Source organism: Streptomyces sp. A18 (assembly GCF_059026065.1).
This window is the reverse complement of sequence record NZ_JBWLKL010000018.1, coordinates 1-110,556: the sequence shown is the minus strand read 5'-3', so window position 1 is coordinate 110,556 and position 110,556 is coordinate 1. Positions and strand designations below refer to the sequence as shown.

Annotated in this window: 110 protein-coding genes and 5 pseudogenes (1 of these 115 only partly in view); 63 read left to right on the top strand and 52 right to left on the bottom strand. The window is 69.0% G+C overall.

Going from position 1 to position 110,556, the window contains the following annotated elements; genetic code table 11:
- The 3 genes from AC5P1C_RS25955 to AC5P1C_RS25945 all read left to right on the top strand — a co-directional run.
- Positions 1–1,211, top strand: the 3' portion of a protein-coding gene (locus AC5P1C_RS25955) for a hypothetical protein (RefSeq protein ID WP_493868331.1). The gene continues 16 nt to the left of window position 1, outside the view; only the last 1,211 of its 1,227 coding nucleotides appear in the window; its start codon lies beyond the left edge, outside the window; its stop codon occupies positions 1,209–1,211.
- Positions 1,212–1,281: 70 nt separating this feature from the next.
- Positions 1,282–3,081, top strand: coding sequence for a DUF2207 domain-containing protein (locus AC5P1C_RS25950; RefSeq protein ID WP_493868330.1), 1,800 nt, complete (start codon positions 1,282–1,284; stop codon positions 3,079–3,081).
- 326 nt (positions 3,082–3,407) lie between these two features.
- Complete coding sequence (locus AC5P1C_RS25945) at positions 3,408–4,703, top strand: lipase family protein (RefSeq protein ID WP_493868329.1); 1,296 nt, start codon at positions 3,408–3,410, stop codon at positions 4,701–4,703.
- 256 nt (positions 4,704–4,959) lie between these two features.
- On the opposite strand, the gene gdhA is transcribed toward AC5P1C_RS25945, so the two are convergent.
- The 6 genes from gdhA to AC5P1C_RS25915 form a co-directional block, all read right to left on the bottom strand.
- Positions 4,960–6,318, bottom strand: coding sequence for an NADP-specific glutamate dehydrogenase (gene gdhA, locus AC5P1C_RS25940; protein WP_493868328.1), 1,359 nt, complete (start codon positions 6,316–6,318; stop codon positions 4,960–4,962).
- Between the two features lie 124 nt (positions 6,319–6,442).
- Positions 6,443–7,339, bottom strand: coding sequence for an NAD-dependent protein deacetylase (locus tag AC5P1C_RS25935; RefSeq protein ID WP_493868327.1), 897 nt, complete (start codon positions 7,337–7,339; stop codon positions 6,443–6,445).
- Positions 7,340–7,395: 56 nt separating this feature from the next.
- On the bottom strand, positions 7,396–9,045 hold the full coding sequence (locus tag AC5P1C_RS25930; RefSeq protein WP_493868326.1) for a bifunctional aspartate transaminase/aspartate 4-decarboxylase: 1,650 nt from the start codon (positions 9,043–9,045) through the stop codon (positions 7,396–7,398).
- 44 nt (positions 9,046–9,089) lie between these two features.
- The gene (aspT, locus tag AC5P1C_RS25925; RefSeq protein WP_493868325.1) at positions 9,090–10,793 is read right to left on the bottom strand and encodes an aspartate-alanine antiporter; all 1,704 of its coding nucleotides are present in this window, start codon (positions 10,791–10,793) and stop codon (positions 9,090–9,092) included.
- Positions 10,794–10,804: 11 nt separating this feature from the next.
- Positions 10,805–12,481, bottom strand: coding sequence for an aspartate-alanine antiporter (gene aspT / locus AC5P1C_RS25920; protein ID WP_493868324.1), 1,677 nt, complete (start codon positions 12,479–12,481; stop codon positions 10,805–10,807).
- Between the two features lie 89 nt (positions 12,482–12,570).
- Positions 12,571–12,969, bottom strand: a complete 399-nt coding sequence (locus tag AC5P1C_RS25915) for an SHOCT domain-containing protein (RefSeq protein WP_493868323.1) — start codon at positions 12,967–12,969, stop codon at positions 12,571–12,573.
- A 188-nt stretch (positions 12,970–13,157) separates the two neighbouring features.
- Here AC5P1C_RS25915 and AC5P1C_RS25910 point away from each other — a divergent pair, with 188 nt between their 5' ends.
- From AC5P1C_RS25910 to AC5P1C_RS25885, 6 genes are all read left to right on the top strand, one after another.
- Entirely contained in the window at positions 13,158–14,549 is a 1,392-nt protein-coding gene (locus AC5P1C_RS25910; RefSeq protein WP_493868322.1) for a hypothetical protein, read from the top strand.
- Between the two features lie 13 nt (positions 14,550–14,562).
- Positions 14,563–15,582: a DUF389 domain-containing protein gene (locus tag AC5P1C_RS25905; protein WP_493868321.1), complete on the top strand. Its 1,020-nt coding sequence runs from the start codon at positions 14,563–14,565 to the stop codon at positions 15,580–15,582.
- Between the two features lie 57 nt (positions 15,583–15,639).
- Complete coding sequence (locus AC5P1C_RS25900; protein ID WP_493868320.1) at positions 15,640–16,242, top strand: TetR/AcrR family transcriptional regulator; 603 nt, start codon at positions 15,640–15,642, stop codon at positions 16,240–16,242.
- Between the two features lie 200 nt (positions 16,243–16,442).
- Positions 16,443–17,378, top strand: coding sequence for a TauD/TfdA dioxygenase family protein (locus AC5P1C_RS25895; protein ID WP_493868319.1), 936 nt, complete (start codon positions 16,443–16,445; stop codon positions 17,376–17,378).
- A gap of 24 nt (positions 17,379–17,402) precedes the next feature.
- Positions 17,403–18,719 (top strand): MFS transporter, encoded by a 1,317-nt coding sequence (locus tag AC5P1C_RS25890; protein WP_493868318.1) that lies wholly within the window; start codon positions 17,403–17,405, stop codon positions 18,717–18,719.
- A gap of 37 nt (positions 18,720–18,756) precedes the next feature.
- Positions 18,757–20,469: an aldehyde dehydrogenase family protein gene (locus AC5P1C_RS25885; RefSeq protein ID WP_493868317.1), complete on the top strand. Its 1,713-nt coding sequence runs from the start codon at positions 18,757–18,759 to the stop codon at positions 20,467–20,469.
- A gap of 25 nt (positions 20,470–20,494) precedes the next feature.
- On the opposite strand, the gene AC5P1C_RS25880 is transcribed toward AC5P1C_RS25885, so the two are convergent.
- Together AC5P1C_RS25880 and AC5P1C_RS25875 are read right to left on the bottom strand one after the other, a co-directional pair.
- A complete protein-coding gene (locus AC5P1C_RS25880) occupies positions 20,495–20,800 on the bottom strand; it encodes an SHOCT domain-containing protein (protein ID WP_493868316.1) in 306 nt (101 codons plus the stop codon).
- A gap of 46 nt (positions 20,801–20,846) precedes the next feature.
- Positions 20,847–21,284, bottom strand: a complete 438-nt coding sequence (locus tag AC5P1C_RS25875) for a DUF6325 family protein (protein ID WP_493868315.1) — start codon at positions 21,282–21,284, stop codon at positions 20,847–20,849.
- A 67-nt stretch (positions 21,285–21,351) separates the two neighbouring features.
- On the opposite strand from AC5P1C_RS25875, the gene AC5P1C_RS25870 reads away from it, so the two are divergent.
- The 4 genes from AC5P1C_RS25870 (at position 21,352) to AC5P1C_RS25855 (ending at position 25,237) form a co-directional block, all read left to right on the top strand.
- The gene (locus tag AC5P1C_RS25870; RefSeq protein ID WP_493868314.1) at positions 21,352–21,609 is read left to right on the top strand and encodes a hypothetical protein; all 258 of its coding nucleotides are present in this window, start codon (positions 21,352–21,354) and stop codon (positions 21,607–21,609) included.
- A complete protein-coding gene (locus tag AC5P1C_RS25865) occupies positions 21,596–22,819 on the top strand; it encodes a glycosyltransferase (RefSeq protein WP_493868313.1) in 1,224 nt (407 codons plus the stop codon). Before AC5P1C_RS25870 ends, AC5P1C_RS25865 begins: the two co-directional genes overlap by 14 nt.
- 169 nt (positions 22,820–22,988) lie before the next feature.
- Complete coding sequence (locus AC5P1C_RS25860; RefSeq protein WP_493868312.1) at positions 22,989–23,951, top strand: S8 family peptidase; 963 nt, start codon at positions 22,989–22,991, stop codon at positions 23,949–23,951.
- 71 nt (positions 23,952–24,022) lie between these two features.
- A complete protein-coding gene (locus AC5P1C_RS25855) occupies positions 24,023–25,237 on the top strand; it encodes a cation:proton antiporter (protein WP_493868311.1) in 1,215 nt (404 codons plus the stop codon).
- A 7-nt stretch (positions 25,238–25,244) separates the two neighbouring features.
- Here the strand turns inward: AC5P1C_RS25855 and AC5P1C_RS25850 are convergent, their stop codons facing one another.
- The gene (locus tag AC5P1C_RS25850; protein WP_493868310.1) at positions 25,245–25,841 is read right to left on the bottom strand and encodes a hypothetical protein; all 597 of its coding nucleotides are present in this window, start codon (positions 25,839–25,841) and stop codon (positions 25,245–25,247) included.
- Between the two features lie 119 nt (positions 25,842–25,960).
- Positions 25,961–26,572 (bottom strand): VOC family protein, encoded by a 612-nt coding sequence (locus tag AC5P1C_RS25845; RefSeq protein WP_493868309.1) that lies wholly within the window; start codon positions 26,570–26,572, stop codon positions 25,961–25,963.
- A gap of 191 nt (positions 26,573–26,763) precedes the next feature.
- Between AC5P1C_RS25845 and AC5P1C_RS25840 the strand changes: the two genes are divergently transcribed.
- Positions 26,764–27,813 (top strand): LacI family DNA-binding transcriptional regulator, encoded by a 1,050-nt coding sequence (locus AC5P1C_RS25840; protein WP_493868367.1) that lies wholly within the window; start codon positions 26,764–26,766, stop codon positions 27,811–27,813.
- Between the two features lie 9 nt (positions 27,814–27,822).
- On the opposite strand, the gene AC5P1C_RS25835 is transcribed toward AC5P1C_RS25840, so the two are convergent.
- Together AC5P1C_RS25835 and AC5P1C_RS25830 are read right to left on the bottom strand one after the other, a co-directional pair.
- Positions 27,823–27,969 carry a hypothetical protein gene (locus tag AC5P1C_RS25835; protein WP_493868308.1) on the bottom strand — a complete coding sequence of 49 codons (147 nt, stop codon included), beginning with the start codon at positions 27,967–27,969 and terminating at the stop codon, positions 27,823–27,825.
- A gap of 154 nt (positions 27,970–28,123) precedes the next feature.
- Positions 28,124–28,708 (bottom strand): TetR family transcriptional regulator, encoded by a 585-nt coding sequence (locus AC5P1C_RS25830; protein ID WP_493868307.1) that lies wholly within the window; start codon positions 28,706–28,708, stop codon positions 28,124–28,126.
- Between the two features lie 138 nt (positions 28,709–28,846).
- Here AC5P1C_RS25830 and AC5P1C_RS25825 point away from each other — a divergent pair, with 138 nt between their 5' ends.
- Positions 28,847–29,713: a class I SAM-dependent methyltransferase gene (locus AC5P1C_RS25825; RefSeq protein WP_493868306.1), complete on the top strand. Its 867-nt coding sequence runs from the start codon at positions 28,847–28,849 to the stop codon at positions 29,711–29,713.
- Between the two features lie 22 nt (positions 29,714–29,735).
- Here the strand turns inward: AC5P1C_RS25825 and pepE are convergent, their stop codons facing one another.
- Together pepE and AC5P1C_RS25815 are read right to left on the bottom strand one after the other, a co-directional pair.
- Entirely contained in the window at positions 29,736–30,479 is a 744-nt protein-coding gene (pepE, locus tag AC5P1C_RS25820) for a dipeptidase PepE (protein ID WP_493868305.1), read from the bottom strand.
- A gap of 78 nt (positions 30,480–30,557) precedes the next feature.
- Complete coding sequence (locus AC5P1C_RS25815; RefSeq protein ID WP_493868304.1) at positions 30,558–31,382, bottom strand: IclR family transcriptional regulator; 825 nt, start codon at positions 31,380–31,382, stop codon at positions 30,558–30,560.
- Between the two features lie 191 nt (positions 31,383–31,573).
- Between AC5P1C_RS25815 and AC5P1C_RS25810 the strand changes: the two genes are divergently transcribed.
- The 4 genes and pseudogenes from AC5P1C_RS25810 to AC5P1C_RS25795 all read left to right on the top strand — a co-directional run bounded on the left by AC5P1C_RS25810 (position 31,574) and on the right by AC5P1C_RS25795 (position 36,488).
- On the top strand, positions 31,574–32,527 hold the full coding sequence (locus AC5P1C_RS25810; RefSeq protein ID WP_493868303.1) for a DUF1177 domain-containing protein: 954 nt from the start codon (positions 31,574–31,576) through the stop codon (positions 32,525–32,527).
- A complete protein-coding gene (locus tag AC5P1C_RS25805; protein WP_493868302.1) occupies positions 32,527–33,906 on the top strand; it encodes a cytosine permease in 1,380 nt (459 codons plus the stop codon). The genes AC5P1C_RS25810 and AC5P1C_RS25805 overlap by 1 nt, the downstream gene beginning before the upstream one ends.
- The gene (locus tag AC5P1C_RS25800; RefSeq protein ID WP_493868301.1) at positions 33,903–35,303 is read left to right on the top strand and encodes a M20/M25/M40 family metallo-hydrolase; all 1,401 of its coding nucleotides are present in this window, start codon (positions 33,903–33,905) and stop codon (positions 35,301–35,303) included. Before AC5P1C_RS25805 ends, AC5P1C_RS25800 begins: the two co-directional genes overlap by 4 nt.
- Before the next feature lie 303 nt (positions 35,304–35,606).
- Positions 35,607–36,488: pseudogene (locus AC5P1C_RS25795) on the top strand (IS5 family transposase).
- Between the two features lie 12 nt (positions 36,489–36,500).
- On the opposite strand, the gene AC5P1C_RS25790 reads toward AC5P1C_RS25795, so the two are convergent.
- Positions 36,501–37,007, bottom strand: a complete 507-nt coding sequence (locus AC5P1C_RS25790; protein ID WP_493868300.1) for a DinB family protein — start codon at positions 37,005–37,007, stop codon at positions 36,501–36,503.
- A 157-nt stretch (positions 37,008–37,164) separates the two neighbouring features.
- On the opposite strand from AC5P1C_RS25790, the gene AC5P1C_RS25785 reads away from it, so the two are divergent.
- Together AC5P1C_RS25785 and AC5P1C_RS25780 are read left to right on the top strand one after the other, a co-directional pair.
- A complete protein-coding gene (locus tag AC5P1C_RS25785) occupies positions 37,165–37,575 on the top strand; it encodes a hypothetical protein (protein ID WP_493868299.1) in 411 nt (136 codons plus the stop codon).
- A gap of 319 nt (positions 37,576–37,894) precedes the next feature.
- Positions 37,895–38,731, top strand: coding sequence for an NmrA/HSCARG family protein (locus AC5P1C_RS25780; RefSeq protein WP_493868298.1), 837 nt, complete (start codon positions 37,895–37,897; stop codon positions 38,729–38,731).
- A gap of 117 nt (positions 38,732–38,848) precedes the next feature.
- On the opposite strand, the gene AC5P1C_RS25775 is transcribed toward AC5P1C_RS25780, so the two are convergent.
- From AC5P1C_RS25775 to AC5P1C_RS25765, 3 genes are all read right to left on the bottom strand, one after another.
- Positions 38,849–39,034 (bottom strand): hypothetical protein, encoded by a 186-nt coding sequence (locus tag AC5P1C_RS25775; protein WP_493868297.1) that lies wholly within the window; start codon positions 39,032–39,034, stop codon positions 38,849–38,851.
- The gene (locus AC5P1C_RS25770) at positions 39,031–39,330 is read right to left on the bottom strand and encodes a hypothetical protein (RefSeq protein WP_493868296.1); all 300 of its coding nucleotides are present in this window, start codon (positions 39,328–39,330) and stop codon (positions 39,031–39,033) included. The genes AC5P1C_RS25775 and AC5P1C_RS25770 overlap by 4 nt, the downstream gene beginning before the upstream one ends.
- A gap of 71 nt (positions 39,331–39,401) precedes the next feature.
- Complete coding sequence (locus tag AC5P1C_RS25765) at positions 39,402–39,611, bottom strand: hypothetical protein (protein WP_493868295.1); 210 nt, start codon at positions 39,609–39,611, stop codon at positions 39,402–39,404.
- Between the two features lie 166 nt (positions 39,612–39,777).
- On the opposite strand from AC5P1C_RS25765, the gene AC5P1C_RS25760 reads away from it, so the two are divergent.
- The 3 genes from AC5P1C_RS25760 (at position 39,778) to AC5P1C_RS25750 (ending at position 42,176) form a co-directional block, all read left to right on the top strand.
- Entirely contained in the window at positions 39,778–40,569 is a 792-nt protein-coding gene (locus AC5P1C_RS25760) for a hypothetical protein (RefSeq protein ID WP_493868294.1), read from the top strand.
- Positions 40,562–41,605 carry an RNA polymerase sigma factor WhiG gene (whiG, locus tag AC5P1C_RS25755; protein WP_493868293.1) on the top strand — a complete coding sequence of 348 codons (1,044 nt, stop codon included), beginning with the start codon at positions 40,562–40,564 and terminating at the stop codon, positions 41,603–41,605. The genes AC5P1C_RS25760 and whiG overlap by 8 nt, the downstream gene beginning before the upstream one ends.
- An 88-nt stretch (positions 41,606–41,693) precedes the next feature.
- Positions 41,694–42,176, top strand: coding sequence for a hypothetical protein (locus tag AC5P1C_RS25750; RefSeq protein ID WP_493868292.1), 483 nt, complete (start codon positions 41,694–41,696; stop codon positions 42,174–42,176).
- A gap of 67 nt (positions 42,177–42,243) precedes the next feature.
- On the opposite strand, the gene AC5P1C_RS25745 is transcribed toward AC5P1C_RS25750, so the two are convergent.
- Positions 42,244–42,978: a FadR/GntR family transcriptional regulator gene (locus AC5P1C_RS25745; protein ID WP_493868291.1), complete on the bottom strand. Its 735-nt coding sequence runs from the start codon at positions 42,976–42,978 to the stop codon at positions 42,244–42,246.
- 154 nt (positions 42,979–43,132) lie between these two features.
- Here AC5P1C_RS25745 and AC5P1C_RS25740 point away from each other — a divergent pair, with 154 nt between their 5' ends.
- The 3 genes from AC5P1C_RS25740 to AC5P1C_RS25730 all read left to right on the top strand — a co-directional run bounded on the left by AC5P1C_RS25740 (position 43,133) and on the right by AC5P1C_RS25730 (position 47,001).
- Positions 43,133–44,017 carry a carbon-nitrogen hydrolase family protein gene (locus AC5P1C_RS25740; RefSeq protein ID WP_493868290.1) on the top strand — a complete coding sequence of 295 codons (885 nt, stop codon included), beginning with the start codon at positions 43,133–43,135 and terminating at the stop codon, positions 44,015–44,017.
- A gap of 44 nt (positions 44,018–44,061) precedes the next feature.
- Positions 44,062–45,408, top strand: coding sequence for an APC family permease (locus AC5P1C_RS25735; RefSeq protein WP_493868289.1), 1,347 nt, complete (start codon positions 44,062–44,064; stop codon positions 45,406–45,408).
- A 552-nt stretch (positions 45,409–45,960) separates the two neighbouring features.
- Positions 45,961–47,001, top strand: coding sequence for an NAD(P)/FAD-dependent oxidoreductase (locus tag AC5P1C_RS25730; RefSeq protein ID WP_493868288.1), 1,041 nt, complete (start codon positions 45,961–45,963; stop codon positions 46,999–47,001).
- 187 nt (positions 47,002–47,188) lie between these two features.
- Here AC5P1C_RS25730 and AC5P1C_RS25725 read toward each other — a convergent pair whose 3' ends face one another.
- Positions 47,189–47,320: a hypothetical protein gene (locus tag AC5P1C_RS25725; RefSeq protein WP_493868287.1), complete on the bottom strand. Its 132-nt coding sequence runs from the start codon at positions 47,318–47,320 to the stop codon at positions 47,189–47,191.
- Positions 47,321–47,328: 8 nt separating this feature from the next.
- Positions 47,329–47,763, bottom strand: coding sequence for an Rrf2 family transcriptional regulator (locus AC5P1C_RS25720; RefSeq protein ID WP_493868286.1), 435 nt, complete (start codon positions 47,761–47,763; stop codon positions 47,329–47,331).
- Between the two features lie 127 nt (positions 47,764–47,890).
- On the opposite strand from AC5P1C_RS25720, the gene AC5P1C_RS25715 reads away from it, so the two are divergent.
- Positions 47,891–48,646, top strand: coding sequence for an SDR family NAD(P)-dependent oxidoreductase (locus AC5P1C_RS25715; RefSeq protein ID WP_493868285.1), 756 nt, complete (start codon positions 47,891–47,893; stop codon positions 48,644–48,646).
- Positions 48,647–49,121: 475 nt separating this feature from the next.
- Positions 49,122–50,411, top strand: a complete 1,290-nt coding sequence (locus AC5P1C_RS25710; protein WP_493868284.1) for an ATP-binding protein — start codon at positions 49,122–49,124, stop codon at positions 50,409–50,411.
- Positions 50,412–50,678: 267 nt separating this feature from the next.
- Here AC5P1C_RS25710 and AC5P1C_RS25705 read toward each other — a convergent pair whose 3' ends face one another.
- From AC5P1C_RS25705 to AC5P1C_RS25685, 5 genes are all read right to left on the bottom strand, one after another.
- Complete coding sequence (locus tag AC5P1C_RS25705; protein ID WP_493868283.1) at positions 50,679–51,356, bottom strand: leucine-rich repeat domain-containing protein; 678 nt, start codon at positions 51,354–51,356, stop codon at positions 50,679–50,681.
- A 166-nt stretch (positions 51,357–51,522) separates the two neighbouring features.
- On the bottom strand, positions 51,523–51,942 hold the full coding sequence (locus AC5P1C_RS25700) for an MmcQ/YjbR family DNA-binding protein (RefSeq protein ID WP_493868282.1): 420 nt from the start codon (positions 51,940–51,942) through the stop codon (positions 51,523–51,525).
- Between the two features lie 230 nt (positions 51,943–52,172).
- A complete protein-coding gene (locus AC5P1C_RS25695; RefSeq protein ID WP_493868281.1) occupies positions 52,173–52,718 on the bottom strand; it encodes a RidA family protein in 546 nt (181 codons plus the stop codon).
- On the bottom strand, positions 52,715–53,836 hold the full coding sequence (locus AC5P1C_RS25690; RefSeq protein WP_493868280.1) for an alpha-hydroxy acid oxidase: 1,122 nt from the start codon (positions 53,834–53,836) through the stop codon (positions 52,715–52,717). Before AC5P1C_RS25690 ends, AC5P1C_RS25695 begins: the two co-directional genes overlap by 4 nt.
- Positions 53,833–55,149 carry an MFS transporter gene (locus AC5P1C_RS25685; protein WP_493868279.1) on the bottom strand — a complete coding sequence of 439 codons (1,317 nt, stop codon included), beginning with the start codon at positions 55,147–55,149 and terminating at the stop codon, positions 53,833–53,835. Before AC5P1C_RS25685 ends, AC5P1C_RS25690 begins: the two co-directional genes overlap by 4 nt.
- 170 nt (positions 55,150–55,319) lie before the next feature.
- Here AC5P1C_RS25685 and AC5P1C_RS25680 point away from each other — a divergent pair, with 170 nt between their 5' ends.
- Complete coding sequence (locus AC5P1C_RS25680; RefSeq protein ID WP_493868278.1) at positions 55,320–55,661, top strand: ArsR/SmtB family transcription factor; 342 nt, start codon at positions 55,320–55,322, stop codon at positions 55,659–55,661.
- Here AC5P1C_RS25680 and AC5P1C_RS25675 read toward each other — a convergent pair.
- Positions 55,648–56,376 (bottom strand): ArsR/SmtB family transcription factor, encoded by a 729-nt coding sequence (locus AC5P1C_RS25675; RefSeq protein ID WP_493868277.1) that lies wholly within the window; start codon positions 56,374–56,376, stop codon positions 55,648–55,650. The genes AC5P1C_RS25680 and AC5P1C_RS25675 overlap by 14 nt on opposite strands.
- Before the next feature lie 127 nt (positions 56,377–56,503).
- On the opposite strand from AC5P1C_RS25675, the gene AC5P1C_RS25670 reads away from it, so the two are divergent.
- The 3 genes from AC5P1C_RS25670 (at position 56,504) to AC5P1C_RS25660 (ending at position 59,791) form a co-directional block, all read left to right on the top strand.
- Positions 56,504–57,382 (top strand): ThiF family adenylyltransferase, encoded by an 879-nt coding sequence (locus tag AC5P1C_RS25670; protein ID WP_493868276.1) that lies wholly within the window; start codon positions 56,504–56,506, stop codon positions 57,380–57,382.
- Complete coding sequence (locus AC5P1C_RS25665; RefSeq protein ID WP_493868275.1) at positions 57,367–58,371, top strand: methionyl-tRNA formyltransferase; 1,005 nt, start codon at positions 57,367–57,369, stop codon at positions 58,369–58,371. The genes AC5P1C_RS25670 and AC5P1C_RS25665 overlap by 16 nt, the downstream gene beginning before the upstream one ends.
- A gap of 106 nt (positions 58,372–58,477) precedes the next feature.
- Positions 58,478–59,791, top strand: coding sequence for an MFS transporter (locus AC5P1C_RS25660; protein WP_493868274.1), 1,314 nt, complete (start codon positions 58,478–58,480; stop codon positions 59,789–59,791).
- 67 nt (positions 59,792–59,858) lie between these two features.
- Here the strand turns inward: AC5P1C_RS25660 and AC5P1C_RS25655 are convergent.
- Positions 59,859–60,200 (bottom strand): annotated as a pseudogene (locus AC5P1C_RS25655) (class I SAM-dependent methyltransferase); the annotation flags it as partial.
- Positions 60,201–60,397: 197 nt separating this feature from the next.
- On the opposite strand from AC5P1C_RS25655, the gene AC5P1C_RS25650 reads away from it, so the two are divergent.
- Positions 60,398–61,882: a hypothetical protein gene (locus AC5P1C_RS25650; protein ID WP_493868273.1), complete on the top strand. Its 1,485-nt coding sequence runs from the start codon at positions 60,398–60,400 to the stop codon at positions 61,880–61,882.
- On the opposite strand, the gene AC5P1C_RS25645 is transcribed toward AC5P1C_RS25650, so the two are convergent.
- From AC5P1C_RS25645 to AC5P1C_RS25630, 4 genes are all read right to left on the bottom strand, one after another.
- Entirely contained in the window at positions 61,839–62,423 is a 585-nt protein-coding gene (locus AC5P1C_RS25645) for a DUF6461 domain-containing protein (protein WP_493868272.1), read from the bottom strand. The two genes, AC5P1C_RS25650 and AC5P1C_RS25645, sit on opposite strands and share 44 nt — an antisense overlap.
- Positions 62,420–62,683, bottom strand: coding sequence for a hypothetical protein (locus AC5P1C_RS25640; protein ID WP_493868271.1), 264 nt, complete (start codon positions 62,681–62,683; stop codon positions 62,420–62,422). The genes AC5P1C_RS25645 and AC5P1C_RS25640 overlap by 4 nt, the downstream gene beginning before the upstream one ends.
- A gap of 205 nt (positions 62,684–62,888) precedes the next feature.
- Positions 62,889–64,073, bottom strand: a complete 1,185-nt coding sequence (locus AC5P1C_RS25635) for a serine hydrolase domain-containing protein (RefSeq protein WP_493868270.1) — start codon at positions 64,071–64,073, stop codon at positions 62,889–62,891.
- Positions 64,074–64,322: 249 nt separating this feature from the next.
- Positions 64,323–64,952 carry a TetR/AcrR family transcriptional regulator gene (locus AC5P1C_RS25630; protein WP_493868269.1) on the bottom strand — a complete coding sequence of 210 codons (630 nt, stop codon included), beginning with the start codon at positions 64,950–64,952 and terminating at the stop codon, positions 64,323–64,325.
- Between the two features lie 84 nt (positions 64,953–65,036).
- Between AC5P1C_RS25630 and AC5P1C_RS25625 the strand changes: the two genes are divergently transcribed.
- A complete protein-coding gene (locus tag AC5P1C_RS25625) occupies positions 65,037–65,768 on the top strand; it encodes an SDR family oxidoreductase (protein WP_493868268.1) in 732 nt (243 codons plus the stop codon).
- A 155-nt stretch (positions 65,769–65,923) separates the two neighbouring features.
- Positions 65,924–66,442 (top strand): hypothetical protein, encoded by a 519-nt coding sequence (locus AC5P1C_RS25620; protein ID WP_493868267.1) that lies wholly within the window; start codon positions 65,924–65,926, stop codon positions 66,440–66,442.
- Between the two features lie 192 nt (positions 66,443–66,634).
- Here AC5P1C_RS25620 and AC5P1C_RS25615 read toward each other — a convergent pair whose 3' ends face one another.
- Entirely contained in the window at positions 66,635–67,372 is a 738-nt protein-coding gene (locus AC5P1C_RS25615; RefSeq protein ID WP_493868266.1) for a D-Ala-D-Ala carboxypeptidase family metallohydrolase, read from the bottom strand.
- A gap of 162 nt (positions 67,373–67,534) precedes the next feature.
- A complete protein-coding gene (locus AC5P1C_RS25610; RefSeq protein ID WP_493868265.1) occupies positions 67,535–67,981 on the bottom strand; it encodes an FKBP-type peptidyl-prolyl cis-trans isomerase in 447 nt (148 codons plus the stop codon).
- Positions 67,982–68,309: 328 nt separating this feature from the next.
- Between AC5P1C_RS25610 and AC5P1C_RS25605 the strand changes: the two genes are divergently transcribed.
- The 6 genes from AC5P1C_RS25605 (at position 68,310) to AC5P1C_RS25580 (ending at position 73,261) form a co-directional block, all read left to right on the top strand.
- Positions 68,310–68,909 carry a GOLPH3/VPS74 family protein gene (locus tag AC5P1C_RS25605; RefSeq protein ID WP_493868264.1) on the top strand — a complete coding sequence of 200 codons (600 nt, stop codon included), beginning with the start codon at positions 68,310–68,312 and terminating at the stop codon, positions 68,907–68,909.
- Between the two features lie 656 nt (positions 68,910–69,565).
- Complete coding sequence (locus AC5P1C_RS25600) at positions 69,566–69,706, top strand: hypothetical protein (RefSeq protein ID WP_493868263.1); 141 nt, start codon at positions 69,566–69,568, stop codon at positions 69,704–69,706.
- Positions 69,707–69,972: 266 nt separating this feature from the next.
- On the top strand, positions 69,973–70,821 hold the full coding sequence (locus tag AC5P1C_RS25595; protein ID WP_493868262.1) for a DUF8832 domain-containing protein: 849 nt from the start codon (positions 69,973–69,975) through the stop codon (positions 70,819–70,821).
- Between the two features lie 50 nt (positions 70,822–70,871).
- A complete protein-coding gene (locus AC5P1C_RS25590; RefSeq protein WP_493868261.1) occupies positions 70,872–71,402 on the top strand; it encodes a carboxymuconolactone decarboxylase family protein in 531 nt (176 codons plus the stop codon).
- Positions 71,403–71,486: 84 nt separating this feature from the next.
- The gene (locus AC5P1C_RS25585; protein WP_493868260.1) at positions 71,487–72,761 is read left to right on the top strand and encodes an MFS transporter; all 1,275 of its coding nucleotides are present in this window, start codon (positions 71,487–71,489) and stop codon (positions 72,759–72,761) included.
- A 149-nt stretch (positions 72,762–72,910) separates the two neighbouring features.
- The gene (locus AC5P1C_RS25580; RefSeq protein ID WP_493868259.1) at positions 72,911–73,261 is read left to right on the top strand and encodes a PRC-barrel domain-containing protein; all 351 of its coding nucleotides are present in this window, start codon (positions 72,911–72,913) and stop codon (positions 73,259–73,261) included.
- 48 nt (positions 73,262–73,309) lie between these two features.
- Here the strand turns inward: AC5P1C_RS25580 and AC5P1C_RS25575 are convergent, their stop codons facing one another.
- On the bottom strand, positions 73,310–74,188 hold the full coding sequence (locus AC5P1C_RS25575) for a SigB/SigF/SigG family RNA polymerase sigma factor (protein WP_493868258.1): 879 nt from the start codon (positions 74,186–74,188) through the stop codon (positions 73,310–73,312).
- A 33-nt stretch (positions 74,189–74,221) separates the two neighbouring features.
- A complete protein-coding gene (locus tag AC5P1C_RS25570) occupies positions 74,222–75,019 on the bottom strand; it encodes a VOC family protein (RefSeq protein WP_493868366.1) in 798 nt (265 codons plus the stop codon).
- Between the two features lie 471 nt (positions 75,020–75,490).
- Here AC5P1C_RS25570 and AC5P1C_RS25565 point away from each other — a divergent pair, with 471 nt between their 5' ends.
- A complete protein-coding gene (locus AC5P1C_RS25565) occupies positions 75,491–75,718 on the top strand; it encodes a DUF5133 domain-containing protein (RefSeq protein WP_493868257.1) in 228 nt (75 codons plus the stop codon).
- A 138-nt stretch (positions 75,719–75,856) separates the two neighbouring features.
- Entirely contained in the window at positions 75,857–76,540 is a 684-nt protein-coding gene (locus AC5P1C_RS25560) for a DNA polymerase ligase N-terminal domain-containing protein (RefSeq protein ID WP_493868256.1), read from the top strand.
- A 232-nt stretch (positions 76,541–76,772) separates the two neighbouring features.
- Here the strand turns inward: AC5P1C_RS25560 and AC5P1C_RS25555 are convergent, their stop codons facing one another.
- The 3 genes from AC5P1C_RS25555 to AC5P1C_RS25545 form a co-directional block, all read right to left on the bottom strand.
- Positions 76,773–77,132: a DUF6479 family protein gene (locus AC5P1C_RS25555; protein WP_493868255.1), complete on the bottom strand. Its 360-nt coding sequence runs from the start codon at positions 77,130–77,132 to the stop codon at positions 76,773–76,775.
- A 276-nt stretch (positions 77,133–77,408) separates the two neighbouring features.
- Entirely contained in the window at positions 77,409–78,389 is a 981-nt protein-coding gene (locus AC5P1C_RS25550) for an SDR family NAD(P)-dependent oxidoreductase (RefSeq protein ID WP_493868254.1), read from the bottom strand.
- A gap of 79 nt (positions 78,390–78,468) precedes the next feature.
- Positions 78,469–79,653, bottom strand: a complete 1,185-nt coding sequence (locus tag AC5P1C_RS25545) for an alcohol dehydrogenase catalytic domain-containing protein (protein WP_493868253.1) — start codon at positions 79,651–79,653, stop codon at positions 78,469–78,471.
- 282 nt (positions 79,654–79,935) lie between these two features.
- Between AC5P1C_RS25545 and AC5P1C_RS25540 the strand changes: the two genes are divergently transcribed.
- A complete protein-coding gene (locus tag AC5P1C_RS25540; RefSeq protein ID WP_493868365.1) occupies positions 79,936–80,202 on the top strand; it encodes a WhiB family transcriptional regulator in 267 nt (88 codons plus the stop codon).
- 225 nt (positions 80,203–80,427) lie between these two features.
- Here the strand turns inward: AC5P1C_RS25540 and AC5P1C_RS25535 are convergent, their stop codons facing one another.
- A complete protein-coding gene (locus AC5P1C_RS25535) occupies positions 80,428–80,727 on the bottom strand; it encodes a hypothetical protein (protein ID WP_493868252.1) in 300 nt (99 codons plus the stop codon).
- Positions 80,728–80,819: 92 nt separating this feature from the next.
- Between AC5P1C_RS25535 and AC5P1C_RS25530 the strand changes: the two genes are divergently transcribed.
- The 5 genes from AC5P1C_RS25530 to AC5P1C_RS25510 all read left to right on the top strand — a co-directional run bounded on the left by AC5P1C_RS25530 (position 80,820) and on the right by AC5P1C_RS25510 (position 84,870).
- A complete protein-coding gene (locus AC5P1C_RS25530; RefSeq protein ID WP_493868251.1) occupies positions 80,820–81,965 on the top strand; it encodes a cupin domain-containing protein in 1,146 nt (381 codons plus the stop codon).
- 10 nt (positions 81,966–81,975) lie between these two features.
- Positions 81,976–82,872, top strand: a complete 897-nt coding sequence (locus tag AC5P1C_RS25525) for a ferredoxin family protein (RefSeq protein WP_493868364.1) — start codon at positions 81,976–81,978, stop codon at positions 82,870–82,872.
- A 155-nt stretch (positions 82,873–83,027) separates the two neighbouring features.
- A complete protein-coding gene (locus AC5P1C_RS25520) occupies positions 83,028–83,261 on the top strand; it encodes a hypothetical protein (RefSeq protein WP_493868250.1) in 234 nt (77 codons plus the stop codon).
- A gap of 134 nt (positions 83,262–83,395) precedes the next feature.
- On the top strand, positions 83,396–83,824 hold the full coding sequence (locus AC5P1C_RS25515) for a VOC family protein (protein WP_493868249.1): 429 nt from the start codon (positions 83,396–83,398) through the stop codon (positions 83,822–83,824).
- Between the two features lie 149 nt (positions 83,825–83,973).
- On the top strand, positions 83,974–84,870 hold the full coding sequence (locus tag AC5P1C_RS25510) for a universal stress protein (RefSeq protein ID WP_493868248.1): 897 nt from the start codon (positions 83,974–83,976) through the stop codon (positions 84,868–84,870).
- 63 nt (positions 84,871–84,933) lie between these two features.
- Here AC5P1C_RS25510 and AC5P1C_RS25505 read toward each other — a convergent pair whose 3' ends face one another.
- Complete coding sequence (locus AC5P1C_RS25505; RefSeq protein ID WP_493868247.1) at positions 84,934–85,518, bottom strand: TetR/AcrR family transcriptional regulator; 585 nt, start codon at positions 85,516–85,518, stop codon at positions 84,934–84,936.
- A 99-nt stretch (positions 85,519–85,617) separates the two neighbouring features.
- On the opposite strand from AC5P1C_RS25505, the gene AC5P1C_RS25500 reads away from it, so the two are divergent.
- The gene (locus AC5P1C_RS25500; RefSeq protein WP_493868246.1) at positions 85,618–86,004 is read left to right on the top strand and encodes a nuclear transport factor 2 family protein; all 387 of its coding nucleotides are present in this window, start codon (positions 85,618–85,620) and stop codon (positions 86,002–86,004) included.
- 108 nt (positions 86,005–86,112) lie between these two features.
- Here AC5P1C_RS25500 and AC5P1C_RS25495 read toward each other — a convergent pair whose 3' ends face one another.
- The 6 genes and pseudogenes from AC5P1C_RS25495 to AC5P1C_RS25470 form a co-directional block, all read right to left on the bottom strand.
- Entirely contained in the window at positions 86,113–89,238 is a 3,126-nt protein-coding gene (locus AC5P1C_RS25495) for a glycoside hydrolase family 38 N-terminal domain-containing protein (protein ID WP_493868245.1), read from the bottom strand.
- A 56-nt stretch (positions 89,239–89,294) separates the two neighbouring features.
- Positions 89,295–90,467: a glycoside hydrolase family 76 protein gene (locus tag AC5P1C_RS25490; RefSeq protein WP_493868244.1), complete on the bottom strand. Its 1,173-nt coding sequence runs from the start codon at positions 90,465–90,467 to the stop codon at positions 89,295–89,297.
- 49 nt (positions 90,468–90,516) lie between these two features.
- Positions 90,517–91,377, bottom strand: a complete 861-nt coding sequence (locus tag AC5P1C_RS25485) for a carbohydrate ABC transporter permease (RefSeq protein WP_493868243.1) — start codon at positions 91,375–91,377, stop codon at positions 90,517–90,519.
- 2 nt (positions 91,378–91,379) lie between these two features.
- The gene (locus AC5P1C_RS25480) at positions 91,380–92,342 is read right to left on the bottom strand and encodes a carbohydrate ABC transporter permease (protein ID WP_493868363.1); all 963 of its coding nucleotides are present in this window, start codon (positions 92,340–92,342) and stop codon (positions 91,380–91,382) included.
- Complete coding sequence (locus AC5P1C_RS25475) at positions 92,339–92,824, bottom strand: hypothetical protein (protein ID WP_493868368.1); 486 nt, start codon at positions 92,822–92,824, stop codon at positions 92,339–92,341. Before AC5P1C_RS25475 ends, AC5P1C_RS25480 begins: the two co-directional genes overlap by 4 nt.
- Before the next feature lie 73 nt (positions 92,825–92,897).
- Positions 92,898–93,653, bottom strand: a pseudogene (locus AC5P1C_RS25470) (ABC transporter substrate-binding protein); the annotation flags it as partial.
- Positions 93,654–93,939: 286 nt separating this feature from the next.
- Between AC5P1C_RS25470 and AC5P1C_RS25465 the strand changes: the two are divergent.
- The 5 genes from AC5P1C_RS25465 to AC5P1C_RS25445 all read left to right on the top strand — a co-directional run bounded on the left by AC5P1C_RS25465 (position 93,940) and on the right by AC5P1C_RS25445 (position 101,574).
- Entirely contained in the window at positions 93,940–95,652 is a 1,713-nt protein-coding gene (locus AC5P1C_RS25465) for a class I mannose-6-phosphate isomerase (protein WP_493868242.1), read from the top strand.
- A complete protein-coding gene (locus AC5P1C_RS25460; RefSeq protein WP_493868241.1) occupies positions 95,649–96,653 on the top strand; it encodes an ROK family protein in 1,005 nt (334 codons plus the stop codon). The genes AC5P1C_RS25465 and AC5P1C_RS25460 overlap by 4 nt, the downstream gene beginning before the upstream one ends.
- Before the next feature lie 184 nt (positions 96,654–96,837).
- The gene (locus tag AC5P1C_RS25455) at positions 96,838–97,821 is read left to right on the top strand and encodes a LacI family DNA-binding transcriptional regulator (protein WP_493868362.1); all 984 of its coding nucleotides are present in this window, start codon (positions 96,838–96,840) and stop codon (positions 97,819–97,821) included.
- Positions 97,822–97,918: 97 nt separating this feature from the next.
- The gene (locus AC5P1C_RS25450; RefSeq protein WP_493868240.1) at positions 97,919–100,981 is read left to right on the top strand and encodes an alpha-mannosidase; all 3,063 of its coding nucleotides are present in this window, start codon (positions 97,919–97,921) and stop codon (positions 100,979–100,981) included.
- A 116-nt stretch (positions 100,982–101,097) separates the two neighbouring features.
- Positions 101,098–101,574: an ATP-binding protein gene (locus AC5P1C_RS25445; RefSeq protein ID WP_493868239.1), complete on the top strand. Its 477-nt coding sequence runs from the start codon at positions 101,098–101,100 to the stop codon at positions 101,572–101,574.
- Between the two features lie 246 nt (positions 101,575–101,820).
- On the opposite strand, the gene AC5P1C_RS25440 is transcribed toward AC5P1C_RS25445, so the two are convergent.
- Positions 101,821–102,231 (bottom strand): arsenate reductase ArsC, encoded by a 411-nt coding sequence (locus AC5P1C_RS25440; protein ID WP_493868238.1) that lies wholly within the window; start codon positions 102,229–102,231, stop codon positions 101,821–101,823.
- Between the two features lie 95 nt (positions 102,232–102,326).
- On the opposite strand from AC5P1C_RS25440, the gene AC5P1C_RS25435 reads away from it, so the two are divergent.
- The 3 genes and pseudogenes from AC5P1C_RS25435 to AC5P1C_RS25425 form a co-directional block, all read left to right on the top strand.
- A complete protein-coding gene (locus AC5P1C_RS25435; RefSeq protein ID WP_010474051.1) occupies positions 102,327–102,635 on the top strand; it encodes an ArsR/SmtB family transcription factor in 309 nt (102 codons plus the stop codon).
- On the top strand, positions 102,632–103,750 hold the full coding sequence (arsB, locus tag AC5P1C_RS25430; protein ID WP_493868237.1) for an ACR3 family arsenite efflux transporter: 1,119 nt from the start codon (positions 102,632–102,634) through the stop codon (positions 103,748–103,750). Before AC5P1C_RS25435 ends, arsB begins: the two co-directional genes overlap by 4 nt.
- Positions 103,747–103,866, top strand: a pseudogene (locus tag AC5P1C_RS25425) (pyridine nucleotide-disulfide oxidoreductase); the annotation flags it as partial. The gene arsB and the pseudogene AC5P1C_RS25425, both read left to right, overlap by 4 nt.
- A gap of 168 nt (positions 103,867–104,034) precedes the next feature.
- Here the strand turns inward: AC5P1C_RS25425 and AC5P1C_RS25420 are convergent.
- Complete coding sequence (locus AC5P1C_RS25420) at positions 104,035–104,271, bottom strand: hypothetical protein (protein WP_493868236.1); 237 nt, start codon at positions 104,269–104,271, stop codon at positions 104,035–104,037.
- Between the two features lie 221 nt (positions 104,272–104,492).
- On the opposite strand from AC5P1C_RS25420, the gene AC5P1C_RS25415 reads away from it, so the two are divergent.
- Positions 104,493–105,233 (top strand): class I SAM-dependent methyltransferase, encoded by a 741-nt coding sequence (locus AC5P1C_RS25415; protein WP_493868235.1) that lies wholly within the window; start codon positions 104,493–104,495, stop codon positions 105,231–105,233.
- Positions 105,234–105,740: 507 nt separating this feature from the next.
- Here the strand turns inward: AC5P1C_RS25415 and AC5P1C_RS25410 are convergent.
- Positions 105,741–106,307 carry a hypothetical protein gene (locus tag AC5P1C_RS25410; protein WP_493868234.1) on the bottom strand — a complete coding sequence of 189 codons (567 nt, stop codon included), beginning with the start codon at positions 106,305–106,307 and terminating at the stop codon, positions 105,741–105,743.
- Between the two features lie 191 nt (positions 106,308–106,498).
- Here AC5P1C_RS25410 and AC5P1C_RS25405 point away from each other — a divergent pair.
- Positions 106,499–106,756, top strand: a pseudogene (locus AC5P1C_RS25405) (haloacid dehalogenase-like hydrolase); the annotation flags it as partial.
- Between the two features lie 194 nt (positions 106,757–106,950).
- On the opposite strand, the gene AC5P1C_RS25400 reads toward AC5P1C_RS25405, so the two are convergent.
- Positions 106,951–107,790, bottom strand: coding sequence for an SDR family oxidoreductase (locus AC5P1C_RS25400; protein WP_493868233.1), 840 nt, complete (start codon positions 107,788–107,790; stop codon positions 106,951–106,953).
- Between the two features lie 97 nt (positions 107,791–107,887).
- Here AC5P1C_RS25400 and AC5P1C_RS25395 point away from each other — a divergent pair, with 97 nt between their 5' ends.
- Positions 107,888–108,259: a winged helix-turn-helix transcriptional regulator gene (locus tag AC5P1C_RS25395; RefSeq protein WP_493868232.1), complete on the top strand. Its 372-nt coding sequence runs from the start codon at positions 107,888–107,890 to the stop codon at positions 108,257–108,259.
- A 32-nt stretch (positions 108,260–108,291) separates the two neighbouring features.
- Positions 108,292–108,603 (top strand): hypothetical protein, encoded by a 312-nt coding sequence (locus AC5P1C_RS25390; protein WP_493868231.1) that lies wholly within the window; start codon positions 108,292–108,294, stop codon positions 108,601–108,603.
- Between the two features lie 141 nt (positions 108,604–108,744).
- Here the strand turns inward: AC5P1C_RS25390 and AC5P1C_RS25385 are convergent, their stop codons facing one another.
- Positions 108,745–110,430, bottom strand: a complete 1,686-nt coding sequence (locus tag AC5P1C_RS25385; protein ID WP_493868230.1) for a ribonuclease J — start codon at positions 110,428–110,430, stop codon at positions 108,745–108,747.
- Positions 110,431–110,556: the final 126 nt, after the last annotated feature.

The window sequence follows — 110,556 nt, the reverse complement described above, 5'->3', positions numbered from 1 at the left end:
GGGTCCTGTTGAGTTCTGAGCACGACGTCAGGCCGACATCGGCGCAGGGTGAGGCGCCGAGTCCATCGTCCGGCGCACCGAGTACGGGTGGGTCTCGTACCCCCTCGCGGTGGAAGCGCGTCGCCAAGGTCGCGGCCTGGACGGTGGTTGCCGCGGTCGTGATCGGCTTCGCCGTCGACCGGGCCAAACCCCTGTGGCAGCACTGGTGGTTCGCGTCCAAGATGTGCGGCGGGACCCTCGCTTCGGCCGACCTCGCGGATGTGCTGCCGGACGAGCGGCTCTACGGTGGCACCGACGAGGTCCTCCTCGAAGAGGGTGGCATGGACTGCCGGATCGTTACGGATGACGACCACCGTGCTCTCTCCGTCGAGGTGTTGTCGGGTGACTTCGGGATCCGTCGCGAGCTCGGCATGTCGTTCACGATTCCGACGGAGCCGAACCATGTGTTCCCCGCGGGGAGCCCCGGCTTCGCGGACCAGTTCGGTCCCGTGATCCTGCAGGAGTGCCCCAAGCTCGGGCGTGATGACCTGGGCCGCAAGCACCGGCTGTTGACCAGGGTCATCGGCCCGAACACCAGCAGCGAGCCCAGCGGGGCCCTGCTGCGGATCGCCGTGTCCGCGGCCAACGCGGCCTCGGAGAAGTCCGGTTGTGGGGCGAAGCGTCTGCCGGTGCCCGAGCGGCCGGCCGATCTGGAGGGCCGCCCGTTGTCCGAGGCGGCCGGGACGAAGGAGTGCGGCTGGCTGGCCGATGTCCGACTGCCGAGGAATCCGTCGGGCGGGCCCTGGGAGTTCGCGGAACGCTCGTCCGGTGACGTGCCCATCACCAGCTGCGCCCTGGTCGACCCCGCGAAGGGCAAGGATGATGGTGCGAAGGACGGTGCGGTCGTGGAGTTCTCCGGCTGGTACGGCGACTGGACCGACCAGCCGTTCGAGACGCTGCTCGCCGCCAACGTCGACTACCCCTCCGACCGCGGCGCCCAGGGCCCGCTCATGGCCGAGGCCCTGGGGCGTGCCACCGCCCAGTGCGACGGCGAGGCCGCCAACTTCCAGGCGCACAGCGACCCGCGGAGCAACGACATCTCTGACCGGTACGTGACGGGTGCCCAACTACGGCCCCTGCTCCTGAAGTTCGCTGCCGAACAGAAGCGGGTGCACGGTTGTACCGACCTGAAGCTGCCCGGCAAGACGGTCTATCCGATGTCGGACAGATGAGACGCACGGGTGACCCGGGCGGGCCTGGGCTTTTCCCGTGGCTGCGGGGAGCGGTACGGAGGGGGACGGCATGAGGAAGCTATTGATGAGGGAGCGCAGGCGGCGGGATTCTCTGCTGCTGCTCGGTGTGGTCGCGGTGCTGGGTCTCGCGGCGCTGCTCACCGCGTGGTTGGGCGGTCCGGGGGAGCGGATCCACACGTTGCGGGCAGAGGCGGAGGTCCAGGACGACGACGGCCTGCGGGTGACCGAGACGATCGACTACGACTTCGCGGGCGAGGAGCGGCACGGGATCTGGCGCAAGGTGACCGGCACCGAGGCCGGTGGGCCGACGGATGTCCGGGCCACGATGGACGGCCGGCCGGTGGATTTCCGCGCCACCAACGTTCCTGACGGGACGAGGGTCGTCGTCGGGGACCCGGGGGACACGGTGACGGGGCGGCACCGGTACGAGATCACGTACACGCTGCCCGGTGTCGTCGAGGAGGACGGCTTCAGCTGGGACGCCGTCGGCAACGACTGGGATGTGCCGATCGGACGAGCCGAGGCACACCTCACCGCGCCGCACGGGCTGACGCAGCCGCGCTGCGTGTGGGGCGATCCAGGCGACGACAGTCCGTGTGAGCGCATCGACCAGCCCTCGGACGGTCGTGTCGACGCGGCAGCCGAGGGTCTGGAGGCCGGTCAGGGCATGACCGTCTACGCGGGGAAGGGCCAGGCTCTCGCGAGCGGACCTGTGAAGCTGCCGCAGCAGTCGAAGACCTTCATGGCCGCGCCGGACGGCGACTCGATCTGGTTCGGCTGGGCCATCGCCACCGGTGCCGCGCTCGCTGCGGGGCTGCTGACCACAGGACTGATCCGGGTCGTCGGCCGTGATCGGGTGAAGTCGGCCGACGGCCGACTGCGTCGCCGTGACCGTGGTCGGCTCGCCGCAGCCCTGGAGCCCTCGCCGACACCGCCCGAGGGGCTGACCCCGGCACAGGGCGGCATCCTCCTCGCGGGCCGGGTGCGTGCCGAGCACCGGACGGCCGTACTCATGAACGCCGTCGCCACCGGGCACCTGGAGCTGTCGGGGAAGAAGAGGAAGCCGCAGATCGGTCTGCCCGACCGGGCGCCGGAGCGTGACGCTGACGCTCTGACGGGCGAGGTCCTGCGGGCCATCTTCAAGAGCCGCAACAGGATCCGTCTCGGTCAGTACCGCAAAGGCTTCGCCGCGGGCTGGCGGCTGCTCGGCGAACGACTGCGGGCCTGGCACCGCAGCGGCGGCGACGGCCTGTGGGTGCCGTATGCGCACACGCTGTGGCTGACCGCCTTGGTGATCGGCGGGATCGCCGTGGCCGTCGGTGTGACGGTGCTGTGTGTCGGTGCGGTGGGTCTGAGTGACCCGAATGCGGCCTCGCGCACCCCTGTGCTGGTGGGTGCCGCGGTGGCCGCAGCCGGAGCGACTCTGCTGCTCCGCGGCTGGGAGCTGCGGCGACGCACCCTGCGCGGCGCCCAACTGTGGCTGCAGACCGAGGCGTTCCGCCGCTACCTCGCCGATCCGGACGGTCGGCTTCCCGCCCCACGGGACACGGATACGTATACGGCGTGGTCCGTCGCGCTGGGCGAAACCGCGGGCTGGACGGCGGCGGCCGAACGGTCCGCCCGGGGCTCGGCGGCCGCAGTCACCACAGCTGACGCCGGCCATCAGCATCGCCTGCACCTGTACGCCCCCACGATGACCGGTGTCGCTGACCGCACTGCGTCCAGCCCGTCATCGGGAGGGGGCGGCGGAGGTGCGTCGTCAGGCGGAGGCGGCTCCTCCGACAGCGGCAGTGGCGGGGGCGGCGGAACAGGCGGCGGTGACGGAGGGGGAGGCGGCGGTTCCTGGTAGGAGCAGCGGTTGCGGCGGGCCAGGATGACCGCGCGTGCGTTCGCAGATGCCCGTCGCCCGCGTCCCCTCGGCGAACTTGCGGGAGACGCCATATCGCCAATCATCCCGACTGCTTGCACAGCGCGACCCTGATCGGCACGAGCGCGCGCTCAGCACCGTCCCGTACGGCCAACCGGACGAACTGACGCGTGGCAAAGGCGACTTCGAGGCAGTCGCCGACGCGTGGTCGGCCTCGGCTCTGTCCCTGCACGTCTATGGCCCTATTACTGACGGGTCAGTACGGTGCTGCTCACCCCCCCTGCCCACAGGAGAGTTGGGAGAGCTGCATGATGTCAGCCTTACGCAGACGACCGGTTGCCGCGGGTACCGTCCTCGCGGTGGCGGTGCTCGGGCTCCCCGGGTCCGCCGCCGCGCAGAGCGCGAACGCGCCGGGAGGCGCCCCAGAGGAAACCCCCTCGGCCCACTCCGCGGCGCCGGCCGCCGGAAAGGGCAATCACCACCCGGGCCAGGCAAAGGAGAGCCCGGGGAAGAAGAAGCCGGGCAAGAAGACCGACCCTGGCAAAATCATCAGCTCGGAGCCGTCCTCGTTCCAGTACACCCCGGGCGTACCCACCCCCACCAAGGCCTGGAAGATCACCTACCGGTCGACCTCCGCCGACGGACGGCCCAACACGGTCTCCGGCACCGTGATCGTTCCCGATGACGGCAGAGCCACCCCCCGCCCCCTGATCACGTACGCCGTCGGCACGGTCGGCCTCGGCGACAAGTGCGCGCCGTCCGCCGGATTCCCGGGCGGCACGACGGCCGAGGCGCCGCTCGTCAACGCCGCGCTGGTGCGTGGCTACGCCGTCGTGGTCACCGACTACGAAGGCCTCGGCACCCCCGGTGATCACACCTACATGGTCGCCAAGGCGCAGGGCAGCGCCGTCCTCGACGCGGCACGTGCGGCCCAACGGCACCCGGAAGCGGCGAAGTACGGTGTCTCCGCCGACGCACCCGTCGGGATCATGGGCTACTCCCAGGGCGGCGGTGCCAGCGCGAAGGCCGCCGAGATGGCCGCGACCTACGCTCCCGCGCTGAAGGTCAAGGGCACGGCGAGCGGCGGCGTCCCCGCCGATCTCGCCAAGGTCGCCGAGTCGCTGGAGGGCGGGGACAGCGCCGGCTATCTGCTGATGTCCGCCGTCGGCCAGAACGCCGCCAACCCTGCCCTGGCGCTCAACAAGTACCTCAACAAGGAAGGCCGAAAGCTCGCCGAAGTGGTGCGGAAGGAGTGCGTCGGCACGGTCCTGGAGGCAGGGCGCGGCAAGACGATCGAGGACGTCACCACGTCCAACCCGCTGGACCGGCCGAACTGGCAGCGTGCCATCGCCAAGCAACTGATCGGGACCAAGCGGACGTCGGCACCGACGTTCCTGTACCACGGGGACGCGGACGAGACGATCCCCTACGCGGTAGGCCAGAAGCTGCGGGCCGACTGGTGCAAGAAGGGCAATGCGGTGGAGTGGCAGTCCTTCCCCGGCCAGTCCCACGTGGGGACGGCAATTCAGGGAAACGGCCCGGCACTTGAGTGGCTCGGCCGCCGCTTCGCGGGCGAGCCCACGACAGGAAACTGCGGTACCTGAGCCCAGGGCCGCACGCACACCCGGCTCCCGCCGCCGTCACGGGCGGCGGCGGGGGAGGGGCGCGATGCGAAGCCTCTGGTGAGGTCCGACCGGCACGCTGGAGCCCGCTTCCAGCTCTACACCGAGTACGACCCTCAACCTCCGTTCGACACCGGCTCCGTGGCCAAGGCGACCGCGGAAGTGCTCGAACGGGCCCGCACCTTGGGCTGGCCGAGCACGCCGAGCACGCCGAATACGACGGGCACGAGGCACATCGTCAGATGACGCCCTGGGCCAGCATCGCGTCCGCCACCCGCTCGAAGCCCGCGATGTTCGCGCCCGTCACGTAATTGCCGGGGGTGCCGTAGCGTTCGGCGGTTTCGTGGCAGGTGGTGTGGATGTCGTTCATGATGTGGGTCAGTTCTTCCTCGACCCGTGCTGCCGTCCACGAAGTGCGGGCGTGGTTCTGGGCCATCTCCAGGGCACTGACCGCGACGCCGCCCGCGTTCGCCGCCTTGCCGGGCCCGAACGCGACACCCGCCTGCTGGAACAGGCGCACCGCGTCGGGGGTCGCCGGCATGTTGGCACCCTCCGAGACCACCTTCACGCCGTTGCTGATCAGCGTGGCGGCGTCGGTGCCGTCCAGCTCGTTCTGTGTGGCCGAGGGCAGCGCGATGTCGGCCGGGACTTCCCAGACCCGGCCGCCCGGCACGAAGCGGGCCGAGGCGCCCCGGCGTTCGGCATACGCGTCGACGCGGCCGCGCTCGACCTCCTTGATCTGCTTGAGGAGGCCGAGGTCGATGCCCTTCTCGTCGACCACGTAACCGGAGGAGTCCGAGCAGGTCACGGCGTTGGCGCCGAGGGCGGCCAGCTTCTCGATGGTGTAGATCGCGACGTTGCCGGAGCCGGAGACCACCGCCGTGCGGCCTTCCAGGTCCTCCCCGCGCTGGCGCAGCATCGCCGCCGCGAAGAGGACATTGCCGTACCCCGTGGCCTCCGGACGGATCAGTGAGCCGCCCCAGCCCTGGCCCTTGCCGGTCAGTACGCCCGCCTCCCAGCGGTTGGTGATGCGCCGGTACTGGCCGAACAGGTAGCCGATCTCCCGGCCGCCGACCCCGATGTCACCCGCGGGCACGTCCGTGTGCTCGCCGATGTGCCGGTAGAGCTCCGTCATGAACGACTGGCAGAAGCGCATGACCTCCGCGTCGCTGCGGCCGTGTGGCTGGAAGTCGCTGCCGCCCTTGCCGCCGCCGATGCCGAGGCCGGTCAGCGCGTTCTTGAAGATCTGCTCGAAGCCCAGGAACTTGATGACGCCGAGATTGACCGACGGGTGGAAGCGCAGGCCGCCCTTGTACGGGCCCAGCGCGCTGTTGAACTCCACCCGGAAACCGCGGTTGACGTGGACGCGCCCGCGGTCGTCCTGCCACGGCACCCGGAACAGGACCTGCCGCTCGGGCTCGCACAGCCGCTCTATGAGTCCGGCCTCTGCGTACTCGGGGCGGGCGGCGATGACCGGCGCCAGCGTCTCCAGGACCTCGTGGACGGCCTGGAGGAATTCCGGCTGAGCCGGGTTGCGGTGCTCGATCTCGGTGAGCAACTGCGTGAGCGTGGTCTTCGTCTCGGATCGCGTGGTCAAGGGAGCCCTTTCTGGCACGGCAGACGCCGGTGTTACGCGCATGTAAACATACTGACCAGTGCCGGGGTCCAGGGTGCGACCACCATGCGAGACCGCAGGAAACGCGTGAGATGGAGCAGGGGAATCAGGCGCACACCTCGGCCACCACGTCGGACAGGGCCTGGCCGAGGGGCAGTTCGATGCGGTGGGTGGCCCAGCGGTCGCCTCGCGTCGGGCCCTGGTTGATGATCAGGACCGGGACGCCGGACTGTGACGCATGGCGCACGAAACGCAGCCCCGACATGACGGTCAGGGACGAGCCGAGCACGAGCAGGGTGGTCGCCTCCTCGACGAGGAGCCGGCAGGCCGCCACCCGCTCGGGAGGGACGTTCTCGCCGAAGAAGACGACATCGGGCTTGAGCACTCCCACTCCGCACGCCGTACACGCCACGGTGTTGAACGCCCGGACCGCCTCCTCGGGCAGTTCCACGTCACCGTCCGGATTGACCCGCGCGGCACGATGGCGCGCGGCGATGGCCTCGAACTGCGGGTTGGCCTCCCGCAACCGGTGATCAAGGTCTGTGCGGGTGCTGAGGTGACCACAGCTGAGGCAGACGACACGGCTCAGACGGCCATGGAGTTCCACGACGTCGCGTACCCCCGCGGACTGCTGCAGTCCGTCGACGTTCTGTGTGATCACGCCGGTGACCAGGCCCGCGTCGGTCAGCGCCGCCACGGCCCGGTGGCCGGCGTTCGGGCGGGCCCGGGTCATCGCCCGCCACCCCAGGTGGCTGCGGGCCCAGTAGCGCTGCCGCGCCTGCTCACCGCCCGTGAAGTCCTGAAACGTCATGGGAATGTGCCGTCGGCGCAGGGACCCGTGCTCCCCGCGGTAGTCCGGGATGCCCGACTCGGTGGAGAGGCCCGCACCGCTCAGTACGGCGACACCGCCCTGCCGGACGGCCTCGACGACGGTGCTCAGATCGGTCGAGGCCGGGGGCAGGTCGCCGGTGGGCTCCCAGGTCAGCGTGGGTCGCATCCGCATGCTGTCAGCTTACGGGCAGGGGAGTGGGTGCCGGAGTGGGTGCCCCTTCCCGGTCTCTACGCCACCGACGTCCGCCATTCCGCCGCGTAGTCGTTGAAGATCTCCCGCAGATGGTGGCCGATCTTCAGGTAGTCCAGGTCGTCGAGGTTGGCCAGCGATACGCGCACCGACCACTCGGGGCCCTCGAAGCCGCCGCCGTTCAGGAGCACCACGCCCGTCTGCTGGGCCAGTCGGAAGAGCGCGTCGACCGGCTCGTAGGTCTTCTGCAGGTACGCCGCGAACTCCTCGCCGTGCTCCAGCTGTGCCTGTGCGAGGAGATCCAGCTCGATGTAGTACCCGGCCCGCTGCGGATCGTCGGCGACCTTCATCTGCGAGCCCTCCAGGAGGAGTTCGAGGCGCTGCCGCACGATCGCGCGGATCCGCAGCTTGTACGCCTGGCCCTCCTCCAGCATGTCGAAGAGGGAGAACAGGGCGAGCATCACCTGCTGAGGGAGCGAGAGGCCCGCCGTGTGGTTGAGGGCCACTTGCCGGGAGTCGGCGACCAGCCGGTCGATGAACCTGATCTTCTCCGGCTCCAGTGTCAGCGTTCCGTACCGCTTGTTCAGACGCTCCTTGTCCGCTGCCGGCAGCTTGGCGAGCGTCTCGTCGATGACGTTGTCGTCGTGCAGTCCGATGACACCGAGCCGCCAGCCGGTGCAGCCGTAGTGCTTCGAGTAGGAGTACACGAGCAGGGTGTTGCGCGGCAGATCGGCGGCGATGGAGCGGAAGCCCGGCACGAACGTCCCGTACACGTCGTCGGTGACGATGAGCAGGTTCGGGTTCTCTTTCGCGACGATGTCCTTGATCTGGTTCGTGACGCGCTGTGACAGCGCCAGGGACGGCGGGTTGGAGGGGTTGACCAGGCAGACCAGCTTGATCTCCGGGTCCGCGAGCTTGGCGACCTCCTCCTCCGGGTAGCGCCACTCGCGCACGCCGGTCTCGGCGAACATGCTGGCTTCCACGTACGTCACGTCGAACTCGTACGTGTCGAGTTCGGGGATCTCGATGTACGGGGTGAAGACCGGGACCATGAGCGCGATCTTGTCGCCCTTGTGCAGGATCCCGTTCTTCATGAGCGAGTCGAAGATGTAGCACATGGCGGCGGTGCCGCCCTCGGTCGCGAAGTACGAGATGTCACCGGCGGGTGGCTTCTTGTCGAACATCTCGTCCGCGATGTAGCCACGGACGATTTCCTGCACGTGCGCCAGGATCCGGTCCGGCACCGGGTAGTTGTCACCGATGGAGCTGTCGGCGAGCTCGTGCACGAAGGTGTCCTTGTCGAACCCGAAGCGCTGGACGCCGAGTTGGACGCACTGGGCGAGCAGTTCGATGCCGGGCAGGTCGGGGTGGGTGCGGACGAACGTGTCGAAGCGTTCGTGGGCGCCCTCCTTCTCCGGCATGCCGCCCAGGTTGTCGGCCGTCCACACGCGCCGCGACTCGGCGAGCGCGAAGTGGCCGAGGGCGTGGAACGCCTCGCGGGGCCCCGTGGCGACCCAGTTGGGGTTGCCGCGGCCCGCGTTGAGCATCTGGACGCTGGACGTGCCCTTCTGGCCAGGCTTGTCCGCCTGCACGTCCTTGGCGAGGTCGATGAAGACGTTCTTGAGCTCGAAGGGAGAGAGCTGGGCGTAGTGCTTGATCTGCTCGCGGGTGAGGGGCGTCTTGGGCATGGTTCTTCCTTACGGGCTCGCGGCTTGCGCGGTGGCGGAGTGGCTCAGTGGTGGAGGAGGACGATCACGGCGCCCCAAATGGTCAGCAGCACGTTTCCGACGGCGTACGGGATCGTGTAACCGAGCGTCGGCACCTGGGACTTGGACTGCTCGTTGATCGCGCCGATGGCGGCCGTGGTGGTCTGGCCGCCCGCCAGGACTCCCATCAGGATCGGGAAGCGGATCTTCTGGACGTAGTGGCCGAACAGGAAGCCGACGATCAGTGGGATCACGGTGGCCACCGCGCCGAAGACCAGCAGGCCCCAGCCCGCCGTCGACAGGCCGGAGGTGAAGCTCGGGCCCGCGTTGATACCGACGACCGCGACGAACAGGCACAGGCCGAGCGTGTCCATGAACCACTGGGCGCCGGGCGGGACATTGCCGAACGTCGGGTACCTGCCACGGATCCAGCCGAAGACCAGGCCCATGATGAGCGCGCCGCCGGACGTGGACAGCGAGATCGGCACGCCGCCCGCGGTGAGCGCCGGGATGCCGACGCAACCGCCGAGGAAGATGCCGATCCCCACCCAGATCATGTCGGTCGCGAACGATGTCGGCACCGGCTTGCCGAGCTCCCTGCCCGCCGGGTCGACGAGCCGCTTGGGGCCGGTCAGGATCAGGGTGTCGCCGCGCTCGATCTTCGTGGAGAGCCGGTAGGGGAACTCGGCGCCGGAGCGGTAGAGCTTGTCGACGTAGACGCCGACCATGAACGGCGCCTTGCGCAACTCGGCGATGCTTCTGCCGAGTTGGGCCTTCTCCGAGGCCACTACGTGCAGGGTTTCCGTCTGGTAGCCGAGCAGCTCCACGTCGTCGGTCTCGCCGCCGATGTGGGTCCGGGCGTCGTAGTCGACGAGGGAGCCGCGCAACGCGCTCAGCGCGATGACGTCGCCCTCGCGCAGCACCGTGCGCTGGTCGTGGTCGAGGATCCGGCCGGCACGGCGTACGCGCGTGATGTAGATCCGGTGGCCGAGCTGCTGTTGCTGCTGCTCGAAGTCGTCGATGGTGCGGCCGACGATGTCCGGGCGCTGGATGGTGTAGGCGCGCAGCACGACTTCGTAGTAGCCCTCGTGCAGGTCGGGGTCGTCCTCGGGCGCGTCCAACTCGGCTGCCAGAGCGGCCGATTCGGCGGCGAGGTCCTTGCGGTACAGCTTCGGCAGGACGTTGGCGAGCAGCATCGCGCACAGGATCGTGCCGAGCGGATACGTCACCGCGTACCCGACCGCGACGAGGTTCTCCTCGGTCTTGACCTGCCCGGACGACAGGCCCGGCAGGTTGTCGATGGCGTCCTGCGCGACACCGATCACCGCGGACTGGGTGAGGGCCCCGCCGAGCAGCCCGGCGCTGAGCCCCGGACCGTAGCCGAGCAGGGCCGCGAAGCCCCAGCACACCAGTAGGCCCGTGGCACAGACGATGACCGCGTTGACCACCTGCGGCAGGCCATCCTTCTTCAGACCGCGGAAGAACTGCGGGCCGACCTTGTAGCCGAGTGCGAACAGGAACATGGTGAAGAACAAGTTCTTCACGGTCCCGTCGATGGTCACCTTGAACTGCGCGCCGAGCACGAGGCCCGCCACCAGGCAGCCGGTGACCGCGCCCAGCGCGATGGCTCTGTAGCGCAGCTTCCCGACGAGGAAGCCCAGGGCGACGGTCAGGAACACCAGCAGCTCCGGATGGGGCTGGAAGATGTTCCGATTCAGGAAGTCGATCACGAGTAACTCCCTCAGTTGCCCAGTACACCGACGAGCACCGGGCCGGTCAGCGGGAGAAGGAAGTTCGACAGGGCGTAGGTGATCGTGTATCCGAGCATCGGCACCGATGACTGCGCCACCTGGGTGACCGCGGTGATCGCCGGGGTGGAGCACTGCTGGCCCGCGATGGCACCGATCAGCAGCGGGGGCTCGATCTTCAGCAGCTTGCGGCCCACGATCAGCGAGATCGTCGCGGGCACCAGCACCATGGCGATGCCGGCGAACGGCAGCAGGGCCCCGTACTCCTTGAGCAGCGGCCACGCCTGCGGCCCCGACACGAGCCCCGTACAGGCGATGAAGACCGCGAGGCCCATGTCCTTGATGGTCGAGGCGGCCTGCGGCGGGAACGCGCCGAACGTCTGGCTGCGCGAGCGGAACCAGCCGAACAGCAGCCCCGAGATCAGACAGCCGCCTCCGGTCCCGAGCGACAGCGGGACGTCGCCGAACTTGACGACGACCTGTCCGAGCAGTGAACCGGCCGCGATGCCGAGCCCGAGGTAGATGAAGTCGGTCGCGTCGTTCTTGACGACCGACCCCAGCCTCGTCACCAGCTTGCTCAGGCCCGAGCGGGCGCCCACCAGGGTGAGGACGTCGCCGCGGTGCACGACCGTGTCGCCGTTGGCGGGCATGTCCGTGTCGGCGCGCGTGAGGTCGGTGACGTAGACGCCGTCCGTGAGGAACTCGGGGTTCTCCCGCTGGAGCTGGTCGATCGTCTTGCCGTCGTCGGACTTCCGGGTGATCGACACCTGCTTGGTGGCGAGCGGTGAGTCAAGACCGGGCACGCCCGGTGTCTCCGGTCCGATGAGCCGCCCCGCCTCGATGGTGTTCGCCCGCCGTCCCACCACGAGCACCAGGTCGGAGAGGGTCAGCTCCAGATCAGGGGAGGGCGTGAGTACCTTGCTGCCGCGTTTGACGGACTCCAGGGTGACCCGCTCGTCGAATTGGGACTCCAGGTCCGCGACGGTCCGCCCGTCGGCTGCTGTCACCAGATACGTGCGGCCCACCATGCCCGGCAGGGCGGGCCGTTCGTCCGCCTCGAGGCTGCCGCTGCTGCGCGTGCGCTCCCACAGTTCGCGGGCCGAGTCCCGGAGGTTGACGCGCAGCAGCATCGGCATGATCTGGCTCGTGTAGAGCACGATCGTGATCAGGCCGAACAGGTAGCAGACCGTGTACGCGGTCGCGACGTTGCCCTGGTACTCGGAGATCTGGTCGGCGCTCAGGCCACTGAGCTTGCCGATCGACTCGGTGGCCGTGCCGACCACGGCCGACTCGGTGGCGGCGCCTGCCAGGATGCCCGATGCGGTGCCGACGTCCAGGTCGAACCACTTGGCGATGCCCAGGGCGAGGCCGAGGACACTGACCAGCTCGATGCCGCAGAGCACGAAGAACCGCAGGCTCTTCCTGTTGAGGTTGCGGAAGAACTGCGGCCCGGCCATGTAGCCGAGGGCGAAGATGAACAGGGCGAAGAAGACGGTCTTCACGTCGTCGGAGACTTCGGCTTTGGTCCAGGCGCCGAGGAGCAGCGAGACGATCAGCGTTCCGCAGATGCCGCCCAGGGTCAGCGGCCCCACACGCAGTTTCCCGACGAGGTAGCCGAGCGCGAGGCTCGCGAAAAGGACGAGTTCGGGGTGATCCTTGAGTACGCCCACGGCGACTCAGTGAATCTCGACAGCGACAATATTTGTCATATGGGGAAACTAAGGCCCAACTCTCAACGCTGCCACACGGACTGCGACCCTTAGGCGAGCAGCTTGGTCTTCGCCTTTTGGAATTCCTCGTCGGTGAGCGCACCGGACGCGCGCAGTTCGGAGAGCTTCGCGAGTTCGTCTGTCCCGCTCGTCCCGGTGTTCGCGCTTGCCGCGGCCTTGCGGACGTACTCCTGGAACGCCGCTTCCGACTCCTTCGCCTGCTTCACGTCACGCCGACCCATCCCGCGACCTCGCGCGATGACGTAGACGAGCACTCCGAGGTACGGCAGGACGATGCAGAAGACGAGCCATGCCGCCTTGGTCCAGCCGCTCAGATCGTCGTCGCGGAAGATGTCCATGACGACGCGGAACAGCAGGAAGAACCACACGATCCACAGGAAGAAGTACAGCATTGTCAGGAAGACGTCGAGAAGCGGGTAGTCGTCCATGGCGTCCCTCTTTTCAGATGGCACGGATCGTGCCGAGCAGTATCTCCCGTGCTTCTTCGCCCCGCATTTCCAGCGAATCCCGAGAGGGCCCGGAGCCCATTCATGCGCAGTGATTCGCATGGCGGCTGAACCGGTCTGCGGTGAGAGTGATGGCAGAGCGCCGTCCGAGAACGGACCGGTGCGGCTCCATGCGCAACGGCGTCCTCATCCCTGTCGCGGTCCGCGGCGTCGCCGGTGTGTCGCCCGACCCGGACCAGGAGGCAACGGTGGCAGACGACAAGGCGCCGGTCAGCGCGGACGAGCAGGCCGAACTCCGGGACCTGCGCGGCCGGGTGGCGGTACTGGAGTCCGAGCGCGCCAAGGGCGGCCGCCGGCACCGGGGCCGGTCGTTCCTTGCGGCGGTGCTCATCGTGATCGGATGTGTGCTCGCGCCGCTGGCCGTCGTCGCCTCCTGGGCGGCCGACACGGTCGGCGACACGGACCGCTACGTCGACACGATCGGCCCGCTCGCCTCCGACCCCGATGTGCAGGACGCCGTCGCCGACCGTGCCACGGACGCGCTGATGACCCGCATCGACCTGGCGACGCTCCTGTCCGACGCCCCCGCCGCCGACCGGCCCCGCCTGGAGAAGGCCCTGGGCAAGCTGGGCGGCTCCCTGGAGGGCGCCGTGCGCAGCTTCGTGCACGACAAGGCGCGTGCCGTGGCCGGGTCGCAGGCGTTTCTGAACATCTGGAAGCAGGTCAACCGGCAGGCCCACAGCTCACTCGACAAGGCGTTGACCGGAAGCGGAGGGGGCGCGGTGAAGCTGGAGGGAGACACGGTCACCCTCGATCTGGCGCCGCTCGTCGACCGCGTCAAGGAGCGCCTCGTCGACGAGGGAATGACGGTTGCGGGCAGGATCCCCGAGGTCCACACCGACTTCACCCTCGTCAGGTCGGAGGAGATCGGCAAGGCCAAGACGTATGTGCGGCTGCTGCAACTGGCCGGGAACTGGCTCCCCGTCATTGCCCTGGTGCTCGTCGCCGCCGGTGTCCTGCTCTCCGTACGCAAGCGAAGGACTCTGGTCACCGCGGCGCTGGCCGTCGCCGTGGCCACCGGGCTGCTCGGGATCGGGCTGCGCGTCTTCCGGGTGCTCTACCTCGACCGGCTGCCCGCGAACGTCTCGCAGGACGCGGCTGGGGCGGTGTACGACACCATGACCCACTTCCTGTTCACCACGGTCCGCATGGTCGTGGCGCTCGGTGTGGTGGTCGCCCTGGCGGCCTGGCTCACCGGCGGGGGCCGGCGCGCCAGGCTGGTGCGCGGTCTGTGGACGTCGGGCATCGGGGCCATGCGGTCCACCGCGGACCACGCCGGGATGCGTCTTGGCCCGGTCGCTCCCTTCGTCCGCCGCTACCGCACCTGGATCACCTGGGTGCTGGTGGCCGCGGCGCTCGTCGTCTATCTGCTGTGGTCCTACCCGACGGGCTGGGTCGTCGTCGGGATCGCGCTGTGCCTGCTGCTCCTGCTGGCGGTCGTGGAGTTCCTGGGCGGAAAGCGGCACGACGGCGGCCGGCCGGTGGCCGGCGGCACCGCCTGAGGGGACACCGGGCATGGCATCAGCAGACGCGGTCGCGGTCCGTCGGATGACCGACACCCTGTTCATCGAGCGCTCGCTCCGCAGCCCGAGTTCGACGCGGTTCTGGGGCCTCCTCGTCCTGGCCGCGGTCATCGCGAGCGCGGGCGTCGTGGGCGACTCCACCGCGACCGTCATCGGCGCGATGATCGTCGCGCCGCTGATGACGCCGATCCTGGGCAGCGCGCTGGCTCTGGTCCTCGCCGACCGGTCGCAGGTGGTGCGGTGCGCCCTGCTGGTGCTCGGCGGCGCCCTCGCCGTGGTGGCGATCGGGATGCTGCTCGGCTGGATCGCCGCCCCACCGGACGGCTTCGCCTCCAACAGCCAGGTGTCCTCGCGGATCAGCCCGCGTCTCATCGACCTGCTGGCGGCCCTGGCCACCGGCACGGTCGGTGCCTTCGCCCTCGTCCGCGCCGACATCTCCGACACTCTGCCCGGCGTCGCGATCGCCATCTCCCTCGTGCCGCCGCTGGCCGTGACCGGGCTGCTCGTCACGGTCGGCCGCTATCACGACGCCAGTGAGTCAGCGCTGCTGTTCGCGACCAATGTGGCCGCCATCGTGGCCACCGGGACCATCGTGTTCCTGGCGTACGGAATCCGGGGCGCGGCCCAGGAATCGGGCCTGCGCGTAGGCGAGTTCCACGGCCGGACCCTGGTCGCGGTGGCCGTGGTGGTCCTGCTGATCGCGGTGCCGCTCACCACCGGCACGATCACCGTCGCCCGGGACCGGGTGCTCGCCGCCGATGCCAGGCCGGTCGCCGAGCGGTGGGCGGCCACCGGCAAGTGGCAGATCGCGTCGGTCGAGGCCCGCAACGGCATCGTCGTCATCGGTGTCCTCGGCCTGCCGCCCCAGCCCGCGCCCACCGCGCTGCGCGCCGCCCTCGACCGCCACGGCATGGCGGACGCGGACCTCGAACTCCATCTCGTGGGCGGCCGGACGCATTGGTGCCCGTCGGACACGGACACTTGCACGGTGAAGGAGGCGGCGCGCAGCTGAGCAGCGTGGCGGCCACCACTCGGGCACCGGCGCGTGCTGCCCGCGTAGGGTCTGGGCATGGGCGATGAGCAGGTGCAGCATGCGCGCAGGGGGCGGGGGCGGCCGCGCGAGGAGCGGGTCACCGGGGCCGTGTTGGACGCCGTCGTCGAACTGGTGGCGGAGAGCGGCATGGGGGCGCTGACCATGGACGCCGTCGCGGCCCGTGCAGCCGTGAGCAAGCCGGCCATCTACCGGCGTTGGCCCACCAAACAGGATCTCTTCATCGCCGCCGCCGAGTCGCGGATCGGTCCGCTGGCCGTGCCCGACATGGGAGATTTCCGGGCCGAGCTCCATGCGGTCCTCACGGCGCGGATGGAGGCATACCGGCAGCCCGGCATCGACCGTCTCCTCGCCGGAGTGATCGGCGCGACAGGGGAGGAGGGTGCGGTGCGCGAGGCGTTTCGCGCGTACTCGGCACGGGTGATGAGCGAGACACGGCACGTACTGGAGCGGGGGGCGGCGCGCGGCGACGTACGGCCCGACGCCGATCTGGCAGCGGCCGCGACGCTTGTCGCCTCTTCGCTGGTCTTCCGGCTGGTCGCCGAGCAGCGGATGCCGGACGAAGGGCTTGTGGAGTCGGTGACCGACCTGATCGGCAGGGCGGTCGCCGCCGGCCCCTGACACCTGGGGCGGACATAACGCCACATCCTTTGCGCGCCTGGTGAATTGCGGTGCCGGCGCGCTGTCCGGCGTGCCCGCGAGGCGGGGCCGTGCCTCCTGGGACATCCGCGAAATCAACTCGCCCCAACCCCTTGCCCTGCCACACCTCAATATCGATACTGCCGGTTACGTAATAAGAGTTCGATGTTGGGAGGACCCCCATGCGCGACGTCGCGACGGCCCCCGTGGCCGACCCCAAGCCGGTACTGGACAAGCCCCTGATGCACTACGGGCGCAGGACCCTGGACCGCCTCGCTCCCGGCGCCGAGCAGTCCACGTACGAGCTGCTCGACATCGCCCCGCTCACCCCGCACTTCGGCGCCGTCCTCGGCGGCGTCGATCTGACACGGCCGATCCGCGATGACCTCGCCGAGGAACTGCGGCAGGTGCTCCTGGAATGGAAGGTGATCTTCTTCCGCGGGCAGACCGGCTTCACCGCCGAGCACCAACTCGCGCTGTCCGGCATCTGGGGCTCGCCGGAACCCAACCCGTTCTTCGCCAAGACCGACACGGCCGGCGTCTCCCGGCTCGCCAAGGACGCCAAGGCCGCGGGCAACAAGAACATCTGGCACAGCGACCACTCGTTCATGGCCAATCCGTCCCTCGGCGCCGTGTTGCGCGCAGTGGAAGTGCCCGCCGCCGGCGGCGACACCATGTGGGCCGACATGGCCGCCGCGTACGACAACCTGCCCGAGGACCTCAAGGAGCGCATCGAGAGCCTGGTGGCCGTCCACGACTGGGAGGCCAGCTGGGGCGCGCTGATGAACGACGAGCAGAAGGCCGCCTTCCGCACGAGCTGGCCGCAGGTCGAGCACCCGGTCGTGGTGCGCCACCCGCGCAGCGGCCGCAGGACCCTGTACGTCAACGAGCCGTTCACCCGCTGCATCAAGGGCGTGTCCGACGCCGAGAGCCGCGAACTGCTCGACATCCTGGTGCTCCAGGCGCGCATCCCCGAGTTCCAGATCCGCTTCCACTGGGAGCCCGACTCGGTCGCGATCTGGGACAACATCGCCGTCCAGCACTACGCGGTCAACGACTACTTCCCGCAGCGCCGGGTGATGGAGCGCATCGCCATCGCCGGAGTCCCGCTTTCCTGACCACCTGATTCCCCGGGAGCTCCGATGACCGCGGCACCGCCTGTTCCTCAGCATTCCACCGGGACCATCAAGGCCACCGGCAGCAGCGACGTCCGCGCCTGGACGGTGACCGCGCTGCTCGTGGTCTTCATGATGGTCAACTTCGCGGACAAGTCCGTCCTCGGCCTGGCCGCCGACGAGATCCGCGCCGATCTGCAGCTGAGCGCCACCCAGTTCGGGCTCGCCAGCAGCGCGTTCTTCCTGCTCTTCTCCGTGGCCGCGGTCGTCGTCGGTCTCGCCGCCGACCGGGTGTCACCGAAGGTGCTGCTCCTGGTGATGGCCCTGCTGTGGTCCGTCGCGCAGGTGCCCGCGGCGATCGGCGGCGGCCTGGCCGTCCTCGTCGTCTCGCGGGTCTTCCTCGGGGCGGCCGAGGGGCCGGCCTTCCCCGTCGCCCAACAGGCAACGCTGGCATGGTTCCCCAACCACCGGCGCAACCTGCCCGGCGCGCTGATCACGCTCGGCGTCACGCTCGGCGTGATCGTGTCCGCGCCCGGCCTTTCGTGGATCATCCAGAACCATGGCTGGCGGGCCGCGTTGTGGGTGCTCTCGGCGGTGGGCCTGGTGTGGGCCGCGGCCTGGATGGTCTTCGGCGCGGACGGCCGGCACGGCGCGGCCGAGACGTCCGGGAAGCCCACCGCGCCGGAGAACGCGCCGGAGAGGTCCGTCCCCTACCGCCGGATCCTCGCCACCCGCACCTGGATCGGCGCCACCCTCGCCTACTTCACCAGCTACTGGACCGTGGCCCTGATGCTGGTGTGGCTGCCGTCGTACCTGCGCAACGGCCTCGGGTACTCGGCCGACGAGGCGGGCACCGTCGTCATCGCGCCGTGGACGATCGGTGCCGTCGTACTGCTCGGTCAGGCGGGCATCACCAGCCGCTTGATGCGGCGCGGCGTCAGCAGTCGCCGCGCCCGTGGCTGGGCGGGCGGCTGGCTGCTCGCGGCCGGCGCCGCCTGCTGCCTTGCCCTGCCGCTCGTCGACGGCTCGACCGCCAAGACCGTCCTGCTCGCTCTCGGCTTCGGGCTCGGCGGCTCGTACGCCACGATCGCCGCCACCACCGTCGCCGAAGTCGCACCGCCCGCCAGGAGCGGGGGCGCGCTCGGCGTCATGAACGCGGTGGTGACCGCGGCCGGTCTGGCCGCCCCTGCCGTCGTCGGTGCCCTGGTCGACGCCCAGGGCAACGGCGGCTACCAGAGCGCCGTCCTGCTCTCCGGCCTCCTGCTTGCCGTCGGAGCCGCCGCCTCCTTCCTGCTCATCGACCCGGCCAGGGACATCGCCCGCCTGAGCCGCCGACCGATCTGACCGCACCAACATGTCGTACGTTCACTGGAGTTGACCCATGACAGCCGCCCCCGCTCTCGACATCGCCCCCCTCGATCGTGCCGTCGGTGACCTGCGCGACCGCGCCGAGTCCTGGACCCAGGCCTCGCTCGTGGAACGGATCGGCCTGCTGGAGCGGATGCTCCCGCGGGTCGCCGACGGCGCGCCCGCCATGGTGGCCGACGCCGCCCGCGCCAAGGGGTACGCCGCCACATCGGAGTGGGCCGCCGAGGACTGGGTGACCGCGCCGTGGGCCCTGGCCCAGACCGTGAGCGCGTACCTGCACGTGCTGCGGCGGATGGCCGCGGGGTCCGGCCCGCTCGACGCCAAGGCCGTACGCCACCACGACGGCCGCACGGTCGTCGAGGTCTTCCCCGCCACCGCCTCCGACCGCCTGCTGCTCAACGGATTCACGGCACAGGTGTGGACACGGCCCGGCACGACGCGGGAGCAGGTGCTCGCCCGGGCGGCGGGGGAGTACCGGGGGCGGCCGGGCGATCCCGCCGTCGCGCTGGTGCTCGGCGCCGGTAACGTCGCGGCCATCACCCCGCTCGACATCCTGCACAAGCTCTACGCGGAGGGCCAGGTCGTCATCGCCAAGATGAACCCGGTCAACGCCTATCTCAGGCCGCACTTCGAGAAGGTCTTCACCGAGTTCGTCGAGCGCGGCTGGGTCCGCTTCGTCGACGGAGGCGGGGCGGAGGGCGCGTATCTGACCACGCACGAGGGTGTCGACAGCATCCACGTCACCGGCAGCGACCGCACCCACGACGCCATCGTGTGGGGCACCGACGCGAAGGCCGAGGACCGGCGGTGCGCGGACACCCCGCTCAACGACAAGCCGTTCACCAGCGAATTGGGCGGCGTCAGTCCCTGCATCGTGACGCCGGGCCCATGGAGCGCGGCGGACTTCCGCTTCCAGGCCGAGCACATCGTCACCAGCAAGATGAACAACTCCGGCCACAACTGCGTGGCCAGCCAGATCCTGCTCGTACCCCGCCACTGGGACGGCACCGAGCGCCTGCTCGCCGAGATCCGCCGCGTCCTGAGCGAACTCCCGCCCCGCGCCGACTACTACCCCGGCGCCGACGAGCGTCGGCACGCCGTCACGCAGGACCACCCCGAGGTGGAGGTGCTCGGCGAAGACCGCTGCCGACTCCTCGTACCGGACATCACCGACCCCGACGACGCGATGCTCCTCGTCGAGGTGTTCGCCAGCGCCCTGGGCGTGGTGCGACTCCCGGGCGGCGACCCGGCCCAATTTCTGCGTGCGGCAACGGAGTTCGCCAACGACAAGCTGCCCGGCACCCTCGGCGCCACCCTCCTCGTCCACCCCAGGACGGAACACGCCCACCGCGCGGCCGTCGAGGACGCCGTCGCCGGGCTCCGCTACGGCACGCTCGGCATCAACTGCTGGTCGGCCTTCGGCTTCCTGCTCGGCTACACCCCCTGGGGTGCCTTCCCCGGCCACACCCGCCAGGAGATCGGAAGCGGCATCGGCTTCGTGCACAACGCGTTCATGCTGGAAGACGTCGAGAAGACGGTGCTGCGGGCGCCGTTCGCGCCGTCACCGCGCGGCATGTTCACCGGCTCCCCGTCCCTGTCGCCCCGGCCGCCGTACTACGTCACCAACCGCACCGGCCGTACGACGATGGAACGTCTCACGGCCTATACGACGGACCCGAAGGTGAGCAGGCTGCCGGGCATCTTCCTGTCGGCGCTGCGAGGTTGATGCGACAGGGGAGCCAGCCGCCGGATCAGGAATCGAGGACCCGTGCCTTCTCCGCGGCGAACTCCTCCTCCGTCAGAAGCCCTTGGGCCTTGAGGTCGGCGAGGGCGGTGAGCTGAGAGACGCGGTCCGTGGCGGGAGCCTGGGCAGCCACCGGCGGCGGCGCTTGCGCGGGCGCCGGTGGCCGCGGTGCCCGGGTGTCCAGCTCCCGGCGCATGTCCCGCTCGGCCATGCCGCGGTTCACCCGGTTGGAGACAGCGGAGGCGGTGCCCGAGATCACCGCGGTGCGCGCGATGGTGCCCAGCAGGCCGGGCCGTCCGAATCGTTGCGGCATGAGAGCCGTCCTTCCTGGTGGCTCGGTGGCTTGGTGGCTCTGGTGGTCAGTTGCCGAGGGCGGCGACGGCCTTGACGACGGTGTCCCTGGGGATGCGCTCCAGCAGCCGGATATCGCCCCGCGAATCCCTGACCGCGGCACCGAGCCGAGCGGCCCAGGTGTTCTCCCAGGCCACGACCACGGCCGACGACTCCGGAGGAAGGCTGTCGGCGACGGCTCGCAGATCCTCGTCGCTGAGCAGGTCGAACTGGACGTCGGTGAGCTCCTGGAACGCCTCGGCCACTTCCGGATCGGCGAGTTCGACGACGTCGACCGAACCGTCGCTCGCCTTCCTCACGAACGTCAGGTCGAGGATGCGTACCGTTCCGTCCTTCTGCAGATCACGCAAGGCGGGCGCGATCTCGCCGTTGAACCGGTTGCCTTCGAAGGCGACCACGGCGACGTCCACCGGGCCGACGGTGTCGGCATCGAGGTCACTGCGCATGGGGCCACCTTCCAAAAAGGGCGAAACGGGCAATTGCGAGCATAGGGTGATGGCTGGAGGTGCGCTCATGCAGGCACGGCGGGAACGCCCCGGCGTCAGTTTCGAGCCCACGCGGCCCGCCTCCCGGGCGCGCAAGGCAGTCGCATTCCTTCTCGGAGCCCTCGTCTGGATCGTGGCAGGCTCCATCGCCGTCGTGCTCCTTGGGCACACCTACATCCTGCGCCGCCTACTGTTCGTCACAGCGATCTCCTGGGTGGTCTTCGGGGTCGCCCTGGCCGGAGGCATCGCCCTGAGGCGTCGGGAGGAGCGCCGTGCACCTCATTGACCTCCTCCTTGTCTTCCTCGCGTTCTATCCCGTGGTGACAGGCGCCGCGTGGATGGTGGGCGGAGTCCTCTTCCGGATCCTGGAGGAGCGTCGCGGCCTGGTCCGACCGCCCGGCGGCTGGCCGGGAGTCACCGTCCTCGTCCCCGCCTACAACGAGGAGCAGGTGATCTCCCGCTGCATCGAGGCGCTGCGCCGGCTGGACTATCCCGAACTCGAGGTGCTGATCCTCAACGACGGGTCCACTGACGCGACCGTCGCCGCGGCCCGCGCAGCCGCGGGTGACGACCCCCGCATCACCGTGCTCGACGACGGCGTCAACCTGGGCAAGGCGGACCGGCTCAACGGCGGCATGCGCCGCGCCCGCCACGACCTGGTCCTTGTCACCGACGCGGACACCCACCTTCATCCCGAGGCAGTGCACTACCTCGCTGCCCGGATGATGCGCTCCCCGCGCTACGCGGCCATCGCCGGGAGCCCGCGCGTGACCAACCGGGGCAGCGTGATCACCACCATGCAGATGCTGGAGACGGCATCCCTGATCGGGTTGATGCGCCGCACCCACGCCCTGGCAGGACGGGTGGGCACCGTGGCGGGAGTGCTCGGCCTCTTCCGCCGCGACGCCGTCCTGGCCGTCGGCGGCTACGACGCGCAGATGGCCACCGAGGACATCGAACTCACCTGGCGGCTCCTGGAAGCCGGGCATCTCACCGGATTCGAGCCGGACGCCCTGGTCGGGATGGAGGTCCCGCAGACCGTCCGCGGCATCTGGGCGCAGCGCACCCGCTGGGCACGAGGACAGGGCGAGGTCCTGCGCACCCACGGCCGCCGGGTCTTCCGCCCTCGCAACGTGGCCATGTGGCCGATCGCCGCGGAAGCCCTGCTCTCCTACGTCTGGGTGATCACCATGCTGATCGCCACCGTGTACGGAGTCGTCCACTGGATCCGCTTCCCCGGGGACACCAAGTTCCAGTGGATGCTGGCCTGGGGCGTGGGTATCGCGGTCATCGCCATGCTGCAGATCGCCGTGGCCACCGTGGTCGAACTCCGCCTCGACCCGAAGCTTCCCTACGCGTGCCTGCTGCTTCCGCTCTACCCCCTGGCTTACTGGACCATCAACGCCCTCGCCGCGATCTCCGCACAGACCAGGGGGCTCGTGCGCGGGCCCCGCGAGAAGCGAGTCGTCTGGGACCTGCCCCGGAGTCCGTCTTGATCGCCCCGCCACGTCTGCGCGCCTGCCCCGGTCGGGCCACACGGGAGCCGCGCGGTCCGCTACCACGACGCCCCCGCCTCGGCCAGCGACACAGCACTTGGCCCGAGTAAGTCCCCCGCACGGTCCGCCCCCACATGCGGTAGGCCCCCGCCACCCCGACGCTCGGACCATGCGTACTCGTACCCGTACCCGGCTCGTCGCGGCAAGCGCCGCCTCCCTGCTTCTCGCCACCGCCTGCGGCGAGGACAGCAAGCCCGATCCGATGCGGGGCCAGCAGTGGGCGCTCGACGCGCTGAAGGCGCCCGACGCGTGGGACGAGACCAAGGGCGACGACACGGTCATCGCGGTCGTCGACACCGGCGCCGACCTCGACCACCCCGACCTCAAGGGCCGCTTCGTCGACGGCCACGACTTCGTGGACGGCGACGACGACCCAAAGGACATGAACGGCCACGGCACCCACGTCTCGGGCATCGCGGCCGCCCACACCGATAACGGGGTCGGCATCGCGGGCGGCGCCCCCGGCGCCAAGATCATGCCGGTGCGGGTGCTCGGAGCCGCCGGCACCGGAGACAACGCCGACATCACCAAGGGCATCACCTGGGCCGCCGACCACGGGGCCGACGTCATCAACCTCTCCCTGGGCGAGAGCGGCCTGATGGCCCGCCTCCTCAAGGGCGGTGTCCTCAACAAGGCCATCACGCACGCCCACGGCAAGGGCGCGGTCGTGGTAGCCGCGGCAGGCAACGAGGGCACAGCGCTTCAGCCGTACAAGGTCGACACGCCTGTCCTCGTCGTCGGCGCGAGCGACCAGGACGGCAAGCCCGCGGAGTTCTCCAACTTCGGTGCGCAACAAGCAGTTTCGGCGCCAGGCGTCGGCATCCTGTCCACCCTTCCGAGGTACAAGACGAGGGAGACGCTGAAGGACGACAGCGGGTACGGCCCATTGGACGGCACCTCCATGGCCGCCCCCTACGTCTCCTCCGTCGCGGCGCTCCTCCACCAGCAGGACCGCACCCCGGACCAGATCATGAAGGCCATCCGCGACACGGCGAAGAACCCGGACGAACTCGCCAAGCTGGGCCTGGGCATCGTCGACGCCAAGGCCGCGGCCGCCTCCTCCAAGAACTGAGCCGTCATGCGTGACGGAGCATCACCCATGCGTGACGGAGCATCACGGACCTACGCGCGGGAGGGGACGGCATGACACATCCGGGAACGCTCATCCTGATCATGGCCGTCGCCGTGCTCGCGCCCCTGCTGGCGCACGGAACCCGCCGCTGGCTGCGGGTCCCCCTGGTCATCTTCGAGATCCTGCTAGGCATCCTCATCGGCCCCGATGTCCTCGGCTGGGCGCAGCACGACGAGGTCATCGACACGCTCTCGGAGCTCGGCCTGTCCATGCTCATCTTTCTCGCCGGGTACGAGATCGAGTTCGCGGCCATCCGCGGTGACACCCTGCGCCGCTCCGTTTGGGCCTGGCTGATCTCCCTCGCCCTGGGCCTGGCCGTCGCACTGGCACTGACCGGCATGGACCTCTCCCGCAGCGTGGTCATCGGTACCGCGCTCACCAGCACCGCCCTCGGCACCGTCCTGCCGATCCTGCGCGACAGCGGCGATCTGCGCGGCCGCTTCGGGACCGTGATGATGGCCTTCGGCGCGGTCGGCGAGTTCGGGCCCATCATCGCCATGGCGGTGCTGCTCAGCGGCCGTGAACCGGGAGTGTCCACCGCGGTGCTCGCCGCCTTCGCGGTCATCACGGCGGCGGCGATCTACTGGGCGGTGCGCCCCCACCCGCCCTGGTTCGCCCAGATCATTCGTACGACGCTGCACACCAGCGGACAATTCGCCGTCCGTTTCGTGATGCTGCTGATCGTCGCCATGCTCGCCCTGTCGCACGTCTTCGGCCTCGATGTGCTCCTGGGTGCCTTCGCGGCAGGTCTGCTGACCCGGCTCGTGTTCCAGGGGGCGGCCCCCGAGAGCGGCGAGGAGGTTCTGGGCAAGGTGGAGGCCATGGGGTTCGGGTTCCTCGTCCCGCTGTTCTTCATCGTCACCGGCATCAACTTCGACCTCGCCTCACTGCTCGACGGTGGCCGCGCCCTGCTGCTGTTGCCGGTCTTCCTGCTCCTGTTCCTCGTCGTACGAGGACTCCCGGCCCATGCGCTGGCACCACGCGACCTGAACTCCACCGACCGCAGGGCCCTGACCCTGTACTCCTCGACCTGCCTGCCGCTCGTCGTGGCCATCACCACCATCGGCCTGGACGAGGGTGTCCTGGAGAAGGGGGAGGCGGCGGCCCTGGTGGGCGCCGCCATGGTCTCCGTCCTGCTCTTCCCGCTGCTCGCGCTGCGAGTACGGGCCAAGGGGGGCAAGGCCACGACCCCGGACGGGTCTGCACCCGAGTCGGAGGCGTGGTGAGGTTCCCTCAGCACGGAGCCAGCTCCTCGTCCGACCACAGCGCCGCTCCGGCATGGCCCATCAGCAGCTTGGGGTAGTAGGTCCAGGCGAACCACGGTGCTGTCCGCGACGGGCCCAGCAAACCGTCCAGCAGGAGCCCGCCCGCCGTGAGGGCCACGCCGAGCGCCCGCCGCCGTGCCGGGTGGCGACGGATCACGACCGTCGCGGCCACCATGTACGCGTATTGGGCCGCGGCCCAGGCAGCGGGGCGCACGCGGCGGTCGGCGCCCCCGCCCGGCAGCCCCGAGTCGAGTCGTGCCACGGCCGCCGGGTGCAGGTGCAGGGCGGCGAAGGAGTAGTGGTCGGCGTTGCCCTGGCCAGGGCGCTCGTACCAGCGGGCGCAGGCCCGCGTGTTGTTGACGTAGACGCCGCCCGCCAGGTCCACCGCCAGCAGGCAGGCGATGGCCGCGCCTCCTGCGCCCGCACCGTGTGCCCTGGCTGTGACCGGCGCCGCGACCGCACCGGCCGCCGTCGTCAGCGCCGTCAGCACGTGGTTGGTCCGCGTGGCTTCCGGCCCGACGAACTCGCCCCACGCGCGGCGGAGCACCGCCTTGGCTCCCGTCATCGGTCCCCTCCGTCGCCGGTGTACCCTTTCAGGCCGCTATGCCCGCTATTGTCGCCTGGTTGTGACGTCGAGGCGAGCGGATGTCAGGGAGGACCAGCGCCGTGCCTCTCCACGGGACGTCATGCCGAGGGCTCCCACATGAATCCGTCGGGGTCGGTGAAGGTCCCGGCGTCGCCGCCGATCGTGAGCCGGTGCGACCCGCTGCCCTCCGCGGGGACACCGGCAACCTTGGCCAGGCCGCGACGTCCGTACAGCGACAACTTGATGGGGCTCGACGAACCGTCGAACTCGACGTACTTGCTGCCGAAGCTCTTCGCCACCTTGAGACCGCGCTCTACGTAGAACCGCTTCGTCGCTGCCATGTCGGAGACGCCCAGCAGAAGCACGATCTCGTCGATCTGCCGACTGTCGGGGCCGGTGTCCTTCTTCGACGAACTCGCGAGCTGCCAGATCGTGCCGTCAGGGGCCTGTACGACGCCGCCGTAGCCCCACAAGGACTTCTTGGCGGGCTTCAGCTCCGTGGCCCCGGCGCCCAGCGCGGCGCCCATCAGGCCGTCGACGATCGACGGCTGCGAGACCACGAGTGACACCGTGAACCCGCGGAAGCCGGACGAATCCGCCTCAACGGCCCGCACGCGTACCTGCTTGTCCAGCCCGAAGGCGTCCGCGTAGAAGCGCTCGGCGGCCGTGGGGTCGGCCACCTCAAGGGTGATGCAATCGATGGAGGTCATGAGATTCACGCTAGCCGCGGTCCGGTGGCCGACGCTTCTTCAATCCTGACCGCTCTCACGAGTGCCCAGCCGCGGGAAAGAAGGTCAGCGCCGTATGCCCGCAGCAGCAGGCGGCCCGGAAGCGAGCGGTCGGCAGCGGTTGACGGCTAACGTGTCCGGTGATCGGGGAACTGCGCGCATCGGAGAAGGTGTTGACGGAACGGCCCAATGGACATCGCCCCACACTCGAGGACGTAGCGCGTCGATCAGGCGTGTCGAAGTCCACGGTGTCGCGTGTGATCAATGGTGAGCCCAGAGTGCGGGCCTCGGTCGCCGAACGCATCCGAAGGGCCGTGGACGAACTCGGCTACGTACCCAATCAAGCCGCCCGAAGCCTCGTCACCCGCCGGAACAACGCCGTCGCCGTTGTGGTCACCGAACCGCAGAACCGGCTCTTCGTGGACCCGTATTTCGACTGCCACCTGCGAGGCATCCGTCAGGAACTGGTCCAACAAGGCGCGCAGCCGGTGCTGTTGTTCATCGAGGAGCCGGACGACTATCCGCGCGTCGCGAATTTCCTGGGCGGCGGGCACGTCGATGGAGCCCTGTTGTTCTCGCTGCGCACCGATGACCCGTTGCCCGCGATGGTCGAGCACATGGGCCTGCCCGCCGTTTTCGGTGGTCGTCCGTCGGCCGGTGCCGCCCACCGCAGTCACCTCTACACGTACGTGGATGCCGACAACCGCGGCGGAGCCAGGGCAGCCGTCCGGCACCTCGTATCGCTGGGGCGCCGGCGTGTCGGGACCATCACCGGGCCGCTCAACCAGGCCTCCGCGATCGACCGCCTGGACGGCTACCGGGACGTACTCCTGGACGCTCCGCCCCAGCTGATCGCCGAGAGCGACTTCACCTTGCAGGGCGGCGCTGACGCCATGGCCGAGCTCCTCGACCGATGCCCGGACCTGGACGCGGTCTTCGCCGCCTCGGACCTCATGGCTTCCGGTGCACTGCGGGTACTGCGAGATTCCGGGCGTCGCGTACCCGAGGACGTGGCGGTCGTCGGCTTCGACGACCTCGCGACCATCGCCGAGGCCACGGAGCCACCGCTGACCACCGTGCACCAGGACATCGAGAGCATGGGGCGGCTGATGGCGCGGCTGCTGTTCAAGCGGACATCGGACGACCCCGCGTCGCGGGAGGGCAGTCCTCCGTTGGCCTCCGTGGTCACCCCGACACGGTTGGTCGTGCGGGAGTCCGCCTGAGGCAAGGACTCAGGCGCGGCGACAGTGGAAGATGCCCCAGCGCAGCTGTCCTTGGTGGGCCGCGTCCCAGACGTGGGCGTAGAACGTGTCGACGTCGCTGGTCTCGTAGTAGTCGCGGGCCAGGTCCTCGCCACGGGAACCACCTTGGTGCGGCATGGAGCTTCCTCCGTTGCTCGCTGATGCAGGGTGAATGAGTCTCGCGACCGCGCCGCATGCCGGGATGGAGGCCGAATGAGCCATGGGCTCGGCGCTGCTTCATGCCGTTGCCGTTGCCATTGCCGTTGGTCCGCTGAGGTCCAACCGGCAGTCCTCAGCCGTCCACCAGCGTGGCCACCAGGCGCGTCATGCGGGGCCGTGGGTCAGGTGTGCCCGGCCAGCTGGTCATCAGGAGGTGGTGTGCGGTGCCGACGATGGCGAGGGCCACGGTGCTCGGGGCGATGGTCTCCGCCACCCGGCCGAGCTTCTGTTCGGCCGTCAGATAGACGGTGATGGCCTCCTCGATCGCGGTGAGGCCAGGTGCCCCGCCCGCCAGGGCCTCGCGAATGCGCCGCGTGGCGGCGGGTCGGCTCATGGCCAGGCCGGAAAGAGACGGGCCGGCGGAGTCGAAGAGCGCGAGCGCGACGGCGTCGAGGTTCCGCGCCACCGTGTCCTGCCCGGTGAGCTGAGACAGAGCCTGCGCCTTCTCCGCCGTCCGTGCGAACCGGTCGAGGCAGAGCTCGGCGACGAACTCGTCGAGCCCCGCGAAGTGCGCGTGCAGCAGCCCCTTGGCGCAGCCCGCCTCGGTGGTGACGGCCCGACTGGTGAGCGCCCCGGCGCCGTCCCTCTCCACGACGCGCTCGGCCGCCGCGAACAGCCGCTCGCGTACGTCGGGCGTCGCCACTCCGCGAGGTGACATGGGCCTCTCTTCCGTCCTGGTGCCGCCGCCCTCACGGGGCGCAACTCCGTCGATGGTATCGGGGATTGTCAGTTTGGGCACATGCCCATACAGTTTGGGCACGCGCCCATTATTCATCGTGCACCGCAGGAGGCTTCAGTGCCGGACGTCGTCAACACCGAGCAGGCGAAGGCATGGAACGGCCCGGAAGGTTCCCACTGGGCTGCCCACCAGGACCGCTGGAACGCCGTGAACGAGGGCTTCAACGAGCCACTGCTCGACGCCGCCGGGATCACCGGGGACCACCACGTACTCGACCTCGGCTGCGGTTCCGGGCAGACCACGCGCCTGGCCGCGCTCAGAGCTCCCCGAGGGCGCGCGCTCGGCCTCGATCTGTCCGGGCCGATGCTGGCCGACGCTCGGGCCCGCGCGGAGGGGGAGGGCCTGGCGAACGCCTCCTTCGTCCCAGGCGACGCCCAGGTGTACCCCTTCGAGGAGGGATCGTTCGACGCGGCGATCAGCCGCTACGGAGTGATGTTCTTCGCCGACCCGGTAGCGGCCTTCGACAACGTCGGCCGGGCGCTGCGGCCCGGCGGACGCCTGGCGTTCGTCTGCCCGGCCGATGCCACGCTCAACGGCTGGGTGGCGGCGCTGGCGTCGCTGCGCGACGACCTGCCCGTCGGTGACTTCGGGCGGCCGGGACTGCCCGGCATGTTCTCCCTGGCCGCCCCCGACCGCATCCGCGAAGTGCTCGCCGGGGCCGGATTCATCGACATCGGCATCAACCAGGCGCAGGCGTACGGGGTTTGGGGACACGGAGCCGAGGACGCTGCGGAGTTCCTGCTGGGCACCGGCCCCGGCCGCCATCTGATGGAGCAGGCTGACGCGGCCACGCGCTCCCGCGCCCGCCGCACCTTGACCGACCATCTGCGCGCCCATGAGGCGGCGGACGGCACAGTCCGGTTGCTGAGCACGTCGTGGCTGGTCACGGCGGACCGCCCGACCGCCCCATGGAGGCGCCGTTGATCGGAGAGGGCCCGCCCAGGGTTCAGCGGCGGGCGGCCGGGATATCGAAATGCGGTTGTGTGGCGAGGAGTTCGGACACGTCCGAGCCGGTGGTGAGTTCGCGCGGACTCGCGGTGCGGGTGAAGAGGCGGGCCGGGAGTCCGCCGCCGATCGTGGCGCGGTCTTCGTGCACGCGCAGCCAGGATCCCTCGCGCAGGCCGAGCACCGGGACGTCGTTCTCCTCGAGGAACTCGGTGAGGCGCTCCTCGCGGGTCTCTCCCTTGTGGGTGGAGGCCGGGTCCGGGTCGAGGTAGTGCGGGTTGATCTGGAAGGGGACCAGGCCGAGGCACTTGAAGGACGGGGGCTGCACGATGGGCATGTCGTTGGTGGTGCGCAGGGTGGGAGCGGCCATGTTGGTGCCGGCGCTGGCACCCATGTAGGGCAGGCCTTCGCGCGCGGCGCTGATCAGGGCGTCGCGCAGTCCGCTCCGGTACAGCGAGCTCAGCAGACGGAACGAGTTGCCGCCGCCGACGAAGACCGCGTCCGCGCGCGCGAGTTGGGAGAGCGGGTCGCCGCCCTCGTGCACGCCGTGCACGTCGATGCCGCACGGGGCGAGCGCGCTGCGGACCTTGGCCGTGTAGGCGTCGTGGTCGGCGAGGGCGTAGGGGACGAAGGCGAGCCGGGCGCGTTCGGGGAGGAATTCGGTGACGGTTTCGAGGGCGTGGGCGAGGTAGCCGCGGCCGTGCTGGGTGGAGTTGGAGAGCAGTAGCAGGTTCGTCCGGGGCAACTCAGGCTCCTTGCATGGTGTTTGGGTATTCGGGGAGTGCGGGCGTGGGTGGTGGTCAGCTGAGGGGTGGCGTCCCGCTCAGGCCCTCTCGTCGCGGGGGCGGCGAGTGCGCTGCGGGGGGTGGGTGAGGCGCTTCTCCAGGAGTTGAGCGGCCCGGCGGAGGGCGTCGAGGCGGCCTTCGGGGCCTTCGGGGAAGCGCTCCTTGGCCGCGCCGAGGCTGAGGCTTCCGTACGGTTCGCGGCCGAGGAAGACCGGTACGGCGACGGTGCCGATCCCGGCGTCGTACTCGCCGACGGTCCAGGCGTACCCCTGCGCGCGGACCTGCAGGAACTCGCGCTCCAGGACGTCCGGATCGGTGATGGTGCGGTCGGTGAAGCGGGCCATGGGGCGCCCGCGGAAGAGGCGGTTGCGCTGCTCGTCGGGCAGGAAGGCGTAGTACGACTTGCTGGTGGCGCCGGCATGTGCCGGGTACAGCTCGCCGACCAACGGGTAGTAGCGCAGCGGCCCTTCCTCGCCCTCGACGGCGGCGACGCAGCGCATGTGAAAACTGTCGGGCAGACAGAACAGGACGGTGTCGCCGGTGGTGGCGCGCAGCTCGTCCAGGACGGGCCCGGCGAGGAGTTCCAGGGAGCCGGAGCGTTCCCAGAGGCGTCCGAGGCGCAGTACGGCGGGGCCGATCCGATAGCGGCGGGTGACCGGGTCGGAGACCAGGAAGCCGCGGCCGGCGAGGGTGGAGAGCAGCCGTTGGGCGACGGAGGTGTCCCAGCCGAACTCGGCGGCGACCTCGGTCACGCCCCAGTCCGGTCGGGTCCGCTCGAAGGCGAGCAGTACGAGTAGGGCGCGGTCGACGGTCTGCAGGGCACCGGCCGGGGTCTTCCGGTCGAGCGGGATGTCCTGGGGCATCGGCGGTCGCTCCTGGGTCGGTTGTCGCGTAGGGGCGGGGCGTACGGGCCCGCACTCGGTTTCTCACCATGCAGACACGAATTGCAGATAACGGGAAAGTGTTGCCCACAACGCTAGCTCATCCCGACTCTGGTCTCGGTCACCGGTGCGGGGCTACCCCGTCCGGCATGCACGATCAGGAGAGGTCGCCCATGTTGAAGTACGTCCTGGACATCATGGATCTGCTGGATGATCCGGACGCCGACGGCAAGCGTGCCGTCGCGTACCTCGACTCGGCCGCGGGTCCCGGTGGGTCGGGCGCCGAGGTCACCACCGTCAGCGGCGAGCGCGGTTCCACGGACTTCGTGCTCGTCCGGATCCCGGGCCGCTCGGGCCGTGCGGCAGGCGGATCGGCCCGCACGCTCGGCGTCGTGGGCAGGCTCGGCGGAGTCGGCGCACGTCCGGAGATCGCGGGTCTGGTGTCCGACGCGGACGGCGCCGTGGCCGCCCTGTCGGCGGCGGCCAAGCTGCTGGACATGCGCCGCCGCGGCGACGTGCTGGAGGGTGACGTCGTGGTCGCCACCCACATCTGCCCCGACGCGCCCACCGCGCCGCACGACCCGGTTCCGTTCATGGACTCGCCGGTCGACATCGCCACCATGAACCGGCACGAGGTGACCGACGAGATGGACGCCGTGCTGTCCATCGACACCACCAAGGGCAACCGGATCATCAATCACAAGGGCCTCGCCCTGTCGCCCACCGTCAAGGAGGGCTGGGTGCTGCGGGTCAGCGAGCAGCTCGGCGAACTGCTCGCCGTGGTGACCGGTGAGCCGTTGGTCACATATCCCGTGACGAATCAGGACATCACGCCCTACGGTAACGGTGTACACCACATCAATTCGATCCTGCAGCCGGCCACCGCGACCTCCGCCCCGGTCGTCGGCCTCGCGGTCACCTCGGCCGCGGCGGTCCCCGGCTGTCAGACGGGCGCGAGCCACGAGACCGACATCGCGGCCGCCGCCCGGTTCGCCGTCGAGACCGCGAAGGCCTTCGGCGGCGGCCGACTCGACTTCCACGATGTGGCGGAGTTCGACAACCTCGTCAACCGGTACGGCTCGCTGGCGCACCTGCAGACCTTCGGCCACGCATCCAGGGAGTCGTGATGACAGCCCCCTCCGTCGCCGAAACCGGCGGCAAGCAGATCGGCAGCGACGACTACGCGCTGTCCCGCGTCCCGCGCGAAAGGCGCCTCGGCTTCTGGACGATGCTGCTCCAGTGGCTTGCCCAGTCCGGCTCGATCTCCCAGTTCACACTGGGCGCCACCATCGGCGTCGGCATGACCTTCGGGGACGCGTTCCTCGCGTTCACGCTCGGCGCTGTCGTACTCGAGGTCGTCATCTTCGCGATCGGCCTCGCGGGGATGCGCGAGGGCCTAGCCACCCCGCTCCTGACCCGCTGGGTGGGATTCGGGCGTAACGGCTCCGCGCTGGTCAGCTTCGTGATCGCGGTCAGCCTCGTCGGCTGGTTCGGCGTCCAGAACTCGATCTTCGGCGACAGTGTGTCCGCCCTGGTGGGCGGACCCTCGTGGCTGTGGTGCGTGGTCGCCGGTGTGGCCATCACCGCCCTGGTCATCTTCGGCTTCAAGTACATGGCGATCTTCGCCAAGATCGTGACGCCGCTGTTCTTCGCCATGGTCGCCTGGTCCGTCACCAACGCCCTCATGGACCACTCCGTCGCGGATCTCGTCAGCTCGCCCCCGCCCGGTGAGACCATCCCGCTCGCCGTCGCCGCCACGGCCATCGCGGGCGGCTTCATGACCGGCGCGATCGTCGCCCCGGAGATGACCCGCTACAACAAGAAGGGCTCGCACGTCTTCGTGCAGAGCGCCTCGTCGATGATCCTCTCCGAGTACATCGTCGGCATGACGGGCGTGCTGCTCGGCCACATGGTCAAGAGCAGCGAGGTCTCGCACATCGTGCTCTCCACCTCGGGCGCCTTCGGTGTCCTGGTCGTCCTGATGTCGACGGCGAAGATCAACGACTGGAACCTGTACGGCTCTTCCCTCGGCGTCGTCAACTTCTTCCAGGTCGTCTTCGGCAAGCGTCTGCACCGCGGGGTCGTCACCATCATGCTCGGCCTGGCCGGCACGCTGCTCTCGGCGGTCGGCATCATGACCCACTTCACCGAGTTCCTGTCGGTGCTCGGCGTGGCCATCCCGCCCATCGGCGGCATCATCGTCGCCGAGTACTGGGTGGTGCGGCGGATGAGCAAGCCGCTCGGCGACACCCGCGGGGCCCAGACACTGCCCACCACCTCACCGGCCTGGGTACCGATGTCACTGGTGATCTGGGCGGCCGCCTTCTGCGTCGGCAAGTTCTACGACGGCGGCATACCCGCCCTGAACTCGCTGATCACCGCGTTCGTCCTGTACTCCGTGCTCGGTCTGCTCGGCTGGATCAGGACGTACGGCACCACCACCCTGGACGACGCGGCCACACCCACCCCAGCCGCCCGCACGTCCCAGACGGTAGGAGCAGCATGAGCACCCCCGAGACTCCCGGCACTCCCGGCACTCCCGGAACCCCTGGCACCCCCGGCACCGGCGTGGGTGTTGCCACCCCGGCATCCGACGAGGCACAGACCGAGGTCATCGGTCTCTGCGCGGAGCTGATCCGCTTCGACACCTCGAACCCCACCAGCGACGAACAGGCCTGTGCCGACTGGGTGGTGGCGCGCCTCTCCGAGGCGGGCATCGAATCGACGCTCGTCGAGAGCGCGCCGGGACGGGCCAACGTCGTCGCCCGCATCCCTGGCAAGGACTCCACCAGGGGCGCTCTCCTCGTCCACGGCCACCTCGACGTCGTACCGGCCGACACCGCCGAATGGCAGGTGCCGCCCTTCTCCGGCGAGATCCGCGACGGATACCTGTGGGGCCGAGGCGCCATCGACATGAAGGACACGGTGGCCGTGATGCTTGCCACCGCACGCCACTTCGCGCGCACCGGCGCCCGCCCGGCCCGCGAGATCGTGCTCGCCTTCCTCGCCGACGAAGAGGCGGGCGGCAAGTTCGGCGCGCACTGGCTGGTCGAGCACCGCCCCGAGCTGTTCGAGGGCGTCACCGAGGCGATCGGCGAGGGCGGCGGCTTCAGCTACGCGCTCGACGACACGCGGCGCCTCTACCCGATCGAGAACGCCCAGCGCGGCATGGCCTGGATGGAACTCACGGCGAACGGCCGTGCCGGCCACGGATCCTCGCCCAACGACGAGAACGCGGTCACCGACCTGGCCGAATCACTGACCCGCATCGGCCGGCACACCCACCCGGTACGGCTGATCGAACCGGTCCGCGCCCTGCTCGCCAAGGCGGCAGAACTCCAGGGGGTGGACATCGACTTCGAGACCCTCGACACCCTGGACCAGGAATCGCTGGACAAGGAGCTGGCCAAGCTGGGCCATGTCGCCGACTTCATGCAGGTGGTGCTCCGCAATTCGGCGAACCCCACCATGTTCACGGCCGGTTACCAGACGAACGTCATCCCCGGAAAGGCGACGGCCCGTGTGGACGGCCGCTTTCTGCCCGGCCACGAGCAGGAACTCATCGACACCATCGACGCGTTGCTGCTGCCCTCCGTCTCCCGCGAGTGGGTCAACCACGACATCGCCATGGAGACCTCCTTCGACGGCCCGCTCGTCGACGCCATGTGCGAGGCAGTACGCGCGGAGGACCCGGACGGCCACCCGGTGCCGTACTGCAACCCGGGAGGCACCGACGCGAAGGCGTTCACCAAGCTGGACATCCGCTGCTTCGGCTTCAAGGGCCTGAAGCTGCCGCACGATCTGGACTACGGCCGACTCTTCCACGGCGTCGACGAGCGGGTTCCGCTGGAGGGGCTGCGGTTCGGGGTGCGGGTGATGACCCGCCTCTGGCAGAGCTGCTGACGGACCCTGGCTCACTCCATGGAATGTGCCCCGCCGGATCTCCGGCGGGGCATTCTGTGTGTTGGAAGGCCGACACATCATCTGCCACAAGGACATCGTGGACACAGAGTGCCCCGGCCAGATCCCTCCCTACATCGACCAGGGGTACTTCGACTGAAACCTTCAGAGCCCGCGCCCTGCGTCTCTGCAGACGCGCGATGATTCCTGACCAGCTGACCATGGACATGCAGCGCAGCGTCCAGGCGCCTAGGGCCTATCTGGCGGATCATGTGACCGTCGTGGATTCGGGTCGTTGGCATGAGCATGGGGCGGGGAGATTTAACGCATGCGGAGTGGGCCCGGGTGAAGCCGCATCTGCCGAAGTCCGGGAAGCGGGGCGGCCGTTGGGCCAGCCACCGCAGGGTCACCAACGGGATCCTGTACCGACTGCGCACTGGGGTGCCATGGCGGGATCTACCCGCGAGTTTCGGTCCGTGGAAGACGGTGTACGAACGGCACAGACGTTGGTCGGCGGACGGCACCTGGGACGGGATCTTCGCGGCCGTCCTGGCCGACGCCGACGCGGAGGGCCGGATCGACTGGTCGATGGTGAGCGTCGATTCGACCTCCTGCCGGGCCCATCAGCACGCCGCCGGGGCTCGTAGGAAACCGCCACGAGTGCCGGGAAAAGACGCACGCCCCGGCAGCATCGCCCCGACGAGGGACTCGGACGCTCCCGGGGCGGCCTGACCTGCAAGATCCACCTCGCCGGTGAGGGTGGACGCCGCCCCCTGGCCCTGCTGATCACTCCGGGCCAGTGGGGCGACGCTCCGCAACTCATTCCGGTCATGGAACGCATCCGTGTTGGCCGCCTCGGTGGCGGACACCCCGCGCACGCGGCCCGACCACCTCGGCGGCGACAAGGCGTATTCCTCCCGCCGCAACCGCCGCTGCCTGCGACGACGCCAGATCAAGCACACCATCCCAGAACCGAAGAACCAGCGGGCCAACCGCCAACGAAGGGGCAGCAAGGGCGGCCGACCCGCAGGCTTCGACAAGACGATCTACAAGCGAAGGAACGAAGTCGAGCGGACGATCAACGCGTTGAAGAACTCCCGGGCCGTGGCCACGAGGTTCGACAAGCGCGGCTACATCTTCCACGGCACCGTCACCGTCGCCTCGATCCGACTCTGGCTCGGCCCGTGATCGCCGCCGGATCTAATCGCCGGTCGTGCCGTCGAGCATCTCGCGCAGGATGTCCAGGTGGCCGTTGTGGCGGGCCGTCTCCTCGGTGAGGTGGAGGAGGATCCAGCGCAGGTCGACGTGGAGGCCGTTGCGGACGGCTCGCTGGGCCTGCTTGTCCAAGCCGTTCCCGGCGACCAGTTCGCGGTAGCGGGCGCTCTGTTCAGCGTATTCGTCGAGCAACTGCGTGAGCGGGAAGTCGACGGCGATACGCATCTCGCGGTCGGGGTCCTCCTCGGTCCAGGGGCCCCGGTCTTCCTCGCCGAGGAAGACCACTTGGAACCAGTAGTACTCGACCCAGCGGAGGTGGTTGACCACTCCGCTCATGGTCATCAGCGGTGAGCCCGGCAGGAGCGCCTTGCGTGCGTTCTCCGCAGAGACGCCATCGCACTTGGCGCGGGCGGTGTCACGTGCGTAGTCGAGAAACGTGGTGAGCTGGGTGCGCTCGTCCCACGCAGGCGGCGTGTCATCGATTCTGGTCATCGCGCGAAGCGTCCCCGATCACCGCGCCCGATGTCGAGGTATTTATCGACGGACCCAACCTGCTCCACCCAGCTCCTAGTCCGGCGGGGCGCTACAGCGATTCGGCGCCGGTGGACCGCCCCGCATGATCCGCCGGACAGGCCCTAGCCTCGGCTGCGTGCCTCGCCATTCCAAGAAACCCCGCCAACTGGTCGCCGACGGGCGCGTGTACATGTGGACGCTGCGCCACAGTCATCAAAAGGACCACGCCGGTCGGTCAGTGGACTGCCGCCAGACCCTCACCCTGTCGCCGCAGCCGTCCGGCACCGGCGGGCCGCTGCGGATTGTCTTCGCCGAAGGGCCCGGCCGGTATGTCCCGGGAGGGGCCCCGTTCGGCTCCGGGGACGTGGGCTTCGTTCAAGGCGCGGACCTGAACCTGCACGAGCCGGGTGCCGTCCGCGCGCTGCTCGACGTGGCGGTGAGCCGTGGGTGGCGACCGGGGGAGCGGGGGGCGGTGGAGGTCGACGGCTGGCACCTGCTGGAGGCGGCAGCCGCTGCGCGAGCCGGGGACGGCCCCGCGGGCCCGTAGGGGGCGGCTCCGCACCTCACCGTCAGCGAGCCCGTGGATCGTGGTGACGGTGGTGTTACGTCCGAGACATCCGAGACATCCGAGACGTCCGAGGCATCCACGCTGGTCGGCGACCAGCCATTCGCTGCTCACGAGCGGATCAGCCCCCCGGCCCACCCGTCGTTGCCTTCAGTCCGCGGCCATGGACGGGATTGATCCGCCGGCCTCTGCGCGCCCATGGCACGCGAGCGGATTGACCTCAACTTCCCTTGAGGTTGCAGGATCGAACCCGTACGACGAGCCGTGGACAGCTGTGGCCGTCGCAAGGTGAGGAGTTGTCGTGGGTAACACACACAGTGCCCTGGTCATCGGAGCGACTGGAAACCAGCGCGGCGCCACCGCACGAGAGTTGCTCTCTGGTGGCTGGGACGTACGGGCTCTGGTCCGCGACCCGGACAAGCCTGCGGCCCGGGAGTTGGCGGAACGGGGAGCGAGACTCGTCCGGGGCGACATGGACGACGAAGCGTCGCTGCGTGGTGCGATGACCGGCGTCCACGGCGTATTTGGTGTGCAGGCACTGGCTCACGAACCGGCCACCCTGGCCGCCGAGGTCCGGCAGGGCAAGGCGGTGGCGGACGCCGCCGAAGCGGCGGGGATCGAGCACTTCGTGTACAGCTCCGTGGGAGGCGCCGAACGCGACACGGGGATCGGCCACTTCGAGAGCAAGGCAGAGATCGAGCGGCACATCTTGGCGCTCGATCTGCCCGCCACCGTGCTGCGGCCGGTGTTTTTCATGAACAACCTGCTGCACTACGCCGACGCGGCAGGCGAACGCCTGATATCGCTCCCTGCCAAGCCGGACAAGCCCATCCAGCTGATCGCCGGCGACGACATCGGGTTCTTCGCCGCGGCCGTCTTCGACGACCCGCACCAGTACATCGGCCGCCAGATCGAGCTGGCCGGCGACGAGATCACTTTCCCCGAGGTGGCGGCGGTCTACGAGCGGGTCACCGGCATGCCCACGCGCTTCGAAGCTCTGCCGATCGAGGAGCGCATGTTCGAGTGGTTCGCGGAGAAGGGCTACGAGGCGGACATTCCAGCCCTGCGGCGCATCCATCCCGCCCTCATGTCGTTCGAGCACTTCCTCACCCGACGGCTGCGGACAACCGTCTCCTGATCCCGTGCGCGGCCGCACCCAATAGACGCGACCTTCGATGACGCCTGGCCCTGGGGCCTGGCGTTCGTTTGGGGGGGGTGATCAGGTCAGGCCGACGGATGGTCGCGCAGGCGCTTCTCAGCGGCCTTTGCACGGGTCGTCGTCCGCGGGCATCGGCTGGGTGTCGGCCGCCAGACAGGAGGAGTACACGCGCGAGGGCGTGGGCCGCGGCTCGGGTTCCCGCGTGGTGCCCACGGCGACAATCGCCCCGGCAGCGGCGAGGGATACCCCTGCGGTCGCGGCGAGCCGGGTACCGAGGCTCACCGATCGTCACCGAAGTGGGCGCGGAGCTCGTCGCGGCAGTCGCCCTCGGCGTCGACCTGGATTCGAGAGAAGGCGAGCACTCCGTCTTCCTTGCCTTCCTGCTTCGCCTTGGCCACGTGCTTCTCGATATCCGCGATGTACTGGCCACACTCGGCGCTGACGGACTGCTCGGGCTGTTCGGGCTGCGAGTCCCGTGCCGAGGAGGAGTTCAGTCCTGCGGTGGCGACGAGGCCGGCCGCGCACAGCACTGCCCACGCGGCAACCCGCGTGCGGCTCATCGATATCGGCTTGGGCATCCCGGCATCCTACGAGCATCGGCTTCCGTTTCCCCTCGACCGCGCGCCGAAGACGACGCGATCAGCATCAGTCAGTTGCCGATGAGGGAGCGCAGCACAGGGATGCTGGCCCCGCCGCCCACCAGCCCCGCAAGGACCGATCCAGCGGCGGAGTTGTCGCTGAGCAAGGTCAGGCCGCCGACGACGAGTCCGATGACGACGGCCGTGAGCAGCACCAGCGCGGTGTGGAGCGTCAGGAACGGGCCCGGCTCGCCGGGTGGCGTGGGGGTGGACGAACTCACTGTTTCTCCTGGGGGAGTTGAGCCTGTGATGCTGCCGCTATATGTCCTGCCAGTACTGGATCCCCACGCGCTTGATTCGCGCGCGGCGACTTCGAGAACTTCCGTGGGGTGAACCAGCGGTCCGCACCTACGACGGCACGTGCAAGAACGACCCGAAGGGAAGGCGATGCAGGGGAACGACGCGCAGGACGCTGCGCGCGCTCGGCGCCCGGCGCCTTCAGCGGGCCTGCCCATGGGCGAGGACAGCAGGGGTGGTGGGGACAGCAAGGACGGCCACGAGCGCCGGGCTGCCGACGAGCAACTGCTCAAGTACCTGGCCAGGGACGGATTCGAGGGAAGGGCCTACGAACGTTTCCAGAACGAGCTCGTGCGCTACGCCCTCTCGGTCCTGTGCGCATGGCTGCACTCCGGACACGTGTTTCACCTGTCCGCTCGTCATGGGATCGGCCTCCGACCTACGGAGGCGGAAAGGGAGGATCTGCGCCGCGACAGCGATCTGCGTGAGGAACTGGCCGGCCTGATCGTGGCCCGCGCGTTGCCCGGCTTCCGGCAGAACGCGCTGATCGAAGGAGGCTGGACCTACGACGGTGGGGCCAGCGTCACCACGTACTTCATGGGTGCCTGCCTGGTGGCCTTCCCGAACGAGTTCCGGGCATATCGAGCCGGCGAGGAGCGTCATCGCCGTGCCGTACTGCGTCAACAGACCGTGCAGCTCCCGGACCTCGCTGCCCCGAGTGCGGAGGACGAGGCACTCGGCATCCGCCACGTGCAGGACCACCTCAAGGGCATTCGCAACTCACGCACCCGTACGGCAGTGGCCGCGCTCGTGGTGGCCGGGTACACGCAATCGGAGATCCAGGAACTACTGGACGCCCCCTCGGTCCGAGCCATCGAGGGGATCCTGCACCGATGGCGGAACATGACCAAACGCAGTGAGGGGGATCGGCGCCATGGATGAGAACGAAGTCTTCGAAGCACTCCTCGATCAGTCCTCTCTGGGAACCGCGGGAGCGCACCTGCTGCGGCAGCGCCCTTCTGCCGCCCGCGTTGCGGCGACGATCGAACTCGGAGACGAGCGAAAGACCCGCACCGGGACCCGAGAGCGGACCGGAAGTGCGCAGCCGCCCCGTGCCCGGCACCACGGTGCCGCCGAAGGTGGCCCCGCTGTACGCGCTGCCGCCGTTCTCACCGAGGACGGTCCGTCGAACCCCCCGCCCGCGAGTCCCTCGACCAGCGCCACGTCCCTTGAGGAGCTCTGGAAGTCGTACAAGGCTACGGGCGACGAGCGGCTGCGGGAGCAGCTGATCCTGCACTACTCACCGCTCGTGAGGTACGTCGCGGGCCGGGTCAGTGTGGGCCTTCCGCCAGACGTCGAACAAGCGGACTTCGTGTCGTCCGGCGTGTTCGGACTCATCGACGCCATCGAGAAGTTCGACATCGACCACGAGACCAAGTTCGAGGCGTACGCCGTCACGCGGATCCGTGGCGCGATGATCGACGAACTTCGTGCCCTCGACCGGATCCCACGTTCAGTCCGCCAGAAGGCGCGCAACGTCGAACGCGCCTACGTCACCCTCGAAGTTCGACTCCGCCGCACCCCCTCCGAAGTCGAAGTAGCTGGGGAGACGGGGATGGATCTGGAAGAACTCCACTCGGTCTTCAGCCAGTTGTCCCTCGCCAATGTCGTCGGGATCGAAGAACTCCTGCAGGCCGGCGAAGGTGGCGACCGGATCAGCCTCATGGACACTCTCAAGGACGCCGTCGCCGAGAATCCGGTCGAGAACGCCGAGGACCGCGAACTGCGCCGGGTCCTCGCCAGAGCCATCAACACCTTGCCGGAACGCGAGAAGACCGTCGTCACCCTCTACTACTACGAAGGACTCACCCTCGCCGAGATCGGAGACGTACTCGGCGTCACCGAGAGTCGCGTCAGTCAGATCCACACCAAGGCCGTGCTCCAGCTCCGGGCGAAGCTGACGGTCCACGGAGGCTGACGTGCCGCGGCCCCCGGGGCTGCGCCGGCGCCGATGGCGGGACCTCCGGGTTGCACACGTAAATGAGGTTCCTACGCGTGGGCAGGAGGTGCCTGCGCGGCAGATTGCCGAGCACGGTCGTGCCAGTCACGCCGTCGATCCCCCTGTACGAGGAAACAACGGTAGGCAGCCGCTGATCCATCCACAACCGGCCGGCGTCGCCGTGACCGACAGCGCGGCCCGCTACGTCGGCTGGAACGCGATCACCATCCTGCGGGCCGCGCCAGACCCACAGGGCGTCATGCGGGTGTATTTCTTCAACCCGAACAACGACAGCGGCCAGGACTGGGGCGACAGCGTCGTCGTCTCCACCGCGGGCAACGGCGAGCGATTCGGCGAGGCCTCACTGCCGTTCGACCAGTTCGCGTCGCGGCTGTACATCTTCCACTCCGACCCGCTCGAGTACGGCGAACCGGAGCGGGTGCCCGCCGAAGACGTCACGGGGATCATCGGCTACATCGAGCGCAGCTGGGGCGACGATCGGCTACCCGCGGGAACACTGCAAGCCCTGGAACATCCCATGAGCCGGTGAGCCCAGGACGCGATCGTGTCAACGGTCGTGCGGAACTCTCGCGCCGTGGGCGGCGGCAGGAGAACGCTCAATCCGTGTTCATCAGGCCGACGAACATGGTGCGGTGGAGCACTTCGACGTGGCGGCGGCTCACCTCGCCCGCCTCGGCTGCGTCCTTGCGGCGCAGGGCGTCGATGAGTCGGCGGTGTTCCGTGTTGGATTCTCGCAGGGCTTCCATCGGGTAGGGCAGGTAGTAGCGGTAGAGCTCGCGAAGGACGGCGCCGTAGGGGGCGGTGAGCGAGGGGATGCCTGTCGCCTGGGCCAGGCGCAGGTGGAAGCGTTCGTCGCAGCCGTGGAACTCCGCCCAGCTCGGCACCTGGTCCATCTCCTCGACCAGGTCCTGCAGTTCGGACAGGTCGTCCTGGTCGGCGTGGCCCGATGCGAGATGTGCGATGCCGCATTCCAGGGCGAGCCGGTGGTCGATCAGCCGGTGGACGGCAGCCGTGTCGGAGCGGTACGCCTCCGCGGCGACCACGGCGCCGCGCTTCGGGTGGTCGGCGACGTGGGTGCCGCCGTTGCGGCCCCTGCGGCGCTCGAGTACGCCGTCCGCGCACAGGGAGACCAGGGCCCGGCGGACGGTGATCTCGCCGACCTCCAGGCCGGCCGCGATCTGGGCCGTGCCGGGAAGCCGCTCGCCTGGGGCGAGCAGCCCGAGGTCCACGGCCAGGGCGATCCTGGCGCGTACGGCCTCCAGGGCGGACAGCCTGCTCACGCCGTTCAGGGCGGCAAAAGGGAGCGTGCCGGTGTCGTCGGTGCGGGCCATGACGATCACCCTAACGGCCTGTCACGGGAGAGGGCGGTGGATCGTCCACGGAACCGCCGTCCGGGAGAGGGCGGTGGATCATCCACGGAACGGCCCGCTCATGGAACTCGCGGATCCCTTGTTTAACTGCTCATCTTGATCTAATTTCTTGTCCATGTCCCGAGCCCTTCCGCTTGCCCTCGCGCAGCTCCCGCCACGCCCAGCAAAAGACCACTTCAGCGGCTTCGCAGCTGAAGTGGAAGGGATCCGCTCACGCTTTCCGCATACCCGTATGACGGTCTTCCCCGAGCTGCACCTCTGCGCCGTCGACGGCGTCGGCCCGGAGACACACGAGGAGCTCCGCGAGATCGCCGAGCCGCTGGACGGCCCCCGCGTCAAGGCCCTGGCGGAGCTCGCCGGAGACCTGGGCATGTGGCTGCTCCCCGGTACGGTCTGCGAACGCGGCCCCCAGGGGCAGCTGTACAACACCGCCGTCGTCCTGTCGCCCGAGGGCCGCCTGGCAGCGTCGTACCGCAAGGTCTTTCCCTGGCGCCCCAGCGAGCCCTACGACCCGGGAGACCGGTTCGTGATCCTCGACATCCCCGGTACGGGACGGATCGGACTCGCGATCTGCTACGACGCCTGGTTCCCCGAAGTCGCCCGCCACCTCGCCTGGATGGGCGCCGAGGTCATCGTCAACCCGGTGATGACCACCACCGCTGACCGGGCCCAGGAAACCGTCCTGGCCCGCGCCAACGCCATCGTCAACCAGGTGCACGTGGTCAGCGTCAACACCGCCGGCCCCGTGGGCCGCGGACACAGCCTCGTCGTCGACCCCGAAGGCCGGATCCGGGCCGAAGCGGCGGGCGACGGCAGCACCATCCTGACCGACGTGCTCGACCTGGACGACGTGACACGCGTCCGGACATACGGCACAGCAGGCGTGACCCGCATGTGGGATCAGTTCACCGACGACGACGCCCCCATCGAGCTACCGCTCTACGGCGGGCGCATCGACCCGCGGACGTGGCGTCCGCACGGCCACCCACCGACGACCTGACTGTGTCCCCTCGCCACACCCCCCTGCCGAGCCCGGAGCACCCCATGTCCCACGGCAACGACGCCGCGCCCGCACTCGCCCGTACCCTCGGGCTCAGATCCGTCGTCCTGTTCGGCCTCGCCTACATGACGCCGATGATCGTCCTCGGCACCTTCGGCGTGGTCGCCACCACGACCGGCGGCGCCGTGCCGACGGCCTACCTTCTCGCACTGCTCGCCATGCTGTTCACCGCGCAGAGCTACGGACGCATGGCCGCCACCCACCCGGTGGCGGGCTCCTCCTACACCTACGTACGCAAGGCCCTCGACCCGCGCCTGGGCTTCCTCGTCGGCTGGGTCACCCTGCTCGACTACTTCTTCCTGCCGATGGTCATCTGGCTCATCGGCGGCTCCTACCTCCAGGCACAGTTCCCCGGCGTCCCGTTCTGGGTCTGGATCGTCGGATTCATCGCCGTCACCACAGCCCTGAACGTCCGCGGCATCAAGACCGCGGAGCGGGTCAACGACCTCCTGATGGCCTTTCAGGTGCTGGTCATCGCCCTGTTCGTGGCCCTGTCCCTGCGGCACGTCTTCGACCTCGGCGGCGCGGGCACCCTCGCGAGCTCCACGCCGTTCGGCAACAGCGCCACCACACTGACGGGTATCTCGGCCGGGGCGGCCATCGCCGCGTACTCCTTCCTCGGCTTCGACGCCGTCACCACCCTCACGGAAGAGACGATCGACCCGAAGCGCACCATGCCGCGCGCGATTCTGCTCATCGCCCTGATCGGCGGCGCCATCTTCGTCACGGTCGCCTACGCCACCCAACTCGCCCACCCCGGCGACCGCTTCGACGACGAGGGATCAGCCGCCTTCGAGATCGCCGGAACCATCGGCGGCGACCTCTTCTCCGCTGTCTTCCTCGCCGGACTCGTCGTGGCCCAGTTCGCCTCCGGCATCGCAGCCCAGGCCAGCGCATCCCGCCTGCTGTTCGCCATGGGCCGCGACGGCGCCCTGCCCCGCCGATTCTTCGCCCGCGTGCACCCCCGCTACCGCACCCCCGCCCTCAACATCCTGCTGACCGGCGCGATCGGACTCATCGCCCTGAGCCTGGACGTCGCCACATCGACCTCGTTCATCAACTTCGGCGCGTTCGTGGCCTTCACCTTCGTCAACATCGCCGTCATCGCCACTTACCTCCGCATGCGCCGTGAAGGCGACCGACCGAACCCGCTGACCTACCTCATCGCGCCCACGGTCGGCGCGGCCGTGGACCTCTACCTGCTGTACAACCTGGACGGCGCAGCCCTCACCCTCGGACTCATCTGGTTGGGCCTGGGGATCATCTATCTCGCCTACCTCACCCGTATGTTCCGCGACCCGCCGCCTGGTATGGCGTTCAACAAGGCATGATCGCGGCGGCAAAGGGGGGCTGCCGGAGGTCAGGCCGCCCTGAGAGGATGGCGCGGACCAACACACGAATTCGGGGGTAGAGCATGCTCGTGCTCATATTGTCGGTAATCGTTCTGCTCGTCATCGGCGGCTGTGTCTGCGTCTTTTGGACGGCTCGGGGCGACGCTCCCCGCTGGGCACGTGGTGTGGCCAAGGCGACGCTGATCGGCAGCGATCTGGCCCGCAGCGCCGGCCGGAATTCCCGCCCTCAGCAGAGGAGTGGGGGCGAGTAGGCGCCGATCGGCTTCTGCCCCGTGGAACTTCGTCGTGCAGGTCAGCGAGAAGGTGAGCGCGAGCGCACCTGGGGCAGGTCCGGGCCGCAGCCAGATCGAGCCGTCGGCGAACCGGCCTTTGCGGCTGGGGGAGCCGAAGCCAAGGCGGAGAAAGCCGAAGCCGGCTGAGCAAGTCGCGTCGCAGCAAACCCTGTTGCGTCATCGCGGCCGCAGACCCGACTGTGTATCTACGGCTGCACGCCTTAGCCTGAGCGGTCGTCGACCTATCGCAAAGGACCTCATGCCAGCGGTTGTTGTTGTCGGTGCGGGAATCGTCGGCTCCTCAGTGACCTACCACCTGGCCCGTCGGGGCGTCCCGGTCACCCTGATCGAGCAAGGACCTGCACCGGCCATGGGGGTCACCGCAGACTCCTTCGCCTGGATCGGCAATGCGGGAGGCAACTGGCCCGGCGGAGCTCAAGACCTTCGCGAACACATCCTGGCGGACTACCGACGCCTGGAGGACGAACTGCCCCAGGTCACCGTCCGCCGGACCGGCTCGCTGTCCTGGGCCGACACACCGGCGCTGGACTTACGGCCGGGGCCAGGCCAATTCCGTATCGGACGAGGCGACATCGCGGCCCTGGAGCCCAACCTCCGGCACCCACCCGGCCGGGCCATCCACACCCCGAGCGATGCAGGCGTCGACCCGACGGCCCTGGCCCACGCACTCGTCGCTGCCGCCAAGGCCCACGGAGCGACGGTGCTCCACGACACGGCGGTCACCTCCTTGCACGTGACGCATGGACGCGTCGAAGGAGTGCTGACATCGACCGGGCTCCACGCTGCCGAAACCGTCGTACTCACGGCCGGAACCAACGTCCCCCAGCTCTGCGAGCCACTAGCGGCCGACCTGGCCATTGCCGCCTCTCCGGCGACCCTCGCGAGGGTCACAGCACCGCCTGGTCTGGTCAACACCATCGTGGCCAGCGCTGATTTCGAGGTCCGAGAGGTACGGGACGGCGACCTTTTGCTGGTCGTTCCGCACGTCGAAGGCACGACAGCAGCGCGTGAGCAGGCGGCTCAGGACGCGCTCCAGCACCTGAAGGAGGCCTTCCAAGGAAGCGACCAGTGCCGCCTGCTGGGCTACCGCACCGCCAGACGCCCGATGCCCGCGCACGGACCCGTCATTGGATACGCGCCATACGATCGATCCGTCTACGTCGCCGTCATGCACTCCGCCATCACCCTGGCGCCCACCGTCGGACGGCTCATCGCGGACGAACTCGTGACCGCCAGGCCAGCCCCCGAACTGCGGCGTTGCCGCCCACGAGCCGACTGACGTCACTTCTCGACGGTATTGACTGGAGTCAGGGCCGCAAAAAGCCTCGGTGTCCGAGTTGGCCATGCGATCCGGCCGACCGTGCGCCGGGCTCTGCCGAGGAGAGCTCGGAGCGGGACGGCGGGACGGCGGGACAGTGGGTCGGCACCGGGGTGCCGACCCACTGTCCCGCTCCACGTCCTCTGCGTCAGTCGGGCAGCCGCTGCACCATGGTGTTGCTGAACACGAAGCGATAGCCGGCCTCGACCAGGGCCCGGTCGGCCGCAGACTCGCCCTGGCTCAGCGCATGGATGGCGATCTTGCTGACGTCAGGGCGCAACGGGGAGGCTAGCGAGGTGCCGCGAGTACGTCCCGGAGTACGTTCTCGAGCGTGACGCGGGCCAGCTCGTGTCTCAGGGTCTCCTCGATGCCCTCGTAGATGCCCTGCATCGCCGGCTGGATGCCGTGACCCACCACGCATCCCTGGTCCGGGGTGGTGCGGTGCATTGCGAACAGCGGGCCGGGTTCCACTGCCTCGTACACGTCGAGCAGGGTCATCGACTCCAGCTCGCGTGCCAGCGACCAGCCCGCGCCCACGCCCCGCCGGGACTGCACGAGCCCGGCTCTGCGCAGCTCGCCGAGCAGCCGCCTGATCACCACGGGGTTGGTGTTCGCGCTGGTCGCGATCTGCTCGGAGGTGGCGACTTCATGGCCTTGGCGCTGGTAGAGGCCGATCCAGGCCAGCGCGTGGGCGGCGATGGTCAACCTGCTGTTGGCGCTCATGAACCCTCCTCTCGGACGCAACGCTCTATGTTACGACAGCGCAGTCGTAACAGGTATGGTTGCAACAAGGAGTCGTAACAATTAACGTTGCGACTACCGCGAAGGGTCAATCAACGAGGTGAGAAGAATGAGTAAGCCGCTCACGGGCAAGGTCGCGCTGGTCACCGGGGGGTCGCGCGGACTGGGAGCCGCGACCGTACGGCTGCTTTCCGAGCAGGGCGCCGACGTCGCCTTCACCTATGTCAGCTCCGAGAAGCAGGCGCAGGCTGTCGTCGACGACGTGCGACTTAAGGGAGCGAAGGCAGTCGCCTTCAAGTCCGACCAGGCGGACACGAGTCGGGCGCCGGCGCTGATAGACGACGTGGTCGCGCACTTCGGCGGCCTGGACATCCTCGTCAACAACGCGGCGATCTCGGTGGAGCAGGGCCGCACGGTGGACGACCCTGACGCCGACACCGCCGCACTGGACCGGATGCACGCCACCAACTACCTCGGCGTGATCGCCGTCATCCGGGCCGCCTCCCGAGTGCTGCGCACGGGTGGCCGCATCATCACGGTGAGTTCCGGACTGGGCTCCCGGGTCGGCGTCCCGGGCGTTGCCGACTACTCGGCGACCAAGTCAGGCATCGAGAGGTACACCATGGGGGTCGCACGGGACCTCGGGCCCCGCGACATCACGGCCAACGTCGTGGAAGCCGGGCTGATGGACAGCGGCATGCAACCGCCGGACCCCGACACCCTCAAGGCCCTGGTAAGCTCGCTGTCCCTGCAACGCATGGGTCGCCCTGAAGAAATCGCCGCGGCGATCGCCTTCCTGGCGAGCCCCGCCGCGTCGTACGTCACGGGTGCTGTGCTGGACGCCCACGGTGGCTACAACGCCTGAACGGGAGCCCGCAGCTGTGTCGAGCCCGCGGGTTGGCGACGAAGCCTCGGGGGCCTCGGACGCCGAGGCGTACTGATCGGACGGGAAATCGTTGTCGGGCTCGCCGACGAACTGCTGGCCGGCGGTGTGGGGCGGTCCGGCGTGGGGACACTGCGGCACAGCAGAGGTTGCCGCCTACGCCGAGCGCACGGCTGTCCCCACGCTCCCCACGCGGGTCTTGCGGCCAGGGCCAGGCGACGCCGACCGGTAGGGCGCGGGTGCACGCGATGTGAGTGTCCCGCGCGCGGTCGGCACCGGTTCCGGAGGTAGGCCGTCCGGGGGGAGGGCTATCGCATGCTCGGCGCCATAGACCTCAGTGACGGTTCGTAGCGTTTGCCGGTCGCGCCTTGTGCCTTCTGGCGCACGACCTGCGACCTTCCCCGCCTCTAGCCTCGCCGCAGTCGTCTGACAACGAGCCAATCGAGGGGCGGGTTCTGTGAACTGGCTGATCCATGACTACCGCGAGAGCGATCTCGCCGCGGTGGTCCACCTGATCGACACCACGGCCGAGCTCGGCCAGGAGTCGGTCTTCTCCCTGGCGGAGTGCATCAGCGCCCTGACCTCACGCCAGCCCGGCGTCGTCGCCGTCCACCAGGGTGTGCCCATCGGGGCGGCGCTCGCCTGTGTGGCCGGGGAGCGGGCCTGGGTGATGCGGATCGCGATCGCCCCGGCCTGGCGGGGGCGTGGCCTTGCCAGCGCACTCCTGGTCGAGCTCGAGCGGCGCCTGGTCGCCGCGCGGGTCGGGCGGATCGCGTATGTCTTGCCCGAGGAGGACCTGTTCGGCGAGGGGCTCCACAACGCGGGCTACACGCGCCAGCCAGCCGTCGCCTACTTCGAGAAGGTCGAGCCGCTGCACGGGCCCGCCGCCACTCTTCTCGATGACCTGGGCGGCCGGCTGCTGCCCGGGGACCTGTGGGCCAAGGTCGCCGGGATGGAACGTGAGAAGGACCTGATCGAACGCCGCGTCGTGCTTCCGCTCGCCGCCCCGGAGCGCGCCGCACGGCACGGTGTGCGCCCACCGCGGGCGGTGGGCCTGTTCGGTCCGCCCGGTACGGGCAAGACGACGTTCGCGCGCGCGATCGCCTCACGGCTCGGCTGGCCGTTCGTCGAGATCCTGCCCTCCCGGCTGGCCGACGGGGGCAATCTGGCGGCGGCGCTGCGCTCCGCGTTCGCATCGATCGCCGAGCTGGAACGGGTCCTGGTCTTCATCGACGAGGTCGAGGAGATCGCCCCGGTCCGCCAGGAACCGGCGCAGCCCGGCCAGATGCACGGGGTGACCAACGAACTGCTCAAGCTCATCCCGGGATTCCGGGAGCGCGACGAGCGGCTCCTGGTCTGTGCGACGAACTCGATCCGCTCCCTCGATCCGGCATTCCTGCGCCCCGGCCGCTTCGACTACCTCATCCCGATCGGTACGCCGGACACGGCGGCCCGCGCGGCGATCTGGGCGCGTTACACCGACGGCAGGCCGGACGTGAACCTCGAGGAACTGGTGACAGCGAGCGACCTGTTCACGCCCGCTGACATCGAGCACGCCGCTCGGATCGCCGCCCAGAACTCCTTCGAGCGCGATCTGGAGGCCGTCGGGCAGCTGGCCGTCGAGGAGCCGATGCCGGGCGCGAGCACGGCGGACTACCTGAAGGCGATCGACCAGTGCCGTCCTACGGTGACGCCCCAGATGATCAACCAGTTCGAGTCGGACATCACCACGCACGCCCGATTCTGACCAGGCGCCGGGTGAGGCGAGAACCTTGTGGGGTGTGTGACCAGGGCCGCCGACATCGACGACGAAGGGATCGCGAAGAGCAGTGAACGGACTGCCCCGGTCGCGGGCACCTCTCTCGGAGAGCTACCTCAGTAGCTGCTGGACCAGAGGAGGACGCAGCTGTGCTTGCTTGCCTTCGCAGCCGGACTCATCCGCAGCCCTCAACTCATGGCGACCGCGGCGCCGATGCCGCTCGAACACTCGTCGACATCAGGAACGGGCGCGCACTCACGTGAGGACGACACATCCCTGCCGCTCCAGCTCGCGGAGGAGCGATAGGGAGGGGTCGACTTCGTTCCACCGCAGATCCAGTTTCTCCAGCGAGGGCATCTGGGCAAGCCAGTCGGGCAGTTGGCTGAGACGGTTGCTCCGCAGGTCGATCTGACGCAGTCGCGGGAGGCCGGCCAGCGGCTCCGGCACGCTGGTCAGGGAGTTCTCGCGCAGGTCCAGGTGGCGCAGTTCGCGCAGCCCGGCTGCTGCTGACGGCAGGTGCTCGATCGCGTTCCCTCGGAGCCACAGCTCACGCAGGCGGCGGAGCCGGCCGATGGTATCGGGCAGGGAGGTAAGCCGGTTGTGCTGCGCCCTGAACTCGATGAGGTCGTTCATCCCGCCGATGGTCTCTGGCAGGGTGGTGAGTGAGTTCTCACCGATGTTGAGGTAACGCAACCGGGTCAGGTTGCCCAAGGAGTCGGGAATCCGAGACAGCTGATTGTCGTGCAGGTAGAGGCAGTTGCTGAGCTCGGTCAGCTTGCCGAGTTCTTCGGGCACCGACGTCAGCGCGTTGTGCCCCAGGTCCAGAGTGTTCAGGCGGTGGAGCTGCCCGATGTCCGGTGGGATGGCGGTCAGCCCGTTGTCCGCGAGGATCAGCACATGGAGGTCGGTCCGTCGCCAGACCGACTCGGGCACCTCTCCGATTTCTTGACGCCACAAGTTCAGTGTGTGCCTCACGGCATCTCCCCTTCGTCAACAGTCCCGGGCTTCGCCAACAGTCCCTGGCTTCGATTCTCGTCCGGGGGCCTCCCTCGGCGCGTGGTGTGTCGGGATGGCTGCGACGAGTCTCACCGCCGGCCAGTCAGCTGATCGGTGGCGGGAGGGAGACTCGGGCGGCGAGGAACTTCGGGGCCATCTCGCGGTAGCTGTCGGTGATCAGTTCGGAAAGCTCGGTCCAGTCGGAGTGGTCACCGAGGACGGTGGCGACGACGTTGTGGCCCCAGTCGGCGCGGAGGAACGGGAACCCGTCGGCCGTCAGGCCGAGCAGGTCATCGACGGGTACCCGGAAGGTCATCACGACCGGTTCCTGACCTGCGGTCACATACGGGGCGTACACCGGGGAGCGATCCGTGTCCGGCGTGTAGACATGGGCGAACGTCCGCGTGCGGATCCGCCAGCGCACCCCGATCCAGGCCGACTCCTCGTAGGACTCGGGCAACTGCCGACAGATCGGCCGCAGCCGGTTCAGGATCTCCGGCGGCACGTCTCCAGGACTGGACATGGGGCGACACTAGCGACCGCCCACGATCTGGCAGGGCCCGCCCCCGTCATTCCTCCCAACGTGCGGCAGCGCGGAGCCCTCGTGCCTAAACGAGTTCTGCAAAGTGGACATGTGAGTCATCCGCGACGATGGCGATGGCCACCGGCCTTCGGCCAGCCACACTCGCCATCGACTCATCGACTCATCGACTTGACGACTCGTTGACCCACGCCACCGCCGGATTTGACGACCTACCGGTAAGCGCCGGTCGTGTCGTGCAGCTCCACTTCTGCCTCGATCTCCACGGGCAGGTCCCAAGGCAGCCCGGCCACACCGACGGCCACGCGCGCGTGCCCTCCGATCTCCTTGCCGAAGAGGTCCACGAGGAGCTGGGACGCGGGGTTGAACACGGCGGGGAACTCCGTGAAGCCCGGTGCCGAGTTGACCATGCAGTGCAGTGAGCACCATGCCTTGACCGCCCCCAGGTCCGAGGCTTCCTTCTCGACGCTCGCGAGCAGGGACAGAAGGGTCCGTACCGCCGCCTCCTGGGCGCCCGCCAAGTCCACCTGCGCGCCGACGGTTCCGTAAGGGCCGGTGACGGTGCCCTCGTCGTCGGTGGGAATGTGCCCGGAGACGTACAGACGGGCGCCGACCCGGCGGACGAGGCTGGCGGGGATGCTCACTCCGGGGCCGCTGGGCACTTGCCATGCGGTGGGCAGGGCGAGCCCGCGGTCCGCGAGCCGTTCACGGACCAAGGTGCTGGTCACGGAGTTGGCGTTGGCAGCTGTCCGGTTCATGAGAACTCCTCTTGTGTACGCGGTCGGTGGTGCGGGGTGTGGGCGGGGACCAGCAGCTCTGGGCTCGCCTCGCCCGTGGCGGCGAGGCCGGTCAGTTGCATGTCGAGCCTGAGTTCTTCCAGGAGGAGCCGCAGGACGCTGGCCACGCCGGCGGCTCCGTCGGCGGCCAGTCCCCAGAGGTAGGGGCGTCCGATGAGGACAGCTCGGGCTCCCAACGCGAGGGCCTTGAGGATGTCGCCACCGGTGCGGACACCGCCGTCGACATACACCTCGGCTTCGCGTCCGACCTCTGCCGCGATCTCGGGCAGGCAGTGAAGGGTGGGGCGGTCCCCGTCGAGCTGGCGGCCCCCGTGGTTGGAGACGATGACCGCACGGGCGCCGGCTGTGACCGCGCGGCGTGCGTCCGAAGGGTGGGCGATGCCTTTGAGGACAACGGGCAGGGAAGTGCTGCCGATCAGCCGGTCGACGTCGTGCCATGTCAGATGGGGGTCGAAATTGAGCGCGAACAGTGCGGCCAGCGAGTCCGGCCCGTCAGCGTTCAGCGGCTGTGCGGTGCCTGAACGGGCAACGGCGTCCATGAGGTTGACGGCCCGCACCGACGCCGGGGGCCTGAAATGGCGTCGTAGGTCACGCAGTCTCCTGCCCGGGGCGGGGGTGTCCACGGTCAGTACCAGGGCGCGGGCACCGGCGTGCTCGGCCCGGCGTACCAGCTCGGTGGTGATGTCCCGGTCCCGGTGGAGGTAGAGCTGGAACCACATGTCCCCGCCGACCCGTGCCACCTCGTCGAGGTCTGTCGAGGCCAGCGTGGAGAGCACGTGCGGCAGGCCCATCCGCCGGGCGGCAGCAGCGGTGGCCAGCTCGCCTTCCGGGTGGGCCAGTTGCTGCAGTGCGGTCGGGGCGAGCAGGATCGGAGCGGCGATGTCGCGGCCCAGGATGCTGGTCTCCGTGCGGGGAGCGTGGACATCGGTGAGCACGGTGCGTTGGAACCACCAGTCCTGGAAGGCCAGCTCGTTGTCACGCGCGGTGTGTTCCTGGCCTGCGGAACCGTCGTAGTAGTCGAAGATCTCCGCGGACAGGACGGCCCGTGCCCGGTCGCGGAAGTCCTGAACGGTGATCACCGGCGGTCCAGACGGGGCACGGCGAGCAGAGTCAGCGCCGCTGCGGCCAGCCACAGGGCGACAGTGAGTACACCGATGTGGTGCAGCCCGTTGGTGAACCGCTCGGCGGACGCGGTGTCCTGTGCCATGGCTCCGAAGACGGCGATGCCCAGCGCGCCGCCGGCCTGCCGGGCGGTGTTGTTCACTCCGGAGGACAGCCCCGGCAGTTCCGGGGGGCCGGCCTGGAGGGACGCGGCGACCACAGAGGGCGTCAGCAGCCCCATGCCGAGGCCGAGGCCGAGCAGTACGGGTACGAGCCGCAGGTAGGAGCTGTCGGGGCCGACGAGCAGCAGACTCGCGGCGCCCGCGGCACCCAGCAGCAGCCCGGCGAGCATGGGCGGCCGAGGGCCGTACCGGGCGGCCAGGCGGCCGGTGAAAGGCGCGCACACGGCGAGGGGGACGAACAGGGGCAGCAGCATCGCGCCCGCCGTCATGGCGTCGTGGCCCCGCGCCTGCTGCAAGTACAGCGTCACCACGAACACCGCGCCGATGCCGACGAAATTCATCGCGGCGGCGACGGTGTTGGCGCCTACGAAGTCCGGCTTGCGCAGCAGCGCCGGAGGGAACATCGGGCTGGGCGCACGCCGCTCCCACAGGGCGAGGACGACCGCTCCGGCCATGGCAACCACACCGGCGGTCAGGGTCTGTGGCGACGCTCCGGAGTGACCCGCGCTGATCGCGCAGTAGACCAGCGCGGTCAGCGCCACCGCGGATGACAGGACGCCGGGCAGGTCGAAGCGGCTGCTGCGAGATGGCTCGTCCTTGTGCACGACCCGCAGGGTCAGCCACAGAGCCGCTGCCACGACGGGCAGGTTGATCAGGAACACGGCTCGCCAGCCTCCCGCCGCGGTGACCAGGACACCGCCAAGAAGCGGCCCCGCGGGCAGGGCGAGGGCGGAGATCCCGGCCCAGATGCCGAGCGCCTTTGCCTTTTCGGCACGTTCGGGGAAGGCACGGTTGACCACGGCGAGCGTGCTGGGAAGCAGCAGCGCGGCGGCGAGGCCCTGGAGTGCGCGGGCCGCGACAAGGGTGGCGGTGTTCGGGGCGAGCCCGCACATCAGCGAGGTCACGCCGAACAGAGCGAGCCCCAGCACGGCCACGTTCCGGTGCCCCCAGCGGTCACCGACCACTCCCGCTCCGAGGAGGGACGCGGCCAGCACCACCGTGTAGGAATCGACCACCCACTGCAGTCCCGCCAGGTCGGCGTCGAGAGAGCGGCCGATGTGCGGAAGGGCGACGTTCACGACGGTCACGTCGAGCTGGACGAGGAACATGCCCGCGCACATGACGGCCAGGACCAGTGAGCGCTGTGCGGCAGGTGTGGTACTTACTGGATGTGAGCGGGACTGTACGGGGGAAGTGCCGGGCGATGAGGACATGTCGTCATCGTGGCGCGCGAACCGTTCGGTGCAGGTCGAATCATCGACGACAGAGGATCACCGCCATGACTGCCCCCCGCTACCCCAGGGCCAAGCCGCAACTGGACCTCGCCAAGGCGGCAGCCTTGTTCGCGGTGCCGGCCCGTGTCGAGATGCTGCTGGCCCTGGAGGGACGAGAATCCTGCTCGGCGGGCGAGCTCGCGGAGCAGGCCGGCGTCTCGGCCTCCACGGCGAGCAGCCACCTTGCGTGTCTCCTTGAGCAGGACCTGCTCAGGGTGGAGCAGCACGGCCGACGGCGGGTCTACCGGCTCGCCGGACCCCAGGTCGGGGCCGCCCTGGAGGCGCTGCGCCTGCTGGTCAGCCTGGGGCACGAGCCGGAGGCGGGGCCGCCCCTCAGCGGGACATGACGGACGCGGTCACCTCGTCGTCGAACCCGAACGCGTCCCGGAGCCCGTCGGCTCCCGTTTCCGTGACGACAAGCGCGCGGTCCTTCTCCCGGTGCCGCCGGATCCACCCCAGCTCGAACATGCGCCCGGTGAGCGCCGCGCCGAGCGCGCCCGCGAGGTGGTGTCTGCGTACGGTCCAGTCCACGCAGCCGCGGGCCAGCGGTCTGCGTCCCGCGCGAGCCGACTCGCTGGTGATGCCGAGCGGCGGCTCGCCGTTCCAGGCATCGGGAACGAGCACGAGGGCGCCCGCCTCCTCCTGGAGCATGCCCCGCTGCCGCAGGGCGTCGGCGATCGCGACACCCAGCCGTCCGGCGAGGTGGTCGTAGCACAGCCGGGCACGGGCCAGTTCGTCCTGCCGGCGGACCGAGCGCAGGGAGTTGGGCTCCCGCTGCGGCGCGAGCACCGCCAGGGTCTCCAGGGCCTGCCCGACCAGGGGGTCGGTGATGCGGTAGTAGGTGTGTCTGCCGCAACGCTCCGTGGCGAGAAGGCCGTTGTCCACCAGACGGCCGAGATGCTCGCTCGCGGTGGACTTGCCGACCCCCGCGATCCTGGCCAACTCGCTGGCCGGCAGGCGCAGGTCGTCCATCAGCGCGGTGACCATCGCAGCTCGTGACGAGTCGCCGAGGAGACCCGCGACAAAGGCGATGTCAGGGGCGTCGACCACAGTTCGGCTCATGCCGGACACGTTACTCGGTAGCTTCTTGCTCGCACCACGGAGCCCCGGAAATGCGGGACGCCGTACGTAAAGCGGAGACGCATGGAGAGTAAAGAATTCTCCATGAAACTACCAGGGTGGGTTTCACATGACGGTGAAGGTGACGGAGTACCGCGGCGAGTACGACGACAAGCTCTACTGGGAGCGGGTCGACCGTAACCTCGGATGGCTCGGGGATACGGCGGATGAGCAGCGCCGACGCCAGGAGAAGCTCCGGGACTCGGTGATCGGCATCGTGGGCACGGGAGGCATCGGCGGCGCTGTGGCCACGCGGCTGGTGCGGATGGGGGCGCGGAACCTCAAGCTCGCCGACCCGGATGAATTCGATATCACGAATATTCAGAGGCAGTTGGGTGCCTCTCTCGACAACGTCGGCCGCAATAAGGCCGAGGTTGTCGCGGAGATGGCCTTCGAATTGACGAAGGATGTCAACATCGACGTCTATCCGGAAGGCATCACCCCGGATACCGCGGAGCACTTCATGGCCGACTGCGACTACGTCATGGACCAGATGGAGTTCTACCAGGTCCAGAACCGCTACGCATTGCACCGGGCATTCCGGGCAAGCGACCGGTGTCAATTCATGTTCAAGATACCAACGGTGTCGCACAAGGTGTTCGTCTTCACGTACACCAAGGACTCGATGCCGATCGAGGAGGTCTACGACCTCCCCGAGGACGGCCCCATCGACGACGCGGCGGCGCGCCGGCTGATGGAACGCATCATCCCGGAGATGCCCGAGTATCCGGGCGAGAAGATGATCGACGAGTGGTTCGTGGGGATGCAGCGGATGCCCATCTTCGGCGCGTGCCCGCCGCTCGCGGAGGGCATTCTCGTGGAGCGCCTGGCGCAGGAGATCATGGACCTCCCCGGGCGCACGGCCCTTCCCGTACAGCCCGGGTACGCGGTGTACGACTCCCTCACCTGGGAGTCGAAGCTCGTGGAGCGGGCGTGGTGGGCCAAGTGACGGCGCCGATACGCGTGGTCCTGCTCTCGGAGAACAACTCCAAGTTCGGCGCGCCGTTTCTCACCGCGCTGCTCGCACACCCTGATGTGGAGGTGGCGGGCGTCCTGACCCGCCCTCCCGGAACGTTGTGCAGCTATTACATCGGTGAGCAGGATCCCGTCGATCTGGCGGACCAGGCCGGCGCTGTGGGCGTCCCGGTCCTGCGGCCTCGTAGCGTCAACGACCCCGAGACGGTCGCCGCCCTCACGGAGTTGGCCCCGGACTACCTGCTGATCGCGAACTTCCAGCAGATCCTGCGCGAGCCGGTACTGGCCGTCCCCAGACATGCGGTGGTCAACTTCCATCCGGGGCCGCTTCCCCGCTACGCGGGCCTCGCACCCTTCTTCTGGATGGCTCGCAACGGCGAACGGGACGCCGGTGTAACCGCGTTGATCACCACTCCGGGCATCGACGACGGGCCGGTCCTCGCTCAGCGGCCGGTGACACTGACGGGGACGGAGGGAGCCGGCGAGATCCGGGACAGACTCTTCGGCGAGTCCCGTCACCTGCTGCACGAGGTGATCCCCCGCCTGGTGCGGGGAGACCTCACGGCAGCGGCCCAGGACATGGACTCCCGGAGCTACTTCTCCGCCCCCACCGCCGAGGACACCTCGATCGACTGGTCGTGGAGCACGGACGAAGTACTCAGAGTGGTACGCGCCTGTCACCCACAGCCGGGCGCTTTGATCGCTGCGGACGGAACGGGGTTGCGGGTCCACGTGGCGCAAGCACTGCCCGAGGGCGCTGTGCCCGGTGGCACCCCTCTGCCGGGCACGGTCCGTTCCGATGACCGGCACGGGTTGATGGTCGCCTGCGCCGACGGATGGATCCAGGTGCTCTCGCTCAGCTGGCATCCCCAGGGCGGCCCGGCATCCGTCACCCAGGACGTCGCCGCCAACCCTGACCTGGCCGCCGGCCTCGTCGAACTCCTGGCTTCGCACACCGAGTAGCACCGTGCGCCGGTGCGGGAGGGGAGCGGAGCGAGCAGCTCCCCTCCCGCACCACGCCCGAGAGGGGTTGACCGGAATCAACCCACCAACAACGTAAGGAACTCACATGACCCCGACGGCCGTGCTCGACGTCCCGGCCGCCGTCGGCCGCCGTAGAAGTCTGCGCAACGCGACGGCCGGCAATGTTCTGGAATGGTACGACTGGAACGTCTACGCCATCTTCGCGCCGTTCTTCGCTCCACAGATCTTCGACTCCCACGATCCGGCAAGCGCCCTGCTGCAGAGCCTGGTGGTGTTCGCGGTGGGGTTCCTGACCCGCCCGCTGGGCGGGCTGCTGATCGGGTTGTGGGGCGACCGGTTCGGCCGTCGCCGTGCCCTGACCCTGTCCATGCTGCTCATGGCCGCCGGCAGCCTGCTCATCGCCCTGTGCCCGACCTACCGCACGGCGGGGTGGCTCGCGCCGCTGACCATTCTGGTGGCCCGGCTGGCCCAAGGCCTTTCGGCCGGCGGCGAGTTCGCCGCCTCGTCCGCGTACGTGGTGGAGATAGCCCCACCCGGCCGCAGGGGTCTCTACTCCAGCGCCATCTACGTCAGCAACGCGCTCGGCAACCTGATCGCCGCGCTGCTCGGCACGGTCCTGACCATGCTGCTCGATGACGACCAGATGACCGCCTGGGGCTGGCGCGTCCCCTTCCTCCTGGGAACGGGGCTCGCCTGGTACGCGTTCGTCCTGCGGCGCCGCATGATCGAGACGCACCTCGTGACCGAGACGACGTCCGACGGCCCTCCGGACGACTGTCAGGACAGCGGGCCACCCGAGCGGAGCCGCCGCTCGGCGGCCGCGGGTGGGATCTGGAGCAGGCCCGGCGCGATGCTGAGAGTCGTCGGCTACACCCTTGCCGGCACCATCGTCTACTACACCTGGGTCGTCTTCCTGCCGTCCTACGCGACTGCCGACGGCCACGTCACGCCTTCATCCGCACTGGTGGCCACCACCGCCGCGCAGCTCCTGTTCATCGTCGTACTCCCGCTGGCGGGCATGCTCGCCGACCGGGTGGGCACGAAGCCACTGCTCATGGTGTTCGCGGTGGGTTTCGCCGCGCTCACGGTTCCCCTGCTGGCCGTCGGATCGCGATCGTTCACGTGGCTCGTGGCGATCGAGTGCGTGGGTCTCGTCCTGTTCTGCGGCTACGGAGCCATCGCGCCGCAGATCATGGCGGAGCAGTTCCCGGCGGGGGCGCGGGCCACGGGCATCGGGGTTCCCTATGGTCTGACCGTCTCTGTCTTCGGGGGCACGGCCCCCTACCTCGCGGCAGCGGCCAGCCACTCCGGGCACGCCGTTCTGTACGCGGGGTACGTGGCACTCGCGAGCGTGGTGAGCCTCGGCTTCTTCGCCCGGGTGCCCCCGAGGGCCTCATGAACGACTTCACCCACGAGACCTCCGGCATCTCAGCCCTCCGGCATCTCCAGGATGGCTTTGGGGCGGCGGCGAGCACTCCGCCGAGCGCGCCGTCATCGACCGGCAGGGCTTCCATGCGCGCCGCGCTGAACCGCAGCGTGGGATGGGCCTGTCGGGCGTGTTCGACCATGGCGGGGGAGAGGTCGAACCCGAAGGCGTCCAGCCCCAAGTCGTGCAGCATGGCGGTCAGATGACCGGGCCCGCACCCGACGTCGGCCGCCCGCAGGTTGCCCGTACCGTGCACGAGTTCGGCGAAGGCGGCCATCATGTTCCGTGCGAACGGCTGCGCCTCCAGCCGGTTGGCGTACAGCGACGCGTACAGCTCGACGATCCCGTCGCATGATGAGGCCGGCGGGCGGTGGTGGATCACCTTTTCTCCTTCTGGTGCTCACCCATAAGGAGTTCTGGGTGAGCAGCCGCCGTGGTGGCAACGATCGTGTCGCCCTTGTGAAGCACGTCGATCACGGCGTCCGAGGGTTCGGCGGGCGTGGAATCATGATCACTTCTTTGGCGTGATCATGATGAGGGGGAGCCGTGAAATCGGCTGTAAGGAAGTCCTCGCGGAGGTTGGCCGGCAAGGTCGGCGCCGGCAAGGCCGTACGGCCGGTGCTGGCGACGGCGCTGTCGGTCGCCGTGCTGGCCGGTGCCGTGGCCTGCGGGACCGATGGCGGCGACAAGGACGACAAGGGTGCCAAGGGTGCACATGGCGCCGGGGCGAAGGCCCGCAGCGGGCAGGTCGTCCAGGCCGCCGGTGCGGCGCCGAAGGCCGAAGAGGGCGGTGCGGTCAAGTTCGAGTTCGAGCAGGGCTGCAAGAAGGTCAAAGCGGCGCTCGAAGGGTTCCTGCAGAAGGGGCTCGACAGCATCGGCTGCTGGGACAGCGCGAAGCTGCCCGAGCCCGAGGTGAAGAAGGCCTCCGAGATCGAGTCCCAGGCGGGCCGGCAGTGCCGGGCCCAGCCGGGGCGCTGGTTCTACACGCGCACGGACGCCTGCGGGCGGGTGTCGCTCACGTACACCGTGATCGACCTCAGGACGAAGCGGACGACCGGCAGGGCCGTGTTCACGGCGACGCAGGAGATCCAGCTCGACCCCAAGGAGCACAACGGCAAGACCTCCATCAAGGAGGGGCTGTGGCACACCGAGAACACGCTGCGGCTCGACGCCGCCTCGGGCTCGGCCAGAGGGCTGCGGGCATCGTGGAAGACAGCATGCGCGGGTGGCGCGTGCGCGGCCGACAAGGCGTGGTCGGGATCGGTGCCGATCAGCAAGGGCCGGGTCCTGGACGGCGCCACCAGCCATGTGTGGAAGGGGGCTGCACCGGTCCAGAGCTTCGGCGTGAAGAACACCGTGACCATCCTCGGTGCGGGCCAAGTCCTCATCTCTCCGGCCTGGTTCGCGCCGCCGATGAAGATCAGGTGCGACCAGACCTTCGGTGACGCCCGGTACCCGAGCGGCAAGAACGTCGGCTGTGTGTTCCCTCAGGCGGTGCCGACGATGAAGCTTCCGCTGCGGAACGCCGGACAGGCCAACGTCGCCTGGTCGATGCGGAACCTCAAGGGCCACTGGGGCTGGCAGGGCCGGGGCAAACCGCTGACCCGCCTCGCCGACGAGGGCAAGTCGGACGCCAACCGCAACAAGATCTGCCACGACGGCACGTTCAAGGCCGATCCGCAGGTCCCCGACGACAGCTGCGACGAGTACCCGTTCGCCAAGACGCGGCAGAGCGGTGGGCAGCGGAAGCTGGCGGGCAAGGACTGCGCGGAGATCCGTCCCCACAAGGAGACGAGCGGCAAGCGCAAGGGTCAGTGGACCATCTACTACGTCGGCAACGTGACGCCGAGCAGTGAGTGCACCATCGGGCACGTGCCCAACAAGCAGAACGGCTCGGTCGGTGGGTCAACTGAGCGGCTTCTACCAGAAGCAACGGGTCATCGACGGCGAGAAGTTCTGGATCAGCGTCGGCTGACCGGATGTGCGGGGCGAGTGAGGCGGGGCTGCAATCCGCCTCGCCTCACTCGTCGTACGCCGGAAGCCTGGCCATCAGGCCGAAGGTGACCTCGTGCGGGCCCAGGGCGACCCCGGTGTAGTCGTGCAGGAGTGCCAGGGCGCGCAGGTTCGGCGAAAGACCGCTCTGCTGGTCGAAGAATCCTGCCCGGCCCATCTCCGGGACGAGCCGGTCGGGGTCCTCGCCCCGTTGCTCGTGCCGGAGTTCGGGCTGCCGCGTGTCGAACTTGGTGATCAGCGTCCCGTCCACCCAGTGCTCGACGAAGCCCAACGAGTCACCGTTGTAGCAGCCGATCAGCCGGGTGCCGCGCGAAGCGGCGGCGAGACGTTCGTCGTCGAAGGCCCAGGTGCTCGCCGGCTCGAAGGCGAAGGCCCAGTCCCCGGCGACGCCGCCGTGCAGCGCGCCGAAATCCCAGTAGTCCTCCAACGCCTCCTCGCGCAACGCCCCGACCTCGTCCGCGTCGTCGGGCTGCCGGATGCTCTCCGGCTCACCACCGATGCGTACGAGCACGTCTCGGCCGGTCAGACCCTGGACCAGGGTCAGACTGTGCGCCATGTGCATCTCGGCGATCCATGCCAGCGGATTGCTCATCGTGCGGCGTCGGGGTGGTTGCCGCGCGAGCCGCCGCTGCAGCTCGATGTGAACCGGGCGATTTCCTCAGCGCAGTTCATCGCTTCCCCGACTTCCCTTCGATCAGCTTCAAGCACGTGCGGTGGCGTGGTGGCCGCCGCACACATGATCCCATAGCGATCAGCGAGCAGCCGGGCCTCGGGGCGCCGGCGTTCAGCCCGCCGGATCTTGCCGCTGATCGCCACCTCGGCTCTTGCTCGGGCCGCCAGCTGCAGCGCCATGGCGCCGGCCGAGCCCCGACGCGCCGGTGACCATGGCCCGCTAGCCCGGCCGCACTTGAGTACGGGGGTACACGGCGGTCACCGATTGCAGCGTGGGGTTCGTGTCGCTGCGGCATCCGGAAGACTGAACGGCCCCCAGCCCGATATCAGCCGCTGCCGCTGGGGGTGGAACGGAGCAGGAACTGCTGTCGCGCACTGCCGGGGGCTATGCGCCGCGATGCTGCCCGGCCTTGAACACCGCCTCGATCAGCGCCATCTTCCGCGGATCATCGGCGATGTTCCCGCCCATCCGGTTCATGACGTAGCCGATGCTGATGCCCGACTCGGGGTCGGACAGACCGAAAGAACCCCCGAAGCCGTCGTGGCCGAAGGCCCGCGGGTTGGGGCCGTACGAGCCGTTCCGGCCGCTCAGCCAGAGGCCGAGGCCGATCTCGGTGTCGTGGGCGAAACCGGCGCCCAGGACCAGGTCTCGGCAAGCGCCCTGGCCTTCGCGTACACGTTCCGCGGCCGCGGCCGACAGTACGCGCCGGCCTGCGTACTCTCCCCGGCCGGTGAAGATCTCATACAGCGCGGCGACACCGCGGGCCGTGCCGTGGCCGCCCGCGGCGGGGATCTCGGCGGCGCGCCACTCGGGAGTGTTGGCGTCGGCTGCGCGGGTGACAGGGTTGGCCAGGGCAGCCAGCGCGACGGGCTCCAACTGGCTGAAGGCGGCGTGCTGTTCACTGCTCTCGGCAGCCCGGGGGTGCACCAGCTCGGCCGCGCGCATGGCCTCCTCTGCCGGTAGCCGGATCGTGAAGTCGATGCCCAGCGGGCCGGTGACTTCCTGGTGCAGGAATGCGGAGGGCAGCTGCCCGGTGATGCGTCGGACGACCTCGCCGACCAGGTGGCCATAGGTCATCGCGTGATAGCCGGACCGAGTGCCCGGCTCCCACCACGGCGCGGTGGCGGCGAGACGCGTCGTGGTGAGCTCCCAGTCGTAGAGATCGGCCAGCGCGTGCGGTTCACGCAGCCCTGCCAGGCCCGCCCGGTGCGAGAGCAGATGACGTACGAGGACGCCCTCCTTGCCTGCCGCCGCGAATTCCGGCCAGTACGCGGCGACCGGCGCGTTGAGGTCCAACAAGCCTTGGTCGGCCAGGAGATGGGCGCACAACGCTGTGGCGCCCTTGGTCGTGGACCACACGTTGACGAGGGTCTCCCGCTGCCACGGGCGACTGCGCGCGGCGTCGGCCCAGCCGCCCCACAGGTCGACGACCGGCGCTCCGTCGAGCAGGACGGTCACGGCTGCGCCGAGTTCGCCGCGCTCGCGGAAGTTCTCCTCGAAGGCGACGCGGACGCCTTCGAAGCGTTCGTCGACGTGGCCGTCGACCTGAGGTGCCGCCTGCTCTGCCATGGAGCCTCCGCCTTCTGGGACTGACCATACCGACCGGTCGGACCAGTGAGATCGAAGGGAACATACCTACAGATCCATCCGTCGTGAAGAGGTCCGGTCCGTTCCGGCCGGTCCTACCTGAAGCGACGAAGGGCTGGGCCCCTGCCGGTCAGGGGTGAACAGAGGAGAAGGGTGCCGGTTCGGGGTCTTCGTTGCCACCAGGGGTCCCGATCGCCACAGCTTCATGAAGGCACTCGCCGTTCATCAACGTCAACTTGATGAGCGGGTCGCGTTGCCGCGCAGCAGTGCCGTGGCCGCGTGTGTGGCGCGGGTGGCGACATCCTCGGGGGAAAGGCGGGAGCAGGTCAGGAAGTCCTCCGCGTCCAGGGCGATGTAGCCGTGGGCGAGGGAGAAGAGCTGTTCGAGCAGGAGCAGCGCCTGGGAAGGGTCGGTGTGGCCCGCCCGCTGAGCGAGGTCGAGCAGCAGCGTCATCAGGCCGCAGCCGGCCCGGGCCAGGTCGGCGTCGTGCAGCGGCCTCAGCTCCCGGGCGAAGATCACGTCAAGGCCGGCGCCGCGGTCGGATACGTGGCGCACGTATGCCCCCGCAGTGGCCGCGAGCCGGTCGATCGGGTCGGGGCCGGCCGTCTGCGCGGCGGTCTCCATGGCGCGGGTGAGCTCGTCGGCGGCCTGTGTCGCGACGACGGCGAGCAGCGCCTCCCGGTTGCGGAAGTGGCGGTACGGGGCGGCGGTGCTCACCTTGAGCCTGCGGGCGAGTTCGGCGACGGAGAAGCCGGCGATCCCCTTCTCGGAGAGCAGCGCGAAACTCTCGGCGATCAGCGCCGAGCGGAGCTGTCCCCGGGCGGGACGCCCAATGTCCGCCCCAACTGCGGCCTCGGCCACTCGACCCACCTGCCTTGACGAGAAGTAAGAGCCCTCTTACTGTAAAAGTGATAGCCCTCTTACTTCTAGTGCTGGAGGCCGCACGTGACAGGGATCGACGGAAAAGTGGTGGCCATTACGGGCGCGGGCAGCGGTATCGGCGAGGCGAGCGCACTGTTGCTGGCCTCGCGCGGTGCAAAGGTCGTCCTCGGAGCGCGTCGCAGCGACCGCCTGGAAGCGCTCGCCGCACGCATCGAGGCCAAGGGCGGCGCAGTCGCCTGGACGACGACGGACGTGCGTCGTCGCGGCGACCTCGCGGACCTGGTGGCCTGCGCCCGCGAGCGCTACGGCGCGCTCGACGTCCTCGTCAACAACGCCGGGGTCGGCCCCATCTCCCCGTTCGACGAGCTACGCGTCGAGGACTGGGACCAGATGATCGACGTCAACTTCCGGGGCGTGCTGTACGGGATCGCCGCAGCACTCCCCGTCTTCCGCGAGCAACGCAAGGGGCAGTTCGTCAACGTCGTCTCGACCGCCGGGCTGCGCATCGTGCCGAACCAGGCCGTCTACGCGGCGACGAAGAACGCAGTGCGCACCCTCTCGGAGGGGCTGCGCCAGGAAGCCGGGCCCGACCTGCGGGTCACCATGGTCTCGCCCGGCTACGTAGGGACGGAGTTCGCCGACTCGGTCACCAGCCCTACCGTCAAGTCGCAGGCCCCGACGGTCGACTTCTCCCTCGCCCCCGACGACATCGCCCGCGCTATCGCTTTCGCGATCGAACAGCCCTCGAACGTCGACGTCGGCGACATTGTCGTCCGCCCCACGGCTCAGGGCTGACGCCGCACGGAATGTGCATCGCCCGGCAAGTCGCTTCGAGTTCACCAAGGATGCGGACTGTCGGTGATGCCCATGCTCTCGTAACCGCCCTGGACGAAGACGGCCCGACCGGACCGGGCCCCCGGGCAGCGCGCTGTCTGGCCTACGGTCGTTCCATGACGAGTGACGGCGTAGTTGTGGATGAGGCCATTCGTGCGGCGTGGGCTTCCTGCCGGGTCCTGGATAAGCGGACTTCCGCCGACGACCGCCAGGAGGCGCAGGAGCGGGTCGAAGCCGCGGTGGACGGGTACGGGCGCGAGGAGGTGTCCCGGGGCACGGTCTTCCTGGTGGGCGTGTTGACCGGGTATCTGATCGCCGAACAGCCCGGTGGCGAGGATCGACTTGATCCGCTCAGTGATCTGATCCCTGCAGTGATCCGCAGACTCCCCACGTTCGAGATGGCCGACCCGGCTCAGGTGCCGATGGTCACCGGCGTCCTCATGGCCGCTGCCATGGGCATGGACACCGTGGCGTGGCGCGACCGGTTCGGGCAGATTCCGCCGGAGGAGGCTCTGGTGCACGGCTTCGTGCTGTGGCTCCTCGCCGACCTCTTCGATTCCCTGGCCGGACGGCCCGGAGTCATCGATCAACTGATGCGGGAGACCTTCGACTCCATGGCCGCCGACCAGAGCTGACGTGCGGCGATGTTTGGGTGCAGGGGCAGTTGACGGAGTAGGACGGGCCCCGCGAGCGCAGGAGTTTGAGCTCCCGCGTCCCACAGGGCCACCGGCGGTTGGATTTCGGCTGCATCAGAGAACTGGTGTGGCTCTGGACAGAGTTGACTCGATAGCGCCCTCTGAGCAGCCGGGGAGTGCCCGCTGGTGCGTTCAGATGCCGCAGGCCGACGCCGACCAGAAGCGGCTTGCGCGGTGATCGAGGTGGGTGTGGTCGCTGTGGCCGGGGTAGCCGGGGCCGAGGATTCCGTTGAAGCCGTGATTGCGGGCCTGTTGGGCGAGGCGGCACAGCGAGTGCGGGCCCGCGCCAAGGTCGGCCGCATCGCCGTACAGGTGGCGGCTGCCGGCTGCTCCGCCGACCGCGTCGTTGCAGGCATGCGAGCGGAAGCCGCTGGTCACGCGAATGGGTTGGTCGCCGAGGGCGTGTCGCAATGCCTCAAGTTTCCACATGGTGCGCAACGCGTTTGCTTTCGCCGTGCTTGCGCTCACTGCGCCGCCCGCCCAGGTGGAGTTGCAGGTGTTGAGTTCGGCGTAGGTGAAGTGGATCGGTGTGCAGTCGTTGTCCTGGAGGGCGTAGATCTTGCTGAATGTCGCCGGGCCTGCAACGCCGTCGGCGGCCAGGCCGTAAGCCGTCTGGAACCGTTTGACCGCGGCAGTGGTCGCCGGCCCGTAGGCACCGTCGATGGCGAGCGCGCCACCGCTCCCGGCGTGGCCTGCTACCCGTATCTGCAAGTGCGTCACGTCGGCCCCCGAGGCTCCTTGGGACAGGGTGCGCGACCACGTGTAGCAGCCGTCGGCCTGAGCGGTTCCCGTCGTTGCCACGAGACCGCCCAAGGTTGCTGCAATGAGCATGACAATCGACAGGACGAGTCGTGCGGTGCGTCTGGTCATCAAGGCACTCCATGGGGGTGGGGGAGGGGAGGTGCGCACGTGCGTTCCGAGCCTGGCGGGATGGGTGGCGCACGTCAACGGGGCGCGAACGGCCGTCATTTGTCAGACCATTGGCGATCGATGGCCTGGATGGCGGAGTACCGGATAGATGACCGGGGTTGCTCACACCGGACCGCCAGGACCGCCAGGTTCAGGCCGAGCCGGTCGAGCCGGCCGCGCTGCGGCGGTCCCGTCCACGACCGAAAGCAGGTCCACGACGAAGATCAGCGTCGAGCCCGCCGGGATCAACGCAGAAGGTGACTGCCTGCCGTAGCCGAGACGCGGGGGAACGATGATCTCGCGACGGCCGCCGACTTTCATTCCCCGTACTCCGCGGTCCCAGCCCTTGATGGCCCTGCCACCGCCCACGGCGAACTTGAACGGCCGGTCCTCCTCCCAGGAGGAGTCGAACTCCCTGCCGGAAGCGAATGTGACTCCTACGTAGTGCACTCGGATGACCCTGCCCGGCTGGGCCTCGGCTCCGTCCCCCACCACGAGGTCCCGGGTCGTCAGCTCGGTGGGCGCGTCACCCTCCGGAACCTTGATCGTGGGCTTCGTCAGTTCGCTCATCCCGGTCCCATCGTTCGCCGCCGGAGCCCCTCTCACGGGCCGGCCGACCACACGGACATTCCATGCGCCGGACGATCACGCTACCGGCAAGGCCCCCGTGGTGTTGTGCGCGACGGTTGCTATGGCCGCCACGACGAGAAATCCAAGCCGATGCGAAGACCCGCCGTCCTGACGCCGTCGGCGGAAACTCCCGCCGCCGTACGAAAAGGCTTTGGCCGCGCAGGCTGGGCGATACTGATGGTGACAGTCGCCCCGCCCCGGGCCGGCCTCGTACGCGGGCCCTGGTGGTGGGACGCACCTTTATCGATGTCTCCGAGGGGAGCCGTTCATGACCACGGCGAAGGACCTGTTCATCATCGCCATGGACCTGAAGCATCCGGTGGGGCAGGGCGACCTGTCCCTCGCACTCGCGGGGGCCGAGCTGATCGATCTCATCGGTGCGGGGGCGGTTGCCGTGGACGGCGACCGCATTGTGCCGGGTGGACAGCTGACGCTGGACGACCGGTTCATGGGCGAGGCTGCGGCAGGACTTACTCGGCAGGCGCCCTATGAGCGGATCGAGGACTGGCTGTGGCGCCGGGGTCGAGACCTCTCGGCCGCGTACCAGGCCGCCCTGGAGGATGACGATGAGCTGAAGCCGCAGCGAAGGGGTCGGTTGCTCTTCGGCTCGGAACGTGTGGAACCGGTCGATACGCCCGCGCGCCGCCGTGCAGCCGACCGCTGGAACGAGAAGGAACCCGTCCTGACTGCCCTCGCCTCGGCCGTGGGCATCGACGACGAACCATCCGACGATGAGCTCGGCCTCGATGACGAAGCGGTGACGACCGTGCTGGCCGTCGTCCACGACGCGGTGATGGAGTTGGAGGCCGTACGGCAGAAGCGGAACATCGAGAACGCTGCCTTCGCCAACCTCTGGCGCGGACCGTGAGTCGAGCCCGCCCCCGGGGTCGCGGTCGCGTGTGACGACGACGTGCTCGCACGGCAGTTGGGCGACGCCTGCAGCATGTCCGTGGACCAGTTCCGGTCAGGGTCGCGCGGCCGACACCTGGAGACTGGGTCTGCGTCCGGCTCACAGCCCGCAGTGTTGGGCCTGGTGGCGATGGCGGTGACGATCTGCGTCCTCGTCCTGCGCGGTAAGTGACGCGACCACCAGCGCGAGCGGAACTGATCGGGCCCGATTCGTAACAGACTGCGACACCCCCCGGACAGGCGGTGTCTTCCGCGCTGCGCTCCCGCCCTCGCACCACTCCGGGGGCAGTCATGCGCTTCCGGATCCTCGCCACGGCTCTCGCGGCCCTGACACTGCCACTGGTCGCATGCGGCAGCCATTCCGACCCCAAGGAGCCGGCGTCGGCGGACAAGCCGACCACGTCGGAGAGCGCGACTGCGAGGACCCCGACCTCCCCCTCAGCACCGTGATCGACGGCGCCACCAATGGCGGCGAGGCCGCGATGGGTGCGTATCAGGCCGGTGAGGAGCCGGTCGCCGGGTGCCAGAGCCGTACACACTGCCGCTGCTGTTGAAGAACCTGGTGTGGTCGGACCGTCCGCCCTTTGCTCGTTTCCGTAGCCCGATGCAGGCGCAGTGCCGTGGAGCCGACGGGCACGTACGTGGTCGACCGTCCTGCCCGCGTCGCTCGTCGAGGTGCTGGGTATGTCGCTCGAGCCCGGCAACCAGCCCGCTCTCACCGACGGACCCTCCTCCGCGTTCACGGAGCGGCTGTGATCGCCGCGATCGATGGCGTCATCACCCTGCTGGTCATGCGAAGTGAGAAGTCCTCTGCAGCCGCAGCGCAGTCTCAGGCTGCCCCGGCCGCGCGCGATGAGCAGGTCGGTGTATGGGCGGTGGTCTGCCGCGCGCCGGGGGCCCCGGGGGAGTGCCCGGGGCGGGCGTACCGGGTACCGGGAATACCCCCGGGGGGTATATGGTTATGATCGTCGTCCTGAACGGACGGGCAACGCGATAAGGCGCATCACACCAAGGGAGATGTCATGAAGAATCACTCCGGCCACGACCAGAGCATCCACAGCGCTCACAACGGTCACAGCGGTCACAGCGAAGCCCGGCCTGGTGGTCTTGCGGTCTCCGAGAACGGGTACACACTCGAGCTCGACTCGACGATCCTCACGGCCGGCGTGCAGCCGGTCAGCTTCCGGGTGATCGGCCCTGACAGGCAGACGCAGACCGGGTTCAAGTCAGAGCACGACAAGAAGCTGCACTTCATTGCCGTCCGGCGTGACACGGCCGGGTTCCAGCACGTGCACCCGGTGATGGACGAGAAGGGCACCTGGAGTGTCGACCTGGCCCTGGAACCGGGGGACTGGAGGCTCTTCGCCGACGTGCACCCGGTCGGCTTCGACGGGACCATGACGCTGGGGATCGACGTCGCGGTCACGGGGCCATACGACCCGCTGCCACTCCCCGAGGCCACCGGGATCGCACAGATAGGCGAGTACACGGTCGCCCTCGACGGCGAGCTCCTGCCCGGTGAGGCAAGCGAACTGACCCTCACCGTCAGCCGGAACGGCCGCCCCGTCACCGACCTTCAGCCCTACCTGGCCGCATACGGACACCTGGTGGCACTGCGGGTCGGAGACCTGGGATACCTCCACGTCCACCCGGAGGGCGAGCCCGGTGACGGCACCACCGCACCGGGACCCGGGATCTCCTTCATGGCGGTCGCGCCCACGGCCGGCACCTACCGCCTGTACCTGGACTTCCAGCACAACGACGTGGTCCGAACTGCCGAGTTCACCGTGCGGACCGCCGCCCCGGGCCACACCCCCGCCCCCGCCCCCGAGCACGGCGGACACCACCACGGCCACCACGCACACCACTGACCGCACGGGAACGCACGTAGCCCGCACCGAGAACACCGAGAAGGAGCGTCATGCCCCGCCTGACCCAACTCACGCCGGACACGGCGGTCGGCGCCTCGCGCGATCTCCTCGCCGACCTGGTCTCCCGCCATGGCCAGATCGGTGCCATGGTCTCCACGATGGCGCACTCGCCGGCCGTGCTGGGCGGCTACCTCCAGCTCAGCCGGGCGATGGGGCGAGCCAAGCTCGACCGCGAGATCAGTGAACGGATCTCGATCGCCGTACAGGCCCAGCAGGGATGCAAGCTGTGCCTCGACGCCCATGTGAGTGCCGTTCGCGCCATGGGAGTTGACGAAGGAGAGATCGAGCGAGCCCACGCGGGCACCTCGGCCGATCCCGCGATCGCGGCGATCATCACCCTCGCCCTCCAGATCTATCGCGAGCCCACGTCGATCACCGACGAACAGGTCATCGCGCTGCGTGAACACGGCTACAGCGACCGGGCGATAGCCGACGTCGTCGGCATCGTCGCACTCAACCTCCTCACCGGCGCCTTCAACCTGCTCGCCGGCCTGACACCGGGGAGCGGCACCGATGCGTAGAGACGACACCCCCGCCTGTACGCGTGGGGCACGGCCCGAGCCCCGGGACCGTGCCCCACCGCCTGGACACGGAAGGAACCCGCCATGCGACTGTTCGCCGTCCGCGACTACCGCCACCTGTTCGGCGCCCAGGTCATCGCCCTGTTCGGCACCGGACTGACCACAGTGGCCCTCGGCCTGCTCGCCTACGACCTCGCAGGACCCCGCGCCGGCATGGTCCTCGGCACCGCCCTGACCATCAAGATGGTCATGTACGTGGTCATAGCCCCGCTGACCGCCGCGTACGTCGACCGGCTCCCCAGGAGAACTCTCCTGGTCCTGTTCGACGTGGTCCGCGGCGCGGTGGTCCTGGCCCTGCCGCTGGTCACCGAGGTCTGGCACATCTACGTCCTGATCGGCCTGCTCCAAGCCGGCTCCGCCGCCTTCACACCGACCTTCCAGGCCGTCATCCCCGACATCGTCACCGAGGAGTCCGACTACACGCGCGCCCTGTCCGCCTCCCAGGTCGCCTCCACCATGGAGAGCCTGCTCAGCCCCGTGCTCGCAGCCCTCGCCCTGACGTTCATGAGCTTCAACTGGCTGTTCCTGGGCACCTCAGCCGGATTCCTGCTCTCCGCCCTGCTCGTCCTGTCGACACACATTCCGGACGCCCGCCCCAGCACCCACACCAAGGCATGGGACAAGGCGGCATCCGGCATCAGGACCTTCCTCAGGACGCCGCGGCTGCGCGGTGTCATGGCGCTCAACCTCGTGGTTGCGGCGGCAGGGTCGATCGTCGTCGTCAACACCGTCAACTACGTCCGTGACGAGCTCGGCGGCTCACAGTCAAACGTCGCCTGGATGCTCGCCGCCTCCGGCGCCGGAACCCTCGTGGCCGCCCTCGTACTACCCCGCGTTCTCGACCGGACCGCCGCCCGCACCGTGATGATGACCGGCGCCGGAGTCCTCGTCGGCGGCACGATCGCCGCGGTGACGCTCACCGCCACTGGCCTCACCACATGGGCCGGTACGGCGATCATCTGGACAGTGATCGGCATCGGCATGGCACTGATCATCACGCCGACCGGCAAGGTCCTGCGCGCCTCCGTCACACGGACCGCGATCCCCGGGGCATTCGCGGCCCAGTTCTCCCTCTCCCACCTGGCCTGGCTGATCACCTATCCCGTCGCGGGATGGCTCGGCACGAGTGCAGGCTTCACCCTCGCCTGGTCCGTCCTCGCGGTCCTTGCGGGAGCAGGAGCGATCGGTGCCCTCCTGCTGTGGCCGCGCCACGACGGGCGAGGAGCCACGACCGACTCCGTGACATTCGCCCAGCGCGAGCCCAGCAAGGATCGGTCCACCTTGTCCAAGGCCGCGTGAACCGCAGCGCCGTGATCTCGTGACGTCACGCCTGCGTCCACTACCACCCGAATCCGTCCGGTGGCAGCGTCTCAATGCCAGACGTACGTTCGGTCCAAACTGGTGGATCTGGATTTCCGTCACCGTGTCCGCGTGAGAGAGGAAGTTCCGTGAGCGAAGACATCTGGGGCTACCACCCCGCCTCGGGGTACGAGGAGGGGGTCGACCTCATCGGCTACAAGGTCGAGGCCACCGATGGCCACATCGGGAAGATCGACAAGCACTCGGAAGACGTCGGCTCGGCGCACTTGGTCGTCGACACCGGGGCCTGGATCTTCGGCAAGCACGTCCTGCTGCCCGCGGGGACCATCAAGCGCATCGACACCGTCGAGGAAAAGGTCTACGTCGATCGGACGAAGGAGCAGATCAAATCCGCCCCCGAATTCGACGAGGCCAAGTACAGCAGCGAGCCCACCTACCTGGAACAGTTCGCCCGCTACTACAACCGGCCGCACATGTAGTCGTCGCTCGCCCAGGGGCGGCGGTCTGCCGCCTGCGGCGGGCCTGAGCTAGTCGTAGGCGAGCAGGCCGGTGCGGAGGCGGGCGAGGGTGGCGGAGAGCAGCCGGGATACGTGCATTTGTGAGATGCCGAGCTCCGCGCCGATCTGGGCCTGCGTCAGCTCCTGGCCGAAACGCATTTCGATGATGCGGCGTTCCCGTTCCCCGAGGTCGGCCAGAAGCGGGGCCAGGGCGTGCAGGTTCTCGAACGTCTCCATGGCGGGGTCCGCCGCACCCATGACGTCGGCGAGAGAGTGCTCGCTGGTGCCGCCGTTCTCGCCCACGGCGTGCGGGGTGTCCAGGGAGCCGGCGGCGTAGCCGTTGGCGGCAACGATCGCCTCCAGGACCCGTTCCTCGATCACCCCCAGATCGGCCGCGAGCTCCTTGACGGTCGGCTCGCGGCCGAGCCTGGAGGACAGCCGGTCCCTGGACTTGAGTAGTTCGGTGCGGAGTTCTTGCAGACCGCGCGGTACATGCACGGCCCAACTGTTGTCACGGAAGTGGCGTTTGATCTCCCCGAGGATGTAGGGAACGGCGAAGGAGACGAATTCGACCCCGCGGCTGACGTCGAATCGGTCAATCGCCTTGATGAGCCCCATGGTTCCGACCTGGACGATGTCCTCCAGCTGGCCGTTGCCGCGGTTACGGAATCGGCCGGCCACGTAGTGCACCAGGGTGAGGTTCATCTCGATCAGCGTGTTGCGTGTGTACAGATAGTCGGCGGATCCCCGTTCAAGTACCTGGAGTTGGTCGAAGAAGAGCTTCGACAGTTCTCGTGCGTCCTTCGGTGCAACCTGGCCTGCTTCCTCGATCCGTGGCAGTCCGGCGACCTGATCCCGCGCCCGCTCGACCGCCTCCGGCGCGTCCACGTCCACTGCCTGCTGAAACATCGTCTGGCTCCTCACTCTCTCGCCCTGCGTTTCTCAGCTCGCGATGACGGTGAAGGGGTTCCCCTCACGGTCTCCCAGCACGGCTTCGCGCCGCTTACCGGGCCCGCTAGGCGGTGAGATGACTCGCCCGCCCCAGCCCACGGCCGCCGCGGCGGCCATGTCGACGTCTGCCACTCGGAAGCACGCGTGCCAGCCCGGAAACACACCGCCTGTGAACGCCGCCTCCTTGAGCGCGGCGACCGTGCGCAGCCCGTCGCGCACCGAGATCTGTCCGCCGACGTACTCCACCTCGCAGCTGTCTCTCGCCCCGCCGGCCCAGCCCAGCACGCCCCCGTAGAAGAGGGCGGTGGCGAAGATGTCCCTGGTGTACAGCTCAAGGCGGGCGACGGGACCATCGCCCACGCGCCAGCGGTCGAAGGGTGCCTTCTCGCGCAGGCCGAACACGGCGTTCTGGGGGCCCGCCGCCACGGCGATCCGACCGGTACCGGTGGTCAGGGGGCCGACGGCGACGGTGGCGCCGTGCTCCCGCAGCCGGCTCACGGTGGCGTCCACGTCAGTGACGGCGAAGTAGGGAATCCAACCTGCGCCGACCCCGAGATCACACGTCGCCCGACTGACGGTCCCCACCGGAGCACCGGCCTTCAGAGCCAGCAGACGCGCATTGCGCGGGGGGTCCGGCAGTGGGATGTGGCACCAGCCAAGTACCCGGGCGTAGAACTCCTTGGCGGCCAGGTGGTCACGTGCTGCCAGGCTCAACCAGCACGGACCGCCGTCCGCCCTTCCTGTGGCACGCGGGGGCCGCGTGCCGACGGGCGTGGCGGATCGTCGCACGCCGTCCGGGACCAGCCGTAGGCCCTCGTTTGTATCGCTCACCTTGATGTGCCTTGGCACAGCACCCTCTCCTCACCTGGACCTGGTTGTGGCGGTCTCGACCAGTGGTTCCGCAGAGGGTGGGGCGCATACCGGGACTTTTCTCATGCGTCCCGGGGACCAAGGGCCTGGCGAGGCTGGTGCAAAGGGCCCGCACCCTTCGGCAGCCGCGCGAACGGGCCAGAAGCCTTTCGAGGGCGGGCCGTTGGTCCCGGTAGAAACGCGCGCGCCGTGGGGAGTGGAGGGAGAGCTCAGACAGAGAAGCAGGACGGATCGAAGGAGGCAGTCAACTCATGCGAACCATCAGGCGAGTAAGGCGTGTGTTGTACGGGGCTGTGTGCCGGTCCACCCGCGAGCGGGGGCGTCGTCCGCTCGCCTGACGAGTGTCCGCACAGAACAACGAGTGTCCGCACAGAACGAAAGGAGCACCACGTGCTCAGGCCCCACCCCGCAGCCCTGTACAGCCTGCTCGAAGTTCACTCCTCGCTGCGAGATCTGCAGGCCCAGGAAGACTCGGCCGAGGTCCGGCGCAGGCTGGACGACGTGTCGTACACATTGTGCGTGTCCACCGGCACGCGGACTCCCGAGGCGGCTCTGGCCGCCGCGCGGGCTCAGCTCGCCGGAGTGGCCACCCAGGACGACGCCCGCCTGTCCGCCTGAGCTGCTGATCAGCGTTGGCACATCGCCGAGACCCTGCACGGCTTCGCGGATCATGATGAGCTGAGAAGTGCGTGCCGCTGGACGATCACGCATAGCGGGAGTTCGAACGCACCAGCGACCCGACAGAAGGGGGCCGCCGTGAGCGAGAAGGACGGCCTGCGGACCTACCGCGGGAAACGGAATTTCGACAAGACGAGCGAGCCGAGCGGCGAGCGTACGGCGCGCGACGAAGCCGCGCCGGCGGCTGATGACGAGCCGACGTTCGTCGTGCAGATCCACGATGCGAGCACGATGCATTTCGACTTCCGCCTTGAGGTCGACGGTGTGCTCAAGTCCTGGTCGGTCCCCAAGGGACCTTCCACTGATCCGCACGACAAGAGGCTCGCCATCCCCACAGAGGATCACCCTCTGGAGTACAGGGACTTCGAAGGCGTGATTCCCGAGGGCGAGTACGGCGGCGGGACCGTCATTGTCTGGGACCGCGGCACTTACACCCCGACGAGTCACGACAAGCGCGAACGGCCGGTTCCCTTCGGCGAGTCCCTGGAAAAGGGCCATGCCACCTTCGATCTGCACGGCGAGAAGCTGCGCGGACAGTTCGCGCTCACCCGGTTCCACGGCCGTGAGGAGAAGAGCGGTGGGCCCGCGAAGAAAGCGACGTGGCTGCTCGTGCGGACCGGGTCCGGGCGCGGCAAGGGCACCGGGGGTGGGACACCTGACCCGCGACGGGCACGCTCGGCACGCAGCGGACGTACGTTGCACCAGGTCGCCGAGGACCCGAACGCCCCCAGATGGGAGCCGGACGGCGGTGAGCAGGGGTGACCGGTCTGCGGGACATACTGCCGCCCGATTTGGACCGATCTGGCCCGATCGGATCGTCGCCTACTCGCACAGCCGGACGGACTTCGCGCGACTCCAGCAGCGCATGGGCCGCACCCGGCCTGGAGATGTGGCGTGGCGGCATCGGCGCGCTGCTGTAGAAGGAGCTCGACGAACTCCGGGCGTCCCGTTCGCTGTTCGAGGCCCGGACGGGCCGGGCGGCGGCGCCGGTCGGTCAGCCGAGGCCGCCGCTGCCGAAGCTGCCACCGCCCGGCTTCCGGTGATCTTCCGGATCCTGTGAAGCGCTGGGATGAGTGCTCGGGGTGCCGTAACCGCCATCGAGTTCGTGCGGCGTGAGACGTCCGCCGTCGCGGGGCACTTCGTTCGGCTCCCTGTATTCCCTCTCCTCGTGTACGGGGCCGTCCGGGGGCAGTTTCGGCTGCTCTTCCGGTCGTGGCGGCGCGGGCTCACGCGCCCGAATTCGGCGTCCCCACAAAAAGGCGGCCAAAAGCACTCCGACCACTACCAGGCCGACGATCCACATGAGCAAGGCCGGACCGGAGGAGGCGGCCAGTTCCCATTGCATAGTTTCCATATAACTGGTGTACCCGCCCTGCGCGGCTCATACCAGTCGACGTAATGACTGGTACAGGCTGACCTCCGGAAAGCGCACTCCGGAAGGGTGAAATCCCTGCGCATTGATAAACGCTGCAATTATTTACCTGGTTTTTTCGCAGCCTTCCGCATCGCAAGAGGGTGGGAGGATGAGGGAAGGAATGGGCGGCTCAGGCGACTGTGCGCAGATTGACCGGCTCGCATACTTGTTCGCGGACGCGGACCGCGGACGCGGGCGCAGGCCGCGCGTACGGGGTCAGGACTCCCGCTGGTTGTAGGCGTCGGCAGCCCGTTCGTTCAGGGCGCTTCCCCACGTCTGGAACCGGCTGCTGACGGCCCCCTCCGGCGGTTCGACCTTGGCGCCGCGACGCGGGCGAGTCCGCCCGGCAGTCGCTGGCGGCAGCATGCGCGCCACCACACCGTTGAGGCGTGTCGTCACAGCGGGCGCCACTCCGTGAGCCAGATCGGCCGCACGGGCCAGGGGAGTCAGGACCAGCCGGGTACGGCGCCGCAGCACGGCCTTGACGATCCGCTCCGCGGCGCGTTGCGCGTTCATCGAGACCAGCGGCGCACCCGCCACGGCGGAGAACCAGCCGAACTCCTTGCTGCGCAAGCCCCCGAATTCGGCCTGAAGGTGTGACCCGGTCCGCATCAGCCCGGGATATACCGCGGTGACACTGACACCGCTCGCGGCGAGTTCCGCGTGCAATCCCTCAGCGACGACGCCTGCCGCGGCCTTCGCACCTGCGTAAGGCAGCAGGTGCGGCACGCCCAACAGGCCACCCACCGAGGAGATGATGGCCAGCCGCCCACCGCTTTCGCTCGATCTGAGGTACGGAAGTGCCTCAAGGCAGGTGTGCACCGCCCCCATGAACATCGTGTCCATGGCGTCCCTGAACTCCTTGGCCCCGATGGATTCCACCGGTGCGACCTGGATGATGCCCGCGTTGGCGATGACGATGTCGGGGCCGCCGCAGGTGTCGTGGGCGGCCCGGAACATGGCGTGGACCGCCCCGTGATCTCGGACGTCACAGACGAAGGTGTGGACAGCGACGTCGGGCCTGCGGTGGAGCAGCTTCTTCTGGGCGGACGCCAGCTCATCGGCGTCGCGGGCCGCGATGATCACCGTGCAGCCGCGGGCGGCCAGCCGGTCGGCCATGAGCAGGCCGAGGCCCCGCGAGCCACCGGTGACGAGCGCGGTCTGCCCTGAGAGGGGCATTTCTGTGGTGGGTGACATGAGCGCCCGGCGCTCCTTCCCTCATCGCTTGCCGTGCACCGCGGCCACGGTGCACGGAGGTTCGGCCCGCAGTTGCAGGTCAGGGCCTGAGCAGTGTCTTGATCATGCCGTCTTCTTTGTCCTGGAACATCTGGTACGCCTTGGGACCGTCTTCCAGAGACATGTGATGCGTGGCGAAGGCGTCGACTCCGAGTGGATCATCGTCGGTCAGGAGCGGCAGGAGGTCGTTGACCCAGCGCCGTACGTTGGCCTGTCCCATCCGCAGTTGGATCTGCTTGTCGAACATGGTCAGGAGTGGCATGGGATCGACCGCGCCGCCGTACACCCCGGAGATGGAGATGGTGCCTCCGCGCCGAACGGTGTCGATCGCTGCGTAGAGCGCGTCGAGGCGATCGACACCAAAACGGCCCATCAGCTTCTCGGCCACCGCGTCGGGCAGCAGCCCGACGCCCCACTGGGCGGCCTTGGCGAGCGGCGCGCCGTGCGCCTCCATGCCCACCGCGTCGATGACGGCATCGGTGCCGCGCCCGTCTGTCAGGTCACGGATCGCGTCTCCGATGTCCTTGCCGTAGCGGCGCAGATCGAAGGCCTTGACGCCATCGGCGTATGCGCGGCTCAGCCGCTCCGGTACGAGGTCCACGCCCACGACGAGGCTTGCGCCCCGGTGGAGGGCGATACGTGCTGCCATGGCGCCGATCGGCCCGAGTCCCAGGACGGTCACCGTTCCGCCGGGCGGGATGTCGGCGTACTCGACCGCCTGCCAGGCGGTTGGCAGGACGTCGGAGAGGAAGACGAACCGGTCGTCAGGCGGGCCGTCGGGCACCTTGATGGGCAGGGTGTTGCCGAACGGCACCCGCAGGAGTTCGGCCTGGCCGCCGGGGATCTGGCCGTAGAGCTTGGTGTAGCCGAACAGGGCGGCGCCCGTGCCGCGCTCCTTGACCTGGGTGGTCTCGCACTGCGAGTGCAGGCCCCTGTCGCACATATAGCAGTGCCCGCAGGAAACGTTGAACGGAACAACCACGCGGTCACCGGCCGACAGCGCGGTGACTTCGGAGCCGACCTCTTCAACGATGCCCATCGGCTCGTGCCCGAGGATGTCGCCGGGGTCGAGGTAGGGGCCGAGAATTTCGTACAGATGCAGGTCGGAGCCGCAGACACCGGTGGACGTCACGCGCACGATCGCGTCGGTCGGGTCCTTGATCACCGGATCGGGAACGCTCTCGACGCGGACGTCGCGCCTGCCTTGCCAGGTAAGGGCTCGCATACGGTGCTTCCTCCTCACGGTCTTGCTCTGTCTCAGGTGGTGCTTCGCCGCACGCGTCGCCGCGACGGTGGCTGTCCTGAGAGGTGCGCCACCGACGTCGGGTCCCCGGCAGGGACGACTCGACTCCTTCAACTCCAGGATCTGCCTGCCCGTGTGCCTCGCGCGAGCGGTGAGGCTGCAGTTTCGGTCGGCAGGTCCCGGGAACTCGCGATGGGGTTCCGCGTGGACACGGCAAACCGGAGCGCGCGGGCCGGATGTAGTCCGGCGATGCAGGGAGGCGTCATGGAGATGTGGTGGCGGCGAGCCGCCTGTGCCGAAGAAGATCCCGAGTTGTTCTTTCCGGTCGGTACGTCAGGGCCCGCGGAGGAGGACCTGCTGGCTGCCAAGCGCGTGTGCCTTCGCTGTCCCGTCATCGAGCGGTGCCGAGACTGGGCCCTGGAAACAAGGCAGGCCTCAGGGGTGTGGGGCGGCATGGGAGAGGACGAGCGCTCAAGGTGGCGGCATCGGACGCGGAGGGCCGAGGCCCGCGGCCGCCCGGTGAAGAACTGACCCCCGGGTGGCGGGGTCGATTCCTCTCCTCCCCAGTGCGGAACGGCCCGAGTGCGAAACCGCCCGCCGGGCTGGGGCGTGATGGGGGGACGGCTCTGTTGGCCAGCAGGTCCGGCCTGCCAACCGGATGCTCCGCCTCTGCCTCAGGTTGCCGACCGGATTTGCGTGAGCGAGTTTGGTGAGAGCAGAGAGGGTTCTGGGGGCACAGCCCCAGCCGTTCGATTCTCAGGAGGAACGATGACGACGAATCCCGAGCAGGACCCGAACCAGAGCGAGGGCCCGGCGGACGGTGGTGCGGCGGGTTCGCCCGGTGTCCATGACGGTGGCGCGGACGGTGGCGCGGAAGGCCCGGCGGACGGTGGTGCGGCGGGTTCGCCCGGTGTCCATGACGGCGGTGCCGATGGTGGCGCGGAAGGCCCGGCGGACGGTGGTGCGGCGGGTTCGCCCGGTGTCCATGACGGGGGTGCCGATGGTGGCGCGGAAGGCCCGGCGGACGGTGGTGCGGCGGGTACGCCCGGCGTTCACGACGGCGGTGCCGACGGATCCGCCGGCGGCTCTTGAGCATCCCCTCGAACGAGGTTCAAGACATCGGCGCCACAACAGGCGTCAGTGGGTTGATGACACGGCTGACGGGCCTGAGCCAGGAGGAATTCGCTCGCGACGTCTGGGCCCGCACAGCGCTGCTCACGCGACGCGCGAGCGACTTCTCCGATCTGTTCTCCGCCCAAGCCGTAGATGAACTGACCTCGCGTCGGGGGCTGCGTACGCCCTTCCTGCGCGTTGCCAAGGACGGCTCCACACTTCCTGACTCGTCCTTCACCTCGCCCGCCGGTGTCGGCGCCACCATCGCTGATCAGCTGGACGACACGGCTCTGTGGCGCATGTTCGCCGACGGCGCCACGCTCGTCCTACAAGCCCTGCAGCGCACGTGGGAGCCGGTCGCGGACTTCAGCGCCCGGCTGGGTACAGAGCTGGGGCATCCGGTACAGGCCAACGCCTACGTCACGCCGCCGCAGAACCGCGGATTCGACGACCACTACGACGTCCACGACGTCTTCGTGCTGCAGATCGAAGGCGCCAAGCGCTGGTTCGTCCGTGAGCCCGTCCATCCCGACCCCCTGCGCGACCAGCCATGGACCGATCACCGCGGCGCGGTCGCCGAGGCCGCGAAGGGTGAGGCCCATATCGACTCCGTCCTCGAGCCCGGTGACGTCCTCTACCTGCCACGAGGCTGGCTGCACGCCGCCCAGGCGCAGGGCGAGGTCTCGATCCATCTGACGCTGGGGATCCATACGTGGACGCGCTACGCCCTGGCCGAACAACTCGCCCACTCCGCCCTCGCGTCGCTGCGCGACGATCCCCGGATGCGCGGCGCGCTGCCGTTGGGGGTGGGCGGACCGGACTGCGAGATCGACATGGTCCGCGAACGGCTCGTCACCGCCCTCACCGAGGTCGATTCAGCTCCGCTGTTCCACCGCACCCGGCGAGGCCAGGGGCGTCCGGCGCCGCTGGGCCCGCTGGCCCAGCTCAAGGCCGTCGACGGACTCGGCCCCCACTCACGGGTACGGCTTCGCGAGCACCTGGAAGCACGGCTGGAGGGCCCGCGTCTGGTCACGCGCGTGGGCTGGCTCGACTTCCCGGAGACTGAGCTGCCGCCGGTGACCCGCATGCTCGACGGCGAGGTCCGCACCGCCGGAGAACTCGGCACCGAACTCGCCGAGAGACTGCTGCGCGCGGGCGTACTGGTGCCCGCAGAACAGTGACGTGGCCACGGTGACGGCGGCAGAGCGCTTCTTCTGCGCCGACGCCGCGCGGACACGCGGCGATTCACTGGCGGGCACAGCGCCACACGGCTCTGTCTGGGTGCTCGTCGAGTACCGGGGCGGCTGGCCGCCCAACGGCTTCGACGGCCTCGATCTCGAGCCCCACACCAAAGCAGTCGTGTTCTCCGCCGCCCAGGCGGTGCGGGCACGCGTGCTTCTGGTCAGGCGGCACGGACGCCGCAGCACCGAGGGCCCCAGGCGCTGGGCCGTACTGCGCTACGAGAACTCGGGTGCCTACCGCCAGCAATGGGGCACATGGAGCCGTGACCAGGACTTGGCGGAGATCGCCGCTGCCCTCGATGCTCCCGGGGAACTCGGCTGTCCGCCCGTCGTCCTCGTCTGCGCCCACGGTCAGCACGACACCTGCTGTGCCGTGCGCGGGCGACCCGTGGGACGGGCCCTCAGTGAACGCTGGCCGGACCTGGTGTGGGAATGCACCCACGTCGGAGGTGACAGGTTCGCCGCCAACGTCGTAGTGGCACCCGACGGCGTCTATTACGGCGGTCTCGATGCCACGTCGTCGGTGGCAGCGGTCGAAGAGCACCTGGCCGACCGGATTCACGCGGAGCATCTGCGCGGGTACACCGATCTCTTCCCGCCGCAGCAAGCCGCGGTCTCCGCCGTGCTCAAGCGCTTCGGCCCGGCTGGCCGGCATGATTACGCGGTCGTCGGGACCTCCCGCGAAGACAACCGTTGGCGCATCCGCATCACCGGCCGCCCGCCTCGTGCGGCAGCCTTCGACGTCGAGGTGCACTCCTACCGCACGCCGCCCTGTCAACTGACCTGCCGCGGGCTGTCAGTGAGTTCCGCCGCCGTCTATGAGGTCACTTCGATCGGCGTGGCTTGAACTCCCTCGGTTCGATGCGGGGAAAGCAGCCCCGCCCATGGGTACACCGAGCCTCCTCGGGTACTCGGCGACCGCTTCGCGCTCCGCCCGGCGAGCAAGGCCGACGTGTCCCCTGCGCGCCCGGAGCGTCCGACCAACGACATGGAGGCACGGCTATGACCAGCAGTGCGGAAACCGGAAGCGTCACGGGGACGAAGGACAAGGACTACAACCTCATCTGGTACGTCGAATCGTGCCTGAACAACGCACTGCGGCTGGAGACCTACATCCAGGACGCGGAGCGCGACAAGGACACTGAACTGGCCGACCTGTTCCGCAAGTCCCAAGCGGACAGCCGCAAGGGCGCCGAACTGGGGAAGCGCCTGCTGCGCGCGCGGTTGAACGACTGACCACCCCGGTCGACCGATGACGCCTGGGGTCGAGGGGCCTCCCGGCTCGACCAGGGGGGCGAACCAGGGGGTCGAACAGCACGCAACTGCGGCAGGCTGCTCCCGGTCGCCTGCCGCAGAACTACCCTTGCCGCATGCTGAGGATCGGTATTCCAGTCATTGGTGTCACGGACCTTTCCCGCGCAGTGACCTTCTGGACGCAGGCTCTGAACCTGGTCGTCACGCAGGAGTGGAAGAGCGAGACGTGGCGAACGCTCAACCATGCCGACAGTTCTGTCCGGGCTCTTGGGCTGCTCCGCAGCGAGTTACCAGCGGAGCCGCACCCACGCATCCACCTGGACCTGTTCACCGAGACGGAGGAGGACCAACAGGCAGAGGTCCAGCGGCTGATCGGTCTCGGTGCGCAGGTCGTCGACTGGGACAGTTACCCGCCCGATCCTGACTTCGTCGTGCTCGCCGACCCGGACGGCAACATCTTCTGCGTCGTCGATCTGAGCCGTGCGCCCAGCGGGAGCAACCGGCCGCCAGATGGGCCTTCTCCTCGGCGGAGCCGTCGACCGTGAGGCGATGGGGCGTGCTTCCGGCTTGCCGACTGGGCAGGAGGGGGATCACGCTCGTTATGTGTGCATCTGCTGGTTAAGGACCGATGTGCGGGGTACCTGGCCCGACCAGCGTCGGCAGTCTTGCTGGAACCGATCGGCAGGGAGAAGAGATGTTCAACCACGACGACCAAGCGAAGCGCCCCGTCCTGGTGGGGGTCGAGCAAGGGGCTGACCAGGACGTCGTCGTACGTTACGCGGCGCGGCACGCGGCGTTGCACGGCCGTCCGCTGCACCTCCTGCATGTTGTGGAGGGATCTTCGCCGGCCGGGTCCGGGCAGGAAGGCGGAGAGCGGACGAGCCCGGTGGAGCGATCTGTTGCGGCGGTTGTGGCGCCGATGGCGCAGGCCGTCGAGTCGGAGTTCCCCGAGGTGGTGGTGACGGCCGAGGCGGTGGCCGGACGGCCCGCGGCAACGCTGGTGGAGCGTTCTGTCGAGGCGTCATGGCTGGTGATCGGGCACCGTGGCAGCGGCGGTTTCCCCCGCCTGCCCCTGGGCTCGGTGAGCTGGCAGGTGTCCACCCACGCTCGGTGTCCCGTGGTCGTCGTCCGCCCGGGGGCTGACGCCGTCAGGGGGAACCCGGTGATGGTGGGGGTGGACGTGCACGACGTGTCGGGCGAGGCCTTGGATCTCGCGTATGCCGAGGCTGACCTGAGGGGAGTCGGCCTTCGGATGGTGCACGGTGCGTTCCATATGAGCCAGATGCCCGCCGGACCCGGCATGGTCGCCCCTGATTTCGAGGCTCTCGACGAGAGGGCGCGCCAGGCGTTGGCGCAGGAGGCGGCCAAGCGTGCCAGCCGGTATCCGGAAGTCAAGGTCGATCTGCACGTCGAGCGTGTTCGGCCCGCAACCGTTCTGGCGGAGGCATCACACAAGGCGTGCCTGCTGGTCGTCGGCTCCCACGGACGTACGGGCGTGCGACGGCTCATGCTCGGGTCCGTCAGCGGCGAGGCGCTGCACACTGCCGCGTGTCCCGTGGCTGTCGTGCCGTCACCCACCAGGAACGAGTGACTGGAGGCCCGAGGTGTGGGCGGCTCCGGGCGGGTGCCGCTGGAGCGAGGGGCCGAGCGACGGTCATGACTCGAGCCGGGGCTCCCCGAGAAGCCCCGCCACAAGGTCGCGGACGTACGCCTCATCCGTATCGGGAATCGAGAAGACCACCCGGAAGTAGAGCGGCGCAACGATCCGATCCAGAATCTGCTCCAGAGAGGGGGGCGGGGGCGCGTCGTCGCGCTCCCGCGCCGCGTCGAGGACGGGACTGAAGCGCGCGCTGACCCTGCGCAGACACTCCCGCAGTCCTGCGTGCCGCTCGTCGACGTCGGGCGCGACCTCGGCGCGGAAGAACGCGACGCCGCCGGGCCGGGAGAGCTCCGTCAGTGTCCAGGCCGCCTGATTCTCCAGGTCGGTGCGTAGATCGCCGACGAGCGGGGGCGCGTCGGCATCACCGCGGTGCTCGGCTACGTCGGCCAGGAGCGCGGCGAGCGTCCCCCAACGCCGGTAGAGGGTGCTGGAGTTGACCCCCGCCCGCTTGGCCACCGCAGGGAGGGTCACCTGGTCGGCGCCGTGCTCGCCCACCAGCGCGACCACGGCGCTGTGTACGTCGGCACGGACGCGGCTGCTGCGGCCGCCGGGCCGCTTGGTCGATGCGTCAGCGTTCACCCCTCCACTCTAAAGCAAAGACTTGCGCCTTAGTGAGCGGTGCGCTTACAGTCGCGCTAAAGCGGAGATCACCGCTTTAGTGTTGTCGAAGGGAATGCCATGTCCACCAACGAAGCCGCCCTCGCCCTCGGGCGCACCTTCCACCAGGCCCTCGTCTCGGGCGACTGGGACGGTATCCGGGCCCTGCTGCACGACAACGCCACCTGGACTCTGCCCGGCGACAACACCATCTCCGGCACAGCGGACGGCGCCGACGCCGTGGTGGAGCGCGCTCAGCAGATCGCCTCGTACGGCCTCGACTTCGACCTGCTGCACATCCTGGTCAGCAGGGAGAACATGGCGCTCTCCCTGCACAACACCGCGCACCGCGAGGACGCCGTGCTGGACGAATACCTGAGCACGGTATGCCGGCTCCGCGACGGAAAGATCGCGAGCATCGAGACCTATCTCTCCGATGTGCCCGGGATGAACGCCTTCTTCGTCTGACGAGCGGTCGTCACCCTTGCGGCCCCCCGCCGCCGCACAGTGGCCGAGAGACACCGGCGGCCTCACACCGCACCGTGAGGCCGCTCGGTGAACTCAGGGCGTGCTGAGTCATTCCGTGTCCGGCAAAGCCTCCGTCGTCAGTGACACAGCCGTGGTGCCGAGCCGAGGCATGGGCACCGGCAGGGAGCCGTCCGCGTCGGCGCGCAGTGTGCTGCTCACGGTGCCGAGGTAGTCGGCCAACATCGCGCCGGTGGTGGGGAAGCCCGGAGTGAGTCGGCAGGTGAAGGGCTCCTCGGCGAAGGATTGCAGGCGCACGAGCAGGCGCCCCGGTTCCGGCACGGTCAGGCCGACGACCCGCACGCGAGCGTCGTCAAGAGCCAGGAGCGCGCGGGAGGCGCGGGGGCTGGGTTCGGCCGCTCGGCGGGCTCGTACCGCCACCAGGGGCCGACTGCCGACGGCGGCCGTACGCATGCCGAGCACCGCACCGCCGACGTCCGGTGCGTCCTGCCATCCGACGCTGTAGCGGAAGACATGGTCGAATGCCTGCTCCGAGGGGAAGTTGGTGTCCCAGATGTTGTTGTGGACCCACGAGAACACTGTCCCCGGCTCTTCCTGGGCCAGTGACTGCGGATATGGCACATAGGGGATGGCGACCCCGCCCACCTGGATCAGTGGTGCGTCCTGGGTGGCCAGCGCCGCGCCCGTGCCGCCCTCCTGGAGGCTGACCCAGCGGCGTACGGCCCGCATGTGCCGGGCCGAACCGGGCACGGTGGGCAGCCCCGTCCCGGTGACCCCGCCGGTTGCCTCCATCCGTACGACCGGGGACCGCATCGCGAAGGGGAAGGCGAAGAACGCGCTCTCCTTGGTCAGCGTCGCGGTCTTGTCGATCCGGTTCTCCAGGTCGATCCGGGCACTCGCGTGTGGCAGATGGACCCTGACCCGCAGCCGTCGGGTGCCGGCCGGGGCGCATTCGTAGACCAGCGTCTCGCCGGTGGCGTCCGAGGTCCGTTCCACCAGGGCCGCCGGAGGAGCTGTCCTCCGCGTGGCCAGCAAGTGCATCGAGTCGGTGGCCGTGGTCTTGCTCGACTGGTGGTTGAACCCGCCGGCCGTGGCGTACTCGTCGTACAGATAGCCGTTGAAGCCGACGGTGGCGTCCTGGCGGACCAGTTCGCTCCCCGTCCGCTTGTCCAGGATCGAGTCGATGCACGCGGATGCCAGGTCGACGTGGACGCGCAGGTACTCGTTCTCCAGGACCGTGGAGTCGCCGGCCGGGGAGCCGCTTTCCGCCGGCAGTTCGGCCGCGGGGGCGGAAGCGGGCTTGATGTCCACTCGTACTGCTCCGTGGGCCGGTACGTCGGCCACCCGGAACAGCAGGAAACGGCCCGCCGCCCGGTGGAGTTCGTTGCTCTGCTCTTCCTCGGCCACTTCCAGTGGTGTGCCGTTGCGGGAGTCGACGACCCGCACCGGGTCGGCGAGGGGCACGGTGCTCTCGGGGAGGAAGAGCCGGACCGTCTCCGACCGCTCCCAGCTGCATGTGTTGACGACGTAGTACCCGGCGAGCGTCCCTTCGCGTGGAGCCAGACGTTCCCCCAGTGCCGCGCTCGCGGCATCCAGGAGGGTGTGTGCCCCATCGTGGGCGCGCAGGGCCTGGGCGTACTTCCAGTGCCACTGCCGCTCGCCCGATGCATGGCCGTGGTCGCCGTGCGTCCAGGGGTCGCCGGCGCCCCAGGTGTGCTCGTTGAACAGGGAGGCCGCGCGGTACACATCCGGCGCGGCCTCGGTGATCCGAGCCCCGTCCCGTGCCCCCAGGATCTCCGCGTAGCCGGCGAGGGTCTGCGCGTCGGCGAGCGCCGCCTGCCCGTCGCGGGTGGCGGCCAGTGGCACGGCGCCCGCGCCGACGCCGTCGACCCACCAATCCGTCCAGTCGCCCTCGAACGTCTCGATCCGGTCGCCGAGCCGTTCCTCGGCGTCGGTGAAGAAGTCTTCGTTGCGCGAGGTGCGCAGGACGGGGAATGCCCATTCCTCGTTCCACCGGCGCACGGTGTCCGCGATGATGCGGCGCGGCGGTCCGTTGTCGGCGAACTTGCCAAGGACGCGCAGGTGGAGGATGTCCCACGGATAGGGGTCGCCCTTGAACTCCTCGTCCAGGATGGGGAACCCCGGGATGCCTCGACCCTCGTGCGGGTACTGATGGTTCGTCAGCGCGGAGAGATAGTTCGGCAGAAGATCATCGACGCGGTCGAAGGATTCGTCGAAGCCGAGGATCGACCCCTCCATGTAGGCGAGGCCATGGGGGGTGTCGGTGCGCCACACGAGCACCTCGCGCCCGCTCGGCGCCTTCCAACGGAACAGGCGCGGCAGATCCTGACCGCCGACGTGGTGCGGCACCGCGCGGCCCGCCCAGTTGTGGGCGACCGAGAGGTAGCGGATCCCGCTGTCGGCCAGAACGTTGGGCAGCCCGACGACCTGGCCGGGCACGTCCGTCTGCATGGCCGTGGTGATGTCGATGCCGTCCCGCTCCCGCAACTCCCGTATGGGGCGCAGCAGTTCGTGCAGCTCGTCGGTGGAGCATGTCTCGGTGTGCAGATTGAAGGGCATCGCGGCGAGTTCGATGCGCCCTTCGCGCACCCGGTCCAGGAATTCCGCGACCTGCCTCGGCGGCCGGTTCTGCGACCAGTTCTCGTAACTGAAGAATCCCTCGACCGCCCAGCGGAACTTCGACTCGTCCGGCCAGTCGTCCGTGGTGCGGCACAGTTCGAGCAGGGAGTCGAGGTACTTGCGTCCCTCGGCGAGCACAGTGCTCTGCGGGTCGGTGTAGCCGATGTCCAGGTGGGCGTGCTGGACCAGGTGCAGCGTCCAGTGGCGTTGCGGGGTCAGCAGTACTTCTACGTCTTCTCCGTCGGCCATCTCCGGCAGTTCGACCAGGACCGGGGTGGGCGTATCCACTTCAGGAACCAGCAGCCGGGTGTCTCCGCCCGGCCCCGGCAGGACGTCGCAGCGCAGTGCACCGCCGGTGATGGTGGTGACGCGGGCACGGGTGAGCGGTCGGCCCGCGGTCACGCGGACGGACTGGAGCAGGCCCCCTGCGCCGTCGTGGCGCAGCAGGGGTTCGCAGGAGATCCTGATCCGGTGTCCGCCGAGGACCCCCTCGGCGGACACCGCGCGGTCCCGCAGTATGTCGCGGGCCATGTTCGAGTCCCACCAGGAGGGACGGGCAAGTTCGGGGCGGGGCATGGGAGAGGTCTCCACTCGTTCGGTGCGGGGACGTGGTGCTCTGGGTCCGGGAGGGCTCAGGAACGGTCGGTGGCGAGACCCGCGAAGATCTGCACCATCGCTGACTGTTCGAGCGTCTCGGCCTGTGCGGCCGGGTCGTGGTCACCGCCACCGGAGGGCTGGAAGCGGAACAGCCCGTCGGAAGGCGTCCGATTCTCCTTCCAGGTCTGCTCGGCGTAGGCGGCGGCTGCCTTGCGGTAGGCGCGGTTGGGCCGCACGTCGTTCAGGACACGGAGGTTGTCGAAGTAGAAGGCGTTGAAGATCGCCGGCTGGTCGTGCAGCCGGTCGCCCTGCTTCCAGTAGGCGAGTGAGCCGGTGGCGTCCTCGACGGCACGGTCGAGGTAGCTGCGGTCCCCGGTCGCGCGGTAGAGCGTGGTCGCGGTGCCGATCATCGCGCCGGAGTTGTAGGACCACAGGGTCTTGTTCACCGTGCCGTCGTCGTCGCGGCTGTTGTTGTACAGACCGGGCGACTGGCGCAGGCACGACCAGTTCCACTCGTACCACTTCTTGGCGCTCGCGAGGTATCGGTCGTCGCGCTCGATGGCGTAGAGCTCGGCGGCCAGCTGGGCGGACAGGCCCGTCACGTTGGCGGCGCGCATGTAGTTGTTGGGGGAGTCGACCCAGTGCATGCCTCCGGGGCACGGCTTGGCGGGGTCCTCGTCCCAGCCCCGGCCGACGACGCGATAGGTCTCCAGCGCCCGCTCGAGGTAGAGCTTTTCGCCGGTCGCCCGGTACTGGTCGAGGAAGGAGAGCCCGACGACAGCGTTGTCGTCGTAGAAGACGTCGCCACCCTGACCGAGCGGCGCGGGCAGATAGGAGTCGTAGCCGGGCCGGCCGTCGCGGGGGTCGAAGTACAGCCGCAGTGTCGTGAAGCGCTCGGCGGCATCGCGGTCATAGCGGGCACCGACGCGCGGCAGTTCGGACATGTCGACGGTGGCGGCGGCCGCCTCACGCAACGGCCAGATGTACGAGTGAGGGTTCTCCCCTTCCTTGCGCGGCGTCTTCTCCAGATACAGGCCATGCTGCTGCGGGCCTTGGTAGAGGTGCTGCTGCAACGAGTCGTAGGTGACCTCGGCTCGGTGGGCCCAACTGGACGGCGTGGTGTCGCTGTCGGCTGCGGCGGGACTCGCCCATAGCGCTCCGGAGAGGACGGCGAGGGCCAGTGCGGCGCGTACAGGTGTCTTCACCATGGTCTGCCTTTCGGGAAGGTGGAACGGCGAGGGGCGGCCGGGATACGGCTCAGCCGTGCAGTTTGAGGCTGCTGACGAAGAAGCGCTGAGCGGAGAAGAACAGGACGACGGTCGGCAGCGAGACCAGCAGCGCACCGCCCAGGACCACCGGCGGCCCCACATTGGAGTAGTTGCCCTGGAGTTCGGCCAGCGCGGCCATGACCGGGCGAATGTTCTGGCTGGTGGACAGCGTGATGCCGAACAGCAGGTCGTTCCAGACGGCGACGAACTGGAAGACGAAGGCGGCCACCATGGCGGACCTGGACAGCGGCACGTGTATCTGCCAGAAGATCCGCCACCAAGACGCACCATCCATCCGGGCGGCCTCGATGATCTCCGGTGCCAGGGTCAGCGCGAAGTTGCGCATGATGAAGTAGGCGAACGGGATGGCGATTGCCACGTACACCAGGAACAGCCCGAACTGGGCGTCGTAGAGACCGGTGTCGGCGTAGGCCAGGAAGAGCGGGCGCAGGAAGACCTGGAGCGGCAGCAGGGTTCCCGAGTAGATCAGCCAGAACCACAGCGTCTTGTGCTTGACCGGCATGATGACGGTCGCGAACGCGGCAGTGGTGGCCACCACGATGGCTGCGGCGGCGCTGGTGACGGCGTAGAGCAGGCTGTTGGCCATGGAGGGGCCGAGATGTGCCTGCGTCCAGGCCTGCGACATGTTGTCGAAGAGACCGAAGCCTTGCGGCCACCAGTGGGGCGTTCCGCCGTATTCGGCGGCCGGTACCAGCGCGTTGACCAGCAGCAGCCACGTGGGCAGTGCCCAGGCCAGGGAGATGACCACCAGAGTCGTGTTGCGCAGGATCCGGCCCGGCGTGGGCCGCGTTCGCGGGGCACGCCTCCGTGTGGTGCGGGTGGTGGGCATGATCAGTTGCCTTTCGGGGTCAGCTGACGTCGCAGATACAGCCACGAGGCGATCAGCACGATCGTGGTGAGGACGACCGCGACCGCCGCGCCCGCTCCGGGGTGCAGGGCGAGGAATGTCTCCTGGTACATCGAGACCGCGAGCGTCTCGGACTGCCGGCCGGGCCCGCCCTGGGTGAGAACCCAGATCAAGTCGAAGGACTTGAGCCCGTTGACCAGGCTGGTGCCGACGACGATCACCGAGACGGTCCGCAGCTGGGGCAGTACGACGTACCAGAACTTCCGCCAGCCCGCCGCACCGTCGAGGGAGGCGGCCTCAAGGGTCTCGGGCGGGATGGTCTGGAGGCCGACCAGGAAGAGGATGACGGCGACGCCCGCCGACTGCCACGTGTTGGCGATGATCATCACCAGCGTGTTGCCCGGCCACTCCAGCAGCCAGCCCTGGGCGAGTGAATCCATGCCGAACGCCTTGAGCACCTGGTTGGCGGCGCCGTCGGTGTTGAGGACGAAGTTCCACACCACTGCGACGGCCGAGCCGGACAGGGCGTAGGGAAGGACGACGACCAGGCGTGCCGCACGAGACCATCCGCCGGCGTGTGTCAGCACGGCGATGGCAAGGCCGAGCAGGAGCGGGAGCGCGACCGTGCCGACCACCCACATCAGGGTGTTCTGGATCGACCGGGTCAGTACGGGATCGTTGAGGAAGAGGGCGTAGTTGTCGAGGCCGGCGAAGCTCGAGATGCGCCGGTCGTCGAAGAAGCTCCGGTAGACGGTCGTGGCGAAGGGGAGCAGCAGCAGTGCGCTCACCAGGAACACGGCGGGGGCCAGGAATCCCGCCCCGGCCAGCTTGTCCCGTATCCGCCGGGCGGGCCGGCGCCTGGACGCGGATTCACCGGGGCGTTGCCCTGGCGAGGTGTGTGGTCCGGGGGACAGCGGCGGTCGGCGCTGGTCGAGAGAAGAGCTCATGCCTCGTCCCTCTCCCACGCGGCCCACTCCTTGGTTGCCCGGCCCGCCATGCTGCGCAGCGTGCTCTCGGGGGAGGAGGCCCCGGTCATAAAGCTTCCCAAGTCGTCGGTGTTGCCCTGGATGAGGTTGGGCGGGCCTGACTCGCCATAGCGGGGCAGCAGCGTCCAGTCTTCCTTCAGCGCACGGCCCTTGAGGCCGGCCATGACCGGGTTGCCCGGCCGGGAGCGCGGATTGGCCGAGGCGTCCTGGAGGAAGTCGATCCACACCTTCTGGACCTTCGGGTCGAGCCAGTTCGCCGCGTTGGCCATCGCCGCCTCGTGCGAAACGGCCTTGCGCGGGACAGCGAGCACGCCCGACTCCGTGATGACGGAGCGGCGGGTCGAGGAGTCGACGGGGGGCATGACGAAGGCATCGAAGTCGACGCCCGGCTTCATGCCGGTGGCGGCGATCCCCTGCGACTGCCAGGAACCGTGCAGGAACATACCGACCCGCCCGGCCTTCAGCGCGGCGGGACCATTTGTTCTGGTCGAAGTCAGCCGGTGTCATCCAGCCCTTGCGCATGAAGTCCTGCCAGATCTGCAGGGCCTTCTTCGCCTGCGGGTCGGTGTAGCGCGCCTTCCCGCTGATCAGCTGCGCGTAGAACTCGGGGTCCACCTTGCTGACGAGCTCCTGGAACCACTCGTAGGCGGGCCAGTTGCCGTTCTGTGTGGCGACGAACGGCACGACGCCCGCCTTCTTCAGCACGTCGGCGTTGTGCAGCAGCTCCTCCCAGGTGTCCGGAGGGCGCAGGCCGTGCTTGCGGAAGAGGTCCGTGTTGTAGAAGAGCACGTAGTACGACTCGTAGAGCGGTATCCCGTAGACGGAGCCGCGGTAGGACATCGCGTCACGGGCCTGGGACGTGACCCAGCCCTTGCGTTCGTAGTCGGCCCACAGGGGGGAGAGGTCGCTGAGTTCCCCGGTGCGGGCCAGCGATTTGAGGACGTACCCCGAGGCCCACTTGATCATGTCGGTGGCCTTGGTCGTCTGCAGCGAGATCTGTGTGACCTGCTTGTACGACGTGGGGTTGGGGTTGGACAGCGGACGCAGCGCGTAGCCGGTGAGCTTCTTCAGTTCCTGTCCAGCCGCGGCATAGCCCTGGTCCCAGGTGGCGTTGTCGTTGGCGAGCGACGTGGTGCCGGGCTTCACCGCGGTGCTGTCGCCCCGGGCGCAGCCGGCCAGCACAGCCACACCGCCCGCTGCTACGCCCGCCAGGACGCTGCGGCGGCCAAGCGGGTGGGACGACCACTGCGTCGCCCCGCCGATTGATCTCATGGGTTCCCTTCCCTTTGGATCCCGGCAGGGATCCCTGGCTCTGGGGTGTGGTGGGTGAGAGGGCGTGGCCCTCCGCGAGATCTCGCCGTACCGCGCGGCATCGGCGGTTCGGATGGCCAGGATGTTAACGACACCATGGAGCCGAAACAAGACTCTGTGACGAGAATCCATTCGTACTCCGTGTCTAACTGCGGTTATGCCTCGCCGTTGATCATTCATCTTGTTCGGCCTGATGGTTATCGATACCATTCCTGTGATCGCCCCGCTCACCCCTTCAGGAGTACCTGTGCACCCAGAGCCCCGCCCCTACGAACGAAACCCCCGCTACCCGGCCGTCGGCACCGTGGTCACCGGGTGGCACGACGCCGTCGCGACCCTGCCCACCGGGCCTACCGTGCTCGCCCTGGACGGGCCCGCCGCCTTGGACTGGAACGAGGCCGTCCGAGGGATCGCCGCCGCCCTGCGTGAACAGTCCACCGAGGTCGCCGTCCTCGACGTGCGCGAGCACTGGTCACCGGCAGCATTCGAGCGGTTGTGCACCCCCGATGCCGGGGCCGACGCGTTCTTCCTGCCGCTCGCCGAGTTCGAGATGGCTGACCTCTTCGATGGCCGGCTGTCCGTCGACCATCCCAGGAGCGGTGTACTGCTGGTCTTCGGCCCCGGCGCCGCCCTCTGCTCGCCCGACCTGATCTGGTGGGCGGACCTGCCCAAGCGGTACGCCGAGAGCGCCATCGCCTCCGGAACACTGCCCGTGGGCGTCAACCTCGGGCGCCCCGACGTGCCGGGCGAACTGCGCAGCCTCTTCTACACCGACTGGCCCGTCACCGACCGCCACCGCGATGCACTGGCGCCCACGATCGACCGCTGGGTCGACGTACAGGACCCACAGACCCCTGCCTCCCTGGACGGAGCGGCGGTCCGCGCCACCCTCGCCGACCTCGCCCAACGGCCCGTGCGCACCCGCCCCTACTTCAACTCCACCGCCTGGGGCGGCCAGTGGGCCGCCGAGAAGCTCGGCTTCGAGCCCGACAACGGCAACACCGCCCTTGGCTACGAGCTGATCGCTCCCGAGGCCGGCGTGCTCGTCGGCCAGGACGCCGGGACACAGGTGGAACTGCCCTTCCAACTCCTGTGTGTACTGCACCCCGAACAGTTCCTCGGCGCAGACGTGCACCGGCGCTACGGCACGTCCTTCCCCATCCGCTTCGATTACCTCGACACTGTCGGGGGCGGCAACCTCTCCCTGCACTGCCACCCGCAGGAGCAGTACATGCGGGAAACCTTCGGCTGGCCCTACACCCAGCACGAGACCTACTACGTCACGGCGAGCGACGCCGGATCCCAGGTCTTCCTCGGACTGCGGCAGAGTACGGACGTGGACATCCTGCGCAAGGAAGTCGAGGCATCGGCGACGCACGGCACGCCGCTGCGCGTCGAGGACCACGTCCAGACGTTCCCCGCAGAACCCGGCCAACTGTTCATGATCCCGGCCGGCACCCCGCACGCCTCCGGTGCCGGCAACCTCGTGCTGGAGATCAGCGCCACGCCCTACCTCTACTCGCTGCGCTTCTACGACTGGCTGCGCCGCTCCACGTCCAATGTGCCCAGGCCGCTGTCGCACCGGCACGCCTTCGCCAACCTCGACACCGGCCGACGCGGCACCGAGGTCATCGAGGATCTCGTCCAGCAGCCGCGCACCCTGCGCGAGGGCGCGGGCTGGCGCGAAGAGGTCCTCGGCGCCCTGCCCGAGATGTTCTACGTGGTCCACCGTTTGGTACTCGACGGAACGGGCCCGGCCGACGACGACACCGCAGGTCGCTTCCACATCCTCAACGTCGCCGCCGGTGACGGTGTGCTGGTGGAGACCGCCGACGGTCGGCGCCACGACCTGGCATTCGCCGAAACCCTCACCGTGCCGGCGGCTGTGGGCACCTATCGCCTCCACCCCGTCGGCTCACGACCCGTGCAGGTCGTCAAATCCCTGGTGACACCGTCATGACCCGGGTGCCCGTCCTGGAGATCGGCGGCACTCATGTCACCGCCGCACTCGTGGACATGACGAGCGGCCTGCCGGTCCCCGATTCCGTCGTTCGCAGGCCGGTGCGCGCCGACGCCGCCACCACGGAGATCCTCGACTCCTTCGCCGAGGCCGCCCGGCACACCGCAGCGCCCGACCGGGCACCTTGGGGCGTCGCCGTACCGGGGCCGTTCGACTACGCGGCCGGCATCGGCCGATTCCGGGGCATCGGCAAGTTCGAGTCGCTGCACGGCATCGACGTCGGGGCGGAACTGCGCGACCGGCTGCCGCGCCCGCGCACCATCAACTTCCTCAACGACGCGGACGCCTTCGCCATCGGGGAGCACCACAGCGGGGCCGCGGCAAGGCAGCACCGGTCCGTGTGCATCACGCTCGGCACCGGCGTCGGATCCTCTTTCCTGTGTGACGGGCGCCCCGTCACCGAAGGCCCCACCGTGCCGCCCGATGGCCGGGCCCATCGCATCACCGTCGACGGACTGCCGCTGGAGGAACTGATCTCGCGCCGGGCGATCCGCGTGCGGTATGCGCGGGCCGCTGGTACCGCGGGGCGGTCCCAGCTCCCGGACGTCAGCACCATCGCCGATCTGGCCCGCAAGGCGGACCCACACGCCGCAGCCACGATAGGCGGATGTTTCAGCACGCTGGGGCGCGCCCTGGCACCCTGGTGCGCCGCGTTTCGGCCGCACGTGATGGTCGTCGGTGGCTCCATGGCCGCGTCCTGGGACCTCATCGGACCCGCGCTGCGCGCCGGCCTCACCACCGGGGCACAGGCCGCCGGACCGGGAGCGGATGCCGTCGTCGCCGCGATGGACCTGCGTACCGCCCGACGGCCCGACGACGCACCTCTGATCGGTGCCGCACACTGGGCGTTGGACCATCAGACGGAGGCTGACCCACAGGAGTCCGGCCCCCTCGCGGCCGGCCCCGTACCCCGTGACGCGTACCGAACGGCTCGGCCGTGACCGGCCAGTGCCGCCCCGCGACAGGCAGCCCCCCGCCGGGGCAGACGGCGTCACGGGCGGGACACTCTCTACAATGACGGCGCCTGCGGCTCCGGCAGCCCACCGACGACACAGGCTCCCTGACGGCACGAAGGAAGGACCGGCTGTGGCGCAGCACCGACCGAGTGATGTCGCCGCGCCGACGATGCGTGATGTCGCAGCTCGCGCCGGGGTCAGCGCGATGACCGTCTCTCGGGTGCTGAAGGACGACCCCCGGGTCACGGAGGCGACCAGGAAGCGCGTGCTGAGCGCCGTCGACGCGCTCGGCTACCGGCGCAACGAAACCGCTCGCCGTCTGCGGGTCGGCGGCAGCGGGATGATCGGCCTGGTCGTCACCAATCTGGCCAACCCCTTCTACTCGCGGCTGGCGCTCGGCGTCCAGGAGGTGGCCTATGAGCACGGTCTGCGGGTCCTGCTGGGCAACACCGCCGAACAGGTCGACCGGGAGCGGGGGTTGGTGGAGGATCTGGCAGCGAGCCAGGTCGACGGGATGATCGTGGTGCCGGCGGGTGGCAGCCACCGCCACCTGGCACCGGCCGCGCTGCGTGGCATGCCGATCGTCCTCGCCTCCCGGCCGCCGGCGGGAATGGACGCCGACTGCGTACTGGTGGACGACTTCGGCGGAGCGGAAGCGGCCACCGGCCGACTGATCGAGGACGGACACCGGCGCATCGGGTTCCTGGGGAACCCGCCGGCGCTCTACACCGGTGCCGAACGCTTCCGCGGCTACTGGGCAGCCCATGAAGCAGCCGGTCTGGAGCCGGACGAGCGGCACATCCGCCGCGGGCTGACCGATGTGGCCACGGCCGAACGCGCCGCCGTCGCCCTGTTGAGGGAGCCCGACGCCCCGACCGCCCTCTTCTGCACGAACAACCGCCTCACCCAGGGCGCCATTCGGGCCGTCCGCACGCTCGAAGCCCCGGTCGCCCTGGCCGGCTTCGACGACTTCGACCTCGCGGACGTCCTCGGGCTCCCGCTGACGATCGCGTCCTACGACGCCGACGAGATCGGGCGCCGGGCCGGCCAGATGCTCATCGACCGCATCAACGCCGACCCCAACACCCCGCTGCCCGCACGCCGCTCCGTGGTCCCCACCGAAGTGATCCGGTACGGGACCGACCGAGCCTGAGCCTTCCACCCTCCGCCCGCTTCCCGGGCACCGCTGTCACGCGACGGGCCGACGGAGGGACCTGCCACCACTCCCGCGGAACTTCGATGGAGTCTCCATGCACGACGACCGCACGCTGACCGAACGCCGGCTCGCCCGGGTACTCGACCAGCGCCTCAGGCCCGCAGTCCACGTCCGCTCCCTGCCGCTCGAAGTAAGCGCCCACCACATCTGCGGCGAACCCGTCCCCGTGAGCGAGGGAATCGCCGGGCCCTACAAGCCGACGAGTACCGGCGAGCACTGGGGACCGGCCTGGACCACCACGTGGTTCAAGATCCGTGGCACCGTCCCCGCCAGCTGGGCGGGAGAACGCGTCGAAGCGGTGCTTGACCTCGGCTTCGGCACCACCCAGCCCGGCTTCTCCGCCGAAGGGCTCGTGTACCGGGCCGACGGCACCCCCGTGAAGGCCCTCAACCCGCGCAACACCTGGCTCCTGATAGCCGAACGTGCCCAGGGCGGCGAGGACTTCGAGTTCCACATCGAGGCCGCCGCCAACCCGCTGATCTTCGACTTCGACGCCGCGGGCGACCCCTTCGTCCCCACCCGAGCCGGCGACGTCGCCCCCTGGCTGCACGCCGACGGGCGGAACGGACCTGCGGGGGATCCGCTGTACCGGCTGACCCGCATGGATCTCGCCGTCTTCGACGAGACGGTCTGGGAACTCGTCCAGGACCTCGACGTTCTCTCCGGGCTCATGCACCAACTGCCCGAGGACTCCACCCGCCGCAGCCAGATCCGGCACGCGGTGAGCACAGCCCTCGACGCGATCGACCTCCAGGACATCGGCGGCACCGCCGAACAGGCCAGGACACTCCTGGCCCCCGCCCTGTCCGCGCCCGCGCACGCGGGCGCCCACCGTATTTCGGCCGTCGGCCACGCCCACATCGACACTGCCTGGCTGTGGCCGGTGCGGGAAACCGTCCGCAAGGCGGCTCGCACCGTCTCGAACGTGACCGCGCTGATGGACGATCACCCCGACTTCCGATTCGTCATGTCGCAGGCCCAGCAACTGGCCTGGCTCAAGGAAGAGCGCCCTGAGGTGTACGCCCGGGTGCTGGAGAAGGTGGCGACCGGGCAGTTCGTGCCGACCGGCAGTCTCTGGGTCGAGCCCGACACCAATCTTTCGGGCGGCGAGTCCCTGGTCCGCCAGTTCGTCCACGGGAAGCGGTTCTACCTGGAGGAGTTCGGCGTCGAGACGCGCGACATGTGGCTGCCGGACACCTTCGGCTACAACGCCGCGCTGCCCCAGCTCATGAAGCTCGCCGGTATCGACTGGTTCCTGACGCAGAAGATCTCCTGGAACACCACGAACGCGTTCCCGCACCACACCTTCTGGTGGGAGGGCATCGACGGCTCCCGCGTCTTCAGCCACTTCCCGCCCGTCGATTCCTACAACGGCGACCTCTCCGGCGCCGACATCGGTCACACCGAACGCAACTTCCGTGACAAGGGGGCCGCCAACCGCTCTCTGGTGCCGTTCGGTTACGGCGACGGCGGAGGCGGTCCCACCCGCGAGATGCTGGCGCGCGCCGACCGGCTCGCGAACCTGGAGGGCTCCGCGAAGGTCGAGTTGGAGGGGCCCGCCGACTTCTTCGCCAAGGCCCATGAGGAGTACCCCGGAGCGCCGGTCTGGGTCGGTGAGCTCTACCTGGAACTCCACCGGGGCACCCTCACCAGCCAGCTCGCCACCAAACAGGGCAACCGACGCTGCGAACACCTGCTGCGGGAGGCGGAACTGTGGTCGGCCGCGGCCGCGGTGCGGGTCGGAGAGCCGTATCCGTACGCCGCGCTCGACCGCATCTGGAAGACCGTTCTGCTGCACCAGTTCCACGACATCCTGCCCGGCTCCTCCATCGCCTGGGTGCACCGGGAAACGGAGCAGGCCCATCAGCAGGCCGCCCGGGAACTGGACGCCATCATCGATGCCGCCCAACGCAGCCTCGCCGGCCCACCGGACACCCATGGCGGCGAGGTCGTCTTCAACGCGGCCCCGCACAGCCGCGACGGGGTGCCCGCACTCGCTGCCGCACCCCGCACCACACCTCTGCGGACAGCACCCGTACGTACGGGCCACGACGGCAGCCTCGTCCTGGACAACGGCCTGGTCCGCATCACGGTCGACGCCCGTGGGCTGATCACGTCCGCGTACGATCTGACCGCCGGGCGTGAAGCGCTCGCCCCCGGGACGGTGGGCAACCTCCTCCAGCTCCATCAGGACTTCCCGAATCAGTGGGACGCCTGGGACGTCGACGCGTTCTACCGAAACACCGTGCAGGACCTCACCCAAGCCGACGAAGTCACCGTCCACGGGGACGCGATCGAGGTCGTACACAGCGTCAACCGGTCGCGCATCCGCCAACTGCTCACCCTGCGCGAAGGCACCCGCCGACTCGACATCGACACCACCGTCGACTGGCGGGAGCGGGAGAAGATCCTCAAGGCCGCGTTCCCCTTCGACCTCCGAGCCGGCCACTCCACCAGCGAGATCCCGTTCGGTCACGTCCAGCGGCCCACCCACTCCAACACCAGCTGGGACGCGGCCCGTTTCGAGATCTGCGCGCACCGCTTCCTGCACCTCGCGGAGCCAGGCTGGGGAGCAGCCCTGGTCAACGACTCCACCTACGGGCACGACGTCACCCACGACGTCCGCCCCGACGGCGGTACGACGACCACGGCCAGGCTCTCACTCCTGCGCGCCCCGCTCTTCCCGGACCCGGAGACCGACCAGGGCGAACACAGGTTGCGCTACGGCCTGGTGATCGGCGCCGACATCGGCGACGCCGTCCGCGAGGGCTACCGCTTCAACCTTGCCGAACGTGCCGTCGCGGGCACCGCCATTGTCGCTCCACTGGTCGAGGTCGACCACACTGGTGTCGTGATCGAGGCGGTCAAGCTCGCGGACGACCGTTCAGGAGACGTCATCGTCCGCCTTTACGAGTCGCTCGGCGGGCGCGCCACCACGATCCTGCGCGCCGGCTTCCCGCTGACGACCCCGTCACTGACCGATCTGCTCGAACGGCCGCTCGCGGATGCCCCCAGCGTGGCTGTCGCCGCCGACGGCCTTCGGCTCGATCTGCGCCCGTTCCAGATCGTGACGGTACGACTCACCCCGTACGCCTGACCCCGCGCTTCATGGGGGAGGCGGAGACGGATCTCGACGAAATGCGAGGACTGTGACGCGGTTTTCGGGGTAGCGGGGTGGAAACGTGAAGTTGTTTCGGACGTGAGGCGGTCTGCATGGACCTGGCTGGGCAAGACGGAGGCCAGCAGCTGTTTGCAGGCTGTTCGCTGTCGGCTTCTGCCGCGTTCGAGGGCAGTGGGGAGATCGCCGCGGCTCGTGACATGGCCCGTGGCTTTCTGATGTCGGTTCAGGCCGAGCACGGGCTGCCGGTGTCGCAGCGGGCGATGGGCATGGTCCAGCTGGTCGTGAGCGAGCTGGTGACCAACGTCCATCGCTATGCCCCTGGGCCGTGTCTGCTGACGCTGGAGGTCAGCGAGGGGGACGTGGAGGTGACGGTGTGGGACAGCAGCACGACACTGCCATTGATCTCGGGGTCGGACCCGACTCGGATCGGTCAGCACGGTCTGGAGCTGGTCATGGCCGTGTGCCGCAGCTTCGAGGTGCACCGCGAGCCGGTCGGTAAACGCATCAAGACAGCTGTCGTCCTGGCTGATGACCCGGGCGGTGACGCGGTCGGCCGCCAGGTGGCGTGATCTCCGGGTCCGGGAGTTACCAGGTGGCGTGATCACCCGGACCGGGAGATACCAGAAAACCATCTGTCGGCCTCATGATTCCTCGGCTTGCGCCGGCGTCCTACGGCATCGCGCGTATCTGACGGGCCTGCATGGTCGTCCAGGCCTGCAGAGTGGAGCGGGAGATGCCGTGGCCGGACGCCTCGTCCTCGCTCGGGAGGCCGAGCTTGCGGGTAGCCGGAGCCGATGGTGATGACCTCGCGTGCCCTAGGTCGTCTCCGGGGCGATCTCCTTGATCAGTCCCTCGACGAGGGTCTTGATCTCGTCGCGGATCGGGCGTACGGCCTCGACGCCTTGGCCGGCCGGGTCCTCGAGCTTCCAGTCCAGGTAGCGCTTGCCGGGGAAGACAGGGCAGGTGTCGCCGCAGCCCATGGTGATGCAGACGTCCGACTCGCGGACCGCGTCGACGGTGAGGATCTTGGGCGTCTCCTGGGAGATGTCGATGCCGACCTCGGCCATGGCCTCGACGGCGGCCGGGTTGACCTGATCGCCGGGGTTGGAGCCGGCGGAGCGGACCTCGACGCGGTCGCCTGCCAGGTGGGTCAGCCACGCGGCGGCCATCTGGGAGCGGCCGGCGTTGTGAACGCAGACGAACAGGACGGATGGTTTGTCGGCCATGGTGGTCGTTCTCTCTCGTCGCATGACGGAACCCGGCCGCCAATGACTTCAGCCCCCGCTGGTATCAGCGAGTGGTGATGTGAGAGTATCAGCGCATGCTGACTTCAGTCGACCCTGACGTGATTCGGGTGTTGGGCGATCCGCTCCGCCTCCAGATCGTGACCCTGCTGGCGCGCGAAACGCTCTGCACGACGCACCTGGTCGAGGAGACCGGCGCCAAGCAGACCAACCTGTCCAACCACATGAAGGTGCTGCGCGAGGCCGGGATCGTGGAGACCGAGCCGTGCGGCCGCTTCACCTACTACAAGCTCAAGCCCGAGATCCTCGCCGGGCTGTCCGAGCAGTTCGCCGAGCTGGCCGCCTCCGCCCGTACCGCTTCCGAGAACAAGAGGGCCTGCCCGTGACCTCCACCGAGCCCACCACCGCCTCCACCGAAGGCGCCGGCCCGGCCGCGGACGACTCGATCGTCAAGAAGCTCTCCACCCTCGACCGCTACCTCGCGGTGTGGATCCTCATCGCCATGGCCGTCGGCCTCGGGCTCGGACGGGTGATTCCCGGCCTGAACGACCTGCTGGCGAAGGTGGAGATCGGCGGAATCTCCCTGCCGATCGCCCTCGGCCTGCTGATCATGATGTACCCGGTCCTTGCCAAGGTCCGCTACGACAAGCTGGACGCCGTCACCGGCGACCGCAGGCTGATGATCTCCTCCCTGGCCATCAACTGGATCGTCGGACCCGCGGTGATGTTCGCGCTGGCGTGGGTCTTCCTGCCGGACCTGCCCGAGTACCGCACCGGCCTGATCATTGTGGGACTTGCCCGCTGCATCGCCATGGTCATCATCTGGAACGACCTTGCCTGCGGCGACCGCGAGGCCGCCGCAGTGCTGGTGGCCCTCAACTCCCTTTTCCAGATCATCGCGTTCGGCCTGCTGGGCTGGTTCTACCTCGACCTGCTGCCGGGCTGGCTGGGCCTGGGCGACGGCGAGCACCTGGACATCTCCATGTGGGAGATCGCGCTGAACGTGGTCATCTTCCTCGGCGTCCCGCTGCTGGCCGGCTTCCTGACCCGCCGCGTCGGTGAGAAGAAGCTGGGCCGCGAGGGCTACGAGCAGCGCTTCCTGCCGAAGATCGGACCGTGGGCCCTGTACGGGCTGCTGTTCACGATCGTCATCCTCTTCGCCCTGCAGGGCAAGACCATCACCTCCCAGCCGCTGGACGTCGCCCGCATCGCGCTGCCGCTGCTGGTCTACTTCGCGGTCATGTTCTTCGGCACTTTCCTCCTGGGCAAGGGCCTGGGCCTGGCCTACGACCGCACCACGACCCTGGCGTTCACGGCTGCAGGCAACAACTTCGAGCTGGCCATCGCGGTCGCCATCGCCACCTTCGGCGTCACCTCCGGCCAGGCCCTCTCGGGAGTTGTCGGACCGCTCATCGAGGTCCCGGTCCTGATCGGCCTGGTCTACGTCGCGCTCGCCTGGCGAAGGAAGTTCGCCGCCGACGCGGTGACGACGGCCCCCTGACGAGCGCCGTGGATGTGGTGGTCGGCGGCGGCCAGGCAGGGTTCGCCACCGGCTACCACCTGCGCCGCCAGGGTCTGGACTTCACCACCCTTGCCCCCCCCGGGCGCCGGGGCGGGTAGCAGTTGGGCGCGAACCAGTTCGCGGATGCGTCCCGCGTGGGTGCGGCGCCATCCGGGACGATGTCGCGCTTGGACCAGTCGCCGCGCGCTGTTGTGGTGGATCTGTGAGGCCCCCGCTTCGCGGGAGACGCGGCGTGCAGGTCGCCTGCGGCGCGGCTGGTGGTTCTAGTCCATATATCCGTCGCCGTCGTCCCTGACGGGTGCGGCTCGGTCGTAAACGCCGTCACCGTTGTCGTCGTAGTTGGGTACGACACCTGAACCGCTGGGCCCACCTCCTTGCTCCATCGGCGTCATGTGCCAGTCACTTTCATCTGCCGTGGCCGCGCCGGCGCCGACGGCGAGACCTCCCGTCGCCAGGAGCGCCACCGCCGTAGCGCGTGCCATCGTCTTCCTGCTCGCCATGTCTTCCCCCATCGAATAGCCGCCTTCCACCCGAGCGTTACCGCCCAGCGGGGTGGACGCCACACGTTTCGGTCCTGCCCGAAACAGCACAACTAGGGCTCGTCCGGCGGATCATGGGCCGAGCCAGAGCTAGAGCCATAGCCAGAGCCGGACCGAGGCGGGGGACGGCCAGCGCCCTAATCGTGTTGACGGTGCTCGGTAGGCAGTGTTGGAGTCGGCACGTGGACAGCATCCCCGCCAACCGGCGGCTCTGGAACCAGATCAGCAGTGCCTACCAGCACGAGCACGACCCGCAAATCGGCGCCACACCCCGGCTGTGGGGCATGTACTCCATCCCCGACGCGCACCTGCACGCCCTGGGCGACGTCAACGGCAAGCGCGTCCTCGAACTCGGCTGCGGCGCCGGCCAGTGGTCCAGGGCGCTCGCTGCCGAGGGCGCCATCGTGGTCGGGCTCGACCTGTCCGAAGCCCAACTCGCCGCAGCGGCCCGCGCGATGGGCGCGGCCCGCTACCCGCTGGTGCAAGGCGCCGCCGAACAACTCCCCTTCGCCGCCGAGAGCTTCGACCTGGTGTTCTGCGACTTCGGTGGGCTCAGCTGGGCGCCCCCGCACCTGGCCGTCCCGCAGGCCGCACGCGTCTTGGACCGAGGCGGGCGCCTGGTGTTCAACGTCGCCAGCCCATGGTTCGAAGCTTGCTACGACGAAGCGGCCAGCCGTGTGACCACGACGCTGCAGCAGGACTACTTCGGGCTGAACACCATCGCCGAAGACGACGGCGCGACCAGCTATCAGCTGACCTACGGCGACTGGGTCAAGGTCCTGCGCGGGGCGGGCCTCGTCATCGACGACCTCATCGAGCCGCGGCCCGAACGCGGAACGCCCAACGGCTACAACGAAACCGACCCGCCCGACTGGGCACACCGCTGGCCCGCGGAACTGCTCTGGGTAACCCACAAACCGTAAGTTCCGCCGCGCCGAGACGTGAAGGCATCCCTCGCCGGACAGGACCTGGTTGGGCTGTTGGGGCACGTTGGTGACGCGAGCGTGGTCTTGGATGGGTGAGGACCTTCTGGTCTCGGTGGTGATTGCGACATCTACCGTCGAGTGCAGGACGCCCTCTCGACGGCCGCGCGCGCCGATGATCACCGCCGCCTTGCCGCCGCTTTCGCACATGCCGTGACGCTGCTCGCGGCACACGGCTGAACGCCGACGAAGTCCGCCGCCCTTTCGGCGGCCAGCTGCTCCACGAAGCCGTGAAGCTGTGAAGCCGTGAACCCGTCGGCCAACTACTGGACCCGCGGGTGCAGTTGCCCCAGGAGCCGGGGCGAGAACAGTTCGCCGAAAAGCAGGGAAGGCGCCCATAAAGCCGTCGGTCAGAGCATTGCGGGGGTAGTTCCGGTGCAACGAGCAGGCAGCGTCACGTGCCCGCCGGACCGGGCGTGCGTGCCCCGGTCCGGCGGTGTGTACGGGTCAGCGGGTGCCGGAGGCCTCGAAGCCGTAGTGGAAGTAGCCCTTGCCGTCGTTGACCCAGTTGATCTTGATGGCGCTGTCGGTGTAGAAGCGGCCGCTGCCGACCTTCTTCTTCGCCGTGGATGTGGTGAAGGTGCCGTTGCCGCTGCCGTTCATCCGCTGGAAGTTGTCCCGGACGTTGTAGGTCTTCGTCCCCAGCAGGGTGTCGGCGCCCGCGTCGGAGCGCTTGATGTACAGCGGCATCGTCGCGCCGGTCATGGTGTTGCCGATGTCGCCGCCGGCGTAGGTCGGCGGGAAGTCGAAGGACATCGTCGCCTTGGCGTAGACGTAGCTGCCGGAGCGGGCCACGCAGTTCTTGATCTTGATGTCGATGTTGTCCGGCGCGGGGCCGGAGTAGCTGCGGTCGTCGATCGAGCGGGAGCTGGTGTTGCACTTCCAGCTCAGCGCGGATGCGGGAGAGGTCATGGCCGTCAGCACGGTGGCGGCGGTCGCGCCGACGAGCGCGAAGGAGACGGCCTTGCGCCCCGCGGGCGAAAGCCGGACAGAAGAAATACGACGTACGTTCATGAAGCTGGATTCCCTCGTTAGATAGGGGGCGACCACTGAGTGCCGTCACCCACCGTGCAGCTATCGTGACGTGGCCCGCCAACAACTCGCCAACACGCACCGGTATGCGCCGGTCGGCCCAAGCCAGCACTCGCAGGGGTGCCCAGGCAGGCCGTGGCAGGGTGTCCGGCACCAAGGGGAGGGGGTACGAGGTCGGCAGTTACCTGACCGACCGCTTCGACTTCCACGCGTTCAGCGGACCTCGGCTGGAGACCGACGGCCACCGGTTCACCGGCCGCGTTGATCGCCACTTCGACGAGTACGACAAACGAGACTTCGCCCTCGCACAGGCCCGAGAGCTCGGGTTGGCCCCCAGCTAGTGCGGGGCCATCGGAGACAGCCGCTCCGACCTGCCCCTGTTCGCTTCCGTCGCACTGAGTGTGGCGTTCAACGCCTCGGCAGGAGGGCGCCGCTGCACGTCCCGCCCGCCCTCACGGTTCTGGATGCGGCCCGCAGGCAGACGTCCGCCGCGCCTGTCGGCAACGTGGCCGACAGGCGCGGGGTTGATCGGAATGTTTCTAGGCTCGCAGGGTCAACGGGGTTGGCTGCATGTCGATTTGCTGTGGCGGCAGCGTCGGTTCCGGCCCGACTGCGCTGATCGGCCTCAGCGGAACGCGGCGACATTGCGGGCGGCCCAGTCGGCGAAGGGGCGCGGGGCGTGGCCGAGTACCTGCTGGACGTCCGGGCTGACGCGCAGCTCGGCGGGGCTCGGGGAGCCGAGGATGTCCAGGGTGTCGTTGGCGAGTTCCGCCGGCATGCTCTGGGTCATGGCGGTCTTGGCCTCGTCGCGGGTGAGCTCGTGAAACCTCACGGGCGAGCCCAGCGCGGCGGCGATGGCCTCCGCCTGCTGGCGCGGAGTGATCACCTCCGGGCCGGTCAGCTCGTAGACGCCGCCGGTGTGCCGGTCCTCCAGCAGGCAGGCGGCCGCGACCGCGGCGATGTCCGCCGGGTCGATGATCGGCACCCCGACGTCGCCGAAGGGTGCGGCCACGACCCGTTGCGCGCGGACGGACTCGGCCCACCACAGGGCGTTGGAGGCGAAGCCGCCCGGACGCAGGATGGCCCACTCCAGGCCGGACTCGCGCAGCATGTCCTCCAGTGCGCGCATCGCGATCCGCGTCTCGCCGGAGGGCCTGGTCACCACGCCCAGCGTGGAGAGCAGGACGACCCGGCGGACCCCGCTGGCCGCAGCTTCGCTGATGATGTCGGCCGGGTTGGATCCGGTGGCGTGCAGGTCGCCGGAGAGCAGCAGGAACAGCGCCTTCGCCCCGGTCAGTGCGGGCTTGAGGCTGGTCGGCTCGGCCAGGTCGGCCTCCACGTGGCGAACGCCGTGCGGCACCGTCGCCTTGTGTCGTGACACGGCGATCACTTGCTGGCCCGCCTCAGCCAGCGTCTGCGTCAACGGCTGGCCTACGTTGCCGGTGGCTCCGGTTACTACGATCATGATCAGCTCCTTGTGGACGTGCTCTGTCTCTGTGGACTGCACGCTAGGAGTGGGGGCTAACTTTTGGTAAGGACATACCTCGAGGTAAGCTCATGACATGGCGGAAGGCGTGCAGACCAGACAGGCCGAGACGGGGGAGCGGTATGACGTGTTTCACACCGACTGCCCCGCGCGCGATGTGGTCGACCATGTGACCAGCAGGTGGGGCGTGTGGGTGCTGATCTCGTTGCGGAGTGACAGCCTCCGGTTCTACGAGCTGCGCGAGAGCATCCAGGGCATCAGCGAGAAGATGCTCGCCCAGACCCTGCGGGCGCTGGTCCAGGACGGCCTGGTCTGGCGGGAGGTCGAGCCGACGACGCCGCCCCAGGTCACCTACGGGCTGACCGAGTTCGGTCGGGACGTCGGCGAGCCGCTGACGGAGCTGTTCGACCGGATCACACGGCGGCTGTCGCCGGAGGCCACGGGATAGCGCGGCAGCGGCTGGTGCCCATCTGCGACGCGATGGGCGACCTGCTGCGTCAGGGCGCTGCGACCTGGTCCAACAAGTGCCCTCCGGTCACCCTGAACGCGTTGCACGACCTCCAGGTGGAGGATCCGCCGCGGCCGGGACCTCTGCCCGGCACAACGGCGAGGCGTGGCAGCGGTGGCGTGGCAGCAGATCGCCGACCAGTCGGGATTTCCCGGCAGTCGGCGTGGAAGAAGTGCAAGCTTGCCGGTTCCAGGCCGAGCTGGGTGCGTGCGATCTCGCCTGCGGTGAAGAAGATGCCGGACATCAAGAAAATCGTCCCCGAGCTGCACTCCGGCGCGGGCTGATGTCCCCCATCGCATCGGTGTGGGTCGTCAGTCGATCTCCTCGAAATACGAGCTCATCCGTTGCCTTGCCTGAAGTCGAGGGCCAGCAGCCGTTGCGCCCGCCGGTGGCTTCTCCACCTGGCGGTGGAGAGGGGCGGGATGTCAGGCGTCGATGATCACAGGGATGATCAGTGGCCGGCGGCGGTGCGTCCGGAACGCCCAGTTCGCCACGGCGCGGGCGATGAGCTGTTCCAGCTGGTGGGCGTCTCCGACCCCTTCTTCGGCCGCGGTGGCGAGTGTCTTCTCGATGACGGGGATGACGGGCTCGAACGTGGAGTCGTCGTGGACGAAGCCGCGGGCCAGGAAGTCGGGGGCCTCGGCCAGCGCGCCGGTGTCGGCATCGACGATGGCGACCACGGTGACGACGCCCTCCTCGGCCAGCGTGAGCCGGTCCTTCAGCGACGCGTCGGTGGCGCCCCCGACGGTCATGCCGTCCACGTAGACGTTGCCCGCGGGCACCTTGCCGGTGATGGAGGCGTGACCGTCGACGAGGTCGACGACGACGCCGTCCTCGGCGATGACGACCCGGTCGGGGTCGACGCCGGTACGGATGGCCAGGTCGGCGTTGGCCTTCAGGTGTTTCCACTCGCCGTGCACGGGCATGACGTTGCGCGGTCGGACGATGTTGTAGCAGTAGACGAGTTCACCGGCGCTGGCGTGTCCGGAGACGTGCACCTTGGCGTTGCCCTTGTGGACGACGTTCGCGCCCCACCTGGTCAGCCCGTTGATCACACGGTAGATCGCGGTCTCGTTGCCGGGGATCAGGGAGCTGGCGAGGAGGACGGTGTCGCCCTTGCCGATGCGGATGACGTGGTCGCGGTTGGCCATCCGCGACAGGGCGGCCATCGGTTCGCCCTGGGAGCCGGTGCACACCAGGGTGATCCGGTTCTCGGGGAGTTTCTCCAGTTCCTTCATACTGACGACCAGGCCGGAGGGGACCTTCAGATAGCCCAGGTCGCGGGCGATGCCCATGTTGCGGACCATCGAGCGGCCCACGAAGGCGACCTTGCGACCGTACTGGTGGGCGGCGTCGAGCACCTGCTGGATGCGGTGTACGTGGCTGGCGAAACTGGAGACGATGACCCGCCGCGGTGCGGTGCGCAGAACCTGCTCGATCGCGGGGTTCAGCTCGCGCTCGGAGGTGGTGAAGCCCGGCACCTCGGCGTTGGTGGAGTCGGTCAGGAAAAGGTCGACGCCCTCCTCGCCGAGCCGGGCGAAAGCGCGCAGGTCGGTGATCCGGTCGTCCAGGGGGAACTGGTCCATCTTGAAGTCACCGGTGTGGAGCACCATCCCGGCGCCCGTTCGGATGGCGACGGCGAGCCCATCGGGGATGGAGTGGTTGACCGCCACGAATTCGCAGTCGAAGGGCCCGAATCCGCGCCGGTCACCCTCGCGCACTCGCACCGTGCGCGGTCGGATGTTGTGTTCCTTGAGCTTGGCCTCGAGGAAGGCCAGTGTCAGTTTCGACCCGACGACAGGGATGTCGCGCCGCTCACGCAGCAGGTAGGGCACACCGCCGATGTGGTCTTCGTGGCCGTGTGTGAGCACCACGGCCACGACATCGTCCAGCCGGTCCCGGATCGAGGTGAAGTCGGGGAGAATCACGTCGACGCCGGGCTGGTTCTCCTCGGGGAACAGCACGCCGCAGTCGACGATGAGCAGCTTGCCGGCGTACTCGAAGACGGTCATGTTGCGGCCGATTTCGCCCAGGCCGCCCAGGGCGACGACGCGGAGTCCCCCTTCGGCCAGCGGAGGGGCGGGCTTCAGCTCGGGGTGAGGATGGCTCATACCACGACGCTACCGGAGGGTTGAGAGGAGTGAATCACGACCCGGGCGATCTCCCCCCCCCATTACCGTTTTCGTAGCCCCGCAACGGGGCTTCCGGCCTTCGGAGTTGGCATGACTACCTCCCCT

Excerpts from the sequence above, each read along its gene's own strand:
- AC5P1C_RS25950 (WP_493868330.1), top strand. The coding sequence starts at position 1,282 with ATGAGGAAGCTATTGATGAGGGAGCGCAGGCGGCGGGATTCTCTGCTG.
- AC5P1C_RS25945 (WP_493868329.1), top strand. The coding sequence starts at position 3,408 with ATGATGTCAGCCTTACGCAGACGACCGGTTGCCGCGGGTACCGTCCTC.
- AC5P1C_RS25935 (WP_493868327.1), bottom strand. The coding sequence starts at position 7,339 with ATGCGGATGCGACCCACGCTGACCTGGGAGCCCACCGGCGACCTGCCC.
- AC5P1C_RS25930 (WP_493868326.1), bottom strand. The coding sequence starts at position 9,045 with ATGCCCAAGACGCCCCTCACCCGCGAGCAGATCAAGCACTACGCCCAG.
- AC5P1C_RS25915 (WP_493868323.1), bottom strand. The coding sequence starts at position 12,969 with ATGGACGACTACCCGCTTCTCGACGTCTTCCTGACAATGCTGTACTTC.
- AC5P1C_RS25910 (WP_493868322.1), top strand. The coding sequence starts at position 13,158 with ATGCGCAACGGCGTCCTCATCCCTGTCGCGGTCCGCGGCGTCGCCGGT.
- AC5P1C_RS25905 (WP_493868321.1), top strand. The coding sequence starts at position 14,563 with ATGGCATCAGCAGACGCGGTCGCGGTCCGTCGGATGACCGACACCCTG.
- AC5P1C_RS25900 (WP_493868320.1), top strand. The coding sequence starts at position 15,640 with ATGGGCGATGAGCAGGTGCAGCATGCGCGCAGGGGGCGGGGGCGGCCG.
- AC5P1C_RS25895 (WP_493868319.1), top strand. The coding sequence starts at position 16,443 with ATGCGCGACGTCGCGACGGCCCCCGTGGCCGACCCCAAGCCGGTACTG.
- AC5P1C_RS25890 (WP_493868318.1), top strand. The coding sequence starts at position 17,403 with ATGACCGCGGCACCGCCTGTTCCTCAGCATTCCACCGGGACCATCAAG.
- AC5P1C_RS25885 (WP_493868317.1), top strand. The coding sequence starts at position 18,757 with ATGACAGCCGCCCCCGCTCTCGACATCGCCCCCCTCGATCGTGCCGTC.
- AC5P1C_RS25880 (WP_493868316.1), bottom strand. The coding sequence starts at position 20,800 with ATGCCGCAACGATTCGGACGGCCCGGCCTGCTGGGCACCATCGCGCGC.
- AC5P1C_RS25875 (WP_493868315.1), bottom strand. The coding sequence starts at position 21,284 with ATGCGCAGTGACCTCGATGCCGACACCGTCGGCCCGGTGGACGTCGCC.
- AC5P1C_RS25870 (WP_493868314.1), top strand. The coding sequence starts at position 21,352 with ATGCAGGCACGGCGGGAACGCCCCGGCGTCAGTTTCGAGCCCACGCGG.
- AC5P1C_RS25860 (WP_493868312.1), top strand. The coding sequence starts at position 22,989 with ATGCGTACTCGTACCCGTACCCGGCTCGTCGCGGCAAGCGCCGCCTCC.
- AC5P1C_RS25855 (WP_493868311.1), top strand. The coding sequence starts at position 24,023 with ATGACACATCCGGGAACGCTCATCCTGATCATGGCCGTCGCCGTGCTC.
- AC5P1C_RS25850 (WP_493868310.1), bottom strand. The coding sequence starts at position 25,841 with ATGACGGGAGCCAAGGCGGTGCTCCGCCGCGCGTGGGGCGAGTTCGTC.
- AC5P1C_RS25845 (WP_493868309.1), bottom strand. The coding sequence starts at position 26,572 with ATGACCTCCATCGATTGCATCACCCTTGAGGTGGCCGACCCCACGGCC.
- AC5P1C_RS25835 (WP_493868308.1), bottom strand. The coding sequence starts at position 27,969 with ATGCCGCACCAAGGTGGTTCCCGTGGCGAGGACCTGGCCCGCGACTAC.
- AC5P1C_RS25830 (WP_493868307.1), bottom strand. The coding sequence starts at position 28,708 with ATGTCACCTCGCGGAGTGGCGACGCCCGACGTACGCGAGCGGCTGTTC.
- AC5P1C_RS25815 (WP_493868304.1), bottom strand. The coding sequence starts at position 31,382 with ATGCCCCAGGACATCCCGCTCGACCGGAAGACCCCGGCCGGTGCCCTG.
- AC5P1C_RS25810 (WP_493868303.1), top strand. The coding sequence starts at position 31,574 with ATGTTGAAGTACGTCCTGGACATCATGGATCTGCTGGATGATCCGGAC.
- AC5P1C_RS25805 (WP_493868302.1), top strand. The coding sequence starts at position 32,527 with ATGACAGCCCCCTCCGTCGCCGAAACCGGCGGCAAGCAGATCGGCAGC.
- AC5P1C_RS25800 (WP_493868301.1), top strand. The coding sequence starts at position 33,903 with ATGAGCACCCCCGAGACTCCCGGCACTCCCGGCACTCCCGGAACCCCT.
- AC5P1C_RS25790 (WP_493868300.1), bottom strand. The coding sequence starts at position 37,007 with ATGACCAGAATCGATGACACGCCGCCTGCGTGGGACGAGCGCACCCAG.
- AC5P1C_RS25770 (WP_493868296.1), bottom strand. The coding sequence starts at position 39,330 with ATGCCCAAGCCGATATCGATGAGCCGCACGCGGGTTGCCGCGTGGGCA.
- AC5P1C_RS25760 (WP_493868294.1), top strand. The coding sequence starts at position 39,778 with ATGCAGGGGAACGACGCGCAGGACGCTGCGCGCGCTCGGCGCCCGGCG.
- whiG (WP_493868293.1), top strand. The coding sequence starts at position 40,562 with ATGGATGAGAACGAAGTCTTCGAAGCACTCCTCGATCAGTCCTCTCTG.
- AC5P1C_RS25745 (WP_493868291.1), bottom strand. The coding sequence starts at position 42,978 with ATGGCCCGCACCGACGACACCGGCACGCTCCCTTTTGCCGCCCTGAAC.
- AC5P1C_RS25740 (WP_493868290.1), top strand. The coding sequence starts at position 43,133 with ATGTCCCGAGCCCTTCCGCTTGCCCTCGCGCAGCTCCCGCCACGCCCA.
- AC5P1C_RS25735 (WP_493868289.1), top strand. The coding sequence starts at position 44,062 with ATGTCCCACGGCAACGACGCCGCGCCCGCACTCGCCCGTACCCTCGGG.
- AC5P1C_RS25730 (WP_493868288.1), top strand. The coding sequence starts at position 45,961 with ATGCCAGCGGTTGTTGTTGTCGGTGCGGGAATCGTCGGCTCCTCAGTG.
- AC5P1C_RS25720 (WP_493868286.1), bottom strand. The coding sequence starts at position 47,763 with ATGAGCGCCAACAGCAGGTTGACCATCGCCGCCCACGCGCTGGCCTGG.
- AC5P1C_RS25715 (WP_493868285.1), top strand. The coding sequence starts at position 47,891 with ATGAGTAAGCCGCTCACGGGCAAGGTCGCGCTGGTCACCGGGGGGTCG.
- AC5P1C_RS25700 (WP_493868282.1), bottom strand. The coding sequence starts at position 51,942 with ATGTCCAGTCCTGGAGACGTGCCGCCGGAGATCCTGAACCGGCTGCGG.
- AC5P1C_RS25695 (WP_493868281.1), bottom strand. The coding sequence starts at position 52,718 with ATGAACCGGACAGCTGCCAACGCCAACTCCGTGACCAGCACCTTGGTC.
- AC5P1C_RS25685 (WP_493868279.1), bottom strand. The coding sequence starts at position 55,149 with ATGTTCCTCGTCCAGCTCGACGTGACCGTCGTGAACGTCGCCCTTCCG.
- AC5P1C_RS25680 (WP_493868278.1), top strand. The coding sequence starts at position 55,320 with ATGACTGCCCCCCGCTACCCCAGGGCCAAGCCGCAACTGGACCTCGCC.
- AC5P1C_RS25675 (WP_493868277.1), bottom strand. The coding sequence starts at position 56,376 with ATGAGCCGAACTGTGGTCGACGCCCCTGACATCGCCTTTGTCGCGGGT.
- AC5P1C_RS25670 (WP_493868276.1), top strand. The coding sequence starts at position 56,504 with ATGACGGTGAAGGTGACGGAGTACCGCGGCGAGTACGACGACAAGCTC.
- AC5P1C_RS25660 (WP_493868274.1), top strand. The coding sequence starts at position 58,478 with ATGACCCCGACGGCCGTGCTCGACGTCCCGGCCGCCGTCGGCCGCCGT.
- AC5P1C_RS25645 (WP_493868272.1), bottom strand. The coding sequence starts at position 62,423 with ATGAGCAATCCGCTGGCATGGATCGCCGAGATGCACATGGCGCACAGT.
- AC5P1C_RS25640 (WP_493868271.1), bottom strand. The coding sequence starts at position 62,683 with ATGGCGCTGCAGCTGGCGGCCCGAGCAAGAGCCGAGGTGGCGATCAGC.
- AC5P1C_RS25635 (WP_493868270.1), bottom strand. The coding sequence starts at position 64,073 with ATGGCAGAGCAGGCGGCACCTCAGGTCGACGGCCACGTCGACGAACGC.
- AC5P1C_RS25620 (WP_493868267.1), top strand. The coding sequence starts at position 65,924 with ATGACGAGTGACGGCGTAGTTGTGGATGAGGCCATTCGTGCGGCGTGG.
- AC5P1C_RS25615 (WP_493868266.1), bottom strand. The coding sequence starts at position 67,372 with ATGACCAGACGCACCGCACGACTCGTCCTGTCGATTGTCATGCTCATT.
- AC5P1C_RS25610 (WP_493868265.1), bottom strand. The coding sequence starts at position 67,981 with ATGAGCGAACTGACGAAGCCCACGATCAAGGTTCCGGAGGGTGACGCG.
- AC5P1C_RS25605 (WP_493868264.1), top strand. The coding sequence starts at position 68,310 with ATGACCACGGCGAAGGACCTGTTCATCATCGCCATGGACCTGAAGCAT.
- AC5P1C_RS25595 (WP_493868262.1), top strand. The coding sequence starts at position 69,973 with ATGAAGAATCACTCCGGCCACGACCAGAGCATCCACAGCGCTCACAAC.
- AC5P1C_RS25590 (WP_493868261.1), top strand. The coding sequence starts at position 70,872 with ATGCCCCGCCTGACCCAACTCACGCCGGACACGGCGGTCGGCGCCTCG.
- AC5P1C_RS25585 (WP_493868260.1), top strand. The coding sequence starts at position 71,487 with ATGCGACTGTTCGCCGTCCGCGACTACCGCCACCTGTTCGGCGCCCAG.
- AC5P1C_RS25575 (WP_493868258.1), bottom strand. The coding sequence starts at position 74,188 with ATGTTTCAGCAGGCAGTGGACGTGGACGCGCCGGAGGCGGTCGAGCGG.
- AC5P1C_RS25555 (WP_493868255.1), bottom strand. The coding sequence starts at position 77,132 with ATGGAAACTATGCAATGGGAACTGGCCGCCTCCTCCGGTCCGGCCTTG.
- AC5P1C_RS25550 (WP_493868254.1), bottom strand. The coding sequence starts at position 78,389 with ATGTCACCCACCACAGAAATGCCCCTCTCAGGGCAGACCGCGCTCGTC.
- AC5P1C_RS25545 (WP_493868253.1), bottom strand. The coding sequence starts at position 79,653 with ATGCGAGCCCTTACCTGGCAAGGCAGGCGCGACGTCCGCGTCGAGAGC.
- AC5P1C_RS25540 (WP_493868365.1), top strand. The coding sequence starts at position 79,936 with ATGGAGATGTGGTGGCGGCGAGCCGCCTGTGCCGAAGAAGATCCCGAG.
- AC5P1C_RS25530 (WP_493868251.1), top strand. The coding sequence starts at position 80,820 with ATGACACGGCTGACGGGCCTGAGCCAGGAGGAATTCGCTCGCGACGTC.
- AC5P1C_RS25520 (WP_493868250.1), top strand. The coding sequence starts at position 83,028 with ATGACCAGCAGTGCGGAAACCGGAAGCGTCACGGGGACGAAGGACAAG.
- AC5P1C_RS25515 (WP_493868249.1), top strand. The coding sequence starts at position 83,396 with ATGCTGAGGATCGGTATTCCAGTCATTGGTGTCACGGACCTTTCCCGC.
- AC5P1C_RS25510 (WP_493868248.1), top strand. The coding sequence starts at position 83,974 with ATGTTCAACCACGACGACCAAGCGAAGCGCCCCGTCCTGGTGGGGGTC.
- AC5P1C_RS25500 (WP_493868246.1), top strand. The coding sequence starts at position 85,618 with ATGTCCACCAACGAAGCCGCCCTCGCCCTCGGGCGCACCTTCCACCAG.
- AC5P1C_RS25495 (WP_493868245.1), bottom strand. The coding sequence starts at position 89,238 with ATGCCCCGCCCCGAACTTGCCCGTCCCTCCTGGTGGGACTCGAACATG.
- AC5P1C_RS25490 (WP_493868244.1), bottom strand. The coding sequence starts at position 90,467 with ATGGTGAAGACACCTGTACGCGCCGCACTGGCCCTCGCCGTCCTCTCC.
- AC5P1C_RS25485 (WP_493868243.1), bottom strand. The coding sequence starts at position 91,377 with ATGCCCACCACCCGCACCACACGGAGGCGTGCCCCGCGAACGCGGCCC.
- AC5P1C_RS25480 (WP_493868363.1), bottom strand. The coding sequence starts at position 92,342 with ATGAGCTCTTCTCTCGACCAGCGCCGACCGCCGCTGTCCCCCGGACCA.
- AC5P1C_RS25475 (WP_493868368.1), bottom strand. The coding sequence starts at position 92,824 with ATGTTCCTGCACGGTTCCTGGCAGTCGCAGGGGATCGCCGCCACCGGC.
- AC5P1C_RS25460 (WP_493868241.1), top strand. The coding sequence starts at position 95,649 with ATGACCCGGGTGCCCGTCCTGGAGATCGGCGGCACTCATGTCACCGCC.
- AC5P1C_RS25455 (WP_493868362.1), top strand. The coding sequence starts at position 96,838 with ATGCGTGATGTCGCAGCTCGCGCCGGGGTCAGCGCGATGACCGTCTCT.
- AC5P1C_RS25450 (WP_493868240.1), top strand. The coding sequence starts at position 97,919 with ATGCACGACGACCGCACGCTGACCGAACGCCGGCTCGCCCGGGTACTC.
- AC5P1C_RS25445 (WP_493868239.1), top strand. The coding sequence starts at position 101,098 with ATGGACCTGGCTGGGCAAGACGGAGGCCAGCAGCTGTTTGCAGGCTGT.
- AC5P1C_RS25440 (WP_493868238.1), bottom strand. The coding sequence starts at position 102,231 with ATGGCCGACAAACCATCCGTCCTGTTCGTCTGCGTTCACAACGCCGGC.
- AC5P1C_RS25435 (WP_010474051.1), top strand. The coding sequence starts at position 102,327 with ATGCTGACTTCAGTCGACCCTGACGTGATTCGGGTGTTGGGCGATCCG.
- AC5P1C_RS25420 (WP_493868236.1), bottom strand. The coding sequence starts at position 104,271 with ATGGCGAGCAGGAAGACGATGGCACGCGCTACGGCGGTGGCGCTCCTG.
- AC5P1C_RS25410 (WP_493868234.1), bottom strand. The coding sequence starts at position 106,307 with ATGAACGTACGTCGTATTTCTTCTGTCCGGCTTTCGCCCGCGGGGCGC.
- AC5P1C_RS25400 (WP_493868233.1), bottom strand. The coding sequence starts at position 107,790 with ATGATCGTAGTAACCGGAGCCACCGGCAACGTAGGCCAGCCGTTGACG.
- AC5P1C_RS25395 (WP_493868232.1), top strand. The coding sequence starts at position 107,888 with ATGGCGGAAGGCGTGCAGACCAGACAGGCCGAGACGGGGGAGCGGTAT.
- AC5P1C_RS25390 (WP_493868231.1), top strand. The coding sequence starts at position 108,292 with ATGGGCGACCTGCTGCGTCAGGGCGCTGCGACCTGGTCCAACAAGTGC.
- AC5P1C_RS25385 (WP_493868230.1), bottom strand. The coding sequence starts at position 110,430 with ATGAGCCATCCTCACCCCGAGCTGAAGCCCGCCCCTCCGCTGGCCGAA.